Below are 114030 nucleotides of genomic sequence, written 5' to 3'. Positions count from 1 at the left end.
GCGTCGGCGTCACCGAAGGCCTGGGCGCCGGATCGCACCCGGAAGTCGGTCGTGCGGCGGCCGAAGAAAGCTGGGACGAAATCAACGATCACCTGAGCGGTTCGCACATGGTGTTCATCACGGCCGGCATGGGTGGTGGTACCGGCACCGGCGCAGCGCCCGTTGTGGCGCGTGCCGCACGCGAGCAGGGCATCCTGACCGTGGGTGTTGTCACCAAGCCGTTCAATTTTGAAGGCAATCGCCGGGCGCGTCTGGCCGAAGACGGCATCGACGAGCTGCATCGCCATGTCGATACGCTGATCGTCATTCCGAACCAGAACCTGTTCCGTGTGGCCAATGAGAAGACCACCTTTGCTGACGCGTTTGCGATGGCCGACCAGGTGCTGTTCTCGGGCGTCGCCTGCATCACCGATCTCATGGTCAAGGAAGGCCTGATCAACCTCGACTTCGCCGACGTGCGCGCCGTGATGCGTGGCATGGGCAAGGCCATGATGGGCACCGGCGAAGCCTCGGGCGAAGATCGGGCCCGCCACGCTGCCGAAGCCGCCATTGCCAATCCGCTGCTGGACGATGTGTCCATGCATGGCGCCCGTGGCCTGCTGATCTCGATCACCGGCGGCCCGGACCTGACCCTTTATGAAGTCGACGAAGCGGCCAGCCGCATTCGCGAAGAAGTCGACCCGGATTGCAATATCATCCTGGGCGCAACCTATGATCCGAGCCTGACCGGCACGATCCGCGTCTCTGTGGTGGCCACGGGCACCGATGCGACCATGGTGCAGGCGCTCGAGCCCGCCAAGCCGCATGCCTCGCGCACGCCGCTCGAAGTGCGTCGCCATGTGCCGGTCGAGCCGACCCGCGTTGCTGCAGAGCGCGCCCCGGTTGCCACGCCCGCCGTGGTCAGCCAGCAGATCGAACACCAGGTCGAAGCCGCTGTGGCCGAAGCCTTCTCGTTCAACGCCGCCCAGGCGCCGGCGCCGCAGATGTCCCATGAGGACGACGGCGTGTTCGTCGAGCCCTATATTCCGGCTGCGCCCATGCCCAGCCATGACGAAGACGAGCCGCGCATGGCAGAAGAACAGCCCGTGCCCAGCGTCTATGTGCCGTCCCACGCTGCCCGGCCGGAAGGCCAGCGCCGCATGCCGCGCACCGAGGAGCTGCCGGTTGTTGCGCGCCGGACACAGGAGCTGCAGGATCGTGTCGATCCCGAGCCCCGCAATGCCCGCGCCCTGTTCAAGCGTCTGGCCTCCAATGTCGGGCTGAACCTGGGGCAGTCCCCGGCACCGGCCAAGGACGAAACCGCCTATTCCTCGGCTGACGATGCCGCTGCCCGCAGCGCGATTGAAGCTGGTCCGGCAAGGGCTTCCCGTGTTCCCAGCCCCACGCTGGGTGCGCAGGGCAATCTGGATGCCCAGGGTCGTGCCCCGGCTGCGCCGCCGCAGAAGGAGAGCCTGGAGATCCCGGCCTTCCTGCGCAAGCACGGCTGATCGCTGTTTACAGTTTTGCTAAAGATTGCTCGGTGCGGCTTCCGCACCGAGCTTTTTTTGGCTACTAGAGTCGCTGGCCGGACGGTTTTGAAGTCGGAGTATCTTGAGTATGCAAAAACTTTCTACGCGGCAGCGTACCCTGGCCTCCGCGGTTGAATTTTCCGGCTATGGCGTGCACAGCGCTCAGCCTGCCAATCTCAAGATTTCCCCCTCGGCCCCCGACAGCGGCTTCATGATCTGCCGCACGCTGGGCGACGGCAAGACCACCACGCCGGTCAAAGTGCATTTTTCCCGTGTGAGCCGCACCACGCTGTGCACCACGGTGGACCTGGGCGACAGCATCAGCGTCGCCACCATCGAGCATGTCACCTCGGCCCTGAGCGGCATGGGCGTGGACAATGCCCTGATCACCATCGATGGCAGCGAATGCCCGATCCTGGATGGTAGCGCGCGTCCGTTCTGCGAGGCTATCCTGGCCGTGGGACTGGAAATTCAGCCGGCGCAGCGCAAGTTCCTCAAGATCATGCGCGCCGTGACCGTGCGCAACAATGACGCATTTGCCGCGCTTGAGCCCTATAATGGCCGCTCGCTCGACCTCGAAATCGACTTCGACAGCAAGGTCATTGGCCGCCAGCGCATGATCTTTGACTGGACACCGCGCCGCTATTTCGACGATGTGTCGCGCGCCCGTACCTTCGGCTTTGCCCGCGACGCCAAGATCCTGCGCCAGGCCGGCTATGCGCTGGGCTCGAGCTTGGACAATTCCATCACCGTGCATGAGAACCGCATCCTCAATCCGGGCGGCTTGCGCTATGAGGACGAGTTCGTCCGCCACAAGCTGCTCGATGCCATTGGCGATCTCTCGCTCGGCGGGCTGCCGATCTGGGGCCGCTTCCGCTCGTACAAGGGCGGGCATGCGCTCAATGCCCATGTGCTGTCCGGACTCTTCTCCAGCGACGCCAATTATGAAATAGTCAATGCGGAAGATCTGCCGCTCGAATATCAGGCGTTCGACGAACAGCCCCAGGGGCTGGCGGTGAATTCGTATCTGCGCTCGGTCCGCTGAGCCTTCGGCCGCCAACAGGCGCCACAGTTTTGATCCAATTCGTGAATAGGCCGCTATGACCAGCGGCGTGACCTATGAAAGACGGGGCAGTTCGTGACAGTTGATAGTTTCGGTGGCGTAACCGGCCGCGCAGCCCGCTTTGTGACCATTGCCATGGTGGCCGTCGTGCTCGCCGGTTGTTCCCTGTTCGGGCCCGCCAAGATCAAGGAAGAGCCGATCATCCCGGCGCAGACGCTGTATCAGAAGGCGCTGGACGATATCGATCGCCAGTATTTCCAGTCGGCCGTGAAGTCGCTGGAAAAGCTCGACCGCCAGCATCCCGACAGCGAGCTGCTGCCGCAGTCCAAGGTCATGCAGGTGTTTGCCAACTACCGCTCCAACAAGCTCAACGACGCTGTGCTGGCCGCGGATCGCTATCTGGCGCTCTATCCCAATGGCAAGGACGTGCCCTATATCCTCTACCTCAAGGGCAATTCCTATTTCGCGCAGATCAAGGACATCACGCGCGACCAGCAGCTGTCCAAGGACGCGATCGACACCTATACGCTGCTGATCTCGAACTATCCCAAGTCCGAATATGCCAAGGATGCGCGCGAGAAGCTGCTCGTGGCCTATGACCAGCTCGCCGGCAAGGAAATGTCGGTTGGCCGCTATTACCTGGGCAATGGCCAGTATGCCGCCGCCATCAACCGCTTCCGCGAAGTGGTGGAGACCTGGCAGACCTCGACCCATATCGAGGAAGCCCTGTACCGCCTGACCGAAGCCTATCTGTCGCTGGGTCTGACCAGCGAGGCCATGTCGGCCGCCGAAGTGCTGGGCCACAACTACCCCTCCAGCACCTGGTACAAGCAGGCCTTTGACCTGCTCGGCAAGCAGGGTCTGGCGCCAACGGCCAATAGCGGCAGCTGGCTGGCCGGCATCCGCAAGTAAGCTTTCCGACGCGCTGACCTCCAGCGCGTCATCTGATTGGCGGCGTCCGTTGATCCCCAGGGGATGGCGGGCGCCGTTTTGTTTTTGGGTCCTGGCGCAGCGAGATTGCACGCGGCAGCCGGCGTGCACTATGGCCGCTGCCGGCAAGAATGTGTTGCCATTTTGTTCTGGTTGGGTATGATCCGCCCCAAATCCTTTTGTGTGTGCAAAGGGGATTGCGCCGTTCGCCGAACCGGCGCCGGGATGCTAGATAGACGTGAGCACCGGCCGCCGGTCGGTTCACACAAGTTCGGGAATGGTCGCGCATGCTGAACGCGCTCTCGGTTCGCAATATCGTCCTGATCGATCAGCTCGACCTGGCGCTGGATGGGGGCATGACCGTGCTCACCGGCGAGACGGGTGCGGGCAAATCCATTCTGCTCGATGCGCTGACGCTGGCGCTGGGCGGGCGCGGCGATGCTTCGCTGGTGCGCAGCGGGCAGGAGAGCGGCCAGGTGGTGGCGGTCTTGCAGCTGGCCGCCGACCATCCGGCGCGCGCGGCGCTGCGCGACAATGCCATCCCCGATGACGAAGACATTATCCTGCGCCGGGTGCAGTTCGCCGACGGGCGCACCCGCGCCTTCATCAATGATCAGCCGGTGTCGGCGGCGCTGCTGCAGCGCGTGGGCAGCCAGATCATTGAAATCCATGGCCAGCATGACGACCGGGCGCTGGTGGACGTGGCCACCCATCGTGCGGCGCTCGATGCCTTTGGCGAGCTGGAGACCGCAGCCGAGGCGGTGCGCGTCGCGCATGGCACGCTGAGCGATGCCCTCGCCGCCGTGGCGGCGCAGAAGGCCCTGGTGGCCGAGGCGCTGGCAGCCGAGGACTATGCGCGGCACACGGTGGATGAATTGTCCAAGCTTGGCCCGGTGGCCGGCGAAGAAGAGCAATTGGCCGAGCGCCGGCAGCATCTGCAGCAGGTCGAGCGCTCGGTGTCGGATGTGCGCGAGATCGACGACATGCTCAATGGCCCGGCGGCGCCGGCGCCAGCGCTGGCCAGCCTGATGCGGCGGCTGATGCGCAAGATCGATGGCGGCGCCACGCTGTTCCAGCCCATTGTCGATACGCTGGATGCCTCGCTGGCAAGTCTCGATCGCACCAGCGATGCGCTGGAAGACCTCAAGCGCGCCATGGCCTATGACCCCTCCGAGCTCGAGGATGTCGAGGAGCGGTTGTTTGCGCTGCGCGCCGCGGCCCGCAAGCACCACACCACCTGTGATGGTCTGGTGGAAGTTTTGGCGCGCTACAGCGCTGATCTTGAGACGCTGCAGAGCGGGGAGACCCGGCTGGTGGCGCTGGAGGCGGCGCAGGCCAAGGCCATGGAGGCCTATCGCAAGGCGGCCGACAAGCTGAGCGCCGGGCGCGCCAAGGCGGCCACGGCGCTGGGCAAGGCAGTTGGTGCCGAATTGCCTGATCTGAAACTGGGATCGGCCAAGTTCATCGTTGACCATCAGGTCGACAGTGCGCGTGTGGCGGCCTCGGGCTATGACCAGATTGCCTTTCACGTGCAGACCAATCCGGGCACGGCGGCCGGGCCGCTGCTCAAGGTGGCTTCGGGCGGCGAGCTGAGCCGCTTCCTGTTGGCGCTCAAGGTGGTGCTGGCCGATCGTGGCTCGGCGCCCGTGCTGATCTTTGACGAAATCGACACTGGCGTGGGCGGGGCGGTGGCCGATGCCATTGGCCGGCGCCTGGCGCGGCTGGCCGGCAAGGTGCAGGTGCTCGCAGTCACCCATGCGCCGCAGGTGGCGGCGCGGGCGCAGCGCCATCTGCTGATCGAAAAGCAGATGGTTCGGGAAGGCGCCTTCATGCGCACCCATGTCAAACCGCTGGACACAGCGGCGCGGCAGGAAGAGGTGGCGCGCATGCTGGCCGGCGCCACGGTGACCGACGAAGCGCGCGCCGCTGCCAGCAAGTTGCTGAGCGAGGTGGGGTGAGCCTCCAGCGTGTTTCTCCCTGAAGGGGAGGGGCAGATCTCAGGGCGTGACCTTGCGGTGCCAAGAGGTGAGCGCGGATGCTACCCTTGGGCTGTACCCAGGCGAGCGTCTTGATACCAATTTCAAACGAAATGCGATCCGAGTAGCGCCATGACCGACCTGACCCACAAGCCCGTCGACGAGCTGACCGAGGCCGAGGCCGATGCCGAGCTGGCGCGACTGGCCAGCGCCATTGCTGCCGCCGATATCGCCTATCACCAGAATGACGCGCCCGAGATCACCGACGCCGAATATGACGGGCTGCGCCGGCGCAACGACGCCATCGAAGCGGCGTTTCCGCATCTGGTGCGCGAGGATAGTCCGTCGATGTCGGTGGGCGCGCCGCCGGCCGAGGGCTTTGCCAAGGTGCGGCATGGCGAGCCGATGCTCAGCCTCGCCAAAGCCTATACCGATGACGACGTGCTCGATTTCATCGAGCGCGGCCGGCGGTTTTTCGAGCGGGACAAGGATCTCGAAATAGCCTTCACCGCCGAGCCCAAGATTGACGGGCTGTCGGCCTCGCTGCGCTATGAGAAGGGCGTGTTCGTGCAGGGCGCCACGCGCGGCGACGGCACGGTGGGCGAGGATATCACCGCCAATCTGCGGACGATCGCGGATATTCCGGAGCGCCTCGCCGGCTCGGGCTGGCCGGATGTCATCGAAATCCGCGGCGAAGTCTATATGAGCTATGCCGAGTTCCAGGCGCTCAAGGCGCGCTCGGCGGCGGCGGGCGGGCAGGACTATGTCAATCCGCGCAATACGGCGGCCGGCTCGCTGCGGCAGAAGGATCCGGCGGTGACGGCCAGCCGCAAGCTCAATTTCTTTGCCTATGCCTGGGGCTATACCACGGCTGATCCGGCGCCGACGCAGTTCGAGTCGGTGCAGAAATTTGCCGAATGGGGCTTTCGCGTCAGCCCGCTGATGGTTCGGGCGCAATCGGCCGAGGAGCTGATCGCGCAGTACCGGCTGATCGAGCAGCAGCGTTCCTCGCTGGGCTATGACATCGACGGCGTGGTCTACAAGGTCGATCAGCTCGAACTGCAGCGTCGCTGGGGCTTTGTCACCGGCGAGCCGCGCTGGGCCGTGGCGCACAAGTTCCCGGCCGAGCAGGCGACCACGGTGGTGCGCTCCATCGATATCCAGGTGGGCCGCACCGGCACGCTGGCGCCCGTCGCGCGGCTGGAACCGGTGACGGTGGGCGGCGTGGTGGTTGAAAACGTCACGCTGCACAATGAGGACTATATCCGCGGCATCGACAGCAAGGGCGAGCCGATCCGCGAAGGGATCGATATCCGCATCGGCGATACGGTGGTGATCCAGCGGGCGGGCGATGTCATCCCGCAGATCGTGCGCGTGGTGCTCGACAAGCGGCCCGCCGAGGCCCAGCCATACCAGTTCCCGCATGTCTGCCCGGTGTGCGGCTCGGCGGCGACGCGGGAGATCAATGAGAAGACTGGCAAGGAGGATTCGCGCCGCCGCTGCACGGGCGAGTTGATCTGTCCGGCCCAGGCTATCGAACGGCTGCGGCATTTCGTGTCGCGCGGCGCCATGGATATCGAGGGGCTGGGGGCGGAGAATATCGATCTGTTCTTCCAGGCCGGTCTTGTGCGGACGGCGGCCGACATCTTCACCCTGAAGGATCGTCGCCCCGAGGTGCAGCAGGCGCTGGCCGAGCGGCGCGAGGCGCAGGCGCGGCAGCGCGAGGCGGCCTCGGGCAAGGTGCGCAAGGCGGTGCGCGCGGTGGAGGAGCGCAACTACGAGGGGCTCGACAAGCTGTTTGCCGCCATCGATGCGCGGCGCAATCCGGAGCTGGATCGCTTCATCTTTGCGCTGGGCATCCGCCATATCGGGGAGACCACGGCGGCGGTGCTGGCGCGCACCTTTGGCAGCATGGAAGAGCTGATCCGCGTGGGCAAGCTGACGGCAGCGGCTGCGGATCCGGCCAGCGTCTTCCCCTCGGTGGATGGGATTGGCGGCACGGTGGTGGGCGCGCTGGTCGATTTCTTCGGCAATGAACGCAATGACGATGTGGTCGAGGCGCTGCTGGCCCAGGTGACGCCGCAGCCCTATGTGGTCAATGTCTCGGCCGACAGCCTGGTGGCGGGCAAGACGGTGGTGTTCACCGGCTCGCTCGAAAAAATGACACGTTCAGAAGCCAAGGCTATGGCCGAAAGGCTGGGCGCCAAGGTGGCTGGCTCGGTTTCGGCCAAGACCGATATTCTGGTGGCCGGGCCGGGCGCAGGCTCCAAGCTCAAGGCGGCGTCCGATCTGGGCGTTGAAGTGCTGACCGAGGACCAATGGTTCGCGCGCATCGGCAAATAGACTAGGCTGGCCCAGATGGCCCGCCATGGGGCCAATATCCCCGGAGGAGACGGCGATGCGGATTTTGGGCCTGGTCACTGCGGCGCTGTGCGTTGCGCCATTCGCCGCACAGGCGAGCGAGGTGGGCGACATGGTCGCCTGGCATCTCTCTGCCGGTACGGCGGTGGCCGGGCAGGCCGAGTTGCAGACCGCGCGCGACGCCGGGGAGCCTGAGGCCTGTTTTGCCTGGTCGATGCTGGGGCTGGCCAGCGCCTTTGAGGGCCTGGCGCTCGATCTCTACCGCTATGGCGCCACGACACCGGGCACGCCGACGGCGGCGCTGCTGCTGGGCCTGGGCAGCATGGACACCGGCATGCCGCCGGCCCCGATCAATCCCGATCCCGAACCGATGGGCTATGACGACCTGCGGCTGATGCTGAGCGACTTCCGCGCTGATCTCGAAGCGGCTCAGGCCGGCTTTGAATGCGGCGGCGCTGCGGGCACCGACTATGTGGTGCCGCTTGACGTGCTCAAGGCGCGCATCGACTTCAATGGCGACGGACAGGTGGAGGAGGGCGAGAGCCTGGGCCTGGTGCTGGCGCCGCTGATGGGCGATTTCGGCGCCGATGCCGTGGCGACGGAAAAGTCGATCAGCAAGGGTATGGGCCGCGACACCAGCATTGGCTTTGACGCGGCTGATTCCATCTGGCTGGCCGGCTATACCCAGGTGCTGGCAGTGCAGCTCGACCTGCTGCTGGCGCATGGCTTTTCCGACTTCTATGCCGCCTATCTGCATCGGGTGTTTCCCGCAGCGAGCCTGCCCATGCAGGACTATATCCGCGGCGGTTCGCTGATGCTGGATCCGGACAGCGACTCCGGCATTGCCGACCTGATCGCGGCGGTGCACACGCTCAACTTCCCGGTGGTCGACAGACCGCTGCTGCAGGCCATTCCGGCCAAGCTGCATCACATCACAGCGCTGTCGCGGCAGAACTGGGAGTTGATCCTGGCCGAGACCGATGACAATCGCGAACTGCTGCCCAGTCCGCGCCAGACGTCCCTGATCCCCGACATGGCCATTTCCGAGGAGTCGGTAACGGCGTGGCGCGAGACACTCGATGTGCTCGACCAGATCATCGATGGCAGACTGCTGATCCCGCATTGGCGCTTCCAGAAGGGTTTTGACCTGGCCGCCTATTTTGCCGAGGCCGAGCGCACGGATCTGGTGCTGCTGCTGACCGGCCAGGCGGCGGTGCCCTATCTGCGCGACGGTCCGGTGGCCGATGCGCAGAGTTTTGCGGCCGCCAATCGCGTGTTTGGCGAGCGGCTGATCGATTATAGCTTCTGGTTCAACTGACTAGCCGCTGTAGGTCGCTTGCCGTCCTATGTGCCGTTCTGCCATGCTGCCCTTCATAACGCCCATCCTGGAGACTATCGATGCGCCTTGCCGCCCTTGTCACTGGCCTGTTCCTGGCCTTTTCCGCCGCCGTCGCGGCCCAGTCCTATGAGACGCCCGAGGCGCTGATCGAGGCGATCTACGCGCCCTATATCAGTGGCAATTTCCCCGAGGATGAAACGCTGCTGCGCTCCAAGGCGCTGCAGGCGCTGTATGATCACGACGCGGAAATCACCCCCGAGGGTGAGATCGGCGCGATTGATTTCGACCCCTATGTCGACGGGCAGGACTATCAGCTGACCGAGCTGGCCATGGCTGCGCCGGCAATTGCGGGCGATTTCGCCACGGTCGATGTGACCTTCAAGAACATGGGCGAGCCGCGCGCGCTGACCTATGATCTGGTGTTCGAGGATGGCGGCTGGAAAGTGGACGATGTCGCCTCGACGCTGGGGGACTTCCCCTGGCGCCTGAGCGAGCTGTTCGCCATGGCTGCCGGCGGCCAATAGGCGACCCGATTGCCGAACTGTAATGGATCTGCCGCAGTTCGGCCATCAGCCGACCATGCTTGCGCCGCGCCCTCTGGCTAGCCCTTGAGCCGCAATCAGGAGGACGTGGATGCGCGCAGTTCAAATTCTGGCGGTGGCGGGCATGATGCTCGCCGCCGTCCCGCTGGCCCAGGCCGAAGAGTTCAGTGACCCCAAGGCGCTGGTGACGGCCATCTACGCCGAGTACCAGCCCGGCGTCATGGCCAGCGACCCGTCGGTCTATTATTCGAACCGGCTCAAGGCGATTTTCGAGCAGGCCAGCCAAAACCGCGTGCTCAGCGATGACGACGCCAAGCCCGGCGCGGCCCCGCCGGCGCAGAGCTTCAACCCGTTCCTGCCCGATGTGTCGGCGCTGCTGTTTGACATGAGCATCGGCGAGCCGGTGGTGATCGGGGAGCGGGCGCTGATCAATGTCAGCTACCACAATTTCGATCATCCGCGCCTGCTCAGCATTGCCGCGGTGCACGAGGATGGCGGCTGGAAGGTCGATGATGTCGCCTCGCTGGGCGACGAGGATCACTGGCTGCTGAGCTGGGCGCTGATCTACGATCCCTTGCGCAACTGAGGCGTGCGTGGAGCCTCACTGTTCTGATGAGAACTGGACCCACAGTCGTCTCCCTCCCCCTTGAGGGGAGGGTTGGGGTGGGGGTGGTTCAGAGGGCCACCGACGGACCCCCTCCCTCGGTCCCTCCCCTCAAGGGGGAGGGAGGCAAAGGAGCCGCAAGTCCACTGAAGAGGGAAACGCTCTACAGTTCGGCGCAGGCCTGCTTGAGCCAGTCGCGGACCTTACCCTTCACCGCCGGGCCGATCTCGTCCCAGATGCGGGCGTGATAGGCGTCCAGCCAGGCGCGTTCGGCGGCGGTGAGCATCGACTTGCGGATCAGCCGCTTGTCGATGGGCACCAGGGTGAGGGTTTCGAAATCGAGATAGCCGGGAAAGCCGGCGCTGGCGCGCACGGTGATCAGGTTCTCGATGCGGATGCCAAAGCCGCCGGTCTTGTAGTAGCCGGGCTCGTTGGAGAGCACATTGCCGATTTCCAGCGGCAGGGGATAGCGCGACGAGAGGCCGATGGGGCCTTCGTGCACGCCCAGATAGGCGCCAACGCCATGGCCGGTGCCATGGTTATAGGTCACGCCATCCTGCCAGAGGAACTGGCGCGCCAGCACGTCGAGCTGTGCGCCGCTGGTGCCGCCGGGGAAGCGCGCCATGGAAATGGCGATCATGCCCTTGAGCACGCGGGTATAGCGGTCGCGTTCCTCATCGCTCGGCTTGCCGGTGGAAAGGGTGCGGGTGATGTCGGTGGTGCCCGAGAGATATTGCGCGCCGCTGTCGACCAGCATGATCTCGCCTGCAGCCAGGGTCCGATCGGTCTTTTCGGTGACGCGATAATGCACGATGGCGCCATTGGGGCCGGCGCCGGAGATGGTATCGAAGCTGGCGTCGACGCAGCTCTCCTCCTCGCGGCGGAAGGCTTCGAGCGCGGTGACGATGCCGATCTCGGTGAGTTCGCCCTTGGGGGCGGTCTCGTCGAACCAGGCGAGGAATTTGGCCAGGGCAATAGCGTCGAGGCGATGCGCCTCGCGCATGCCGGCCAGTTCAGCATCGTTCTTGCGCGACTTGGGCAGCAGCACCGGATCGCGCTTTTCGATGAGCTTGGCGCCGGCATCGCCCAGCGTGGTCAGCACGGCCTGGGGCGCAGTGGCGGGATCGACCAGCACGGCCTGGCCGGCGGCGCCCAGGGCGGCAAGGGCGGCGGCGAACTGGGTGCTCTCGGCGATGTCGGCGACGCCCTCGAGACCGGAGCGCAGTTCGGGCGTGATCTTGGCGGCGTCGAGATAGAGCGTTGGCTTGCCCGTGGCGGGCACGATGGCAAAGCCGAGCACGAAGGGCGTATTGGGCACGTCGCGGCCGCGGATATTGAGCAGCCAGCAGATCGACTCGGGCAGCGTCAGCACGCCGGCATCGGCGCCGTCCTGGCCGAGGAGGGCCTGGATATCGACGATCTTGTCGGTCGCGGCGCGGCCGGCGCGGTTGTGGCCCAGGATCTCGATGGTGCTGACGGGCGCGCCGGGGCGGTCGCTCCAGACGGCATCGACCAGATTGGCATGGGGCACGACGCTGGCGTGGCCATCGAGCTTGGCGATGAGGTCGCGCACTTCGCCGGGCGTGTGCAGCCACGGATCATAGGCCAGGGTGCCGCCTTTGGGCACATAGCGGGTGAGGTCGGGCGAATAGCCGCCCTGCTGCCATTCGTGCACCGTGACCAGCGCGGTGTCGGTCTCGGCCGGGGCCTGGAGCGTATAGCGGCTATCGACGAACAGGCCCGCGTCCTGCTGGCCGATCACGGCGACGCCGGCCGAACCGGTAAAGCCGGTGGCCCAGGCCAGGCGCGCCTCGCCCGGCGGCACCGATTCGCCACGATGGGCGTCGGCCCGGGGAATGAGAAATGCGTCGACGCCGGCTACAGCCATGGCGCCGCGCAGGGCGGCAAGGCGGGGCGCGACCTGGCTGGAATCCGCCTTGGACTCAAAGCTCTGGAACACGGCTGGCGGAAAGGTCTTGGAGGTCATGGAGAGAAATTCCTTGGTCCGGAGTGCGCTCCGGTCATGGCTGGCGTGAGTGCAGGGGCCTGCCCAAACGATGGCGTCGTCCTAATCTAGTAGCAGAGAAATGGAGAGCAAGCATGACCAGCACCAAGTCGGCTTTCAGGCGCGTCATGGACGCCATTATCACGGGTCGGGAGCAGCAGGCGCGGCGCTATATCGCCCGTTATGCGCGCGAACACGAGCCGATGAACCGCCCATTAACGAAGCGGTAAGGGGCCTTGCGAGTCATGCAGGGCTGGTGTTCGATTTTGGGACTAACCGAAGGTTACGCGAAAGCCTAAATAGGCTCATGACGAAGGCAACAGACCTTTGTCGGAAGTGCATGGAGATGAAGATGACTGAGAGCAAGAACGATTTTCGCAAGGCGCTGGGTTCGGTGATCGATGCCCGTGGCCGCGAGTCGAGCCGCCAGGTCAGCTACCGCATGCAGCACCAGCTGATCGGCGCGTTCACCAAGCGCCCGTAAGGCCGCTGCAGTTTACTGCTGACGATCTGAGTGATCCCCGAAGCCTGCTTCGGGGATTTTGCTTTTCCGGGATGTGATGTGTGGCGCTGACGAGTGTGTCAGCGCTTTTCCAGCATCAGCGTGGTCCAGTCCTTGCGCTGCAGCTTCTGGGTCAGCACCATGCCCTGGCGGCCATAGGCATTGATGACGCCGCGCGCCTGGTGCTGCAGAATGCCGGACAAAATGACGGTGGCGCCCTTGGCCGCAGCGAGGCCGACGGCGGGAGCCAGGGCCATCAGCGGACCCGCCAGGATATTGGCGACGATCAGATCATAGGGGGCATTCTGCGCGATGATGGCGTGGTTGAGCCCGGTGGCCTGGAAGGCGATGATCTGCTGACCGACGCCGTTCTGGGCGGCATTGTCGATGGTGGTGGTCACCGAAATGGGGTCGATGTCGCTGGCCAGCACCTTGCGCCGCGTGCGCTTGGCAAGGGCAATGGCGAGCACGCCCGTGCCGGTGCCGACATCGAGCATGTTGCGCGGCTTGCGGCGCTTGAGCACGCGGTCGATGGCTTCCAGGCACCCCGTGGTGGTCTGGTGGTGGCCGGTGCCAAAGGCCTGGGCGGCGTCGATCTTCATCGGCGTCAGGCCGCCGGGGATGGGGCCGGTCTCGTGGCTGCCATAGACATAAAAGCCGCCAGCAATCACCGGCGCGAGACCTTCGAGCGAGCGGGCCACCCAGTTGATCTCGGGGTCGATCGGGGCCACCGAAAAGCTCACCTCGCCGCCGAGCGTCTCGCGCGCCAGGGCCTCAAAGGCGGCCACATCCGGCGGGCTGTCGCAGGTGGCTTCAAAGAACCACTCGCCAGTGTCCTCATTTTCATGCGCCGAAGCGGTCAGGGCCAGATCGTCGCGCTCCATCACCGCATCGACCAGGGCATAGGCCTGATCCTTGGAGAGCGGAGCGGTGAGCTGATCGACAGACATGCTGGTTTCCTTGGGCTTTTGGTCTTGTTGCGCCATCGGCCCCCGATCGTCAATCCGACATGTCCGTATTGTGCTTTTGCTGTGCTAGTTTTGCTCCATTGCCGCAGAAACGCATTCCCAGTCCGGTCGATGCCGTCAGAACGGATCGCCGCGACATCCAGAATTTGAGGAGCAACGCGAATGAGCAATCCAACGGTTGGTTCTGGCGTCAATCCAGCTGAACTGCTGGACCGGCAGTATCGTGACAGCAAGAAGCTCGAGGCCCGCGCCAATCTGCACCGTCGCTATGGTCGCAGCGACGAGCCCGACTGGTTCGTGTGGATCGCCCAGCAGGCGAACCTGCCAGAAGGCGCCAAGGTGCTCGACATCGGCTGCGGTCCGGGCTGGCTGTGGGAGGCTGGGAAGGCTGGCTTTCCGTCTGAGCTTGATCTGACCTTAGCCGATTTTTCTGCCGGCATGGTGGAGGCGGCGGTCGAGGCGGCCAATGCCGCAGGACATTATGCGCGGGTTGAGGGCGTTGTGGCCGATGTCAGCCTATTGCCGTTTGCCGACGCTAGCTTTGACGCGGTGCTCGCCTGCCACATGCTCTATCACGTGCCCGACGCGAGTTTGGCACTCAAGGAGTTGCGGCGTGTTTTGCGTCCGGGTGGGATCGTGGCGGTGACGACCAATGCAGAGGGCAATATGGCGCCGCTTTATGCGTTGGGTGCGGCGGCCTTTGGCGGCGCGCCAAGCGATCCGGCCGCCGATATCTTTGGCCTCAACCGGGCCAAGGCGCTGATGGAGGCCCTGTTCGACGAGGTGGTCATGACGTCGGTGGCGGGCGACCTCAATGTCACCAGCGCCGAGGATCTGGTGTTGGCGCTGACCTCGTTCCCGCCAGGGCAGGATGCCGACGATGCCGCCGTGGCCCATCTCTATGAGCTGACCAAGGCGGCCATGGTTGCCGGTGGCGGCGCCATCCACATCCCCAAGGTGTCGGGCATGGTGCGGGGCCTGGCCCCGCGCTAACGGCGCAGACGCCTAGAGCTTGACCGCGGTGCCCGAGACCGAGACCATCAGCATGGAGCCGCCCTGGCCGACGACTTCATAGTCGATGTCGATGCCAATCACCGCGTCGGCGCCGCGGCGGCGGGCTTCGTCTTCGAGCTCGGCAAAGGCCTGCAGCCGAGCATCGCGCAGGGTGGATTCATAGGCACCGGCGCGCCCGCCGACGATGTCGCGGATATTGGCGAACATGTCCTTGAAGATATTGGCGCCGACGATGACTTCGCCGGTGACAATGCCGAGATAGTCGCGGATTGGGCGACCTTCGATGGTGGGTGTGGTGGTGATGATCATGGGGCGTGCTCCGCTGTAACAACCAAGAGATAGCGACGCGGGCGGCTAACTGTAAGGGGCGCCGCGCGAGAGTTGCGCAATGGCGCTTGACTTAGAGTGCGCTCGAAGTTGTAGCCAAAGCAAATCGAGAGATCAGGGCATCCGATGAAGATCAGCGACCTTGCCGCACGCACCGGGCTGACGGCCCATACCATCCGCTATTACGAGCGCATTGGCCTGATGCCCGCCGCCCAGCGCGACCGGTCTGGCCATCGCGCCTATGACGAGCGGACACTGGTGTGGGTGGAGTTCCTGGGGCACCTCAAGACCACCGGCATGCCCATCCGCGACATGCTGGACTATGCACGGCTGCGGGCGGCCGGCGCGGGAACCGAGGGGCAGCGCAAGGCCATGCTGGCCCGGCATCGCGACGCGGTGGCGCTGCGGGTGGTTGCCCTCACGGAATGCCTTGATGTGCTCGATGCCAAGATCGCCGGCTATGGCGACTGACGCTTGATGAGGACGACGATGATAAGCAGCAACGAGAGATATACGCGCGGAGAGAAAGCCCTGGCCGAGATTGACGGGCAGGCCGGGCAGGCGGTGATCGATTCACTGGCCGATATCGCACCGGATCTGGCGCGCTATGTGATCGAATTTGCCTTTGGCGATGTCTATTCGCGGCCGGGGCTCGACCTGCGGGCGCGCGAGATCGCCACGATTGCCGCGCTCACCGCAATGGGCACGGCGCGGCCGCAGCTCAAGGTACACATCAATGCCGGGATCAATGTGGGGCTCAGCCAGCAGGAGGTGGTCGAGACCATCATGCAGATGGCGGTCTATGCCGGGTTTCCCTCTGCGCTCAATGGCATAGCAGCGGCGCGTGAGGTTTTTGCTGAACGCGCGCTGGCGGCATAGGCGGCAAGCAGCGGAACCATCTCGTGCAGGGCCGGTTGGACTGGCGCTGCACGAGGGGGGCCGTCACCCCTTGGTGACGAAGCTGTCGAGCACCTTCTTGCGGCCGGCTTTTTCGAAGTCGATGGTCAGCTTGTTGCCTTCGATGGCGGCGATGGCGCCGTAGCCGAATTTGAGGTGGAAGACGCGCTCGCCAAAGGCGAAGGCGGATTTGTCATTGCCGATATCGACCGAGCGGGCGACCAGATCGCCGTCGATGGTGAGCGGGCCGCCGCCCTTGCGATTGGCCTGATTGGCGCGGGCGCGCTGCCAGCCGGGCGTCTCATAGACGCTCTCAAAGGGGTCGGCCTTGTTGAAGCGGCTGCTGGCGCCGCCGCCGCCGCCATAGCCATAGCCGCCATAGGAGGAGCCAGTGTCGGTGACTTCCACCGCGTCGGCCGGCAGTTCATCGAGGAAGCGGCTGGGCAGGGCCGATTGCCAGAGGCCGTGGATGCGGCGGTTCTGGGCGGCGGAAATGCGGACGCGCTTGCGGCCGCGGGTGATGCCGACATAGGCGAGGCGCCGCTCTTCCTCGAGCCCGGCGCGACCGCTTTCGTCCATGGAGCGCTGGCTGGGGAAGGTGCCTTCCTCCCAGCCGGGCAAAAAGACGGTATCGAATTCGAGCCCCTTGGCGCCATGCAGCGTCATGATGGTGACGGCATCGGCAGCGTCGGCACTGTCGCGATCCATCACCAGGGCGATGTGTTCGAGGAAGCCGCCGAGGGTGTCGAACTCCTCCATGGCGCGGCTGAGTTCCTTGAGGTTTTCCTTGCGGCCCTCGGATTCCACCGATTTGTCGGCGCTCAGCATATCGGTGTAGCCGCTCTCTTCGAGAATGCGCTCGACGAGCTCAAAGGGCTTCATGGTCTGGGCGTGGAAGGACCAGTCCTCGAACTGGGACACAAGGCTGCGCAGGGTGGTGCGCTGCTTGGGCTTGAGCTCTTCGGTTTCCACCAGCATGCGGATGGCCGAGAGCAGGGGGACGTTGGCGGCGCGGGCGGCGCTGTGCAGCAGCTGGACGGTGGAGTCACCGAGCCCGCGCTTGGGCACATTGATGATGCGGTCGAGGGCCAGATCGTCGGAGGGCTGGGCGACGAGGCGCAGATAGGCCAGGGCGTCGCGGATTTCCTTGCGCTCATAGAAGCGCGGGCCGCCGATGACGCGATAGTTCAGCCCCAGGGTGATGAAGCGCTCTTCGAACTCGCGCATCTGGAAGCTGGCGCGCACCAGAATGGCCATGGAATTGAGGGCGTCGCCGTCGCGCTGATACTGCTCGATCTGCTCGCCAATGCTGCGGGCTTCCTCCTCGGAATCCCAGACCTGGGTCACCGCGACCGGCTCGCCCCGCTCGGCGACATCGGTCTGTAGCGTCTTGCCCAGGCGGCTTTCGTTGAAGGCAATGATATTGGAGGCTGCGCGCAGGATATTGCCGGTCGAGCGGTAGTTGCGCTCGAGCTTGATGACCTTGGCGCCGGGAAAGTCCTTCTCGAAGCGCAGGATATTGTCGACCTCGGCGCCGCGCCAGCCATAGATGGACTGGTCGTCGTCGCCGACCACGCAGATATTGGCTTCGGGCGCCGGCTTGCCCTGGGCGAGCAGGCGCAGCCAGAGATATTGGGCGGTGTTGCTGTCCTGATACTCGTCCACCAGCATGTATTTGAACTTGCGGTGGTACTCGGCCAGCACATCCGGGTTCTCCTTGAACAGGCGGATGCATTCAAGCAGCAGATCGCCGAAATCGGCGGCATTGAGCGTCTTGAGGCGGGCCTGATAGGCGGCATAGAGCTGGGCGCCGCGGCCATTGGCATAGCTGCCGCTGTCGGCGGGCGAGACATCCTTGGGGAGCAGGCCCTTGTTCTTCCAGCCATCCATCATGGCGGCGAAGAGCTTGGCCGGCCAGCGCTTCTCGTCGATATTGTCGGCCTCGAGCAATTGCTTGATCAGCCGGATCTGGTCGTCGGTATCGAGGATGGTGAAGGTGCTGGTGAGGCCCACGAGCCCGGCATGCTGGCGCAGGATGCGCGCGCCGATGGAGTGGAACGTGCCCATCCACGGCATGGCCTCAAGGCGCGGCACGAGCTTTTCGATGCGCTCCTTCATTTCCCGCGCGGCTTTGTTGGTGAAGGTCACCGAGAGGATCTGGCTGGGCCAGGCGCGGTTGGTATTGATGATATGGGCGATGCGGGTCGTCAGCACGCGCGTCTTGCCGGTGCCGGCGCCCGCCAGAACCAGCAGCGGCCCGTCAATGCTCTCCACGGCGTCGCGCTGTTCTTCGTTGAGGCCCTGCAGGTAGTCGGGGACCTGGTTGCGCTTGAACTGGCTGGTGATGCCGCCGGCGGTCGGACGTTCGAGAGGGGAGACTGGACCGGGCATTGAGGGCCTTTCCATCACTGCGCACCAAGGCGGGCGCTGCAGCGCGGCAATTGACGAATCTTGATTTGTTCTCCTGCGAATATAGGCACTGCGTGGTGTCCTGTATAGAACGCGGCACTGTCACCGATCTGTCACCGATGTGTCATGCGCCTGTAGCCGGTGCTGCCTAAGTCCCCCTGATACTCTAGGGGGATAAAGCCATGTCCACGACCAAACTTCTCGTCGCACTCACCGCCTCGCTGCTGGCCACCACGGCCGGCGTTGGCGCGGCCGAAATGTTCAACCGCGTCGCCAGCTTCCCGGTGGCGCTGAACAATGCCGAAGCCAAGGCGACTTCGTCGGAAATCATCACCGCGACCGATGACGGCATGACGCTGATCTATTCGGACAGCCCGGCCGGCGGCATCGGCTTTGTCGATATCACCGACGCCAAGGCGCCCAAGGCTGCCGGCTTCATGGACATGGGCGGCGAGCCGACTTCTGTCACCGTCATCGGCGCCAAGGCCTATGTGGCGGTCAATACCTCCGAGAGCTATGTGGCGCCCTCGGGCAAGCTGGTGGTGGTCGATATCGCCAGCAAGGCCGTGGATGGCGAGTTCGATCTGGGCGGCCAGCCTGACTCCATCGCCCACAACAAGGACAACACGATCCTGGCCATCGCCATCGAGAACGAGCGCGATGAAGACGTCAACGATGGCGCGCTGCCGCAGCTGCCGTCGGGCTATGTCGTGATTGTCACGCTGGCCGATGGCGCGGTGACGGAAGCCGGGATCAAGAAGGTGGAGGTCACCGGCCTCTCCGAGATCGCTCCGGAAGATGCCGAGCCCGAGTTTGTCGCCTTCAACGATGCCGACGAAGTGGCCGTGACCCTGCAGGAAAACAACTGGGTCGCCATCATTGATGCCAAGACCGGCACCGTGACCGGCGGCTTCTCGGCTGGCGAAACCGGCGTTGCCGGCGTCGACACCAAGAACGACGGCCGCATTGATTTCTCGGCTGACAAGAAGCCGGTTCCGCGCGAACCCGACGCGGTCAAGTGGCTGGACAATGATCGCCTGATCACCGCCAATGAAGGCGACTGGAACGGCGGCTCGCGCGGCTTCACCGTGTTCAACCGCGATGGTTCGGTGGCCTTTGACTCCGGCAATGCGCTCGATGTGCAGGCTGCCCAGCTGGGTCACTACCCCGACAAGCGCAGCAAGAAGGGCGTCGAGGCCGAGGGCCTGGACGTCGCCAAGTTCGGTGACAGCCAGTATATCTTCATCGCCGAGGAACGCTCCTCGCTGATCGCTGTCTACAAGGACACTGGCGCTGAGCCCGAGTTCGTGCAGGCCCTGCCGTCGGGCATTTCGCCCGAAGGCCTGATCGCCATCCCCGCGCGCAAGCTGCTGGCCACGGCCAATGAGCTGGACCTGCGCGAAGACGGCGGCGTTGGCAGCCATGTCATGCTCTATGAGCTGGCCGAAGGCGAAGCGGCCTTCCCCTCGATCATCTCCGACCTTGACGCCGACGGCCATCCCATTGGCTGGGCTGCGCTTTCGGGCGTTGTCGCCGACGCCGAAAAGCCCGGCATCCTCTATGCCGTCAGCGACAGCTTCCTGTCGGGCGCCCCGGCGATCTACACGATCGACGCCAATGCCAAGCCGGCCCATATCACGGCCAAGACCATCGTGACCCGCGATGGTGACGCGGCGCAGAAGCTCGACCTCGAAGGCATCACCCTGGATGGTGAGGGCGGCTTCTGGCTGGCCAATGAGGGCGACTCTGCCAAGCTGGTGCCGCATGCGCTGATCCATGTGGATGCCGAAGGCGCGATCACAGGTGAAGCCGGCGTGCCGGTGGAAGTGCTGGCCGGCCAGACCCGCTTTGGCGCCGAGGGCGTTGCTGCGGTTGGTACCGGTGACGAGCAGGTGCTCTGGGTTGCCATGCAGCGCGAGTGGAAGGACGACGACAAGGGCTTCGTCAAGCTGCTGGCCTATACGCCGGCGACCAAGACCTGGGGCGCCGTGCGCTATCCGCTCGAAGCCGCGCCGGAAGGCGGCTGGGTTGGCCTGAGCGAAATCACCGTGCATGGCGACTACGCCTATATCGTCGAGCGTGACAACCAGATCGGCGACAAGGCAGGTCTCAAGGCCATCTACCGCGTCAAGCTGAGCGAGATGGTTCCGGCTGCACTCGACGGCGAACTGCCGGTCGTGACCAAGGAACTGGTGCGCGACCTGGTGCCCGATCTCAAGGCTGGCAATGGCTATGTGCTCGACAAGGTCGAGAGCTTTGCCATCGACGCTGCCGGCAATGGCTATGTCATCACCGACAATGACGGTGTCGATGACAGCTCGGGCGAAACCATGCTGTGGTCGATCGGCGCGCTCTGATCGCCAGCAATCACCCTTTGTTGACGGCCGGCCCCGCGGGGCCGGCCGTTGGCTTTTGCCGCGGGCGGCGCGCGGGGTGTGACCGCTCCGGCAATCGTGCGAATCCTTGCGTGTATTCAAGCCCATGGCGGGCTTGCGCGGCGGGCGCTCTTGCCTACACTCTGCCCGGGGGAAACGGGATGAGCCAGGCGTGCTGAACCGCATCTACATTGTCGTTGGTGTGCTGGCGATCATCGTGCTCGGCGGCGCCTTCATTGCGCCCCATCTGATCCAGTGGGGCGACTATCGCACCCGCATGGAGGCGCTGGCCACGCAGGTGCTGGGTTCGCCCGTGACCATTCGCGGCAATATCGAATTCACCCTGCTGCCGCAGCCGCGGCTGAGCTTCACCAATGTGCTGGTTGGATCGCCCGAGGAACCGGCGGCGACGGTCGACAGCGTCGAAGCCGAATTTTCGCTGATGGATTTCCTGGGTGACAATTATGACCTCACCAAGCTGGTCCTGCGCGGGCCAGTGGTGGATTTCACCGTCGACGAAAGCGGGCTGTTTGGCAGCGGCGTGCAACTGGCTGCAGCCGAAGGCGGTGTGGCGCTGCGCGAGGCCAGCATCGTGGGCGGCACGCTGCGGCTGTTGGACAAGCGGGTGGGCGAGAGCTTTGTGGTCAGTGCGCTGGAGGGCAATCTGCGCCTGTCGAGCCTGGCCGGCCCGTTCCAGTTCCAGGGCACGGGCAGCTATGGCGGCGAGGGCTATAGCGCGCGCATCAATGCGGCGCTGGCCGATGCCAGCGGCGCGTCGCGGATTTCTGCCTTTGTGCAGCCGGTGAGCGCGGCGTTTTCGCTGAGCACCGAGGGCGTGCTGACGGCGGGGATTGCGCCGAAGTTTGACGGCACGCTGACCTATAAGCAGGTGCCGCCAGTGGCCGAGACCGCCGACGACATCCGCGGCGATCTCGTGCTGGAGAGCAAGGTCACGGCCTCCACGGACCGCATTGTGCTCTCGGGCTATACGCTGCAGCCGGACCAGAACCGGGCCGGCACGCGGCTGACCGGGGCGGCGAGCATTCGCCTGGGAGCCGGACGGAGTTTTGATGCGGTGGTGTCGGGCGGCGTGTTCGCCCTGCCGCCGCGCGACGCCAAGGAAGACCAGAGCCAGCAGCCCTATGAGGCAGTGCGGCTGCTGTCGGAACTGCCGCCGCCGCTGTTGCCGCCGCTGCCCGGGCGGGTGGGGATCGACCTGGCCGAAGTCGGGCTGCGCGGTTTTGCCCTGCGCGATGTGCGGGTCGACGCCAGTACAGACGGCAAGAGCTGGGCCATCGAAACCTTCATTGCCCGGCTGCCGGGCGATACTGAACTGACCGCCAGCGGCAAGCTGGTGGCCGATGGTGCGCATCCGGCCTTTGACGGGCGCTTTCATCTGGGCAGCCAGCGCCTCGACGCGCTGGTGGCGCTGTGGCGCAAGCCGACGCCGGATACGCCGCTGTTCAACCAGGCCGGTTCGCTCGACGGCAGCGTGATGCTCAAGGGCGACGCGCTGCGCATCGGCGACGCGGCCCTGACGCTGGCCGGGGCCAAGCATGCGGTGGATCTGCGCCTGGGGTTCGGCGAGGAAAAGCGGCTCGATGTGGTCGGGCATTTCGCTGACCTGGGCGCCGAAGGCAGCGACGTCCTGGCGGCGATGCTGCCGAGCATGACGGCCGATACCGGCTTTGGCATCAGCTTTCCCGCGGGCAGCTTTGCGCTCAGCAGCACGGCGGCGCGGCTGTTCGGGCAGGATGGCACGGACCTGGTGGCCAATGGCCAGTGGAGCGGGGACGCGGTGGATTTCGCGCGGCTGTCGGCGGGCAATTGGGGCGGGCTGGGTTTTGACGCGGCGGTCAAGATCGGCGGCGACATGGCGGCGCCGGCGCTGTCCGGATCAGGCCGGCTGAGCATTGCGCGCGGCGACGCGCCGGCGCTGACCGCGATCTATGATCTTGTCGGCATGCCGCAAGGCTGGCGCGACTACCTCGCGCGCTCGGCGCCGGCGGAAATGCTGGTCGACCTAGAGCCGCGCGTCGATGGCGGGGCGCAGGTGGTGACCCTGGGGGGCACGGCCGGGGCCGGGCAGCTCAATCTGCGGGCCGAGATGGGCGATGGCCTGAGTGCCTTGACCACCGGACAATTGCGCCTGACGGGGAGCCTGGAGGGCGCGGACACGGCGGCGCTGCTCGACCAGCTCGGGCTGGGCGATGCGGCGCTGATGAGCGGCGAGGGGCTGTTGGCCAGTGTCTCGCTCAGCGGTTCGCCGAGCAATAGTCTGGATAGCCGCATCAATCTCAGCTCGGGCGCAGAAAGCCTCGGCTTCTCGGGCAATCTGGTGAGCGTCAGCGACGGCGAAATCCAGGGCACGGGCGACCTCACCCTCGATCTGGCCGATGCCGGCGGGCTGGCCCAGATCGTTGGCGCCAGCGGCGTCAGCCTGCCGCTGGCCAAGGGCACGGCGCAGTTGCATTTCGAGGGCAATCGCCTGGCCCGGCTGGAAGGGATCGCCGGGACGTCGGGCGATACGGCATTTTCGGGCGCGCTGGAGCTGACGCGGTCGCGCGACGCTACGGCGGTGAGTGGCGATCTGGAAGTGGACCGGGTGTCGGTCGAAGCGCTGGCGGCGTCGGTGTTTGGTCGTGCCGCGCTGGTGAGTGGCGGGGAGATCTGGCCCGAGGGGCCACTCAATGCCAGCGCCGACGCACGCCCGACGCGGGGCACGGTCAGTGTCACGGCGCGCACGCTGACGGCGGGCGGCCAGACCCGGCTGGGCAAGACCAGTTTCGACTTCACCTGGGACGAGACCAAGGTACGCCTGGCCCGCTTCGAAGCGGCGAGCGATGGCGGCGGAACGCTGTCGCTGGACCTGTCCGCCTGCTGCGCCGGCCCGATTGCCGAGCAGACGGTCAGCGGCCGGTTGACGGTCAAGGGCCTGCCGCTGTCGGTGCTGGCGCCAACCGCGATTTCGGACCAGATCGCCGGTCAGCTCGATGGCAGCGCACAGTTCGAAGGCTCCGGCGTAAGTCTGGGCGAGGTCATGACCGTTCTGGCCGGGGAGGGCAGCTTTTCGATTGCCGGTTTCAGCGCCAACCAGCTGGCGCCGGGGGTGTTCCCCTCGGTGGCCAGCATCGAGGATGTGCTCAATACCGATGCCGATACGCTCAAGACCTTGATCGGCGTGGCGCTGGGGCAGGGGGCGTTCACAGCGCCAACGGCGGCCGGGGCCTTCACCATTGCCGGGGGCGTGGCGCGGGTGAACAATCTGGTCATCGACGGGCCGGGGGCGCGGCTGTCGGGCGATGTCAGCGTCAATCTGCCGAGCCTGGGTCTGTCGGGTGGCTTTGCCCTGACGCCGCTGGGCTATGCCGATGCCAAAGGACTGGTCAGCCCCGATATCTCCCGCATTTCCACCAGTCTGGGCGGAACAGTGCTGGCGCCCGAGGTGACGCTTGATCTCGACGAGATCGTCGCCGGGCTGCAGGTGCGCGCCAATGAGGTGGAGCTCGATCGGCTCGAGGCGCTGCGGGCCGAAGATGCCGCGCGGCAGAAGGCGGCCGCCGAAGCGCGCAACAGACTGATCGAGGAGCAGCGACGCAAGGCGGCCGAGGAAGCCGCGCGCCTCGCCGCAGAGCAGGCTGCCCGCGACGCCGAGGCCGCAGCCCAGGCCGAGGCGCAGCGGAAGGCCGAACAGGCTGCTCAGCAACAGCAGCTTCAGCAGCAACAGACCCAGCCGCAGACCACCACGCCGCCGGCCGAGACGGCGCCCAGCGTGCCGAGCGAACAGACGCTGGACCTGTCGCTGCCACCGCCGGTCAACCAGCCGTTGAATTTTCAGGTGAACGAGCCGCTGTTTCAACCCATCAACTGATGGGCGGGGTGCCGCCGGCAGCCAGCTGGCGCTGATACCAGGCGAGGACGGCCAGGCGCGCGGCAGAGGAGAGATTGGCCGTCTGGCGCTCGGCGTCGATGGCGCAGATCAGAGCGGTCATGGTCTGGCCCGACTGCGCCGCCATCTGTTCCAGGGCGGCCCAGAATTCGGGCTCCAGCGCGATCGAGGTGCGGTGGCCGGCGATGGACAGGGATCGCTTGTCCATCAGGGGCGATCAGGGCTTCTTGCGGAACGCGTCGAGGCTGACAACCTTCTTGCCCGGCTCGGTGCCGTCCGGCAGCTCGGCGGTGTTCTCGACATCGGCGTCGGCATCGTCTTCAGCAGCCTCGGCGCCGGGGGCGATCTGCGGATCGAACTGCAGGCCGAACTGCACCGAGGGGTCAAAGAAGCCCTTCACGGCCGAGAAGGGGATCACCAGGGTTTCGGGAATACCATCGAAGGACAGGCCGATCTCGAAACCGGTTTCGGTGACCTTGAGGTCCCAATACTGGTTCTGGATAACGATGGTCATTTCCTTGTCATACTGGCCGAGCAGCTTCTCGCTCAGGCGCACGCCGGGGGCGCGGGTGACAAAGGAAATAAAGAAGTGATGCTCGCCGGGCAGCCCGGTCTTGGCGACCTCGGCCAGCACCTTGCGAACGACGCCGCGCAGGGCTTCCTGAGCGAGAATATCGTAGCGCATATGGTCTTCGGCCATGGTCACCCTTTCGGCGCAGAGAAGTAGAATCCGGTTTGGCCCATATCAGCCCCAGCTGTCCGGATTATTCAAGACCAAAGGCAGCGGGGAGCGCAATTGGCTGTGAAGCCGGTCCGTGTCGAAGCGATGAGGGAAGGTGCAGGCTTCTGTTGCCAGGTGCCTGCGGACCCCGCCTGTCACCCGGCTAGGGGTGGAGGACTTAATTTCCCAATGCTAGCACTGCTTACGCAGCGAGAGCGACTGGAGCCTTATGGTTGTCATTTGCAACTATAAGTTTCGGACCGATAACGGTGGTACCTCACCGAGCAAAAGCACACCCTTTACACCCTCGTCGATCCTGTTTCGCCCCCATTGGCTGCCCGCCTGCGCGGGAAGATGGTGGAGGCGCCGGGTACTGCCCCCGGGTCCGAATGGTTTATTTCGATGACAGTTTATCGCCATAGCTCTTGCGAGCAGGTTCTATATAGGCGCGCTGTTGGCGGGATGCAAACACCCCGCGCAGTTTTGATCCCCCGTTAACCCGACTCCGCCAGTCTGGCCGCGATCCATGCGGGGGGCGGGCGATGGCAGTTCGGCGGTTGATGCGGCGGAGATGGCTGGGCGGCGTGCCGCTGCTGGGGCTGGCGCTGATGGGCATGGCCGTGACCGGCGCCATGGGGCTGGTGCTGCGCGATGGCTCGCTGAGCGATGCTTTGCTGAGCCCTGCGCCTGTTGCCGTCAGCGCGACCAGCGTGCCGCAGCGCAGTTTTCCGGTGTGTGCTGGCGGCAAGCGGGTGACCTGCGTGGTGGATGGCGACACCTTCTGGCTCGACGGGGTCAAGGTGCGCATCGCCGATATCGATACGCCCGAGGTCAGCCAGCCCGGCTGTGCGGCAGAGTCGGCGCTGGGGGCGCAGGCAACGGTTCGCCTGGCGCAATTGCTGGTGGCCGGGCCGTTCGAGATGGCCGTCGCCGATCGCGACGAGGACCGCTATGGCCGCAAGCTGCGCATTGTGACGCGTGACGGCCGTTCGCTGGGCGAGGTGCTGGTGCAAGAAGGGCTGGCCCATCGCTGGGGCGGGTCCCGTGGCGGCTGGTGCTGAGGCGGATGCGGCCGGAGTACATTGTCGCGCCGATATGACAGCATGCGGTCGCCCGGCGCAGTGCTGGGATGCTCAAGGTGCGGTGCCGGACATGAAGAAAATCGTTTAACCTGGAGATCTTAGCCCCGGCGGTGGAGGGTTGAAGCATGTCCTGGTTGCGGATTCCCGTCTTGGGCGGGGAGATCAAGGTCAAGCCGAAGTATCAGATGCGCTGGGCCGAGCGTGCGGGCCTGGTGCCCAAGCTCAACTTCGGGTTCTTCATCATCTCCTGGTGGAGCCGGGAAGCGCTGGAGCGGGATCGGCGCAACTCCCCCTAGGCGTGCCCTGGCGATGGCGGCTGGCAATGCGCCGGACTAGCGCGGGGACCAGCGCATGCGCATGTAGACATCGCCGGCTTCGAGCTCGTCCAGCATCTGCGCCAGATGCTGCTGCTTGGTCTGCTCGCCTTTGACCTTGTTGATCCACAGCAGATAATCGTTGCGCTGGTAGGGCGGCCGGGCGTCATAGGCGGCGCGCAGGCCGCGGGCATCGAGCGCCTGGCTGACGAAATCGGGCATGGTCTCGCGCTTGCGCAGCGGACGGAGAACCGGGCTCATGCTGGCTTGCCCTGTTCCTGTGGCGACGGTGTTGGTTGCCGCATGGCAATCGCTCCTGCTGGGTCTGTCGCTCCAGCCTGACCCGGACCTGCTGACAGGGGCTGACAACTGTTGGCAAGGTATTCACATACCGTTGACGGGTGGAAGGGGCCATGGCGCAGATGGCGCTGGAGCGCGTATAGAGCGGGCCTGCCACGCCACAAGAGGCCAACATGACCGACACTGCCACTGACAAATCCACCGAACGCCTGATCCACCTGGCCGAGCGGTTTCTGGGCAAGGGCGAAACGGCGCTGACCAAGCGCGAGCGCAAGGTGCTCGAGCAGGCGCTGGGCAAGCGGGCGCTGTCCACCGACACCAGCCTGACCTTTGATGACAGCTCCACCTTCGGGCAGCAGCTGGCCGACAAGGTCGCAGCGTTCGGCGGTTCGTGGGCCTTCCTGATCGGCTTCGGGGCGGTGCTGCTGGCCTGGGTCAGCGTCAACCTGCTGCTGGCCCGCGCGGCGCCCGATCCGTTTCCGTTCATCTTTCTCAACCTGATCCTGTCCATGGTCGCTGCGGTCCAGGCGCCGGTGATCATGATGAGCCAGAACCGGCAGGCGGCCAAGGATCGCCTAGTGTCCAGCCATGATTATGAGTGCAATCTGAAGGCCGAGATCGAAATCATGGCGCTGCATGACAAGATCGACCAGCTGCGCAATGACGAGATCAAGCAGCTGATTGCCAAGCAGCAGGAGCAGATCGATCTGTTGACCCGGTTGATGGGCGCGCGCCTGGCAGAGACGGTGGCGACCGAATCGCATTAGTTTTGCCGCATGCAGCCCTATCTCAAACTCCTCGCCACCATCCTTGAAACCGGCACTGACAAGGCCGACCGCACCGGAACCGGGACGCGCAGCCTGTTCGGCTACCAGATGCGCTTTGACCTCTCGCTGGGCTTTCCCCTGGTGACGACCAAGGCGCTGCACCGCAAATCCATCGTCAACGAGCTGCTGTGGTTCATCCGCGGCGAGACCAATGTGCGCTGGCTGCAGGAGCGCGGCGTCAAGATCTGGGACGAATGGGCCGATGAAAACGGCGATCTCGGCCCGGTCTATGGCAGCCAGTGGCGCAGCTGGCCGGCGCCGGACGGGCGCAAGATCGACCAGCTGGCCAATGTGATCGCCTCGATCCGCAACAATCCCGATTCCCGCCGGCATATCGTATCGGCCTGGAATCCGGCGGAAGTGGACGACATGGCGCTGCCGCCCTGCCACTGCCTGTTCCAGTTCTACGTGGCCAATGGCAAGCTGAGCTGCCAGCTCTACCAGCGCTCGGCCGACAGTTTTTTGGGCGTGCCGTTCAACATCGCCTCCTATGCGCTGCTGACCCATATGGTGGCGCAGGTGACGGGGCTCGAAGTCGGCGATTTCGTACACAGCTTTGGTGATGTGCATCTTTATGCCAATCACTTCGCGCAGGCGCAGGAGCAGCTCAGCCGCGCGCCGCGGCCGCTGCCCAGACTGGTGATGAACCCCAATGTCACGCGCATCGAGGATTTCGTGTACGAAGACTTCGCGTTCGAGGGCTATGATCCGCATCCGACCATCAAGGCGCCGATCGCGGTATGACCGAGAACCTCCGGGCCATCTCGGACAAGGTCGCGGCGGTGTCGGACATCTATGCGCAGCGCTTCGACATTTCGCGTGATGCCGACTGGTTCCTGCTCAAGCTGCAGGAAGAGCTCGGAGAACTGACCGCCGAATATCTCAAACTGTCGGGGCGCGGCCGCAGCAAGGGGGCGTCCGCTGAGGCGATCCGCGCGGGGCTGGAGGACGAGGCCGCCGATGTGCTGGCCATGCTGCTGCTGTTCGCGCGGCACCACGAGATCGATCTGGGCGCCGCGCTGAAGCGCAAATGGTTCCAGCACCTGCCGCAGGACGCGCGCTGAGGCCTGCCGCTGCCGTCAGTCTGTCACAGCAACGGGCGCGGCAAAGGCGGCAGCCAGAGCATCTGACATGGGCAGCTGCAGATTGATGCCCTTGGGCGGGATGGGGCTGGTGAACCATTTGTCATAGATCGGCGTGATCTCGCCGCTGCTGTAGATCTCGGCGAGCGCGCCGTTGACCGCATCGACGAAGTCATGATCGCCCAGCCGCATCATCAGCCCATAGGGTTCGGGTGGGCCGAAGGCATCGGCAGACAGGATGTAGAGGTCGGGATCTTTGGCATTGGCGACGCGGGTCGACAGGATGATGGAATCCATGGCGAAGGCCGCCACGCGGCCGCTGGCCATCATGTCAAAAGCCGCCTGGTGATCCGGCGTGGGAACGACGGCGATGTTGAGGCCCTTCTCACGGCTGGCGGCATTGAGCTGACCGATCACCGTGGTGCCCAGCGTGGAGGCAACCGAGTGGCCGACCAGGTCGGCTATCCGGCGCGGACCGCCGTCCTTGAGGGCAATGAACTGTACGGCCGTCAGGAAATGCGGAAAACTGAAGGCCACGCTCTTGCGGCGCTCGGCGGTATTGGTGCTGGCCACGCATTCGATGTCGATCTCGCCAGCATTGAGCAGGGCCACGCGATTGCTGGGCGTGCGCTGCACATAGTCGATCTGCAGCGTCGGCAGACCGAGCTGCACCTGCAGCTTTTCGGCGACGCGATTGCACAACTCGATGGAGTAGCCGACCACCTGGCCACTCGCGTCCAGATAGGAGAATGGCGGCACTTCAGCGCTGTAGCCGATGCGGATGTGGCCGGTGTCGCGGATATGCTCAAGCGTTGAAACCGGGGCTTGTGCATGGGTGGCGGGCATGACAGCAGCCAGAAGGACGCTGGCGAGCAGGGCGCGGATCATAGCGCGTGCGATCATTGCAGATACTCCACCGGGTGGTTGAAGGCCTCGGCCAGCTGGGGCGAGAGCGGCAGGTTGAGGTTGATGCCGTTGGGCGGGATGGGCGAGGTGAACCACTTGGCATAGAGCGTCTCGATCTGGCCGCTGCTGTAGACCTCGGCCAGGGTTTGATTGACCAGCGCCTGGAAATCCGTGTCGCCATACTGGAGCAGCAGCCCATAGGGTTCGGGATCGCTCAGCGTGTCGACCGAGAGCACGTAGCTGTCCGGATCGGGTGCGGCGGCGATCTTGGCGGCCAGGAGGATGTCGTCCATCACAAAGGCTGCGGCGTGGCCATTGGCGACCAGGTCGAAGGCATCATCGTTGGACTTGGTGGGGATCACCGCGATGTTGAGCTGACGGTCGCGATTGATGGTGTTGATCTGGTCGATATTGACCGTGCCAGAGGCGGAGGCGACCGAGCGACCGGCAAGATCGTTGATCGTTTCGATGTGGTCGGCGCGGCGGGAGACGAAGCGCGATGCGGTCATGAAGTGGGGGTAAGAGAAGGCCACAACCTTGCGGCGCTCGGCAGTGTTGGTGGTAGCGGCGCATTCGAGGTCGATCATGCCCGATTTGACCATGATGAAGCGGGTTGCCGGGGTCGCGGGCACGAAGCGCACGGCAATATCGGGACGATCGAGCCTTGCCCGGACCTTGTCGACGACGTGGCGGCACAGATCGATCGAGAAGCCCATGACAGTGCCGTCGCTATCCTCAAAGGCAAAGGGCGGTTCGGACACGCGATAGCCAATGGCGATCTCGCCAGATTTGTCGATCTTGGCCAGGGTGCCGGTCAGAGGGCGGGTCTCCACCTGGTGTGCCGATGTCGCCAGAGTGAAGGCCAGGAGCAGTGCAAGACAAGACGTCAGGTGTTTCATGCAGCGCTTCCCATGTTGCCACGAAATCTCAGGTGCATTGGCGGCCCGCTGTGAAGCACAGGGCAACTGACGTCAGGCCGCATCGCTGGCCTGCCGTGCGGCCTGGCTGTCTGGCGGCGCAATGGGGTTGACGAGGTCGATGGCCTCAAGGGCCTTGGGGCGGGCGAAGAGGTAGCCCTGCACATAGGTGCAGCCGGCGGCCTGGAGGATGGACAGCTGTTCGGCGGTTTCGACGCCTTCAGCGGTGACGCGCATGTTGAGGCCGCGTGCGAGAGCTGTGATGGCGGCAACAATGGCGCGACAATTGTGCTGGTCTGCCAGATGGGTGACGAAGCTGCGGTCGATCTTGACCTTGGTAAAAGGCAGGCCCACCAGATTGCTGAGCGAGGCATAGCCCGTGCCGAAATCGTCCAGCACGATGCCAATGCCGCTGGCCTGCAGCGATCGGAGCATGGCGGCCGCCTCCGAGCCCGAGAGTGCAACTGTTTCGGTGACTTCGAGCTCGAGGCGCGAGGGTGGCAGGTTGGCGTCGGCCAGGGCCTGGGTGATGGTCTGGTCAAAGCCCGGTTTCTGGATCTGGGCGGGGGAGAGGTTAACGGCCAGGGTATAGGGCTCGGGCCAGGTGGCGGCATCGCGGCAGGCCTGGCGGATGATCCAGTCGCCCAGCGGCACGATCATGCCGGTTTCCTCGGCCAGCGGGATGAACTGGTCGGGCGGGACCATGCCGCGGACGGGATGGCGCCAGCGCACCAGTGTCTCAAAGCCAGTGGTCTTCATGGTCGCGAGATCGACGATGGGCTGGTAGTGCAGCACGAATTCCTGTCGCTGCAGGGCCAGGCGCAGGTCAAGCTCGAGCGCGTGCTGGTCCTGCACGGCCATGTCCATGCCATCGTGGAAGAAGCTGAACAGCCCGCGACCGGACGCTTTGGCGCGGTAGAGGGCCAGGTCGGCATTCTTGAGCAGTTGCGTGGCCTGGGTGCCGTGCTGTGGGGCCGAGGCGATGCCGATGCTGGTGCCGACGACAAGATCGAGACCGTCGAGCCGCACGCCCGAGGAGATGGCTTCGAGCAGCCGGGTCGCCAGCTTGCGACCTTCCAGTTCGGCATCGCGCTGGACGCGCTGGATAATGGCGAATTCATCGCCGCCCAGCCGCGCGGCCACATCGCCCGGGCCCAGCACGGCGACCAGGCGCCCGGCCGTGGTAACCAGCAGATTGTCGCCGCTGGCATGGCCCAGCGTGTCATTGACCGATTTGAAGCGGTCAAGATCGAGCATCAGCACGTTGAAGCCGCGCCCCTCATCCAGTCCGGCCACGGCCTCCTCAAGGCTCTTCATCAACAGGGCGCGGTTGGGCAGGCCGGTGAGCGGATCGTGATGGGCAACATGGGCCAGTTCGACGGCCATGTCGCGGATGTCCCGCAGATGGCCGCGCTCCACCACAGCGCCGCGCAGGGTCTCGATGGCAACGGCCAGGTCACCGATCTCGTCGGTTCGGTGCTGGAAGGGCGTGCGCTGGTCGGTCTGTTCGCTGGCGATGCGCAGCGTGGCGCGGATCAGTGCCGGGACGGGCTTGAACAGGCGGCTGGCGGCGAGGGTGCCAACGATGGTGGTCAGGATCAGCATGCAGACCAGGGCGACCAACGCGTTGAACATCAGCTGGTTCTGCTGGCGCATCAGCGCCGTCTGGCGCCCTACACTGGTGATCACAGCGCCGAGCACCGAGCCATCCGGCTTCACGATGGGCAGCAGGCCGGCGTAGTAATCCTGCCCCCCGATGGTGGTAAAGCCCGTGGCGAGCCGCCCCATGCGGCCAGCGCCGGCAAACAGCGGCGCGTCCCTGGCGACCTGCTCGGCTCCCTCCGCAGGCGCGCTGGTGCCGGCAATGGGAAAGAAGTCGCCGGCCGGGTCAAAACCGAAGATCCACACATCGTTGGTGGTCTGCGTGGCGATCAGCGCCAGTACGTCCGCCGGGCTATAGCCGGTGTAGAGCACCGACTCATCGTCGCCAATCGGGCGCTCGGTAATGATGCGGTTGACCTGGCCGGTCGTGTCGGCGTCCACAGCAATGTAAGTATAGATGCCGCGCAGCGTGGCGCTGGCGATCTGAATATTGGTGCGGGCGCGTTCGCGCCACTGCTCCTGGGCGGAGGAGGCATAGATCTGCCAGCCGATGGCGGCGCCCAGGCAATAAGCAAAGATAACGCCGACCAGAAAGATGGTGGTGGTCTTGCCCAAAAGGGAATGGCGCCAGGCCCGGATCACCGCAGCCGGTCCGCTGCCCTTGCGGCTGCGATCGGCGACCAGGCGCTGGGCCGTCGCATGGTCTGTGGTGGGGCCGGGCGAGGTCTCTTTCATGGATCCCTGGTCTGACAAAATTACTGCCCCTCAGGCAGTTGAATGCCAAGTATCGGGCTAAAAACTTAATATGGAGTCATCTGTATTGTGCGGGATTGCAGCTATCGCAGCACGCCGCGCATGCCGGTGCACGGGGACAAGTCCGGTGAGGCGTCTGGTGCTGGCGCAGCCGTCAGGCTAGCGTGGCGGCGCGGGCAGGGCGACGGGCAAAGCAGCCCGCGACACCCGTATGATGGCAGCGCGGCAAGGCGTGTTGGAGGATGACGATGAGATTTCTGGCGGGACTGGTGATGACGCTGGCATGCACGATGCCGGCCTTGGCCAATGACACCTCGGCGGTGCTGACCACAGGCGGGCTCGAATTCGTCACCAATAGCGACATCGTCATGCAGAGCGAGGATCTGTTCATTTCCAAGGAGCAGATCAAGGTCGACTATGTGTTCCGCAACGATGGCACCAGCGACCAGACCATTCTGGTCGCCTTCCCCATGCCCGACATCGTGCCCAACTTCTATTCGCCGATCGCTTTCCCGACAGGGCCCGACGACAATCTGTTCGAGTTCGAGACCACGTTCGACGGCAAGCCTGTGACGGCTACGCTGCATGAATATGCCTTTGCCCATGGGGTGGACCGCACCGATGTGCTCAAGCAGATGGGCCTGCCCATGGTGCCGATCAGCGAAGGTGCCCAGGCTGCTATCGAGGCACTAGACCCCGAGAGCCAGGCGCAACTGCTGCATCTGGGCATGATCACGCCCGATGAATATGACGACGGCCAGGGCATGAAGAAGCACTACTGGCCCGGCTGGACCTACAAGGCCACCTATACCTGGGAAGGCACCTTCCCGGCCGGCAAGACCGTCAACGTGGTGCATAGTTACAAGCCGAGTGTGGGCGGCACGGCGGGCATCGCTTTCCTCAGCGAACCCTATGAGGGCTATGACCCGGCGGTAGAATACGCCACCAAATATTGCACGGACCAGGACTTCCTCGACACAGTGCGCTCCAAGCTCAAGAACCCCGAAGAGAGCTGGTCGGCGCCCTATATGGAAAGCTGGATCTCCTACATCCTGACCACGGGTGGCAATTGGGGCGGCAATGGCATCGAAAAGTTCCGCCTGGTGATCGACAAGGGCAACCCCAAGAACCTGCTGTCATTCTGCGGCAAGAATGTCACCAAGACCGGCCCGACCACCTTTGAGATGACAGAAGAGAATTTCTGGCCGGAGCGGGAGCTCGACATCCTGATCCTGGACTATCATGCCGAGATGGAGCAGTAGCGGGCTTTGGACAGGGTCGATAGTCTGACAATCCGGCCGGCGGTGGCAGGCGATGCGGCGCAGATCGTGGCTTTCATTGCCGCGCTGGCGGCCTATGAAAAGCTCAGCCATGAGGCCAAGGCCAGCGAAGCCGACATCACGCGCGACCTGTTCGGGCCGGACCCCAAGGTGTTCTGCGAGATTGCCGAATGGGATGGCGAGCCGGTGGGCTTTGCCCTGTGGTTCTACACCTATTCCACCTTCCAGGGTCGACACGGTATCTGGCTGGAAGATCTCTATGTCGACCCCGGCCAGCGTGGCCGCGGCATTGGCAAGGCGTTGCTGGTGCATCTGGCGCGGCGCTGCGTCGCCGAGGGGCTGGGGCGCTTTGAGTGGTGGGTGCTCGACTGGAACGAGCCCTCGATTGCCTTCTACAAGTCGCAGGGCGGGGTGATGCAGGACGAATGGACCAAGGTGCGCGTTGATGGCGATGACCTGCTGAAGCTGGGTGGCGCATGACACCGCGCGTTGCCATGATCGTGGGCGTTGCGGCCAATGGCGTGATCGGCAGCGATCAGACCATTCCCTGGCGCATCCCGTCCGACATGCAGTTCTTCCGCCGCACCACCATGGGCAAGCCGGTGGTGATGGGCCGCAAGCAATATGAGACGGTGGGCAAGCCGCTGCCGGGGCGCACCAATATCGTGATCACCCGACAGCCGGGCTATCAGCCAGAGGGCGTCGTGGTGGTGCCCAGCATTGAAGCGGCGCTGGACCGGGCGCGTGCGGTCGCCACGGCTGATGGCGTTGAGGAGATCATGATCATCGGCGGCGGCGAGATCTATGCCCAGTTGATGGACCGGGCCGACCGCCTCTATGTGTCCCATATCGCCCTGTCGCCAGAGGGTGATGTGCGCTTTCCGGCCATCGATCCGGCGGTGTGGCAGGTGATCGACAGCCCCGATGTCGTGCCCAGCGAGAAGGATGAAGCAGCCTACCGCGTCAATGTGTACGCTCGTCGGTAGACTGCGGCGCATTGATCGCGCGGAATGCTTGCCTATATAACTCTGCAACGACGTGACAATTATCCGAAAGGGACGCGATGCCGTGGGAGAATAACGGAGGCGGGGGTGGCCGCAATACTGGCGGCCCCTGGGGGCAGGCACCTGGCGGCGGCGGCGGACCGCGGCGGCCCGGCGGCGGCAATACGCCCAATCTCGAAGATATTCTCAACCGCGGCCGCGACCAGTTTCGTGGTGGCATTCCCGGCGGGCGCTGGGCGCTGGTCGGCGGTGTGCTGGCGCTGGTGGCCTTTTGGGGCCTGAACAGCATCTACACCATTGATCCGCAGGAAGTGGGCGTCGAGCTGCGTTTCGGCACGCCCAAGCCCGAGCTGTCGCTGCCGGGCCTGCATTTCCACCTGTGGCCGGTCGAGACCGTCGAACGTGTGGTCACCACCGTCAACCAGACCCAGATCGGCGTCGCCGATGCCAGCGGCACCGCGCGCAGCAGTGCGTCCGGCGACGGGCTGATGCTGTCGGGTGACCAGAATATCGTGAACGTGCAGTTCTCGGTGTTCTGGGCGATCAACGATCCGGTGCAGTATCTGTTCAACGTGCGCGACCAGGAATCCATGGTGCGCTTCGCTGCCGAAAGCGCGATGCGCGAAGTGGTCGGCCGCCGTCCGGCGCAGGACATCTATAGCGATGACCGCAGCGGCGTATCGACCGAAGTGCTGACCATCACCCAGTCGATCCTGCAAAGCTATGGCCTGGGCGTCAATGTCAGCCAGGTGCTGATCGAGAACGCCGGCCCGCCGGCCGAAGTGATCGATGCGTTCAACGAAGTCCAGCGTGCGCGCCAGGACGAGACGCGCCTGCAGGAAGAAGCCCGCTCCTATGCCAATACGCTGCTGGGCGATGCCCGCGGTCGTGCGGCGGCGCTGCGTGAAGACGCGGCGGCCTATACCAACCGCGTCGTGCAGGAAGCCACCGGTGAGGCCGAGCGCTTCAACGCGGTCTATGCCGAATATGTCAATTCCCCCGAAGTGACGCGCAAGCGCCTGTTCCTGGAAACCATGGAAGAGGTGCTGGGCGGGTCCGAGAAGGTGCTGATCGAGAACGACCAGAACGGGCAGGGGGTGATCCCCTATCTGCCGCTGCCTGAGTTGCGGTCCGGCGCCCAATCCACTCAGACGACGGGGAACTAAGTCATGCAAAACCGTCTCATCATCATCGGCGTCCTCATCCTGGGCGCCCTCTATGTGGTCTTTTCTTCGCTCTACATCGTGGACGAGCGCGAACAGGCCATCGTCATGCGCTTCGGCCAGATCACCGATGTGCACAAGGAGCCGGGCATCTATTTCAAGGTGCCGACCGATATCGTGGACAGCGTGCAGATCATCGAAGATCGCCTGCTGCGCTATGACATCGCCAATATGCGCGTGCAGGTTTCGGGCAATGCCTTCTACCAGGTTGATGCCTTCCTGACCTATCGCATCTCCGACCCGCGCCTGTTCCGCGAACGCGCAACCGGCCAGCTTTCGGTGGCCGAGGACCGTATCGGGGCGAGCCTTGATTCCGCCCTGCGCCAGGTCTATGGCCTGCGCGAATTCAATGCGGCGCTGTCTGAACAGCGGGCGCAGATGATGCAGGAAGTGCGCGACCTGATCCGTCCAGACCTGGCCGAACTGGGCATCGATGTAGTGGATGTTCGCATCCTGCGCACCGATCTCGACGCCGAGGTTTCGGCAACCACGTTCGAGCGCATGCGGGCGGAACGTCTGGCAGAAGCGGCGCTGCTGCGCGCCCGTGGCCAGGAACAGGCGCAGTCGCTGCGCGCCATCGCCGATCGTCAGTCGGTGGAAATTGTGGCGGCCGCGACCCGTGATGCCGAAATCATCCGTGGTACGGGCGATGCCGAGCGGAACCGTCTGTTTGCTGCGGCCTATGGTCAGAACCCGGAATTCTTCGAGTTCTACCGCTCCATGCAGGCCTATCGGAAGGCGCTGCCGGGCACTGGCACCACCATGGTGCTGTCGCCTGAAAGCGAGTTCTTCCGCTACTTCGGCTCCAATGGCAGCCTGCCGGCGGCAACCCCGAACCCGGCAGCACCGATCCAGCCGACGGCAGCGCCGATGACGGCGCCGACCAGCAATGAACCGGCCCTGGATGGGCTGGGCATTGAGGATACCCCGGCGCCGACCATGACGCTGCAGGATGGCTCGCAGCTGACCCCGACGGTGGGCACCGAAGTTCCGGCGCCGGCCGAGTCGACGCCCCCGGCAGCAGATCCGGCGGCCGTGCCCGCACAGTAAAGCGGGCAGCCACTGAAAATAGGAAAGCCGGCGCAGGGACCTGCGCCGGCTTTTTGCTACTTCAATCCAGAAAGGTGCAACAGGCGGCATCGGCCGGTGTGATGGCGCAGTCCTAAACTCAGCGTCGGCGTGGATTGGTGATCCGATAGAGCACATGCGGGCGCAGTGGATTGCCTTCGGGAACAGTCACGTCGGCAAAATCGTCGGCTGGGGTCCGGCGCATGCCCAGTGATTCCATGGCGCGGCGCGACGGGGTGTTAATGGCCGAGGTATAGCCGACAATCTCGGTCATGCCGTGGGCCCAGCCCCAGTCGAACCAGGCCCGGCTGGCTTCGCTGGCATAGCCCTGCCGCCAGAATGGCCGGCCAAGAATCCAGCCGATCTCGATGGCCGGGCCTCCGGGGACGTCATCGGTGATGGACAGACCGGCGCCGCCAATCAGGGCACCATCGTCGCGGCGCTCCAGCGCCAGGAAGGCAAAGCCTTGGCGGTCAAGATGGTCCATGCATTGGGCGATGACCGCGTCGGATTGCGCCTGATCAAGCAGCGCCGGGTAATAGTAGCGACGCACCTCAGGATCGGCATTGATGCTGGCGAAGGGCGCGCAGTCTCGGTCCGTCCATGGGCGGATGACCAGGCGGTTCGTCTCCAGCCTCATCGCACAATGTCGTCTTCCGTATAGCCCTGCAGATAGAGCAGGGCCGTCAAATCGCCGTGGTCGATGCGAATGCCGGCTTCGGCCGCGACGGCGGGCTTGGCATGCAGCGCAACGCCAAAGCCGGCGATGCGGATCATGTCGAGATCATTGGCGCCATCGCCCACGGCCATGGTGCGGCTGAGCGGCAGGTTGCGCTCGGCGGCCAGGGCCTCGAGGCGCAGGCGCTTGGTGCTCTTGTCGACAATGGGCTTGGTGACGGTGCCGGTGAGCCGGTCGCCGTCGAACTCGAGGACATTGGCGATGGCCTCGTCAAAGCCGATGCGCTTGGCAAAGAAGTCGGCAAAGAAGGTGAAGCCGCCCGAGACCAGCGCGGTATAGGCGCCATAGGCCTTCATGGTCTGGATCAGCGCGCGGCCGCCGGGGGCCAGGGTAATCTGCTCGCGGCGAACCTCTTCGATCACCTTGCGCTCCAGCCCCTTGAGCAGGGCGACGCGGGTATCGAGGGCCGCTTCGAAATCGAGCTCGCCGCGCATGGCGCGATCGGTGATGTCGGCGACCTGTTCCTTGATGCCCAGGGCTGCTGCCAGCTCGTCGATGCACTCCTGGTTGATCATGGTGGAATCCATGTCGGCCACCAGCACCGGCTTGCGGCGCCCTTCGGTGGGTACCAGGGCCGCATCGACGCGGCGCGTGCCGATCACCTGGCGGGCCAGAGACAGCGCATCGGTTGACATCGGCTCGATGATCTCGCAGGCAATGCCGTGATTGAGCCAGTTGAGCTCCCCACCGGTTTGCTCTACCACCGCCGCCGCCAGGGCAGGGTCGAGTTCGGAATCGATGGGATTGGCGATAAGGCAGAGAACCGGCATGTGGTCTACTCGGGGAGGAAAAGGGTGAAAGGCCGCAGGCGCGCCGTTCTGATAGCGGGTCCGACTGCCAGCGGCAAGTCGGCGCTGGCGCTCGAGATGGCGCGCGCACAGGGCGCGGTGATCGTCAACGCCGATTCCATGCAGGTGTATGACACGCTTTGCGTGATCACGGCACGGCCGGCGCCGCATGAAATGCTCCAGGCCGATCACCGGCTCTATGGCACCGTGCCGGCGGCGACGCGCTTCTCCACCGGCCAGTGGCTCGACGACGTGTCTGCCATCATGGCCGAGACGGGCGATGCACCGCTGTTGTTCGTGGGCGGCACCGGGCTCTATTTCGATGCGCTGCTCAATGGCTTTGCCGATATTCCCGAGGTGCCCGAGGCGCTGACCGCAGCGGTGCAGGCCGAGATTGCCGGGCTCGACGCGGCCGGGCGGCTGGCGCTGTTGCAGCAAGAAGATCCGCAGGCGGCCGAGCGGCTCAAGGTGGCCGATCCGCAGCGGCTGATCCGCGCCATTGCCGTCAAGCGCGCGACGGGGCGGACCCTGTCGAGCTTTCAGGATGACAAGCAGGCCGGCGTGCTGGGCGATTTCGACGTCGAGCGCATGGTGCTCGACCCGGACCGCATGGTGCTGCGCCAGCGCATTGCGCAGCGCTTTGCCGCCATGATGCGCAGCGGCGCGGTGGCGGAAGTTGCGGCGCTGATGGCGCTGGAGCTCGATCCGGGCCTGCCGGTGATGAAGGCCATTGGCGTGCGCGAGATTGCCGACTGGCAGGCCGGGCGCCTGGCCGAAGCCGAGGCGGTGACGCTGGCCACCATCGCCACCCAGCAATATGCCAAGCGGCAACGCACCTGGTTCCGCAACCGCTTCGGCGACTGGCCGCGGCGCGCGCTGGTTTAGTGTCTTGTTTGGTCGCGTTTCTGGCAAGAGTGGTGCCCACTTTGCCGGAAACGCTCTAGCTGCGCGGGCGCAGCAGCCCAAGCCGTTCGCGCATGGCAAAGCGCGTCACCAGCACCACGGCCACGGCCGCGAGGCCGGCCGCCAGCCCGATCCAGATGCCCAGGCCGCGCCAGCCCAACACGAAGCCCAGCAGATAGCCCACTGGCAGGCCGACGACCCAATAGCCGATGATGGCGACCAGCATGGGGATCTTGGTGTCGCTGAGGCCGCGCAGGGCATGGGCCGCCACGACCTGGGCGCCATCGGCGATCTGGAACACACCGGCCACCACCAGGTAGGTCGCGGCCAAGACGATCGCATTGGCATTGTCGGGTGCGGCACGGTCGAGGAACAGCGAGACGATCCAGGGGCCCAGGGTCAGGAACAGCACGCAGGTCAGCGTCATGAAGCCAGTGCCCAGGGCAAAGGCCGTCCAGCCCGCCTTGCGGATGCCTTCGGGGTCGCTGCGGCCATAGGCAACGCCAACGCGCACGGTGGCGGCAATGCCCAGGCCCAGGGGGACCATGAAGGCCATGGATGCCGTCTGCAGCGCCACGGCATGGGCCGCCACTTCATCGGTGCCCAGCAGGCCCATTAGCAGGGCGGCAGCGGTGAACAGGCTGACCTCGGCCAGCACGGTCAGGCCGATGGGGCCGCCGATGCGGAAGATTTCGCGGAAACGCGCCCAGTCCGGCTTCCAGAAGCGGATCAGGATGTGGAAGCGGCGGAAGCGCCGGTCGCGCAGCACAAAGGCCAGCATGGCGGCAAACATCAGCAGATTGGTCAGCACGGTCGCAATGGCCGAGCCGCGCAGCTCGAGGCGCGGAAAACCGAAATGGCCAAAGATCAACACGTAGTTGACCGCCGCGTTGAAGACCACGCCGAGAACGGTGATGACCAGGATGATGCGGGTGGAGTCAAAGGCCGAGAGCAGCGAGCGCAGGGCCACCATGGCCAGGGCCGGATAGAACATCCAGACCGCGACATGCACATAGCCTTCGGCCATGACGCTGGTCTCAGGGTTCTGGCCGAGCGCAGCGAAAATCGGCCGCACCTGCCAGAGCAGGGGGAGGAGGGCTGTGGCAATAGCGATAGAGGCCCAGAGGCCCTGGCGCACCACACGGCGCACCGCCTTGATGTCGCGGGCGCCACGCGCCTGCGCCACCAGCGGTGCGACGGCGCCAACAATGCCGAAGCCCAGCACGAGGAAGGGCATCAGGAAGGTCGAGGCGAGCGTGCCGGCGGCCAGATATTGCGGCCCCAGCCAGCCGGTCATGATGACGTCGGTGGTGGTCAGGGCATTCTGCGCGAGCTGGGCGATCACCAGCGGCCAGGCCAGGGTCAGCGTGGCGCGCAACTCCTCCATCCAGCTCAGGGCGGCAACAGGCCGATGGGTCGCGCCGGCGGGCGCAACCGGTTCTTGCTCGATCATGATAAAATGTCCTACTCGCAACATGATGCTCTAGCCGAATCCGCCTTGGGGCGGAAGGGTGCCGGCGGCGTTGAACAGGTGGCGAGGTGAGATGATGGACATGGGCATGACGGGGACGCAGCGCCTGACGCTGGCGTTGGCCGGGCTGATCGGGGCCGTTGGCGTGATGGCGGCGGCAGCGGCATCGCACGCGGGAGAGTCGCGCAATCTGTCGGCGATTGCCAGCATCTGCCTGGCGCATGGGCCGGCCCTGCTGGCCCTGGCGCTGCTGTCCCGGCGGCCTTGGCTGTCGCGGGCCGGACTGCTGCTGGCGGCCGGCACGGCGGTGTTCGTGGCTGACCTGGGGATGCGCGAATGGCAGGGACATAGCCTCTTCCCGATGGCTGCGCCCATCGGCGGCGCGGCCATGATCCTGGCGTGGCTCCTGTTAGCATTCGCGGCAATTGTGGTCCGCCGCCACAAATCCGGCTCTTTCTAGAGTGAAGTGATTTGTTAATAAACATGCAGTGGGGCAGTGTGCCCGTGCTGTTTCAACGGGAGTACCACCATGCATAAGATCCTGATCCTGGCCGCGACTGTTCTGTCTCTTGCCGCTTGCACCACCACGCAGCAGGGCGCTGCTGTTGGCGCCGGCGCTGGCGCGATCGTTGGCGCTGCGACGACTGGCTCGTTGCTGGGCACGGCTGTGGGCGCTGGTGTTGGTGGTGTTGTCGGCGCGGCTGCCGGCAGCATGGTCGGCCGCGTCGAAGGCAGCAACACGATGTGCGTGTATCAGCGCAACGACGGCAGCCGTTACCGCGACACCTGCCCGCGTGGCTAAGATGACAGCCGCACACACTGTTGTGCCGCCGCCACATTAACGCGTTTCGCGCCCGGCCTGGACAAGTCTCCAGGCCGGGCGTTTCGTTTGCACTGCAAACTGTCTTGAATTTCCAGACGATAGCCGCCATATTTTAGGCCTACGACACTGTCTCGTGCTATCTGAACGACCGGTCTGACCGGGAACTTGGCTATCTCCTGATTTGTGAATCGTTAGGCCGGACTTTTCTCTGGTCCGTTTTCAACCGTTAGCCGCTGCAGCGGCGACCACTTCGTGAGGACTGAGTTCCATGGCTACCATCACCGGTACCGTCAAATTCTTCAACACCACCAAGGGCTTCGGCTTCATCTCGCCCGAAAACGGCGAGAAGGATGCTTTCGTCCATATCTCCGCTGTTCAGCGTTCGGGCCTGCAGGGCCTGTATGAAGGCGACAAGGTGACCTATGAGCTCGAGACCGGCCGTGACGGCAAGGTGTCGGCGACCAATCTGACCCTGCTCAGCTAAGATCCTCGATCTTCTGTTCAGCGCGTTCGAAGGGCCCCACGGGGCCCTTTTTTGTTGGGCAAGCGGTGGGCGCATTGCATCGACAGCCTGCGGCGAACAGTGCATGGTTTTTGTCAACAATCTCAAGGAGTCGGGCCGACCGATGGTGCGCGAATTTCTCAGGAACTGGAGTCCGGTGGTCGAATCTGCCCCTGGGCTGCGCCAGGCGGGCGCCTTGCCCTATTCGGTTGTCGATGGCCGCATGACCTTCCTGCTGATCACCTCGCGCCGCACCGGTCGCTGGATTTTCCCCAAGGGCGCCATCGAGCCGGGCATGACCGCGGCCGAGAGTGCGGCCATCGAGGCCATGGAAGAGGCCGGCGTGTCCGGGCAGATCGAGGACACGCCCATCGGCAGCTATCGCACCGGTAGCGGCGCCAATGGCTCGGCGCTGGTGGATGTCGACATCTATCCGATGCGCGTGATGTCCCAGCTCGATATCTGGAAGGAGATGGGCCAGCGCCTGCGGCACTGGGCGGTGTTGCCCGAGGCGCGGCGGCTGCTGGCTGATCCGGACCTGGGGCGCCTGGTGGTGGCGCTGCACAACCGCGGCGTTGTCGACTAGCCAACCAGCAGGCGCAGGATGCCGAACAGGGCGGCCGACAGCGCGGCCGACGCCGGCACGGTGATTACCCAGGCGGCGGCGATACCCAGCACATGTTGGCGCCGCACCAGGAGGCGCCGTTCGCGCTTGCGCTCCATGGCGAGGGCGGCCTCGGGCGTGGCATTGAGCATGGCCGGATCAACGAATTTGGCGTGGATCGGCACAGAGGCCTGCTTGAGGTCGCGCTGCGAATGAAACTCGCGCAGGAAGCCGACGCCGAAAATAGCGCCCACCGCGATATGGGTTGAGGACACTGGCAGGCCCAGCGCTGATGCCGCGAGCACGGTGATGGCCGCCGACAGGGCCACGCAATAGGCGCGGATTTCATTGAGCTTGGTGATCTGCTCGCCCACGGTGCGGATCAGGCGTGGTCCGAACAGGGCCAGGCCCAGCGAAATGCCCAGCGCGCCGATCACGAGAACCCAGAGAGGCAGGGCGATGCCAGCGGCCTCCATGTGTCCGGTCTGGACGGTCAGCACGATAGCGGCAAAAGGGCCGATGGCGTTGGCCACGTCATTGGCGCCATGGGCAAAGGACAGCAGTGCCGCCGCCACGATCAGGGGCAAGCGGAACAGCTTGGAGATGTGCTTCTTGCGGTTCTCGATGTGCAGGGACTGGTGGCGCACCATGGGCATGGCGACGATCCAGCCCAGAATGGACATGGCGATGCCCATGGTCACCACGACGGGCAGGCCGGGCTTCCACACCCGGCTCAGGCCCTTGGTGGCCAGATACATGGCGAAGACACCGGTCATCAGCGCCACGAAGATGGGCACCCAGCGGCGGGCAGCGGAAATCTTGTCAACGCGTGTGGTGATGGTGTGGCGGATGATGTCGAGCAGGATTGCGGCAAAGATGCCGCCCAGCACGGGGGAGATCACCCAGCTGGCCGCAATGGTGCCAATTACTGGCCAGGCGACCGAGGCGAGGCCGGCGGCCGCGATGCCCGAGCCCACCACGCCGCCCACCACGGCATGGGTGGTCGAAACCGGGGCGCCGATGAGGGTGGCCAGATTGGTCCAGAGTGCGGAGGCGAGCAGGGCGGCCATCATCACCAGCACAAAGGTGGTGCTGTCGAGCTGTTCGCCGATCAGCAGGTCGCGGGCGACGGTGTTGACCACATCGCCACCGGCCAGCAGGGCACCGGCAGCCTCGAAAATGGCGGCGATCACCAGGGCGCCGCCCATGGTCAGCGCCTTGGAGCCAACGGCCGGACCCATGTTGTTGGCCACGTCATTGGCACCGACATTGAGCGCCATATAGCCGGCGATGGCCGCAGCGATAATGACCAGATAGCTCATCGGGCCGTCGCTGATGATGAAGGCGGCCCAGACGGCAACGGCCAGCAGGAAGACCAGGGCGATGCCGGGCGCGGCCAGCACACGCGACAGATCATGCGTTGCTGTTTGCAAGCCGGAGACGCGCTGCAAATCCTTGTCGAGGACGCTCTTGTTCATTGGGGCATCTTCATTGTCATAAAACTGTCACCCGCGCCCTTAGCATTGTCTGATGCCGAGGCCACCTGTTTTTGCGCCGCAAAGTGGCCGTCCTCCACGGAAAATCAGGCTGGCGGGCGTTGTGCCGACCATTGGCGCCGGATGGGTGGCGCAGCGGCGCAGTTCTGGTCGGCCGGGCCTTGACAGCTTTGCGCCATTGCACCTATCAATGCGGCCAGATTTTTTTGTTGGAGAGGTCCCGTGCGGGCACTCATTCTCGTAGTAGGCAGGCGCATCGGCATCGTGGGATAACATCCCGCGCGATAGCTGGTGCGCCGAAAACAGGTCCCGAACGGGGCCTTTTTTATTGCCCGGTTTCCGCCGCCACGAGACTGGGTCAAGTCAATGGACTTCAAGGAAGGAACGACAACAATGGCCGAAAAAATGACCGGCGCGGAAATGGTGATCCAGGCGCTGTGCGATCATGGGGTCGAGCATATTTTCGGCTACCCCGGTGGCGCAGCTCTCCCCATCTATGACGCGATGTTCCAGCAGGATCAGGTGCAGCATATCCTGGTGCGCCATGAACAGGGCGCGACCCACATGGCCGAAGGCTATGCGCGCTCGACCGGCAAGCCGGGCATCGTCCTGGTGACCTCGGGGCCGGGCGCCACCAATGCGGTGACGGGCCTGACCGATGCGCTGATGGATTCGATCCCCATGATCTGCATCACCGCGCAGGTGCCCACCACGCTGATCGGCACCGACGCCTTCCAGGAATGCGATACGGTCGGCATCACCCGCAGCTGCACCAAGTATAATTACCTGGTCAAGCGCATCGAAGACCTGCCGCGCATCATGCACGAGGCCTTCCTGATCGCGACCACGGGCCGCCCCGGCCCGGTGGTGATCGACATCCCCAAGGATGTGCAGTTCGCCATGGGCGACTACTACAAGCCCGATCTCGAGACGCTGCGCCACCAGAGCTACCGCCCGCAGATGGATGGCGACGCTGCCGCCATCGAGGCCGCGGTCGAGCTGATGCTCAAGGCTGAGCGCCCGATCTTTTACACCGGCGGCGGCGTGATCAATGCCGGTCCCGAGGCGTCTGAACTGCTGCGCGAGCTGGCCGAGTTGACCGGTTTCCCGGTGACCTCGACGCTGATGGGCCTGGGCGCCTTCCCGGCGTCCAACCCGCAGTGGATGGGCATGCTGGGCATGCACGGCACCTACGAGGCCAATCTGGCGATGCATGACTGCGACGTCATGATCAACATCGGCGCGCGCTTTGACGACCGCATCACCGGCCGCATCGACGCCTTCTCGCCGCATAGCCGCAAGATCCATGTCGATATCGACCCCAGCTCGATCAACAAGGTTGTGCGGGTGGATGTGCCGATCATCGGCGATTGCGCGCGGGTGCTCTCGGAAATGGTGCGCATCTGGCGCAGCCGGACCAACCAGCCGCGCACCGAGGCCATCGCGCCGTGGTGGAAGCAGATCGAGAAGTGGCGCGCGGTCAATTCGCTCGGCTACAAGAACTCGGACACCACCATCAAGCCGCAATATGCCATCGAGCGGCTCTATGAGGCCACGCGCAAGCAGGCCAAGGATGTCTATATCACCACCGAAGTGGGCCAGCACCAGATGTGGGCGGCGCAGCACTTCCACTTTGAAAAGCCGAACCGCTGGATGACCTCGGGCGGGCTGGGCACCATGGGCTATGGCCTGCCGGCTGCCGTTGGCGTGCAGGTGGCCCATCCCGATGCGCTGGTGATCGACATCGCCGGCGAGGCCAGCGTGCAGATGACCATGCAGGAGCTGTCGACGGCTGTGCAGTATCGCCTGCCCATCAAGGTGTTCATCCTCAACAATGAGCGCATGGGCATGGTGCGGCAGTGGCAGGATCTGCTGCATGGCAGCCGCTATGCGCATTCCTATTCGGAATCGCTGCCCGATTTCGTCAAGCTGGCCGAGGCCTATGGTGGCAAGGGCATCCGGTGCGACAGCCCGGCGGCGCTCGATGCGGCCATCCAGGAGATGCTCGACTATGACGGCCCGGTGCTGTTCGACTGCATCGTGGAAAAGGACGAGAACTGCCTGCCGATGATCCCGTCGGGCAAGCCGCACAATGAAATCATCCTGCCCGATACCGCCAATATCGGGGACATCATCGACGAGAAGGGACGGCAGCTCGTCTAGGGCGCTGCAGAGGAGAGAAATCATGAACGCACATCTGCAGCCCACCGGCTCGGCCTATTTCCTCACCAAGGAAACCCAGGAGATCGAGCGCCATACCCTCTCGGTGCTGGTCGACAATGAGCCGGGCATTCTCGCCCGGGTCGTCGGCCTGTTCTCGGCGCGCGGCTACAATATCGAGAGCCTGACTGTCAGCGAGACCGAACACGGCCGGCGACTTAGTCGCATCACGGTTGTCGTCATCGCCACCCCCAAGGTGCTGGTGCAGATCAAGCTGCAACTCGAGCGCCTGGTGCCGGTGCACAAGGTGCATGACCTGACCGCCGAAGGCGCCTCGCTGGAACGCGAGCTGGCGCTGATCAAGGTGGCCGGTTCGGGCGATCATCGTGCCGAAACGCTGCGCCTGGCCGATGCCTTCCGCGCCCAGATCGTGGACGCATCTGTCGAGAGCTTCGTGTTCGAGGTGACCGGCAAGCCGGCCAAGATCGACAGCTTCATCGCCCTGATGCAGCCCCTCGGGCTGGTCGAGGTGGTGCGCACGGGTCTGGCGGCGATCTCGCGCGGCCCGCAGGGCATGTGATCATTCTGGTGAGCGGCGGTGCCCAGGGGCCTGCCGCTCATTGCTTGCTGGCATTCGATTCAAAGGCGCGAGCGCGTTGAACGGAAATTTCCATGTCCGGGGCGCAGGCTGCGTCCATGATGGAATTGAATTGCCACCATCAAAATTGCTGGTTGGGCCAATCGGCGCTGGTGGTGTAGTGATCTCCCGTTCCCAAAGGCGGTGTGCTCATGACCCTGTTGTCCGTCAACCTCAATGCCGTGGCGCAGCTGCGCAATCGCCGCAATCTGCCCTGGCCGAGCGTCGTGGGCATTGCGCGGGTGGTGCTCGATGCCGGCGCCAGCGGCATCACGGTGCATCCACGCCCCGATGAGCGCCATATCCGGCGCACCGATGTGTTCGAGCTCGCCGCGCTGCAGGCCAGTGAGTACCCGCAGGCCGAGTTCAACGTCGAGGGCTATCCGTCCGAGGATTTCATGGCGCTGGTGGCCAGCGTTAAGCCGCATCAGGTGACCCTGGTGCCCGACAGTCCCGAGCAGCCGACGTCGGACCATGGCTGGGATTTCCGCGGCCAGGCCATTGTGCTGGCCCGTGCGGTGCAGGCGCTCAAGGCGCATGGCGCGCGCGTGTCGCTGTTCTGCGATTCCGATGCTGGCGTGGCCGGGGTCACCGCAGCCAAAGCGACGGGCGCGGATCGAATCGAGCTTTATACCGGCCCCTATGGTGGTTGTTACGCAGACCCGGACCGGGCCGAATATGAGCTTGCGGCGCTGGCCGAAACGACCCGTGCCGCCCATGTCGTGGGCCTGGGCGTCAATGCCGGGCACGACCTGACGCTGGCCAATCTGCCCGCCTTCCAGGCCGCCGTGCCTGGTGTCGAAGAGGTCTCGATCGGCCATGGGCTGACCGCCGATGCCCTGTTGATGGGGTTTGGGCCGGCCGTGAAGGCCTATATCGCCGCCCTGCAATAGACCGCGCTGGTCGGGTGGTTGCCGGACCGCCTGGCGATTGGTTCGCGGCGTTGAACAGTCCGTTAGCTGCTTGTTGCTATCCGGGCCTAAACCAGCTGCGGATCACCTGTCCGGCGCAATATTCCCTTGTTTTGCCTATGGTTACATGGGTGTAGCCTAGGCAGGCCATTGTTGCCGCACCACAGTTTCGTGCCTCCTTGCGACGGCTCATTGGGGTCACTTATATCGCCTCAGTTACGATTTGTTACCAAGGAGGGCTTCAATGTCCAAACTCAAGATCGGCGTCATCATCTCGTCCACCCGTCCGACCCGTTTCGGCGACAAGCCGGCGCAGTGGATCCTGGAGAAGGCCAACGCCAACCCCAATATCGAAGCCGAGATCGTTGATCTGCGCGACTTCAACCTGCCGTTCTTTGACGAAATGGCCTCCAATGCCTGGATGCCCTCGCAGAACGCCCAGGCCGTTGCCTGGCAGAAGAAGATCGGTGAGTTCGACGGCTTCATCTTCGTGATCGCGGAATACAACCGCTCGATCACCGGCGCCCTCAAGAACGCTCTCGACCAGGCTTATGTCGAGTGGAACAAGAAGGCCTTCGGCATCGTCGGCTATGGCACTGTGGGCGCTGCCCGCGCTGCCGAGCACCTGCGCGGCATCGGCATCGAGCTGCAGATGGTCTCGACCCGTTCGGCCGTCCACATCGGTGGCGGCGACTTCTTTGCCGTCCATCCCCTTGGCCAGCAGAACAAGCCGATCTCGGATATCGAAGGCTCGATCGGCGCCGGCGCCAACGACATGCTCGAGCAGCTGGTCTGGTGGGGCAATGCCGCCAAGGCCGCCCGCGCTGCCGACGCCAAGTAAGATTTCGAAGACCTCCAAGTCTCGTTTATCAGCAGGGGCCGTCCGCAAGGGCGGCCCCTGTTGCTCTGGCAAGACTGGTTCGCCAACAGCGGCAATCGCAAGGGGCGACCGCCCGTCGGTTTGGCCATTGTCGAGCCTAGCGGTTGTGTGACACGGTCCGCGGGTGTATAGCCCCCCCGCCTTGACCAAGAGAGCACCGGGTTCATGACGCAGACGAATGCGGCCGACGACAACGTCGGCGTCAATGCGAGCCAAGTCGACAGCCACGCCCATTCCAACAAGGACCTGCCGCTGCTGGCGCTGGGTGCGATCGGCGTGGTCTATGGCGATATCGGCACCAGCCCAATCTATGCGTTCCGCCAGGCGATGCATGTGCGCCCCGGCGCGGCGGAGAGCTCGACCGAAATCCTGGGCCTGCTGTCGCTGATCGTCTGGGCGCTGACCCTGACGGTTGCGATCAAATATGTGTTCTTCGTCACCCGCGCCGACAATAATGGCGAAGGCGGCACGCTGTCGCTGATGGCGCTGGCCCGCAAGACCTTCACCAATCCGCCGGTGTGGATCATGGTGCTGGGCGTGCTGGGCGCGGCCATGTTCTATGGCGACGCCATCATTACGCCCGCCGTTTCCGTGCTGTCGGCCGTGGAAGGCCTGCGCCTGGTGGCGCCGGGCATGGAGCGCTGGGTGGTGCCGATCACGCTGGTGATCATCCTGGGCGTGTTTGCTGTGCAACGGTTTGGCACGGCCAAGGTTTCGATTGTTTTCGGACCGGTGACGGCGATCTGGTTCCTGACGCTGGGCATCTCCGGGCTGTCGCATATCATCGGCAACCCCACGGTGCTGCTGGCGATCAATCCGCTGCTGGGCCTGGAGTTCCTGTTCACCCATATCGGCATTGCCTTTGTGGTGATCGGGGCCATTTTCCTGGCCGTCACCGGCGCCGAGGCCCTTTACGTTGATCTCGGCCATTTCGGCCGCAAGCCGATCGTGCTGGCCTGGTTCGGCCTGGTGTTCCCCTGCCTGCTGCTCAACTACTTCGGCCAGGGCGCCTTTGTGCTCAATGTCGGCGTGCACAATGTGCAGAGCCCGTTCTTCGAGATGCAGCCCGATTGGGCCCTGCTGCCCTTCGTTATCCTGGCGACGCTGGCCACCATCATCGCCAGCCAGGCCGTGATCTCGGGCACCTATAGCCTGACGCAGCAGGCCATCGCCCTCAACATGCTGCCGCGCATGATGGTGCTCCACACCTCCGAAACGCAGAGCGGCCAAGTCTATATGCCGCAGATCAACACCATGCTGATGATCGGCGTGCTGATGCTGGTGGTGGCCTTTGGCAGTTCGGACGCGCTCTCGAACGCCTATGGCATCGCGGTGTCTGGCGTGATGGTGGTGACGCTGTCGCTGCTATTGGTGGTCATGTGGCGCAACTGGAAGTGGCATCCGGCCGCCGTCATCGCCTTTGGCGTGGTGTTTGCGCTTATTGACGGCAGCTTCTTTGCCGCCAATGCATCCAAGCTGTTCCAGGGCGGCTGGGTCCCGGCTGCCGTTGCGGCTGTGGTGTCTGTCATCATGTGGAGCTGGATGTCCGGCCGTCGTCGCCTGGCCGAAAAGACCCGCCGCGACGAGGTGCCGCTGCAGTTTCTGGTCGACAACCTGTCCAAGAAGAAGCCGACCCTGGTGCCGGGTACCGCGGTGTTCCTGACCAGCGACATCGAGGGTGCGCCCACGGCCCTGCTGCATAGCCTCAAGCACTACAAGGTGCTGCATGAGCAGAACGTCATCCTGACCGTGCGCACCTCGGCCTCGCCGCGCGTCGCCGACGACGAGAAGGTGACGATCGATTCCTACAACGAGCTGTTCAGCCGCGTCGTGGTGACCTTTGGCTATATGGAAACGCCCAATATTCCCAAGGCGCTGGCGCTGTGTCGCAAGCTGGGCTGGAAGTTCGACATCATGTCGACCTCGTTCTTCCTGTCGCGGCGCTCGCTGAAGCCAGGGTCCAAACCGGGCAATCCGCTGCGCTTCTGGCAGGACCGGCTGTTCACCCGCCTGGCCAAGAACGCCAGCGACGCGACGGAGTATTTCCACATTCCGACCGGTCGCGTGGTGGAAATCGGCACCCAGGTGGTTCTGTAGTCCGCCTGGGGGCTACTTGACCATGTCGGGGCAAAGATAGGGCACGCTGGCGGTGGTGTAGCGCAGTTCCTGCACTTCACTGCCCAGCTTGAGGTTGAGCACCAGTTCGGTGGCGTTGAGGCTGGCGATATCGGCATTGATGGTCATGCCGTCCTCGTCCCAGCTGATCGCGGTGTCCGACACCTGCTGCCACTTGGACAGGCGATAGGTCTCCCAGCAGCTGTCGCTGACCAATGTGCCGTCGGCCAGGAAGATCTGCATCGGGCCAGGCTGGCCGGCGTCAACACCGGTCCGCACCCAAACCTTGTTGAGCAGAGGATTGGTGCGGTCGTTGTCATCATCGCCCGCGTCGTCGGCGTCCTGGCTGTCCTGGGCGAGGGTGGGGGTAACGGTTCCCGCGCCCACGCCCCAGCAGGTGAGCAGTGCGATGACAGCAGCCTTGGTATCCATGCAACACTCTCCCTGTGCATCATCGATTTGGAGACTGAATCGTCTGGCAACACGTGTCGGCGGGCAAAGCGGCAAGATTGCGTTGCCTGCCGATCACATTTGCATCCGTGGCCCAAGCAGGCCGCCGGTCAGGCCTTGGCAAACTGCCGCAGGCCCAGAGCATGGTCGCGGCTACTGACGCGGTTGGTCTGCACCGGCCAGAGGTCGTAAACAGTCGCGCCGAGGTCGTGATTGGCATGGACCGCCCAATTGGGGTCGTCCAGCGCGCCACGGGCCAGGGCGACGAAATCGGCATCGCCGCCCGCCACAATGGCTTCGGCACCCCTGGCGTCGCCCAGCAGGCCAACGGCCATGGTGGGGATGTCGGCGCCGTCGCGCACGGCGCGGGACAGGGGCACCTGGTAGTTCTCCACCGCGGTGATGCGTGCGCCGTCAAAACCGCCGCTGGAGCAGTCGATGGCATCGACGCCGCGGGCCTTGAGTTCGCGGGCCAGTACCACGCTGTCCTCGACCTGCCAGCCCTCCGGATGCCAGTCGGTCACCGAGAGCCGCGCCAGCAGCGGCTTGTCCATCGGCCAGACGGCGCGCACGGCTTCGGCCACTTCCAGCACCAGGCGCATGCGGTTTTCGCGGCTGCCGCCATATTCGTCGGTGCGCTTGTTGGCGAGCGGGGAGAGGAACTGGTTGAGCAGATAGCCATGGGCGGCGTGGATTTCGACGGTGTCGAAACCGGCCTGGTTGGCGCGGATGGCGGCGGCCGCAAAGGCTGCGATCACGCCCTTGATGCCATCGGCGTCGAGCGCATGGGGCACCTGGTAGTCTGGATTGTTGGGGTCATGCGAGACGGCGCTGGGGGCCACGGGCGTCCAGTGCTCATAGGCGACGGCCGCGCGCTCGGCCTCGGTCATGTTGGGGATGTCGTTCCAGCTCACCGAGGTCGAGGCCTTGCGGCCGGCATGGGCCAGCTGGATGCCGGCGGCGGCGCCCTGGCTGTGCAGGAAATCGACAATGCGGGCGAGGGGGGCGATCTGTTCGTCCTGCCACAGGCCAAGGTCGCCATAGGAAATGCGGCCCTCGGCGGTCACGCCCGTGGCCTCGAGGATCACCAGGCCAAAGCCGCCGATGGCAAAGCGGCCCAGATGGACCAGGTGCCAGTCATTGGCCAGGCCGTGCCGGGCGGAATATTGGCACATGGGGGCAACGACCGTGCGGTTGCGCAGCGTGAGGCCACGCAGCGTGGCAGGCGAGAACAGAACGGACATGAAGACGCTCGATTGGTTGCGGGCGGAAAGCTTGATGGTAACGAAGATGGCGATTGTTGCTTCCATCGGCAAGTGCCGATGAAAAGAAAAATGCCGCAACCTGGGCGCAGCGGGACTGTCGGGGAGAATGGGAAAGACAGGCGGGCCAAGCCTGGCGGACGCCATGCGTCTCCGCTCAGGCGAGAGGCGGCGGGCCCAGGGGCCCGCCAGTCGGAACGATCAGTATTCGCTCCAGTCGTCCTTGATGGCGCTGGAGCCTTCGGTCAGGTATTTCCGGGCCGCTGCGCTGCGTTTGGCAGGCGGGGCCGAAGCCGGCGCGGGGCGGGCTGCCTGGGTCGGGCGGCCGACAGCCGGCTTGTCTACCACAAAGACCGCGACGATCTGGTCGAGCTCATTGGCCTGGGACTCGGTCTGTTCGATAGCGGCATTGGTTTGTTCCACCAAGGCCGCATTGTGCTGGGTCATCTCGTCCATCTGGCGGATGGCGGTCGAGACTTCGCGGATGGCGCCGGACTGCTCCTGGCTGGCCTGGGCGATATCGTTGACGATGCGGGTGTTCTCCTGCACGTCGTCGAGAATGGACAACAGGCGTTCGGCGGCCTCGGAGACAAGGCGCGAGCCGTCCTTGACCTCGGTGGCCGACTGCTCGATCAGCACCTTGACCTCTGAGGAGGCATTGGCGGCCGATTGGGCGAGGCGGCGCACTTCCACGGCCACCACAGCAAAGCCCTTGCCGGCGTCGCCGGCCCGCGCCGCTTCCACCGAGGCATTGAGCGCCAGCAGATTGGTCTGGAAGGCGATGTCGTCGATCATGCCGATGATGTTGGAAATCTTGGAGGACGAGCTGGTGATGCGCTCCATGGCGTGATTGGCCTGGCTCATCACCCGGCCGCCCTGTTCGGCGCCGGTGGCGACGGTCTCGGCCTTGCTGCGGGCGACCCCGGCGCGCTCGGCATTGGCAATGACCGTGCTGGCCAGCTGTTCCATGGCGGCGGAGGTTTCCTCGATGGCGGCGGCCTGGCGGGTGGTGCGCTCGGCCAGATCATTGGCGCCGGAGAGGATTTCGCCGGTGGCCTGCTTGAGCGAGCCCGAGGTGGCGCGCAGCTGCGAGACGACGTCGGCAAAGCGCTCCAGCGAATTGTTGTAGGCTGTGCGCAGATCCTCATAGGAGCCGGGGAAGCGCTCGGTGATGCGGTAGCTCAGATTGCCATCGGCCAGCTGGGACAGGCCGCGGCCAAGCGATTCCACCACGACGCGCTGGGCTTCGGCGGTCTGCTGCCGCTCAGCCTCGGTGCGGCCGCGTTCCGCCTCGGCGTGCAGGCGCTGCTGTTCGGCATCGGCGCGCTGGCGGGCGGTGGTGTCTTCGAGGACGCGGCCATGGGCCAGCTTGTGGCGGAAGGCTTCGAGCGCCACGGCCACTTCGCCGATCTCGTCGGCGCGGTCCTGTCCGGCAATGGACTGCTCCAGGGCGCCGTCGGAGAGACGGCTCACTTCCCGCAGCAGCGAACCCATGGGCTTCTGGACGAAGGCGCGGATGGCGAGGAACAGCGCGATCATCACGGCGACCAGGACCACCAGGCCGCCAACCACCAGAACGATGGTCTGCTCATCCACAACGGCCGAGATCACCGCGACCGGTACATCCTCGACCACGGCCCAGTTGGCATTCAGGCCCGGCAGGGCAAAGGGATGAATCAGGCGATAGACGGTCTGGCCATCGGCGCCGACGACGTCCTTGAGGACCGCCGTCTTGCCCTCTGCCAGGGCGGCCATCACGGTCTGGGAGGCGGCCGATGGGGCTGCGCTGCCGACGGTGTCGTCATAGTCCTTGAGCAGCATGGCTTCTTGCGGTGCCGCCAGCCATTTGCCGCCGGCGGACATCAGATAGACGTTGCCGCTGCCAAACGGGTGCTGGTCCTTGACCAGGTTGGAAATGCTGTCGAGACCGACGTCGGCACCCACTACCGCGCGCAGCTGACCGTCGACCAGGACCGGCTGGATGATGCTCATCATCAGCATGCCGCCGACGGTATCTTCGGCATAGGGCTCGGTCACGCCGCTGGCATGGGTCTTGGCGACGTCGGCATAGAAGGCTTCCTCATAGCTGACGGCGTCAGGGACGAGCAGCGACAGGCCGGAGTCTGATCGTGTCCAATAGGGGGTGAACTGACCGGTGGCATTGACGCCCAGATCGACGTTGGCCGGCGTGGTGCTGGCCACGCCATCGAGGCCTTCAGGGGATTCCAGCGCCCAGGCGCCGAACACCGACTCGAATTTCTCGATCTGCGGCTTGAGCATTTGCACAACGCCCTTGCGATCAATGGTGCCGGTGATCAGGCCTGTTTCAATCGTGCCGGCCAGCGCGCGGGTCGAACCCGAAAGAATGCCGATCTCGGTGTTGAGGGCCATGGCATTGGCCGAGGCATCGGTGCGGGCCTGATCGAGGATCAGCGATTCCGCCCGGTCGCGCACCTGCAGGATGACGACCAGGAATGTGGTGGCCAGCAGCGTGGTAATGGCCAGGGCGCTGACGATGAGCAGCTTGATTGCGATTGACCGCTTACGTGTTGATGCCATTGGAAATTCGACCTTGCCTTGCCAGAGGTGTACGAGTCGGCAGGCAAAACACTTGCTGGCGCGGCTCGCTATTGGTTAGCACACAGTAAATCGCGAAGTTTAAGGAAGGCTTTTTGTGCCTTGTTTGGTCTGGATATTTCAGTGTCGATGCGCGAATGCGTGCAGGTGGTTCTGCAAGCCGCGCTTTTTTCGGGCAGCGCCCCGGCTATGTTTGTCGGGGTGATCGCGGCGAGAATTCGCTTGCATCGAACCGTACCGTACGGTACGCCAGAGAACCAAATCCGCCGAAACCGTTCGGTGCAGCAGGCAAGGACGCGCCGTGGCCCTGACCATCAAGGTCAACGAAGAGACGTTTACGCCCCGACAGCAGGCAGTGCTGACGGCAGCGCTGGACCTGCTCGTCGAAAATGGCGACGGGCTGACCATGACGGCTGTGGCACGGCGCGCCTCGTGCAGCAAGGAAACGCTCTACAAATGGTTCGGTGACCGCGACGGGCTGCTGACGGCCACCGTGCAGTGGCAGGCGGCCAAGGTGCGCATGCCGCAGGTCGACCGCAGCGGGCTCAATGCCAAGACGCTGCGCGCCAGCATCGAGCAGTTCGCGCGCGACCTGCTGACGGTGATCACCGGGGAAGTCTCCATCACGCTCAACCGCACCGCGGTGACCCATGCTGCCCAGGAGAAGGACAGCCTGGGCATGATCGTGCTGGAAAACGGCCCGCTGGCCATCCGGCGCCGGCTCAAGCCTATTCTGGAAGCCGGGCGTGATGCACGCCTGCTGCGCTTCACCAGCAGCGAAGATGCCTATCGCACCTTCTTTGGCCTGGTGGTGCGCGACGTGCAGATCCGCCTGCTGCTGGGCGACAAGGCGCTGACCCAGTCCAATGTCGCCGACAATATCGAAGCGGACGTCAAGGCCGCCACCGATCAGTTCTTTGCCCTTTACGGGGCGAAAGCCACACACGCATAACCGCAATTCAAGGGAGCAACCCATGCGCGTCTATTACGATCGTGATGCCGATCTCAACATCATCAAGTCCAAGAAGGTCGCCATCGTCGGCTACGGCAGCCAGGGCCATGCTCATGTGCTGAACCTGCGCGACTCCGGCGTCACCGACGTCGTGGTGGCCCTGCGTCCGGGTTCCCCGTCGGCCAAGAAGGCCGAAGGCGAAGGCCTCAAGGTCATGAGCGTGGCCGATGCCTCCAAGTGGGCCGACGTCATCATGATGCTGACCCCCGATGAGCTGCAGGCCGACATCTACAAGCAGCACATCGAGCCCAATATCCGTGACGGCGCCGCCCTGGCCTTCGCCCATGGCCTCAACGTTCACTTCAACCTGATCGAGCCCAAGTCGACCGTGGACGTGATCATGATCGCCCCCAAGGGCCCGGGCCACACTGTGCGCGGCGAATACCAGAAGGGTGGCGGCGTGCCGTGCCTGATCGCTGTGCACCAGGACGCGTCGGGCAATGCCCATGACATCGCGCTGGCCTATGCCTCGGGCGTTGGCGGCGGCCGTTCGGGCGTCATCGAGACCAATTTCCGCGAAGAATGCGAGACCGACCTGTTCGGCGAGCAGGCTGTGCTCTGCGGCGGTCTGGTCGAGCTGATCCGCGCTGGCTTCGAAACGCTGGTGGAAGCCGGCTATGCGCCCGAAATGGCCTATTTCGAGTGCCTGCATGAAGTCAAGCTCATCGTCGACCTGATCTACCAGGGCGGCATTGCCAACATGAACTACTCGATCTCCAACACGGCTGAGTGGGGCGAGTATGTCACCGGTCCGCGCATCATCACCTCGGAAACCAAGGCTGAGATGAAGCGCGTGCTGCACGACATCCAGTCGGGCAAGTTCACCTCCGAGTGGATGCAGGAAATCAAGGCCGGCGGTTCGCGCTTCAAGGCGACCCGTCGCCTGGCCGACGAGCATCAGATCGAAGAAGTCGGGCACAAGCTGCGCGACATGATGCCCTGGATCAAGGCTGGCGCCCTGGTCAACAAGGAAAAGAACTAAGTCTGAAACACAAGGCGGCCGGGGGAAACCCCGGCCGTTTTCATGTGACCATGCAGATCAGCCCGATTTCCCGCGTCGACATTGCCCTGGTGCCTGGCACCTGGCCCTTGCCGCCTGCCATGCGGGCCGATGTACCGCGGTTTTGGGCGGAGGCTGTGGCGGCCAATCCCCATCTCTGGGATGGGCGGGTGCTGGGGCTTTCGCCAGTAGGCAACGGGCCAATCATTGATGCCCAGGGCGTGCTCCGTGCCGAGGCGCGGGAGGATGGCTACTCGTCCCTGATGACCTGGCGGCGGCATGGCTTTTCCGATTTCGGTCTGCGCCACGCCTTTGGCTGTGCGCTGATCGTTTCGTCCGATGGCGCGCTGATCTATGGCGTGATGGGTGGCGATACCGCCAATGCCGGCCGGGTCTATCCGCCGGGCGGCTCGCTGGAGCCACGCGACGTGCGGCCTGACGGCAGCATCGATGTGCTCAATTGCATTGCTCTGGAGCTGGACGAAGAAACCGGGCTGACTGTCGCCGAGGCGCGCGATGGCCAGTTGTATGCGGTTGAGCAGGGCACGTTGATCTCACTGATCAAGGTGCTGCATTTCCCCGAAACGGCCGAGGCCCTGGTCGCGCGCATCCGTGTCAATCTCGATGCCCAGGCCCACCGCGAGCTCGCCGATGTCGTGGTGGTCCGCGGCCATGCCGATGCGGTCCGCGTCGGCGCCGTGCCCTATGCCCAGGCCGTAGCTGCGGCCTTCGAGGCCGGCAGCCTCCGCTGACTGGCGATTTTGCCGCCCGTCGGCGCTGCCATCACACTTGTGCGCTCCGTCTCGCTTGGCGCTTCCCTTAAACTGCTGTCACGGCTAGACTTGGCTTGTCTGTGTAAGTCCTGGCTTCTTCCATTCGTGGGTGACCAAAGACGATGACCAAGCGCATCTTCCGCCTGTATTTGATCAAGCCCTCCCATTACGACGATGACGGTTATGTCATTCAATGGTGGCGTTCACCCATTCCGTCCAATTCATTGGCCGCCGTCTATGGTCTGGTGCGGGACTGTATTGCGCGGCAAGTGCTTGGTCCGGATGTGCAATTTGATGTGCAGGTGATCGACGAGACCAATACCGAGGTGCATGTGGGACGTATCGCGGCGCAGATCGAAGCTGCCGATGCCGGCATGGTCATGCTGGTGGGCGTACAGTCCAACCAGTTTCCGCGCGCGCTGGACATCGCCCGGCCGCTGCGGGCGCGCGGCATTCAGGTGGGCATTGGCGGGTTCCATGTCTCGGGCGTGATTTCGATGCTTAATGGCGCGGACGAAAAGTTCAAGGAAGCCCAGGCGCTGGGTATTTCGCTGTTCGCTGGCGAGGCCGAGGGGCGGCTCGAAGGCGTGCTCAAGGATGCCAATGCGGGTACGCTGCAGCCGCTCTATAATTTCATGAACGATCTGCCGGGTATCGAGGACACGCCGGTGCCGTTCCTGCCGGCCAATCACGTCGGCAAGACGGCCTATAACCTCACCAGTTTCGATGCCGGGCGCGGCTGCCCCTATCAGTGCAGCTTCTGCACCATCATCAATGTGCAGGGGCGCAAGTCGCGCCGCCGCTCGCCCGATGATGTCGAAAAGATCGTGCGGGACAATCTGGCCCAGGGCGTACACCGCTTCTTCATCACCGATGACAATTTCGCCCGCAACAAGGATTGGGAAGCCATTCTCGACCGGCTCATCGCCATGCGCGAGGGCGAGAGGCTCGATTTCAACTTCATCATCCAGGTCGATACGCTCTGCCACAAAATCGAGAACTTCGTCGAGAAATGCGCCCGGGCCGGGGTCAAGCGCGTGTTCATCGGGCTGGAGAATGTCAATCCGGCCAATCTGATGGGCGCCAAGAAGCGGCAGAACAAGATCACGGAATATCGCACCATGCTGCTGGCCTGGAAGGCGCAGCATGTCATTACCTATGCCGGCTATATCCTGGGCTTTCCCGGCGATACGCCCGAGCGCATCGCTCATGACATCGAAGTGATCCAGCGCGAGCTACCGGTGGACCTCTTGGAATTCTTCTTCCTCACCCCGCTGCCCGGTTCGGAGGATCACCAGAAGCTGCATCGCTCGGGCGTGGCCATGGATGGCGATCTCAACCGCTATGATCTCAACCATGTCACCACGGCCCATCCGCTGATGAGCCGGCAGCAGTGGGAAAAGGTCTATGCCGATGCCTGGCTGAAATATTACACCCCGGCCCATGTCGAGACGATCATGCGGCGCGCGGCGGTCACGGGCATTTCGACAGCCAATATCCTGCTGCTGGTCACCTGGTTCGTCGGCTCGGTGACCATTGAGGGTGTGCATCCGCTCGAGGGCGGCGGCGTGCGGCGCAAGTATCGCCATGCGCGGCGGCCCGAAATGGGGCTCGAGAGCCCCTTTGTCTTCTACCCGCGCTATTGGGCGGAGACCGCCGGCAAGCTGGTGGCCTGGGCGGCGCTTTATCTCAAGTTTGGCATGGTGCTGCGCAAGGTCGACAAGGATCCGGCCAAGGCCAGCTATACCGATGTGGCGCTGACGCCGGTCAGCGCGCAGGAAGAAGAGCTTGAGATGTTCCAGTCCAGCGATGCCCAGGCCTGGCTCACTCAGGAGAAGCGCCTCGACCGCGTGCGCCATGGCGAGACCGAGCCGGCGGCGGCGCCGCCCGTCTGAAAAGCATCACCACCCTTCTGGCGCGGACGAACTTGGTCTAGAACTTTGCCGATCAATGCGCAGAAGAGTCGTGAGGGCAAAGTGAGCCTGCCGGAATTCCCCGTCGAGGGTGGTTGCCAATGTGGCGCGGTGCGCTATCGGCTCAAGGCCAGCCCGCTGAGCGTTTACAATTGCCATTGCAAGGACTGCCAGCGCTTTTCGGGCGCGGCCTGGTCAATGTCGATGATCGTACGCGACGCCGATTTCGAGGTCAGCGGCGCGGTCGATACCTATCGGCGCCAGGCTGACAGCGGCAATGTCATCACCATGCAGTTCTGCGCCAATTGCCATGGCTGGCTGTGGAATGAACCGCCGGCGCCGGGCATCAAGGTGGTGCGAGCCGGCACGCTTGACGACCTCGACTGGGCGCCGCCGGTGGGCAATATCTGGACCGACAGCAAGGCCGCCTGGGTCAATATCGACCCCAGCCTCGTCAATTTCCCCAAGGGCGCCGCGGATCGTACGCCGCTGTTCGACGCCTGGACTGCACTGAACCACAAGGACGCATGACCATGGCCGTGGCCGACGATATCGCGCTCGTCAAGAAGCAGGAACTGGCGCTGGAATTGCCGCGCTTTGACGAGGACGTCGCCTTTGCCATCGGTTCGGCGATCCGGGACCGGGCGCTGGCCGAGGGCATGGGGATCGTCATCGATCTGCGCACCTGGGACCGGCAGATGTTCTTTGCCGCCACGGCCAATACCAGTGCTGACAATGCCGAATGGGTGCGGCGCAAGATCAATACGGTCCGCCGCTACCAGCGCGCGAGCTATCGCATGGTGCTGGAGCGCGGGGAGGGCCCGTTCTCGCCGCAGTCGGGCGCCGATCCCGCCGATTATGTCATCGCCGGTGGTGGCTTTCCCATCCGCGTCACGGGCGCAGGCATTATCGGAGCGCTCACCATCTCGGGCCTGCCGGGGCGGAGCGACCATGCGGTGGCCGTCGATGCGCTGTGCGACCACCTGGGGCTGGCCCGGTCCGACTACGCATTGCCAGTCGAATAGGGGGCGGCGGTGAAGGTCAATTATCTGCTGCTCGACGTGTTCACCAGCGAACGGCTCAAGGGCAATCAGCTGGCCGTGGTGCCCAAGGCCGATGGCCTGCTGGATGATGAAATGCAGGCCATTGCCCGCGAGTTCAACCTCAGCGAGACGGTGTTCCTGTTCAAGCCGACTGGCGAGCGGAACACGGCGGCAGTGCGCATCTTCACGCCCTATCAGGAGCTGCCCTTTGCCGGCCACCCCACCGTGGGTGCTGCGGTGGTGCTGGGGCTGCAGCGCAAGGCGAGCGCCGTGCGCATGGAGGAAAAGGTGGGGCTGATCACGGCCCTGTTCGAAAAGGCCGACCGCCGCTCGGGCGAAGCCCGGTTCGCCCTGCCGCGGCTGCCCGCCCGCATCGCCGAGCTGACCGACAAGCTGGGCATGGCGCAGGCGCTGGGCATCGAACCCGAAGACATCGGCTGTGCAGGCTACCAGCCCGCGGTGTTCTCGGCGGGGGTGACCTTTCATCTGGTGCCGGTGCGTGACGCTGGCGTGCTGCGCCGCATCACTGTCAACCGGGCCCGGTGGGAGAGCGTTTTCCACCACGACCACAACTCGGCCTATGTGTTCACGCTCACGCCCGATGAGCCAGACAATGATCTTGCCGCCCGCATGTTCGGCATGGGTCTGGGCGAAGACCCCGGAACCGGCTCGGCGGCGGCGGCGCTGATCGGTCTTTTGGCCGAGCAGGCCGCGCTGGCCAATGGCCAGGCCGATTTCGTGCTGCGCCAGGGCGTGGAAATGGGCCGGCCCTGCCGCATCAGCCTGCAGCTACGCAAAGAGGATGATGTGCTGGTGCATGGCAGCATCGGCGGCCATGCCATCGTCATCGGCGAGGGCGTGCTCGATCTTGACGACTGATTGCACACCAAAAAATCACCTTCTGCGCCGGCCGGGCTTGCAAGGCAGGCGCGATTGGCGCATTCTGAACGGACAACGGGACCATTTCCATGCAGCGCAAGCGCGCCCAAGCCATTGCAGTCAGCCAGCGCGACGCCCTTCGGGTGCGTTTGACGGTTGCTGCCGGCATGCTGCTGCTGCCTGCGGCCCTGCTTCTCCTTCTTATCAGCCCCTGATCACCGGCAGCTCGTTGATACGAGCGGGTCGTCAGGGGATTGCGCCACATGCCGAACAGTAAATGTCCGGCCTCTGAGAGCTTTGCTCTGGGCCGATGATAGGAACACCATCAATGTCTGCCACCGCTGAATCCAACAAAGACCGCATCTTCATCTTCGACACCACGCTGCGCGACGGCGAGCAGTCGCCCGGCGCCACCATGACGTTGGAAGAGAAGCTGCAGGTTGCCGAAACGCTCGACGACATGGGCGTCGATATCATCGAGGCCGGTTTCCCGATTGCCTCCAATGGTGACTTCGAGGCCGTGGTGGCCGTGGCCAAGCAGGTCAAGCGCGCCACTGTCGCCGGCCTGGCCCGCGCCATCAGCGCCGATATCGACCGGGCCGGCGAGGCCGTGCGCCATGCCCAGCGCGGCCGCATCCACACGTTCGTCTCCACCTCGCCCATCCATCTGGCCCACCAGATGAAAAAGACCGAGGACGAGGTCATCGAGATTATCGCCCGCACAGTGGCCCAGGCGCGCAATCTGATCGACGATGTCGAATGGTCGGCGATGGACGCAACCCGCACGCCGCTGGAGTTCCTCAAGCGCTGCGTCGAAACCGCCATCAAGGCCGGCGCCACCACCATCAACCTGCCCGATACGGTGGGCTATGCGGTGCCCGACGAGCATGAAAACATGTTCCGCACCATCATCACTTCGGTGCCGGGCGCTGACAAGGCGATCTTCTCTGCCCATTGCCACAATGACCTGGGTCTGGCCGTGGCCAATTCGCTGGCCGCCGTGCGCGGTGGCGCCCGCCAGGTGGAATGCACCATCAATGGCCTGGGCGAGCGCGCCGGCAATGCCGCGCTCGAAGAGGTGGTGATGGCGCTGCGCACCCGTGGCGACGTCATGCCCTATCACACCGAGATCGAGACCACCCATCTGGCCCGCGCCAGCAAGATCGTCTCGGCAGCGGCCAATTTCCCGGTGCAGTACAACAAGGCCATCGTGGGCAAGAATGCCTTCGCCCATGAGAGCGGCATCCATCAGGACGGCATGCTCAAGAATGCCGAGACCTATGAGATCATGACGCCGGCCAGCGTGGGCATCAAGGAAACCACCCTGGTGATGGGCAAGCATTCCGGCCGTGCCGCGTTCAAGGACAAGCTCAAGGAGCTGGGCTACGAGCTGGGCGACAATGCCTTCCAGGAAGCCTTTGTGCGCTTCAAGGATCTGGCCGACCGCAAGAAGCATGTCTATGACGCCGATATCGTGGCGCTGGTGGACGATGAGGTCGGCTCGGTCGGCGATCGTATCCGCCTGGTCGACATGCAGGTGGTCTCCAAGACCGGCGGCGTGCACAAGTGCGACATGACCCTGAGCATCGACGGCGTCGAATCGGCCGTCAGCTATGAGGGTACCGGGTCGGTCGACGCGATCTTTAACGCCATCAAGGCTGGCGTTGGCCAGGAGCCGCATCTGGTGCTCTATGCCGTGGACGGCGTGACCGGCGGCACCGATGCGCAGGCATCAGCCCATGTGCGCCTCGAAATGAATGGCCGCATCGTCTCGGGCAATGCCGCCGAGCCCGATACGCTGGTGGCTTCGGCCCGTGCCTATCTCAATGCCTATAACCGCCTGCTGATCGAGCGCGGCGCGTCGGCCCAGGGCGCCCTGGCCGGCTAGGCGCGACTATGGCTGGCAGAGCAGCCCATGCCGCTCATCGGCAGGGCTGCCCTGTCGGCGTGGGCCTTGCGTCCGCGACAAGGCTGCGCCACCACTGCGCTGGTATGACAGAGAGAGCGCGAGCATGATGCTGAAGGCCGAAGTGCGGGGCATGGCGACGGCCGGTCTGCTGGCGTTTGTCGTGCTGCTGCTGCTGGTGAGCGTGCCGCGCGGCATTCCGGGCGTCGATGTTTTGCAGAGCCTGCGCTTCCACATCGCCGCTCTGGGCGTGCCGCTGGCGCTGGTGCTGCTGCTGACCGGCGGGCGTTGGCGAGCGCTGGTGGTGGTCATGCTGATGCTTGCCAGCGTGGCACAGGGGTTTGTGCCATTGATCGATGGCTACCAGCGGCGCGAGGCGGTGACCGGCGATGTGCTGGCCAAGCTCAAGGTCATCAATTTCAATGTGCTGACCGGCAATCTGCGGGGTCGGGCGGCAGCCGACTATATCATCGGGCAGGCGCCCGACATCGCCGTGGTGATGGAAACGCCGGGCATTGAGGCCTATCTCGACGATATCGCCAAGGTGCTGCCCTATCGGGTGGGGTGCGAGCATCCGCGCACCTGCGATCTCACCATCTTCTCCCGCGTGCCGATCGAAGAGCCGCAGATGCTGCTGATGCCGCCTTTCCAACGGGAACGGCTGGCGGTGGCGCGGGTGCGTTTTGAGGGCGTGCCGCTGACGGTGGTGGGCGCCCATCTCTCCAAGCCCTATTTCGATGAGGCGGCCTGGATGGAGCTGCAGAGCGTCCATGCGGTGCTCAGCGCCATCGAAGGCCGGGTGATCGTCTCGGGCGATTTCAACGCCGCGGCCTGGTCCGACGAGATCGCCACCTTCAGCGCGGCCTCAAACCTGGTGCCGCCGCCCTGGCATCCGGGCACCTGGCCGGTCCGGCTGGGGACGCTGGGCGTGCCGATCGACAATATGTTCACGCGCGGCGACATCCTGATCGACACGATCGAATCGCCGGCCGACAGCTTTGGGTCCAACCACCGCGCGCTGCGCGCCGAAATCAGCCTGCGCGCTGGCTCCTAGCGGCGGCAACGGCCAGCGGCAGCTGCTCGGCCAACAGGTCGAGCGCTTCGGGCAGGCCGGCGCTGATGCGGATGCAATGGTCCAGCCCCGGCGTGCCGGGCTTGCGGATGAAGATCTGACGCTCGGCCAGCCCGGTCAGAATGGCCTGGGCAAAGGCGGCGTCGCTGCGGCAGTCGATAGCCACGAAATTGGTGGCCGAGGGCAGGGGCACCAGGCCATTGGCCTCTGCGATCTCGGCTATGCGCGCCTTGGCGGCATTGGTGCGGTCGAGGACGCTCTGCAGATGCTCTGTCGCGCCCAGGGCCGCAATGGCGCCGATCTGGGCCACCGAGCTGACCCCGAAATGGTCGCGCACGCGCTCGAAAGCCCTTATGGTCTGGCGCTCGCCAAAGGCGTAGCCAACCCGCATGCCGGCCATGCCATAGGCTTTGGAGAAGGTGCGCATGCGCAGCAGATTGGGCCGGCTGGTGTCGATGGGCGGCATGGTGCCTTGCGGCGCCAGCTCGCCATAGGCCTCGTCGAGGATGATCAGCGTCGTCGCGGGCACGCTGTCGATGAAGCGCTCCACCGTCTCGGCCGGCCAGGCGCTGCCCATGGGATTGTCGGGATTGGCCAGATAGACCATGGCGGCATTCGTCTCGCGGGCGAGGCGCGCCAGAGCGTCCACATCCTCATGGTAGTCGCGATAGGGCACCGTAGCCATGCGGGCGCCATAGCCGGTCAGATGGTAGTTGAAGGTGGGGTAGCCCCCCAGCGAGGTCACCACTGTGTCGCCCGGCGCTGCATAGAGGCGCACCGTCAGGCCCAGCAGCGCATCCACGCCCGGGCCGGCCACCACTTCGTCGGCAGCAATGCCGAGATGGCGGGCAATGGCCACCCGCAGGTCGTGACACTCCGGATCGCCATAGGTCCAGCTCTGGTCGATGGCCGCGGCAATGGCTTGCCGAGTCGATTCGGCAATGCCGAAGGGGCTTTCATTGGCGCCCAGCCGCGCCCGGAACGGCTGGCCGAGGCGTCGCTGGATCGATTCGGGCCCGGTAAAAGGCACGGTTTCTGGGACGGCATCGGCAATCGGGGCCAGGCGGGGGCGCAGCATGGGCGGGACTCACGGAAACTGTGGGTATCGTAGCCGCATTCCGGCCATGCGCCAGCTGCATTCGACGAGCGCCCCGGGCGTTCATGCAAACCTTCAAGCGGCCCCACCCAAACCCTCGCGCCCACAGTTATACACAGTGCGAAAGCGCTTGACCGAGCCGAGAGGTCAGGCGGTGCAAGGCTTTGCCGAGGGGAACCACTTGCGTGGCATTTGAAGCAAATGCGCGGCGTGCTGGCAATTTTGCGAAAAGCATGCGGGCGCAGTCTGGCGCCGCGTCTCACCCCGGGCGTTTCCAGAGACAAGCCGATTTCAAGGAGACATTTATCATGCCGCCAACCTACCTACTTGCGCGCGACCATCTCGAGCGCGCTGCAGCGCTGCTGCGTGGTGATGATGGTCGAGCCCGCCAGGTCCTGTACATCATCGAGCGCACCATCAATCTGATGGATGACATGCTGCCCGAACCGCGCGCACGCAAAAGCAATGTGCTCGACTTCGAAGCCTTCAGGGTCAGTCGAGCCGAGATGAAGTAATCGAGCGTCAGCGCCGGCCGACGTGCTCCGACGCTGACGCTGTTGACGGTCCGCCGGGCGGTTCGTCGTCACCAATTGTGGTTGCACGTAAAAATTTCGGCGCCTCTCACCCTTGGTTTTCCGGGCTTTGTCCAAGTTTTTGCACCTAAGGTGTCGGGAAAATTCGTACAGGCGCTAGACAGCGCAGAATCCCTTTGGTAGAGAGGCGCCACTTTGGAAGCCCAAGCACTGGGCGAGTAGCTCAGCTGGTAGAGCAGATGACTCTTAATCATCGGGTCCACGGTTCGAATCCGTGCTCGCCCACCAAAGTCCTTCTCTGAATTGATAGCAAAAAGCGTCCGCCGACCATCTGGTCTGCGGGAGGCGTTGCGTCTTTTCGGTGGCTGAGCCGCGCCGCCGCCGAGGTTGGGCCTCGCCGTGCATTGCAGTCTGTCACCAAGCTGTCGGATTGGCCCGAAACGCCCAGAAATACTAAGTATTTTGTCGTTTTTCGCATTGTCGCGCTTTTCAGCGCCACAGTGGGCAGCTATAGCCGGGCGGTCGTTTCCGTTGACCACGAGGCCCGCCATGTTTGGCATCGATCCGAGCTTTCTCACATCGCTGGTGCAGGTGATCCTGATCGATCTGGTTTTGGCGGGCGACAACGCCGTGGTCATCGGCATGGCTGCGGCCGGGCTTGCTACCGATGTGCGGCGCAAGGCCATTCTGATCGGTATTCTCGCGGCGACGGTGCTGCGCATCTTCTTCGCGCTGATCACCACGCAGCTGCTGGCGCTTGGCGGCGGCCTGCTGATCGCCGGTGGTGTGCTGCTGCTCTATGTCTGCTGGAAGATGTATCGCGAGCTCACCACGTCGGCGGCTGACGAGCACAATGCCCAGGAAGCGCTGGAAGACAGCGACACCAATGCCGACGGCACGGTGAGCGGCACGGCGCCGCGCAAGACGCTGCGCCAGGCGATCATCCAGATCATCATCGCCGACGTCTCGATGTCGCTGGACAATGTGCTGGCTGTGGCCGGCGCGGCGCAGCACCATTTCGAGGCGCTGGTGATCGGCCTGGCCCTGTCGGTGGTTATGATGGGCGTTGCCGCCAGCTTCATCGCCGGCCTGCTGCATCGCTTCCGCTGGATCGCCTGGGTCGGCCTGCTGATCATCCTGTTCGTGGCCGTGCGCATGGCGCTGGAAGGTCTGGGTGGCTTTGTGGCGCTGCCCGATATTCCGCTGCTCTACACCAATCATGCCGCCGCGGCCGCCCATTAGCCTTTGGTAACCACGGATGCAGTTTTGTGCTGCATGGTCCTGATACATAGGGATTTGCACACCACCGGGGTTTAGTTTTCCGCGCTATGACCCAGCGGGAAACCACCATGTCTTTGACCGAAGATCGCCCCAGCCAGACTCAGCCTGTCATGTCCGGGGCAGGGCAGGGTGGTTTGCCCGTCGCGCATCGGTTGACCACGCAGATCGTGTCCGGCGCCGAATGGGACCGGACCATCGCCGATTTCGACGAGGTCTGCCAGGAACAGCTCTATGCCTTTGCCGTGACGCGCTGGCCCTCGGTGCAGCATGAACCCATGCTGTTCCGGCTCGATGGCGAGGTGGTGGGTGGTTCGCTGATGATGGTGCAGCCGCTGCCGCTGCGGCTGGGCCATATCGCGGTCTCCAAATGGGGGCCGATGCGCAAGGATATCGCGCGGCCCGACAGTGCCGCCATCTATACCGGCATGGTCGAGGCGCTGATGGCCGATTATGCCGACAGGCGCGGCCAGATGATCTCGGTGCTGCCGGCTGCCTCTACCACCAGCGTCAACGATGCCTGGATGGTTTTGGAGCAGCATGGCTTCAAACCCGGCTCGCAGCTGATGTTTCCCTCGCGCTATATCGTCAACCTGCGCCTCGACGATGCGGCGCAGCGCAAGAGCCTGCACCAGAAGTGGCGCTATCATCTCAACAAGTCGGAAAAGGCCGGGCTGAGCTTTGAATATGCCGGTCCCGAGCGGCTGGGCGAGTTCCAGACGCTCTACACCGCCATGACCGACCGCAAGCAGTTTTCCGACCATTCCGCCTATGACACGGTCGATGCGCTGATGGCGCTGGACGATCCGCTGCGGCCCGAGCTGTTCTTTGTGCGCCATGAGGGCCAGGTCGTTGCCGGCGCGCTGATCTTCAAGGCTGGCGACCGGGCTGTCTATCTCTATGGTGCCACCAATGACCAGGCACTGCCGCTGCGCGCGGGCTATTTCATGCATTGGCACATCATTCGCTGGCTGCGCGATAACACGCGGGCGACCTGGTACGACCTGGGCGGTACCGATGGCTTCCAGGGGCTGCATCAGTTCAAGAAGGGCATGGTGGGCGAGGCCGGCGTGATCCAACCAGTGCCTCCGGTGGCCAATTATGCCAGCCGTCCGCTGGCCTATGCGCTGGGCGCAGGCGCCTTTGCGGCGCGCGACGCCGTGCATCATCTGCGCCGGCAGATTGATGGCTGGCGCAACCCCAAGACCCGCCCGACCCAGGTGCGGGGCGAATCCGACCAGGTGACCGAATGAGCATTCAGCGGCGGCTGGCGTCGCAGTCGAGCATGATCTTTGCCGCCCGACTGGGTGGCGCGGGACTGGTCTTCCTGGTGCAGGCGTTGATTGCCCGTATCTGGGGGCCCGAACTGCTGGGCGAATATCTGCTGGTCATCGCAACGGTCAATCTGGTGGCCGTGGTCATGCCGCTCGGCTTTCAGACGGTCGGCACCTATTTTGCCGCCGAATATCGCGCTCGCGGCGAGCGCCAGCAGCTGACGGTCTTCCTCATTCGTGCCTATGCGCATGTGCTGGCCACCACGGTCCTGCTGCTGCTGGCCGGGCCATCGGTGATCGTGCTGCTGGGTCTGACAGAGACCGCGCTGGCGCAGCATTTCGTGCCGGTGGTGCTGCTCGCGTTCGGCACGGCCATGGTCTATGTCAACGGCGCGTTGCTGGTGGGGCTCAAGCGGCCGCTGGCCGGGTTTTTCGCCGATACGCTGTTCCGCCCGATGATCCTGATGGTCGCGTTCGTGGTGACAATGGGCTTTGCCGCACCCGTGGATGGTTTCAATGCCATGCTCTGGGGCGTTGCGGTGGGCTATGTGGCCATTGCCATCGTGCACTTCCTGTTCGTGCTGGCCACGCTGCCGCGCCTGGCCGATACGGCGCCGGCCCGGGCGGGCGAGGCGCGCCGCTGGTGGCGCTTTGCCATGCCCTGGGTGCTGATCTCGCTGGCGACCGACTTCTTCTTTGATATCGACCTGCTGCTGCTCAGCCATAGCCTGAGCCACCAGGAACTGGCGATCTTCGGCGTCTGCACCCGCATCTTCTCGCTGATGTCGTTCGGTGTGGCGGCCGTCTATGCGGTGACCCTGCCGGACATGTTCGAGAGCGAGGCCAATGCCGATCGCGCCACCTTCAACCGCAAGGTGGGCGACGCCAATTTCGTGGCCAGCGTGCTTTCGGTGGTGCTGTTCGTGCTGGTGAGCCTGGGTGCCCCGTTTGCGCTGATGCTGTTCGGCCCGGCCTTTGCCGTGGGGGCCGCGCCGCTGGCCGTGCTGAGCCTGGCGCTGGTGGTCCGCTCGGTGATGGGCCCGGCCTCGCTGGTGCTGTCCATTCACGACCGGCCCTATGCCAGCCTGCCCTCGGTGGGGCTGGGCATCCTCACCCTGGTGGTGCTCAATGCGGTGCTGGTGCCCCATTGGGGGCTGATGGGGGCCGCGCTCAGCGCCATCATCGCGATCACGCTGTGGTCGGTAGGGCTGTGGTATGTCGCCCTGCGCACGGCCAAGATCGACGTGTCGATCCTGCAGTGGTTCCGCGCCCGTCGGGCGGCCGCCGTCCCGGCCGAGTAAGGCTTGCGTCTAGCGGGTGAGGGCCAACTTCACCCGGCGCCTTAGCTTGTTCACCAGGCCGCCACTGGTGCCGCGATCATAGCCGGGCTCGACCTTGTTGAGCGGGTGCTCATAGAGCAGATAGTCTTCGCCGAAGATGTGTTTCTCCAGCGTGGCGGTATGCTTGAAGCCCATGCGGTTCATGATGGCCGCCGCGGCGTCATTGCCCGTCTTGGTATAGGTGGCGATCTTGTGGAAGCGGCCATTGTCCCAGTGGCTGATGAAGCTGCGCATGCCCCACAGGCCCAGAGTCGAGCGACGGAACTCGGGCAGCACATAACTCCAGTAGAGCCAGAGCGTGCCCAGTTCGGGGCCGGACATCATGAAGGCGCCCAATTCGCCATCGCGCTCCAGCACGAAGATGTGGAAGGGGTCGGCATCGATCAGGCTGGCCAGATAGTCCGGCGTCAGGCGCGCCATTTCATATTGCTTGAACTCGGGCAGATAGTAGGGCGAGGTCTCGATGGCCTCCATCAGGCGCGCATGGACCTTGGGAATGTCGGCATAGGTGGCGCCGCGATAGGTCTGCGCCTTGGGCGCGCTGGCGGTCTGCGGGGCTATCGCTGCAACGCTGTCGGTCATGGCCAATCCCCTGTTGTGATCGAGTCGGAGCATAGCATCGCTTGGCCGGGGGCCGAAGGCGCCTCGCTGCGGGCAGTTAATGCGCCCGGGCGCCTGCCGATTTTCTCGTCTGCCCTATAAGTCGCATGGCGTGGCCCTTGCCCGGCGCAGGGGGGATCAGTAGAACGGACACTGGGAGAGATAAGGGAGGATGATATGAGCGAACAGCTTGTATTCCAGCCAAGTGCGGCTGCGATCGCGCGCACCCATGTGACCACGGCGCAGTACGATCAGATGTATGCCAGATCTCTCAGCGATCCTGATGGATTCTGGGGCGAACAGGCCAAGCGCCTGGATTGGGTGCGCTTTCCCACCAAGGTAAAGAACACCACCTTCCAGTATCCCGACGTCTCCATCAAATGGTTCGAAGACGGCGTGCTCAACGTCGCGGCCAATTGTATTGACCGCCATCTGGCCGAGCATGGCGATGACATTGCCATCATCTGGGAACCCGATGATCCAAACGCCCCGTCCGAACACATCAGCTATCGCACGCTGCATGAGAAGGTCTGCCGCTGCGCCAATGTGCTGAAGTCGCTGGGCGTCCGTAAGGGCGACCGCGTCACCATCTATCTGCCGATGATTCCCCAGGCGGCCTATGCCATGCTGGCCTGTGCCCGCATTGGTGCGGTGCATTCGGTGGTGTTCGGCGGCTTCTCGCCCGACGCCCTGGCCGGCCGAATCAATGACTGCGACTCGGCTGTGGTCATCACGGCCGACGAAGGCCGGCGCGGTGGCAAGACCGTGCCGCTCAAGAAAAATGTCGACAAGGCGCTCGAGGATTGCCCCGGCGTTTCCAAGGTGCTGGTGGTGCACAATACCGGCGCCGATGTCTCCATGAAGGGCAGCCGCGACGTGTGGTGGCATGAGGCCGCTGCGGGCGTTGAGCCGTTCAACGACCCCGAGCCGATGAACGCCGAGGATCCGCTGTTCATCCTTTACACCTCCGGCTCGACCGGCAAGCCCAAGGGCGTGCTGCACACCACGGGCGGCTATCTGCTCTATACGGCGCTGACCCATGAGCTGAGCTTTGACTACAAGCGCGGCGAAATCTTCTGGTGCACGGCAGATGTGGGCTGGGTTACCGGCCACAGCTATATCGTCTATGGCCCGCTGGCCAATGGCGCCACCACGGTGATGTTCGAAGGCATTCCGAGCTATCCCGATGCCAGCCGCTTCTGGCAGGTGGTGGAAAAGCACAAGGTCAACATCTTCCACACCGCACCGACCGCCATCCGCGCCCTGATGGGCGCCGGCACGCAATATGTCGAGAAGCACGACATGCCCAGCCTGCGCCTCCTGGGCACGGTGGGTGAGCCGATCAATCCGGAAGCCTGGCTGTGGTACTACAACCAGGTCGGCAAGGGCCGCTGCGGCATTATCGATGCCTGGTGGCAGACGGAAACCGGCGGCCACATGATTGCGCCATTCCCGGGCGCCATTCCCACCAAGCCGGGCTCGGCGACGCGGCCGTTCTTCGGCATCCAGCCGGTGGTGCTGTCGCCCGAGGGCAAGCTGCAGGAGGCCACCAAGGCCGAAGGCGTGCTGGCCATTGCCGACAGCTGGCCCAGCCAGGCGCGCACCATCTGGGGCGATCACGGCCGTTTCGTCTCGACCTATTTTGAGACCTACAAGGGCTATTACTTCACCGGTGACGGCTGCCGTCGCGACGATGATGGCTATTACTGGATCACCGGCCGCGTCGATGACGTGCTGAACGTCTCCGGCCATCGTCTTGGCACGGCAGAGGTGGAAAGCGCCCTGGTGGCCCATCCCAAAGTGTCCGAGGCGGCCGTCGTGGGCTATCCGCACGATATCAAGGGGCAGGGCATCTATTGCTACGTCACCCTGATGGCCGGCGAAGCCAGCAGCGACGATCTGCGGACCGAGCTCAAGAACTGGGTGCGCAAGGAAATCGGGCCGATTGCCTCGCCTGACCTGATCCAGTGGGCGCCGGGCCTACCCAAGACGCGCTCGGGCAAGATCATGCGCCGTATCCTGCGCAAGGTGGCCGAAAATGACTTTGCCGCGCTGGGCGACACCTCGACGCTGGCTGACCCGAGCGTGGTGGACGACCTGATCGCCAACCGACAGAATCGCTAGTCGAAAAAATCACGGGCGGGGACCCCAAGATCCCCGCCCGATCAAAGGCAACGGCACTACGAGCCGGAAGGTTGAAAAACGGCCCGTCCTCCAAGTCGCCTGTGGATATAGTAGCATTATTGGCAGTGATTTCAGCCCCAAACGCACGATTGCGTGCGTTTTTTTTATTGTTGCCATGATTTAGGCTGCTTTCGCCCGACGATGCCGCCCCTGCCAGAGCCCAGGAACCAACAGTGATCTCCCCCCTTTTTCGCGCGATTATTGCCCTAATACTGTCTTGTACATCGGTTTACGCGACTGAAAATGTGCCGATCGACCAGATGGCCGGACAGATGATCGTCGTCGGATTTCAGGGGGATGATGCCGGCGATTCCAGCGTCAAGGCGCTGGCCGAAGCCATTGCCGCCGGCCATCTGGGCGGGGTGATGCTGCTCAAGACCAATATCAAGAGCCTGTCGGCCGTTCGCGCCATGAACCAGGCCTTTCGCAATGCCTCGCCCGGCCTGCCGCCGTTCATCACCCTCGATCAGGAGGGCGGGGCCGTCGAGCGGCTGACCAAGGATGTCGGCTTCGCCGAAATTCCCAGTGCTGCCGCCATTGCGGCCAAAGATTCGCCCGCGCAGGCCGAAGTCATCTATGCCCGCATGGCCGCGGCCATTGCCGATCTGGGCTTTACGGTCAATTTCGGACCGGTGGCCGACGTGAATATCAACCCAAAGAATCCGGTGATCGCCAAGTTCGGCCGGTCCTATAGTGCCGATCCCAAAGTGGTCGCAGCCTATGATGCTGCCTTTATTACCGCGCATCACGCCGCCGGTGTGCTGACGGCGCTCAAACACTTCCCCGGACATGGGTCTTCTGCCGCTGACAGCCATGAGGGTTTTGTCGATATCACCCAGACCTGGAAACCCGAGGAGCTTGAGCCCTATCGCCTGCTGATTGCCGCCGGCGACCTCGACATGGTCATGGTGGGCCATCTCTACCACGCACAATATGCCGATGCGGGGGCACAGACGCCGTCATCGCTGTCGCCCCAGTGGATCGACGGCGTGCTGCGGACCGAGCTGGGCTACAATGGCGTGGTGATCAGCGACGACCTCGAGATGGGGGCCATTCGCGATCATTTCGACCTCAAGCAGACGGTCACCATGGCGGTGCGCGCCGGGGTGGATGTGCTGCTGTTCTCCAACACCGCCGACTACAGCGCCGGGCTGGGCCAGGCGATTCTGGACATCCTGGTGGCCGAGTCCAAGGCCGATCCGGCTTTTGCGGCGCGGGTTGCCGAGAGTTATGACCGCATCGTGGCGCTCAAGCGCCGCATCGCAAACTAGCGCAGCTTTCCCCATGTTCTGCGTCGCGCTGGTTCCCACGGGGGAAAAGCACAGATAAAGTCCGCTTCCACGCAGCAGGAGTCGTTGCTTGATGGCGGATGACCGCGAGGTCCGGCAGGTTCGGGCCATGTTCATTTCAGACGTGCATCTGGGCATGAAGCCCATTCGCGTCGGACAGCTGATCGAGTTCCTTCGGGTGCACGATGCCGAGACCATTTATCTGGTGGGTGACATCCTGGATGGCTGGCGCCTGGCCAAGTCCTGGCACTGGCCGGCCGAATACAATGTGCTGGCACAGATCCTGCTCGACAAGGCCAATGCCGGCACCCGCGTGATCTATCTGCCCGGCAATCACGACGAGTTCCTGCGCGAATATCTGGGCACCTATTTCGGCGAGATCGAGTTCGTCGACCGCACCGTGCACACCACGGCCACCGGCAAGACCTATCTGGTCATCCATGGCGACCAGTTCGACGTGGTGGTGATGAATGCCAAGTGGCTCGCCCATGTGGGCGACTGGGCCTATAACGCCGCGCTGCGCGTCAATATCGCCATCAATTGGGTGCGCCGCCGGCTGGGCCTGCAATATTGGTCGCTGAGCGCCTGGGCCAAGCAGAAGGTCAAGAATGCGGTTTCGGTGATCGGCCGCTTCGAGGAAGCCCTGGTCCACGAAGCCAAGGAGAGCGGCGTGGATGGCGTGATCTGTGGCCATATCCACTTCGCCGCCATGCATGACCGGCTTGGCATCCACTATATCAACACCGGCGACTGGGTGGAGAGCTGCACGGCCATAGTCGAGACGCCCGAGGGCGTGTTCGAGCTGATCCAGTGGACCGAGATGGCTGCGGGCGAGCCGCGCAAGTTCCGCCTGCGCCGCGCGGCGAGCTGATCGGGCCGTCAACGAACAGTCATCTACCCTTCATTGGTTCGACGTGCGACGCGCCCAGACTGGTGCGACATTCGAACCTATGGTGGTGCCCAGGTGTCCCCAATCTCTGTTGCCGCGCCCGCGCCGGGTGCCAATAGTCGTCGCTTGCTGATCGTGACCGATGCCTGGCGCCCACAGATCAATGGCGTGGTGCGGACCCTGGAGAGCGTTGGGCGCGAGCTGGTGCGTAGCGGGCTCGATGTGCGCTATCTTACCCCGGAGCCGTTCTGGACGCTGCCGGTGCCGAGCTATCCGGAAGTGCGCATTTCCCTGGCAACCATGGGCTCGGTGGGGCGGATGATCACGCAGGCCGATCCTGACCACATCCATATCGCCACCGAAGGCCCGCTGGGCCTGCTGGCGCGGCAGTATTGCATTGATCGCGGCTTTGCCTTCACCACCAGCTTCCACACGCGCTTTCCTGAATATGTGGCCATGCGCGTGCCGGTGCCGCAGGAGTGGAGCTATGGCTATCTGCGCTGGTTCCATGGCGCGGCTACGCGCACGCTGGTGCCGACCCCTTCGCTGCGCGCGGACCTGGCTGCACGGGGCTTTGCGCGGCTGGAGCTGTGGTCGCGCGGCGTCGACGGCGGGCGGTTCCATCCCGGCCCCAAGACCTGCTTTGCCGATCTGGCTGGCCCGCATCTGCTCTATGTCGGCCGCGTGGCTGCCGAAAAGAATGTCGAGGCCTTTCTGGAACTGAAGGTGCCGGGCACCAAGATCGTGGTCGGCGACGGCCCCGATTGTGCGCGGCTGCAGCGGCAGTATCCCGAGGCGGTGTTCCTGGGCTATCGCCATGGCGACGAGCTGGGTGCGCTGTATCGCAGTGCCGATGTGCTGGTGTTCCCCAGCCGTACCGACACCTTCGGCAATGTGATCACCGAAGCACTGGCGTCGGGCACACCGGTGGCAGCCTTGCCGGTGACGGGACCGGTGGATGTGCTGAGCGATCCACTGGCCGGCGCGCTTGATGACGACCTCAATATCGCCGTGACCCGGGCCCTTGGCCTGCGCCGCGAGGACGCCCGCCTGCATGGCGAGCGCTTCACCTGGGCGGCCAGCGCCCGACAGTTGCAGTCGGCCCTGGTGCCGCTGCGGCCGCAGCTGGCGGCCACAGCATAGAGTAACGTTAACATAGGCCTTGCGTTGCAGGGCAAGTGGAGTCACCAAGGCACCCGGGCGAGTGATTTGCCCGGAGTTCAGCATTCATGCCACCGGTTTCCTTGCGCCTGGCTTCTCCCGAGCTGCGCGCATCGCTCTATCAGTTCACTGTTTATCTGCCTGGCGCCGTCGCTTCCGTGTTTCTGGGCATCTGGCTGAGCGAGCATGGCATCCCTGCCGACCAGATTGGCCTGGTCAATTCGGTGCCGGTCCTGGTGCTGCTGCTGCTCAATATGGGTGTGGGGCGGCTGGCCGATCGGGCCAATGACTGGCGCACGGTGATTGTGGCGCTTTCGCTTTATGCCGCCGTCGTGCCCTTCACCCTGGTGTTTGTCAGCGAGTTCTGGGGCATTCTGCTGGTCTGGACGCTGTGTACCTTCGGCAATGGCTCCATCCCGCCGCTGATCGATGCCGCAACGGTGCGCATGACGCGGCGCTCCGGCGGCGATTTTGGCTCGATCCGGGTCTGGGCCACGGTGGGCTATGTTGCGGGGGCAGGGGGCATCGGCATGCTGCTCGGTGTCTTCGGCTCGCAGGCCTTTGTGCCGCTGTTTGTCGCCATGTCGCTGCTGCGCGCCGGAGCGAGCCTGATCCTGCCGCGCTTTCGCGCGCCGGAAACCGAGGTCACGCTGGCCGATGCGGTGCCATCCAAGCTCAGGGATTCCCTCAAGCTGTGGTTCGTGCTGCCGCTGGTCGGCTTTGCCCTGGTCAATGCCAGCAATGCGCTGATCGGTGGCTTTGGCGCGCTGTTGTGGGAACGCAATGGGGTGCCGGCCTATTACATTGGCCCGTTGCTGGCGGTGGCGGCCACGGGCGAGGCCGTGGTGATGTTCGCCTGGCGCCGCTTCGGTTCGCGCGTCACGGCCCGCAACATGATCCTGGCGGCCTGCGTGGCCTCCTTCGTGCGCTTCACGGTGATGGCGTTCAACCCGCCGGTGGCGGTGCTGTTCTTCACCCAGCTGCTGCATGCCTTCAGCTTTGGCATGGGCTATTTCGGCGTGGTGCATTTCGTCGCCAACTGGACCGATGAATCCAATGCGGCCGAGGCGCAGGGCTTTGCCAATATGCTGATCCAGGCATCGTCCTTTGGCCTGCTCACCGTATTCGGTCTGCTGGTGGTGCATTTCGGCGCCGCGTCCTACTTCGCCTCTTCGGTGCTGGCGGTGGTGGGCGCTGCTTGCGTGCTGTTGTCGCTGCGGATTCGCCCGCCCAAGGATGCCCGTTGACGCGCCATGGCAAAGCGATAACGTCGGGTCTGTATTGCCGCATTGCTGATTGACCGCCGCCCCGTCCGGGCGCTCCAACCCCGAGTAAATCCATGTCGTTGCCAAGGCCAGCTGCGCGCCTGACGCCGGAAGCGCGCACGACCGCCTTCTATTTCACCTATTTCATGGGCCCGGGCGCGGCGGTGGTCTTTCTGCCGATCTGGCTGAGCGAAAAGGGCATCAGCACCGAGCAGATCGGACTGATCAATGCCGTGCCGGTGCTGGTGATTCTGCTGCTCAACCTGGTGGTGGGGCGTCTGGCCGACAAGGCCAGCGACTGGCGGCAGGTCATCGTCATCGGCGCGCTGATCGCCGGCATCGTCCCGATCGGGCTGTTCTTCGTCAACGAGTTCTGGGGCATCCTGTTGTTCTGGACGCTGTGCAGCCTGCCCGTCGGCGCGGTTGGTCCGGTGCTCGATGCCGCCACCATGCGCATGACGCGGCGCAATGGCAGTGATTTCGGCACGATCCGGGCCTGGGGCACGGTGGGCTATATGCTGTTCAACGCGCTCACCGGGTTCCTGGTGGTCTGGTATGGCTCGGTGATCTTTGTGCCGCTGTTCGTTGGCCTGGCGATGCTGCGTGCGGCCTTGTCGCTGCAATTGCCAGCCTTCCGCGCGCCGCCCGGCCAGCCGACAGTCGCTGCGGTGCAGCCCGCCGCCGGCAAGCTGCTCGATATCGTCGTGCGTCCCTGGTTCTTTCTGCCGCTGGTGGGCTTTGCCATGGTGTTCGGCACCCATATTTTCCTCAATGGCTTTGGCGCACTGCTGTGGAAGGCCCAGGGGATTCCGGAAAACATCATCGGTCCGCTGATTGCGCTGGGCTCAGCGTCGGAAGCCGCCATGATGTTCATCTGGCGCCGCTTCGGCGGCCGGGTGTCGGCGCGCCACATGATCCTGCTGTCGGCCGTGGCAACGGTGCTGCGCTGGATCGCCATGGCCTTTGCGCCGCCGGTGCCTGTGCTGGTGGCGCTGCAGCTCACCCATGGCATCACCTTTGCCATCGGCTATCTGGGCTGCGTGCATTTCATCGCCAACTGGACCAGCGAGGACATTGCCGCCGAAACGCAGAGCCTGTTCACCGTGGTGCAGCAGGTGATGTCGGTGGTGGCGCTGATCACCTTCGGCTGGCTCATCGGCCTGTTCGGCAATTACGCCTATTTCTTTGCCGCGCTGGCAGCCTTCCTCGGCGCGCTGTGCATCTGGGCCTCGCTCCAGATGATGCAGCCGCGAGACGCCCGCGCCGGTCCGCCATGAGCGATCTGCTCGCCAGCCTGCCGGCGGAGTTTCGCAGCGTGCCCTATAATGGTTCGGCCATTCCGGACGGGCAGCACGATCTCAGCGGTGGCGCGAACTGCCAGCGCTATGCCTATGCTGTACTTGCCCATTTCGGCCGCTCCTTGCCGCCGTTTCGCTCAAGCGAACTCTGGGCAGATACGGGCCACACCGATCTGGCCAGCGATTTCGAGCCGCTGGACCTGCTGCTGTTCGCCGAGCGCCCCGAACCCTTTGGTGCCCATGTTGCCGTCTATGCCGGGGGCGGCATGGCATTGCACCTTTGCCGCGCGGTCGGTGTGCCGGCAGTCTGGTCGCTAGCGGCTTTCGCCTCCCAGACCCGCTATGCCTATCTGCTGGGTGCCAAGCGGGTGCGGGCAGCGCCGCTGGGTTCGTCCTAGCGCGCGAAGGTGAGGTGGATGATGCCGCTTTCGGCGGTTTCGCTGCTGACGCTGTAGCCGGTTTCGAGACCTCGTAGTTCGTCCCAGCCGCGAACGCCGCCAGGTCGTCATCGGCTTTGGTGCGGTGGAATATGGCCTGCAGACGCTGGATGGGTTGGCGGCCTGGCTCGATCGCTGAGGCGCAAGTGCCCCGTGACACTGGGGAGTGCTGCCTTCACAGACACAGCTGACCGCGCATCACCACCACGCCGGCGCCGGACAGTATGGCATCGGGCGTCAGCTCGATACGCAGGATGCTGCGGCGGCCCATCTTTGTGCCCTGTTCGATCTCGATGGCGTCGGCGATCAGACCTTCGTGCCGGAGATAGGCGCCCAGCGGACCTGCGGCTGTCCCCGTTGCGGCATCTTCCCACAGGCCTACGGTGGGGTTGAAGAAGCGCGCATAGGCGCGATGTGGCGCATTAGGGTCGAAGGCATAGGCATAGCAGCCCTCGGCGGACATGGCCTGCAATGCGGCCAGCAGGGCGGTGTGGTCGGGCGTAGCCCGGTCGACCGTTGCTTCGTCGCGGAGGCGAATCTGCAGATGGGCGACGCCGGTATTGGCGACGCGGGGGACGGGATCGACGCGGATATCGGCTGGCAACAGTCCAAGTGCTGCGGCGAGCCGCGCCACGTCCTCGACCGGACGGCCCAGCGCCAGTGGCGACTGCTGCATGCGGCCGTGGATGCGCCCGTCGATGGTGCGAAGCTCGATGGGCAGGATATCGCTGCCGATCTCCTGCAGGAAGCGCCGGGGCGCCGCCATGGTCCCCAGCCGCCCTTCCTCCGCCAGCCAAAGCCAGGCGCCCAAGGCGTTGTGCCCGGCGCCGCCGACCTCAGCGCCCGCTGCAGTGAATGATCTGAGCCTGAAGTCGGCCGAGCGGCTGGCCATGATGAAGGTGGTTTCGGCCTGGTTGAATTCGCCAGCAATGCGGCGCATCTGCGCTTCGGACAGGTCGTCCGCGCCCTCGACCACGGCCAGCGGGTTGCCGCTCAAAGGGGTGTCCGCAAAGACGTCGATCAATCCGGCAGTCAGGGTGGCTGTGCTTGATTGCGGGGGCAAGGCGTGGCTCCTATGCTTCGGACGAGCCGATTGTGCTCCGGTTCCGCGCGGCGCGAAAACGCGCATTGCTTGCCACACTGACAAGAGAAACTGATCATTCGACCATCCGCCGACTCGCTCAGAATCTTCGAGATGTGCGTCCGCACCGGCAGCTTTGCCGCGGCGGCAGAGCGCCTGGCCCTGAGCCCCGCTGCCGTAAGCCTGCGCATTCGCACGCTCGAGGCCGAGCTTGGCCAGCCGTTGTTCCTGCGACTTGGCCGCAAGGCGGTGCCCACGCCCGAGGCCGTTACTCTCGCGCACAGCGTCCGCACGGCGCTCGACGACATCGCGGCAGCGCTCGACAGTTTCCAGGCCGGCAGCGCACCGCTGCGCGTCAGCCTGCCGCCGACCTTCGCTGCGCGCTGGCTGGCGCCGCGCCTACCCGACTATCGCGCCAAGGGCGGCCACGCCATTGCGCTCGATATTTCGTCGGACCTGCGCGAGCCAGACCAGTTCGATCTGGCCATTCGCACCGGGCGGGGCGGCTGGGACGGGCTCGAGGAATGGCCGCTGTTGCCAGTGGATGCCACACCCATGCTGGCACCGGCGCTCCTGGGCAGCCGTCGCCTTGCCGCGCCGGGCGATCTCGCGGCCTTCGACCTGCTGCCACATCCCGACTGGGTGCATTGGTTTGCCCATTGCGGCACAGGCATGCCGCCGGACCTGCGCTTTGCAGCGGTGGACTATTCGCTCTTCGAGCTCATCGCCCAGGCGGCTGTGCGCGGCCAGGGGGTGGGCCTGCTGTCCCCCACGCTGTTTGCGGCAGAGCTTGCCGATGGCGTGCTTGTCGCGCCCTTTGCCTCGGTTGTCCGCGGGCCCGACTGGTATCTTGCGGTGATGCGCAAGGGCGATCAGCGCCCGGGGCCGCAGGCGTTCCGCCGATGGCTCTGTGGGCAGGCGGGCGTTGCCTCTACGGACTAGTGGGTCGTGTGCCGCGGGAGCGATCTTTCCCGAATCACCTCTGCCTGCGAAAAATCGTGCAGAGGCAGGAGGAAAGCCATGCGCAGAACAGGATGGGCGATAGCGATTGCCCTGGGAATCGCGGGGCCAGCACTGGCCCAGAATGCCGCGACCTTTGCGGGGTCGTGGCGGGTCAGCAGCGGCGGCATGGCCGGAGATTGCGATGTCGAGCTCAGCGGCGGCAATGGGCTGTTCGGCCTGGGCGCATCGAGCCGGCTGTGCATGGGCCAGCTTGGTTTTCTCAATGGCTGGCGCGCCGAAACCAATGGTGTCTCGCTGCTGGGGTTGAGCGGCGAGGTCATCGGCACGCTCAGCGTCAATGGCGGGGTGCTCAAGGGGCAGATGGCCGATGGCGCGGTGGTCACCTTGACCCCGACCAGCGGCCAGACGCTGGCGTCGGGCAAGGCCGGTGGCAACTGCATCCACAATCCGGACCATGGCTATTGCGCCGATCCCGGCGAGGTCGCCGTGCCGACCGCCTTCCCGGTAACGGTCAAGGCGCTGCATCCCCTGGCCATCCGCAAGGAGCCGACAGCGCAGAGCCAGAGCCTGGGCACGATTGCGGACGGCCAGTGCTTCATCGTCGAGGGCTGCAAGGAAACCAGGGAAGGCGTCAAATGCCTGATCCCCGAAGGGACCGGCATTCCCTCGGGCTGGGCCTCCAAGCACTTCCAGCAGGACGGCACCTGGTTCGTCGGCTTCCAGAACTTCTGCTAGGCACATCGTCGGCGCCACTGTGATGCAAAAAAAAGGCCCCGGAATTCCGGGGCCTTTCTTGTGGTCTGGGACGCCGACCTAGTTCAGGCGGCCGCTGGCATGGGCCAGCATGGTATAGACCTTGCCGCGATCGCTCAGCAGCTGGTCCCGGGTCTCGGCGGCAGGGCGCGGGCCGGCGGCAGCGCGCTTCAGCAGCTGTTCGAACTCGCTCATATAGGCATTGGCGGTGCGGGCGAACTCGGGATCACGCTGCAGCTTCTTGCGCACATCGTCATAGGTGCCCTGGCCGGCCAGGGTGTAGATGCGGCGCGAGAACACATTGGATTCCCCGGCCTGATAGCGGGCCCAGGCGTCCGACATGGCGGCGTCGTCGATGGAGTGCGCGATCTCTTCAGTCAGGCCTGACAGGCCAGGGGCGGTCTGCTGGGCGCTCTGCTGCTTGGCGGTGGCATTGCGCAGCACGTCGCGCAGCCAGCCGGCGCCTTCGCCCTGGGCAGCGGGTTCGGCCTCGGGCGCGGGCTGCGGGGCAGGCTGGCGCACGGGCTCGGGCTGGCGGGCCTGTTCGACCGGGCGGGCGGGTTCGGCCTGGCGGCGCGGCTCAACCGTGCGGACAGGCTCGGGGGCGCGCTCGACGGTGCGGATCGGGTCCACCAGGGTCTGGCGGGCCGGCTCGGCGCGATAGCTGTCACGGCTGGGTTCGGCCTGGCGCGGCGGCTGATAGGCCGGCGCCTCGTTGCGGGGCTCGTTCCGTGGCTCCTGGCGCGGGGCAGGGCGGGCCGGGCGGCGATCGTTGAGGTCGAGCGTTGCGGGTTGGTTGCGCACGATGGCGTTGAGCTCGCTGAGCGCTTCGATCTGCTCGGCCACCACGCGGCGCATGGCGGCGGCGCTGGCACGGGTTTCCTCGGGCAGTTCGTTGACGCCGCGGGCCAGTTCGGCGCGGGTGGCTTCCAGCTCGCTGCCCACTTCGCGGGCGGTTTCGCGCATGGCCTGGGCCGTGTCGTTGAAGCGCTGGGTGGCTTCTTCCATGGCGCGGCGCATCTCGGCCATCATCTGCTGCTGTGCCTGCTGCAGCGCCACATTGGCGCGGCGGCCCTCGGCGTCGGCAGCGCCGCGGAACTCGCCCAGGCTGTCGGTAACCTGGCTGGCGGTTTCGTCGAGCGTCTGGCGGAACTGGCCGCTGGTGTTGGCGATGGCATTGCGCACCGAGGCGGTGCTGTCGGTGATGGTGTCGGCCAGCGTGCTGGTCGTGGTGTTGAGCACGTCGGTGACGCTGCCGGCGGTGGCGGCGAGCACATCGCTGACGCGGTTGGCATTGTCCTCGAGCGCGCTGTTGACCTGGCTGGACTGCTCGTTGAGCGCATTGCGCACGGCACTGCTGGTCTGGTTGAGCGCGGCGGCCGCGGCTTCGGCGGCACGCTGGACGATATTGTCCATCTGGGCCGTGTTGCTCGACAGGCTCGAGGTGAAGCGCTCGTTGTTGCGATAGAGCGCGTCGTTGACGCTGGTGGTCGACTTCTCGATGGCTTCGGTGATGGTGCCGGTGGTCTGTTCGAGCGTCTGCACCACCGTGCCGGTGGTGGCCGTCAGGGCCTCGTCCATGGCGCGGCGGGCGCCGATCAGGCGGCGTTCGGTGTCGTTGACCGTATCGGCAATCGACTGGGCGAACATGCGCATACGGCCATCGATATCGTCGGCGCGGGCGGCAAAGCTCTGCGCCAGCGCATCCATGGCGCCGCGACGATCTTCCAAGGTTTCCAGCGCATTGTCGCTGGTCAGCGTCAGGGCAGTGGAGGCCTGGGCCATGTGGGCGGCTTCGGCGTCGAGCTTGCCCAGAACCGAGGAGAATTCCGCGACCATGCCGCGGATGGTTTCCTGCAGGGCGCCGACATGGCGGGTGACCATGCTGCCGGCCTGTTCGGTGTGGCCGATGGCGTCGCGGATGGTGTTGGAATAGGTGGCGGTCTGCTGTGCCACGCTGGTTTCCAGGTTCGCCAGATTGGCCGTCGAGGCATCCAGCACGCGCTGCAGCAGCAGGTTGGAATCGTTCAGCTTGCCCAGCGCCGCAGTGACGTCGTTGAGAATGCGCGAGGTCGACACGGCCATGATGGCCTCGGCTTCCTTGGCGTTCTCGCCCAGGGCGTCGCGCAGGATATTGCCGTGGTTGCTGAGCGAAGACTGCAGCTGGGCCGAGCGCTCGTTGACCAGAGAGGCGAACTCGCTGGTGTGCTGTTCGAGCGAAGTGTTGATGGCCGAGAGGCGGTTTTCGATCTGGTCGACCGCGCCAACGGCCTTGACCGAGAGCAGCTGGTCGATGTCGGACGCGGCGACGCGGATCTGCTCGAGCGCGGTGCGCACCGTGGCGTCCATGCGGTTGGCGGTGTTGCTGACGTCGCTGGCGATGTGCTGGGTTGCTGCCGTGATGCGGGTCGCAATGGTTTCTTCGATGCGGTCGGCGCCAGCCTCCAGATCCGTCATGGACTGGGTGATGGAGGTGTTGATCGAGGCATTGAGGGCGGCGAGGCGATCGGCGGTGATGTCGGCGCGGGCGGTGATGGCCTCGGGCAGGGTGCCCAGGCGCTGGTCGACCATTTCGGTGATGGCCTTGCGGGCCGAGTTGACGCCGGTTTCGATCAGTTCGGCAGCCTTGCGCGCGCTTTCGCTCACGGTGGTGCTGGCCGAGTCGATGCGGGCGCTGACGCCGCTCTCGGCGTCGGTGATGCGCTTGATGGCGCTGTCGAGGCCCTCGCCGAGATTGGTGTTCACCTCGGCAACCTTGCTGGCGATCATGTCGGACATGGTCGCCACGCGCTGGTTCATGGTGTCGGACACATTGCGCAGCGAGGTGTCGATCTTGTCGCGCGCCTCGTCGCCGTGCAGCACGATGGCCTCGGTCAGCTCGGTGGTGCGCAGGCCCAGCGTCTCGCTCATCGAGTGCGTGTGGTTGGCCAGGGTGTCGCTGAGCGCCTGGGTGCGATTGCCCAGGGCTTCCGACAGCTGCTGCGTGCGGGTGCCGACGGCCTGCGCCAGCTGCTGGGTGCCCGTGTCGAGCGCCGTGCGCAGGGCCTGGCCCTTGGCGTCGAGCTCGGTGGTGAGGGCAGCGCTGCTGTCGCCGATCTGCTGCACCAGCGTTTCGGTGCGCTCGTCAAGCTGGCTGGCCAGCGTGCCGGTGCGGGCGTCGATCTCGAGCGTCAGCGCAGCGGTCTTTTCCGACAGCGTGTCGGCCAGGCGCTGGGTGCGGCCGGCGATGGCCTGGTCGAAGGCGCTGGTGGATTGGGTCAGCGTCTCGCCCAGTTCCTGGCTGCGCAGGCGGATCGCCTCGTTCATGTCGCGGCCGCGGTTGGCCAGCGCTTCGTCCAGTTCGGTGGCGCGGCCATGAATGGTCTCGTCCAGCGCCGAGCTGCGGGTGACCAGCACCTCGTCGATGGCCTTGACGCGGTTGTCAAAGGTCTGGTCCAGCGCCTGGGCGTGGGTGGTCAGCTTCTCGTCCAGCAGGCGGGTGCGGGAATCGAGCGCATCGGCGATGACGCCGGCATGGCCTTCGAGCGACTCGCTGATTTCGCGGCTGCGGTGTTCGAGGCCCTCGGTGATGGCCTTGGTGCGGGCGCCCAGCACTTCGCTGAGTTCGCGGGTGCGTTCGCCCACGATATCGTTGAAGCGGCCGGATTCCTCGTTGAGCGCCATTTCGAGCACATTGGCGCGGGCGGCGAAATTGGTGCCCTGCGCCTCGAGGCGCGCAATCAGGCTGTCGCCCTTGTCGCCCACCACGCCGTCCAGCGCATGCAGGCGCTCGTCCAGAATGCTGGTGATCTCGGTCAGGCGGGTGTCGAACTGGGTCAGCGAATCCTGGCCGGCGGAGGCCAGGGTGAGGCGGGCGCGCTCAGAGGTATCGTCCAGCGCGCCATTGATTTCGATGACGGCCGACTGCAGGCGGCTGTCCATGGCATTGAGCTGGATGGCCACCGATTCATCGAGCTGGCGGGTGAGGGCGCTCAGCATGATCTCGGCTTCGCGCGAGCGGCTGGTGATGTCCTCGGCAATGCGCTGGCCGATGATGTCGAGGCCGCCGGTGACTTCATGGCCACGGTCGCGCAGCTGGTCGAGCAGCGCATCGCCGCCCGAGGTCAGCAGGTGCGACAGGGCCGATGTGCGGTCGTCAAAGGTCGTGGTGAAGCGATCGGTGCCGGTCTCGATCAGGCCGGCGATCTGGTTGGTGCGGTCCTCGAAGGAGATGGCGAAATTGGCGGTGCGTTCCTCGATGGCGCGGGCGCGCTGATCGATGGCGTCGCCGATCTGGGCTGCGCGACCGTCGAGGGCCTCGGCCAGGGCATTGATGCGGGTATCGACGCCGGCGTTGAGCGCGTCGGCACGGCTGTCCAGCGTGCGCGCCATATTGGCGGTCTGGTCTTCAAATGTCAGCGCCAGGCGGTTGGCGCTGTCGTCCAGGGCCGCCACGAAGTCGGTGGTGCGGTTGTCGAACAGCGAGACGAAATTCTCGGTGCGGTCGCCAAAGGCATTGGTCAGCGTGTTGCCGGCGGTTTCGAGCGCCTGTGTCAGGTTGCCGCCGCTTTCCACGATCGTGCCGGCGATGCGCTGGCTGATCATGTCGAGGTCGAACACCAGGCCCGTGTGGCTCTCGGTGATGGCCTCGCGCACCCGGTCGGTATTGGTCAGCACGCTTTCGCGCTGGCTGGCCAGTTCGGCGATCAGGGCGCGCATGCGCGATTCATTGTCCGAATAGGTGCGTTCGAGCGCGGTGACCTCGTTGTGGATCATCACTTCGAGCTCGCCGGCGCGGCTGAGTGCGCGTTCCAGACCATCGCCCAGGGCGTTGACCTCGCGGCGCACGGCCTGGCCCACCGAGGCGACCTTGTCGGCGGCGGTGACTTCAGGCTCGGCCAGGCGGATAGCGGCCTGGGTGATCGAGGACGCGGCATTGCGCAGGTCCTGGGCGCGGCGGAATAGCGTCGCCACGGCGAAAAAGCCCAGCACGGGCAGGAACATGATGGCCACGACGCCGATGAAATCGAGCGTGGTGACAAAGCTGCCGAAATTGCCGAATTGCGGGCCATAGCGCAGCCAGGCGCCAACGCCCGACACGGCCAGCCAGATCAGCGACAGCAGCACGGCCGTCCAGGTCGGCGCGGACGAGGAGCGGGTCTGCAGACCATAGAGCAGCTTGGAGGTGGGGAAGCGGTCGTCATTGGCGACGGCGCCAGCCTGTTGGGCAATCTTGTCGGCGGCGCGCAGGCGCTCGCTGCGGGCCGCATCGGGGGCACGGCGCTCGGTGGGCTGCGCCGGGGCGCTGTCCAGGCTGAACACGGATTCCTTGAGGGCGTCCTCGACGGCCGAGAAGGCCAGAGCTGCAGGATCGTTGGTGGGGGTCGTGTTCTTAGCCATACTCTTTACAACTCTCGCGTCGGCTCGGCAGCGACAAGGCGGACTTCGGGAGATGTTGTGCCACCGCACCCGTTTCCGGGCCCGTGGTCAATCGGGGATAATTCGATACAAATGTGCCGCATTATCCCTCCCACCGTCGCCGCCGCTCGCTGGTTCAATCCGCATTAATACATTCAATTTGAACCAAACCGAACGTTTTCTTACCCATAGGTTAATTTTCTGGGGAAGCCCGGCTGGCATCACAACGGGCAAACAACGGCAAAGATGTGACTTAATCACCTGTTCACCCGCAGGTTTTACGCTGGGGATGCGGCATTGTCCCCAGGGACGCGTAGCCGTGCGTAACGGAGCGATCACAATGGCGCAGTCAGCGAGTGCCGTCGAACACCTGGGGTCAACGCCGGCCAAACGGCCCATGCGGCCCATCGACCTGGTGCATCTGGCCCGGCAGTGCCTGGGCGACGAGGGGCTTGAGCAGGAGATCCTGCGCCTGTTCGACACCACCATCGCCACCTATCTCTTGCGGTTGCAGCAGTCGGCAACGCCCGATGAGGTCAAGCTCAACATCCATTCCATCAAGGGTGCCGCGGCCGGTGTCGGAGCCTTCGGCATCGCCGATATTGCCCGCGCTGCCGAAGCCGAACTGGCCGAGGGTCGGTCCATTCCCGCCGAGCAACTGGCTGACCTGGCCATGGCCGTCGAAGAAGTCCGCAGCTTCATCGCCCGGGTGCTGACCAGCGAACTGGCCTAGGCCGCCAGAACCTCGATCTGTTCGAGCTCTTCGGCCAGCACAGCCGCTTCCTGGCCAAGATCATAGGCCACCTGCATATTCAGCCAGTAATGCGGCGTGGTGTCGAAGAATTTCGCCAGCCGCAGCGCCGTATCGGCCGTAACGGGGTGCGTCTGTTTGATCAGCCGCTCAATGCGGGTGCGCGGCACATGCAGCTTTTTGGCCAGGGCGCCCGCCGACAGGCCAAGCGGCGCAAGATATTCCTCGCGCAGGATTTCGCCGGGGTGGAACACCGCGATTTTGATGTCTGTCATCGCATCAGCCTCCTTGGGCCATGGTGGACGCGCTCGCGCCATGCTCAGTGGTAATCAACGATCTCAACGCCATGTGCGCCGTCCTGCTTCCAGGTAAAACAGACCCGCCACTGGTCATTGATCCGGATGGAATGCTGGCCGAGCCGGTCACCCTTCAGCGCTTCCAGACGATTTCCGGGCGGCAGCATCAGGTCCTGCAAAGCACTGGCGCTGTGGATCATGAACAGTTTGCGCTGGGCCGATCGCAGCAGATCGGCAGGGAAGCCTTTCGGCACGCGCCCGGCGTTGATGGCCAGAACAGCCTTGTCCTTGAACGACACAATCATGGCAGCAACCCTGATTTGCCCGATATGTATCATGGTGCGATACTTTTTGGCAAGTAATCTGTATCGTGCGGTGATACGGTGCTACAGCTTGATCCCTTGTGCCAGCGCCCCGGTTTGACCCCCTTCGCACCATCCCCTATATAGCGGCCAACGCGCCGCGCCTGTGCCTGCGGCCCAACCACCAGCAGTTCCATGACCCTTGCCACCGCTGCCGAGGTTTCGCCCCGGCTCCCGCTCGCCCCGTTCCAGACCCGTCGCACCTTTGCGATCATCTCCCACCCGGACGCCGGCAAGACCACGCTGACCGAGCGGCTGCTGGCGGCTGCAGGGGCGATCCAGTCGGCCGGCGCGGTGCGCGGCAAGGCCGGCGTGCGCTCCACCCGTTCGGACTGGATGGAAATGGAGCAGCAGCGCGGCATTTCCATCACCTCGTCGGTCATGACCTTTGACTATGACGGGCTGACGCTGAACCTGCTCGATACGCCCGGCCACTCGGACTTTTCCGAGGACACCTATCGCACGCTGACGGCAGTGGACGCCGCCATCATGGTGATCGACGCCGCCAAGGGCATCGAGGCGCAGACGCTCAAGCTGTTCGAGGTCTGCCGCCTGCGCGATATTCCGATCATCACCTTCATCAACAAGATTGACCGCGAGGGCCAGAGCCCGCTCGACCTGATCGACGAGATTCAGGGCAAGCTGGCGCTCGACCTGACGCCGGTGCTGTGGCCGGTGGGGCAGGGCGTGGATTTCCGTGGCTATATCGATCTGCTCGAACAGCGCGTGCTCAATCCGCAGGGCAAGCCCATTGCCGACTATGCCCAGCTTGAAGACCTTCTGGACAATCCGGCGCTGGTTGATGACCCGATCTTCATGACGGCGCTCGAAACGCTCGAACTGGCGCGGGCCATGCTGCCGCCGTTTGACCTGGCGACCTTCCATGCTGGCCATCTCAGCCCCGTGCTGTTCGGCTCGGCCCTCAAGGGCATTGGCGTGGCTGAACTGCTGCGCACCCTGGGCGAATGGGGCCCCGAGCCGCGCCCGCAGCCGGCCATTCCCGCGCCCATCGAGCCGAGCGACAAGAAGGTCACCGGCTTTGTGTTCAAGGTGCAGGCCAATATGGACGCCAATCACCGCGACCGCATTGCCTTCGTGCGCCTGTGCTCGGGCACCTTCACCCGCGGCATGCGGCTCAAGAATGTGCGGTCGGGCAAGGACATGGCCGTCTCCAACCCGATGTTCTTTTTCGGCAATGACCGTGAACTGGCCGAGCAGGCGGTGGCCGGCGATATTGTCGGCATTCCCAATCATGGCACGCTGTCGGTGGGCGACACGCTCACCGAAGGCGCGGCGATCAATGTCACCGGCATTCCCAATTTCGCGCCGGAAATCATCCGCCGCGTGCGCCTGACCGACCATATGAAGACCAAGCAGATGGCCAAGGCGCTGTCGGACCTCTCCGAAGAAGGTGTCACCCAGGTGTTCCGGCGCATGGTGGGCGCCGACTGGATCGTGGGCGTCGTCGGCCAGCTGCAGCTCGAAGTGCTGAGTTCCCGCGTTGCCGGCGAATATGGTGTGCCGATCACCTTTGAGAGCCTCAACTACGAAGTGGCGCGCTGGATCGAATCCGATGATCCCGAAGAGCTCAAGCGCTTCATTGCCGCCCAGAAGATGAACATGGCCGAGGATCGCACCGGTGCGCCGGTGTTCCTGGCGCAGAACGCCTGGTGGGCCGATCGCGCTAAGCAGGACTTCCCCAAGATCCGCTTTCTCACCACCAAGGAACGCCATTGAGCACCGAGCGCATCGAGGAATTCCTCTCCGCCGTCAAATCGGCCTTTGCCGCCAATACGCTCATCAAGCTCAAGCTGGGTGGCTATCACGGCAGCGAGCCCGACTTGAAGTCGGTGGACGTCAAGAAGATCGTCGCCAAGGGTGTCGAGAAGTTCAGCTTCACGTTTCACTACAAGACGCGCGACATCATCAAGAACCTGATCCAGCCCGAGGCCATCGGCCATCTGCGGACTGCGCTGACGGACGAGTTCCGCAGCGCGCAGCTGGCAACCACCGAACTCGACGTGAGCTTTGAGCGCAATGGCGACAAGGTGCGGCTCAAGCGCAGCGAAGTGGCGGGCCGCAGCGCCCCATCGACGGACCATAACCGGGCCAAGAACCGGCCGTTGAGCGAGACCAACAAGCCCTATCTGCAGGCCCTGGGCATCACGGGCAAGGATGGCGTTGTGCGCAATGACGCGCAGGATAAGTTTCGACAGATCAACAAGATGGTCGAAATTTTTGCGCCGCTGATTCAGGCCATTCCCGGCGACAGCGTCACCATTGTCGATATGGGCGCCGGCAAGGGCTATCTCGATTTTGCGCTTTATGACTATCTCGCCAATGTCGCCCATCGCCCGGTCGGCATTGTCGGGGTGGAGCTGCGGCCCGCTTTGGTCAGCGATGGCAATGCCACCGCTGCCGCGTCGGGTTTTGAGGGCCTGAGCTTTCAGGCCGGGTCCATCATGGACTATGACGCCAGCGGCGCCGATGCGGTGATTGCGCTGCACGCCTGCGACACGGCCACGGATGACGCCATCTACAAGGGCATTGCCGCCGGTGCGGCGCTGATTGCAGTGGCGCCCTGCTGCCACAAGCAGATCCGCCGGCAGATGGAAGCCGGCGCGGCGGCGCCGGTGCTCGAGGGCCTGTTGCGCCATGGCATTTTTATGGAGCGCCAGGCCGAAATGGTCACCGACACGTTGCGGGCGCTGCTGCTGGAGCTCAATGGCTATCGCACCAAGGTGTTCGAGTTCGTCTCGGACGCGCATACGCCCAAGAACAATCTGATCGTCGCCGAAAAGGATGGCCGCGTCGGGCGCGACCGGGACGCCATCCTGGCCCAGATCGCCGATATCAAGGCGATGTTCGGCGTCGGCCAGCATTATCTGGAAGGCCTGCTCCAGCGCTGAGGTCAGATCAGCCCCCTGCTGCCGCAGGGTTCCTAAAGCCGGCGCCATCGCCTATATCGGCTGACAGTATCGAGACCCGTGAGACCCATGACCAAGATTACCTTTGTCCAGCAGGACGGCGAGCGCATCGAGACCGAAGGCCAGACCGGTTCGACCGTGATGGAAACCGCCATCATGAACGGCGTGCCCGGCATCGTGGCGGAGTGCGGCGGCGCCTGCACCTGTGCGACCTGCCATGTCTATGTCGACGACGCCTGGACCGAGATCGTCGGCGGCCCGTCCAACATGGAAGAGGACATGCTGGACTTTGCCTTTGACGTGAAGGCCGCGAGCCGCCTGTCCTGCCAGATCAAGGTGCGCGACGCGCTCGACGGCCTTGTGGTGCATGTTCCCAGCCGCCAGGGCTGATTTGCCCCATATCGGGCGCTCCCTGAAAAGAAAAACCCACGCTATCGCCGCCGGGGCTGGAGCAAAATTGCTCGCCACCACCCCGCCTGAGATTCAATTGGCGGCTTTGCGCCCTGGCCGCGCGCGGCATTCCAAGCCGCGCCTGCCAAGGGAAATATAAAAGCGATTGAATATCAACGCCTTGTTGTGGCGGGTTCGGATCGACTATTTTTCGGCCAATCACAACAGGGTTCCAATGGGTCATCTCAACACATTTCCGTTGAGCTACAAGGTTCGGGGTCGTCGCATCGTCATCATCGGCGGTGGAGAAGAAGCCCTCAACAAGGTCCGGTTGGTCACTAAGACGACCGCGCAGGTCGTGATTGTTTCCCGCGACATCGAAGCCGATTTCAGCGCCTTTGAGGTGACTGTCCTGGAGCGCGGCTTTGATCCTGCCGATCTCGACGGCGCCGCACTGGTCTTTGTCGCTGAAGAGAGTGCCGATGCCGAGCTGGCCAAGCAGGCGGCCCGGGCTCGCCACATCCCGCTCAACGTGGTTGATGTGCCAGCTGAGTGCGATTTCTATACGCCATCCATTGTGGATCGCGCCCCGCTGACCGTGGCCATTTCCAGCGAGGGCAATGCGCCCGTGCTGGCACGGCTGGTGCGGGCCCGCATCGAGGCCATGCTGCCGCCGGCCTTTGGCAAGGTGGCGCGCCTGGCCGGCAGCCTGCGACATCGCGTCGAAAGCCTGATCGGCGATGGCGCTGCGCGCCGCCGGTATTATGAAGAGCTGGTCACCTCCACCCAGGTGGCCACGGCCGTCGACGCCAGCCCGGTGGCCGGACGCTTCGAGGCCGAAGTGCTGCTTGAGGGCCACGTCGCCCGTGGCAGCGCCAAGGGCATTGTCTGGCTGATCGGCGCCGGGCCGGGCGCTGAAGATCTGCTGACCCTGCGCGCCCAGCGCCTGCTGCAGGAAGCCGATGTCATCGTGCACGACCAGCTGGTGCCCGATGTGGTGGTCGACATGGGCCGGCGCGATGCCGAGCGCATTAGCGTGGGCAAGGCCAAGGGTCACCACAGCTTCAGCCAGGCGCAGATCAATACGCTGATCGTGCGGCTGGCGGGGCAGGGCAAGAAGGTCGCTCGCCTCAAGTCCGGCGATCCGATGATTTTCGGTCGGGCTGGCGAAGAGATATCCGCGCTGCGCAAGGCGGGCATAGACTATCAGATCGTGCCGGGCGTCAGCGCCGCTTTGGCTGCCGCCGCCGATACGGCAACGCCGCTGACGCTGCGCAAGGTTTCGAGTGGGCTGATCATCGCCACGGCGCATGGCGCCGACGACAGCGAATTGCGCCACTGGGCGGCGCTGGCGCAGGCCGGGCTGACCCTGGCCCTCTATATGGGCAAATCCACAGCTTCTGATGTTGCCGCGCGCCTGGTTGCCCATGGCGCCGGGCCTTTGACGCCTGTGGCCGTCATCGTCAATGCCGGGCGGCACACAATGTCAGCATATTCGGGCGATCTGCGTACCTTAATCGGGTGGCAGGGGACACTCGCCGACGGCCCGGCAATCATTCTGGTGGGCGAAGCCGTCGCCGCCGGCGACTGGGCCCAGGCAGCCGATCTGGCTGCGCAGACTTTCAAGGTGGCATGACGACATGGAAATTTTGACGGGCAACGAGCTCACCTCGGGGGCTACGGTCTATCTCGACCGCAATGGCACCTGGGTGGAAAATCTGCAGGCAGCACGCGTGTTTAGCGCCAATGAAACGGCCGAGCGTGACGCCGCGCTGGCCGCCACCAAGGGCACCGGGCGGGTGATCAGCCTCGAAATCGAAGAGGTCACGCGCGATGGCGAGACCCTGGTTCCCAAGCGCCTGCGCGAGCGCATCCGCGCCGCCGGCCCCACCGCACCGCTGACCCTGGCTGGTGCACCCTACGACCGCCAGCATCTGGGGGAGGATGGTCATGTATCGATATGATGAGTTCGACGCGGCCTTTGTGGCGGCGCGCACGGCGCAGTTTTCCGATCAGGTGAAGCGCCGCCTTGCTGGCGAGTTGAGCGAGGACCAGTTCCGCCCGCTGCGGCTGATGAACGGCCTCTATTTGCAATTGCACGCCTATATGCTGCGGATTGCCGTGCCCTATGGCACGCTGTCGTCCAAGCAGATGCGCATGTTTGCCCATATCGCCCGCACCTATGACCGGGGCTATGGCCATTTCACGACGCGGCAGAACATCCAGTTCAACTGGCCCAAGCTCAAGGATATCCCAACGATCCTGGAAGAGCTGGCGTCGGTCGAGATGCACGCCATCCAGACCTCGGGCAATTGCATCCGCAATGTCACGGCCGATCATTTCGCCGGTGCCGCAGCCGATGAAATCATCGATCCGCGCCCGATCGCCGAAATCCTGCGGCAGTGGTCGAGCCTGCATCCCGAGTTCAGCTATCTGCCGCGCAAGTTCAAGATCGCCATGACCGGCGCGCCCAATGACCGCGCGGCCATCCGGTTCCATGACATCGGCCTGCAGGCGGCAACCAATGCGGCAGGCGAGATCGGCTGGGAAGTCTGGGTCGGTGGTGGCCTGGGCCGCACGCCGATGATCGGCAAGCTGATCAACAGCTTCGTGCCCAATGAGCATCTGCTGGCCTATCTGGAAAGCATCATGCGGGTCTACAACCGCTATGGTCGGCGCGATAACAAGTACAAGGCCCGCATCAAGATTCTGGTGCACGAAGAAGGGCTTGAGACCATCAAGGGGCAGGTCGAGGCCGAGTTTGCCGAGGTGCGTGGCGGCGTGCTGACGCTGCCGCAGGAAGAGGTCGACCGCATCACGGCCTATTTCGCGCCGCCGCAGTTCACCGAGCAGCCGGCGACCAAGATCGACGTGGCCTATCAGTCCATCATCGACCCGGCCTATGGCCGCTGGCTCGACCACAATATCAATTCCCACCGTGTGCCGGGCTATGCCTCGGTCACCGTTTCGCTCAAGCCGGTTGGCGGCGCGCCGGGCGACGCGACCGACAAGCAGATGGACGATATCGCCGACATTGCCGAGCGCTATGGCTTTGACGAGCTGCGCGTGACGCATGAGCAGAACCTGGTGCTGCCGCATGTGGCGGTGGCCGATCTGCGCGCTGTCTATGATGCGCTGGTCGCCACAGGCCTCGCCGAGGGCAATACCGGCCTGATCACTGACATGATCTGCTGCCCGGGCCTCGATTTCTGCGCCCTGGCCAATGCCCGCTCGATCCCGATCGCGCAGGAAATCTCGCAGAAATTCGCCTCGCCCGAGCGCCAGGCCGAGATCGGCGATCTCAAGATCAAGATCTCGGGCTGCATCAATGCCTGCGGCCATCACCATGTCGGCCACATCGGTATTCTGGGCGTCGAAAAGAAGGGCGGCGAGCTCTATCAGATCACCCTGGGTGGCGATGCCACCGAACAGGCCGCCGTCGGCAAGATCGTTGGCCCCGGCTTTGAGGCCGACGCCGTGCCCGGCGCCATCGAGACCATTGTCGATACCTATCTCGCCCGCCGGCAGAATGCCGACGAGAGCTTCATCCAGGCCTATCGCCGGCTTGGTGAGGCAGTGTTCAAGGAGGCTCTCTATGGCGCAGCCTAAGCCGGTTCACGTTCCCGCGGCGCATGACAAGCTGCGCGCGCTGGGCATTGTCTCGCTCAACGGCATGTTCGACGAGATGGACGCGGTGGGCGTGCTGCGCCTCGCCGCGACCGAAGTGTTGCCGGGCGATCTGGCCATTGTCTCGTCGTTTGGCGCCGATTCTGCTGTGCTGCTGCATCTGGTGGCGCAGGTGGACCCCAGCCTGCCGGTCTATTTCCTCGAGACGGGCAAGCATTTCCAGGAGACGCTCGACTATGTCGAGACGCTCAAGGGCCATCTCGGCCTGCTCAATGTGCACGCCATTCATCCCAATGAGCAGGACGTCAAGCGCTTCGATCCGCATGGCACGCTGTGGGAGACCGATCCCGATAGCTGCTGCCATATTCGCAAGACCGAGCCGCTGGAGCCGATCACCGAGCAGTATGGTGGCTGGGTCACCGGGCGGAAGCGCTTCCAGACCAAGGAGCGCGGCGTGTTGCCGCATTTCGAGCTGACAAGCGATGATCGCATCAAGGTCAACCCTTTGGCCTACTTTACCGATGCCGATGTCAACCAGTACAAGATCGACCACGGACTGCCCGAGCATCCGCTGTTCTCGAAAGGCTACAAGTCCATCGGCTGTGCGCCCTGCACCTCGGTGGTGGCCGATGGTGAGGATCCCCGCGCCGGACGCTGGCGCGGCCTCAACAAGAAAGAGTGCGGCATCCATTTCGACTTCAACGGAGCGATCGCTTCTCCCATGACCGCCGCGACCCGCCACACGCTCTGGAAAGACGGCGCCTTCATTGCCGATCCGTTCCATGAGTGGGAAGAGACCTTCGCGCCGGCCTCGGCCAGCTATACCCATGTTCCGGTTGCAGTCTTTCTCGCCAATCGCGATGCCTTCCTGGCCAATCCGCATCCCCTGGGGCTGCTGGTGGTGCCGGGCGACAAGATCGAGGACGTGGCCGACGATCTCGGCCGCTTTGCTTCCATCGCCATCAGGTTCCCGGCCTTCACTGACGGGCGCGGCTATTCAACGGCTCGCCTGCTGCGTGAGCGCTATAAATTCGCCAATGAAATCCGAGCGGTAGGCGATGTGCTGCAGGATCAGATTCCGCTGATGCGCCGTTGCGGCGTGTCGGCCCTGGTGGTGACGCATGAGCCGACCCGCGCTGCGCTGGTCGAGAACCGCCTGCCGGAAGTGGCCCTGTTCTACCAGCCGGTCGGCGTCACCGAAGTGCCGGTGGGTACGCGCCCCTTTCTTCGCCGCGTATCCTGAGCTAAGTGGAGCGCGTCCGTCAGGGATACGGACGCGCCGAACTTTCCCCCAATGGATGAGGGCCAAGGCCCTCCAAATGGACTTTGAGACCCATGAGCACTGAAATCACAACCGATGTCGTCGTCATCGGCGCCGGCCCCTGCGGGCTGTTTGCGGCCTTTGAACTCGGGTTGCTCGATCTCAAATGCCATTTCGTTGACATTCTCGACCGCCCCGGCGGGCAGTGTGCAGAGCTCTATCCGGAAAAGCCGATCTATGACATTCCGGGTTTTCCCGTGGTCACCGGCCAGCAGCTCACCGACAATCTGATGGCGCAGATCGCGCCGTTCAGCCCGGAATTCCATTTCAACCGCATGGTCAATTCCATCGTCAAGCAGGACGACGGCTCGTTCAAGCTGACCACCGATGCCGACGAAGTCTTCCACGCCAAGGTGGTGGTGATCGCCGCGGGTGGTGGTTCGTTCCAGCCCAAGCGCCCGCCGGTGGATGGCATCGAGGCCTATGAGAACAAGTCGGTGTTCTATTCGGTCCGCAAGATGGACGACTTCCGCGGCCAGGACGTGGTGATCGTCGGCGGCGGCGACTCGGCGCTGGACTGGACGCTGAACCTGCAGCCCATCGTCAATTCGCTGACGCTGGTGCATCGCCGCGCCGTGTTCAAGGCCGCGCCGGCCTCGGTGAACAAGATGCAGGAGCTGGTGGCCGAGGGAAAGATCAACTTCCTCACCGGCCAGATCGCCAAGCTCGACGGCGCCGACGGCCAGCTGACCCATGTGCACCTGACCACCGATGCCGGCGATCTCGCCGTGCCGGCAACGCGCCTACTGCCGTTCTTCGGCCTCACCATGAAGCTGGGCCCGGTGGCCGATTGGGGCCTTGAGCTCAACGACAACACCATCGTGGTCGACACCGAAAAATTCCAGACTTCGGTGCCCGGCATTTTCGCTATCGGCGACATCAATGCCTATCCCGGCAAGCTCAAGCTGATCCTGTCTGGCTTCCACGAGGCTGCACTGATGGCGCAGGCTGCCAAGGCCATCGTCGCGCCGGGCGAGCGCGTGGTGTTCCAGTACACCACCAGCTCGACCAAGCTGCAGAAGAAGCTGGGCGTGGCATAATGAAGATCCTTGTGACCGACCAGGCCGGCGTTGACCACGAGCTCGAAGGGCTCGAGGGCTGGCGCGTGATGGAGGTCATCCGTGACTGGGGCCTCAACATCAAGGCGGAATGTGGTGGCGCGCTCAGCTGTGCCACCTGCCATGTCTATGTCGACAAGGACTGGCTCGACGTGGTCGGCCCGCCGAGCGACGAGGAAGAGGACATGCTCGACAGCGTTGGTGACGTGCGGCCCAATTCGCGCCTCAGCTGCCAGATCCTGATGAGCGATGCCCTCGACGGCCTCAAGCTGACGCTGGCGCCGAGCGCCGCCAAGGACTGACCGAGAGCCGGCCTATTTGGCGACGTCGCCGGCCAGGCGCGTCAGCTCTGGAATGAAATCCCGCACCACCGGCTGCGGCTGGGTGTCGAAGGGCAGGGGCCGCACCACCCGCATGGCGGCGATGCCGACCCGCACCGTCATCAGGCCATTGACCACGCCTTCGCCCAGCCGGGCGGAGAGCTTGGCGGCGATGCCCTGGCCCACCAGTTGCTCGACAATGCCATCGGTGAGCACCAGGCCACCCGTGACGGCCAGATGGGCCAGAACGGCCCCCGTGAGCCGCCAGAAGCCAAAAAAGCCTGGGCGGGCGCCATAGAGCGCGGCAATGGCGCCGGCCAGGCGGATGCTCTCATAGACGACGAAGGCAATATCGACCAGGGCGCGCGGCGAGACCGCCGTGACCAGGGCGACGCGCCGGGCTGACGCCGCGGTCAACACCTTGGCGCGGGCGTCGAGCGGCGCCATCAGGCTGCGCTCGGCCATGGCGACAATCTCGTGGCCATCGAACAGATGCGGCAGGTTTTCGCTGACACTCTGGCGAGCCCGGGCCAGATCGGCGCGCGGACCATAGATGCCCAGCAGATGCTCGGCGATGCGGTGGGCCTTGTGCGGATCATTGTCGGCGACGGCCAGCGCGGCTTCGCGCTTGAGGGCATCCAGCGCGCGCAGGCGCCGCAGGGCATAGGCCTCGCGGATGGCCAGGGCCAAGGCGGCCAGCAGGAACAGCCCGAGCACGCCGATGCCCAGCCAGCCCAGCCAGGGATTGGCAGAAAACAGGTCGCGGATCAGCCGATCGGCCGCTAGGCCCAGGCCGGCGGAGACCAGGATGCCGCCGGTGCTCCAGAGCAGGCGGCCCCACCAGCTCATGCGGCGGATGGGCGGGGCGACCAGCGCGGTCTCGTCCGTCGGGTCGAAGACCGGTTCAGCCAGTTCGACCGCATCGGGCGCGAAGGCGCGGGGCGCGCGGATGGTGATGCTGTCGTCGCGGTCAGCGGATACGGGACGGGCGATGGGGCGTTTCATGCGAGCCAGTCTCCGATCAGATAGTCGAGGGCGCGATCGAAGCGAATATGGGGCAGCACCACATCGCCACTGGCATTGCGCTCGATGCGGGCCGGCGGCGCGAAGCGGAGGAAGTTGAGCGCCACGGGCGTGCCATCCTCGAATAGTGAATCGGGTCGTTCCGGCAAGTCCCCGGGAAACAAGGCGATTTCCGATTTGCCGTCATAGGTGACGCCATCCAGGGTCTCGCCCTGCATCGGCGTGCCGATCAGCGTGGGCAGGGTTTCTCCGGCCTCTGTAATGGTGCCCTCGCGCGTGGCGCGCAGGCCGGCGATGGCCAGCGAGCGTGTGTCGGCGCCGGCAAAGCGGGCGCGCTTGCTGGCATTGGCGACCAGCCGATTGAGAATGGCGCCCAGGCGATCGTGGCTGGTGTGGTGGACGTGATCGGCCTTGGTGGCGGCGAACAGGATGCGATCAATGCGCCGCGCGAAGGGGCGCAGCAGGGCATTGGCCTCGCCCTGGCGGAAGCAGGCCAGCACGGCGGTGAGCGCCGTTTCCAGATCGGCGACGGCCGCTGGGCCGGCATTAAGGGCGCGCAGTGTGTCGACCAGCACGACCTGGCGGTCGAGGCGGGCGAAATGGTCGCGGAAGAAGGGGCGCACCACCTGGGCCTTATAGGCCTCGTAGCGATGCTCCAGCATGGCGTAGAGGCTGCCGTGGCGGCTGGGTGTTGCCGGGGGCGGCAAGGGCGCAAAGGTCAGGGCCGGCGAGCCTTCGAGATCACCCGGCAGCAGGAAGCGCCCCGGCGGCAGCGTGGAGAGTGCGCCATCCTCGCGGCTGCGGCGCAGATAGTCGGTGAAGCTGGTGGCCAGCCGTTCGGCATCGGGGTCATTGGCGGGCTTGGCGGTGTCGATCTCGGCCAGTTGCGCGAGGAAGGGGCCGGCCTCGGTGGCGGAACCGGGACGGCGGGCGCGCTCCAGCGCCTCGGCGCTCCACTGGGCAAAGCTCAGACCCAGCAGCGGCAGGTCGAGCAGCCATTCGCCGGGATAGTCGACTATATCGAGATTAAGCGTCGAGGGGCCGCGCAGGCCATTGTACCAGTGGCGGGACTGATACTTCAGCACCAGGCGCAGTTGCGAGATGCGGCGCGTGCCCTCTGGCCAGGCCGGGTTCTTGCCGGTCAGGGTCTCGAGGTGCTGCTCATAGGCAAAGCGCGGGATGGTCGCGTCAGGATATTCGGCCAGCCGGGCGCCGATGAAACGGCCTTCGGCCAGCGGCGTGAAGCCGGGCATGCGTCCGCCGGTCAGCAGATTGTGCACCAGGGCAGTGATGAAGATGGTCTTGCCGGCCCGGCTGAGGCCGGTGACGCCCAGGCGCAGCGTGGGGGTAAAGGCCCCTGTGGCGGCATCGGCCATATTGGCCAGGGCAATGCCCAGTTCGTCGACAATGGTCGTGGGAGGTTGGGGCACGCGCGGGTCTCTCGATCAGACCGGAAGATAGGGATTTGTGCGGCGTGTGCAATGGGCCCCGCTGCACGCGGGGCCCGAGGGACTGGGCGGTGTCAGCGCCCGATCTCGTTCATGTCGTATGGCGTGGTCTGATAGATCTCGTTGATCCAGTTCTGGAACAGCAGATGGGCGTGGCTGCGCCAGCGGTTTTCCGGCTGGGCGGTGGTGTCGCCATTGGGGAACAGATTGGCCGGCGGCGGGGTATCGAGGCCGGCCTTGACGTCGCGCTCATACTCATCGGCCAGCGAGCGATTGTCGTACTCGAGGTGATTGAGGAAGTGCACGGCGCGGTGCTTGGCATCGCCCAGCATGCACAGGCCAATCTCGCTATTGTCGATCAGCACTTCGAGGTTCGGCCCCAGCGTCGTGCGGTCGATGTCGTTGTAGCGCGACACCGGCACCATGGGGCGGTCGGAGAAGCCACGAAGATAGGGCGAGCGCGGATTGACCACATCATGCCGGAACACGCCGAACGCCTTGTGGGGCGTGCGGTAGCGGCGGACACCGTGGAAATGGTGTAGCGCCGCCTGGGCGCCCCAACAGATGAACATGGTGTGGTGCACATTGGTCTGTGTCCAATCCATGATCTCGACCATCTCAGGCCAGTAGCGCACCTCCTCGAAGGGGATGTGGGCAACCGGCGCGCCGGTGATGATCAGGCCGTCGAACTTGCGGCCGCGCACTTCCTCCCAGGTGCTATAGAAGCTGCGCAGATAGTCCTCGGAGGTGTTCTTGGACTGGTGCTCGGTGACGCGGACCAGGGTCAGGTCGACCTGCAGCGGCGTCGCGCCGATGAGCCGGGCGAACTGGGTCTCGGTCCGCTCCTTGTTGGGCATCAGGTTGAGCAGGCCGATCTCGAGCGGGCGGATGTCCTGCCGCGCGGCGCGCGTGGAGTCCATGACATTGACGCCCTCGTCTTCGAGGGTCTTGCGGGCGGGCAGGTTGTCGGGAATTCGAATAGGCATGGCAGCCTCTTAGGTGGCGATGATGAGGAAGCGATTCAAGCGGTGCGCGTCTCCAACAGGAGATCGCGCTATCGCATTCGCCGCTCGATCGCCGCCGCCATCAGATCGATGAACTCATCGCCGTCGCGCACCATGGCCAGGTCGGAGGCCTCGACGGTGTAGCCAAAATTGTCAGCCAGCGCCTGGTAGCGCGGCAGACGATCGTGCAGCAGGGCCTCAAAGCCCCAGGCGCCAAAGCCGGAGGGATCGACGTCGCAATCCTCGGCAATGCCGTTGATCAGCTTGTATTCGGCCCATTTCTCAACAAGGAACTGCGGCCGGTAATACATCGGCTTGGGGCTCTGCTTGAAGCGCCGCACCAGCTCGGCCGCATCCTTGCCGGTGCCGCGGATGTAGAGCAGGGCGGTGGAGGCCGCCAGCGTGCGCACCACGGGGTCCTCGGGGTCGGTGGGGTCGATGACCTCGATCAGCGAACCGCCGGTATCGGCGATGAAATTGTCATAGCCATAGAGCGCCTTGGCGCGCTCGATGAAGTGCGGCACGTCCTGCAGGGCGGCGATTTCGGCGACGCGATGCTGCTCCTGGCGGCGCTGGTATTCGACCAGCGGCAGGCCGCCACGGTCCGGATTGCCGGGCGTGCCGAGATAGCTCGACAGCGGATCGAGATTGCCAAAGGTCAGGTTGGACGAGATGTAGATCGAGTCCGAGCGCAGGAGCTGGGCCAGGAAGGGGACCTTCATGGCCTCGCGCTTGAAATTGTCGACGATGGCCTCGCCCATGTAGCGCGTGCCGATGCGATAATCGGCCGAATAATGGAACCAGTTGGACGCCCGCAGCATGGCGGACAGCCGGGTCTTGCCCACCCCGGCCATGCCGAAGACGGTCACGGCGCGACGCGGCGACTGGATGAACTCATCGGCAGACTGGAACAGCATGGCGGGCCCCGAAACACAGGCCTTTCCCCATACTGCATGGCACAGCTGACCACAAGCGTGCGGCAATTTCTGCCGTGCGCTCGGACTCTTCTGCCGCTCAAGGCCGTCTCTGACGCTCAAGAATGGCAAATTACCCAACAGAATCAATGATCAACGCAGTTGGCACTGCGTTTGCTTCTAGAGGGATGAACGCGTCTGAAGGCGCAAACGGGGTTTACGGAGTATCTCATGGGTATTTATGGCGCTCTTTCCAGTGCGGTGACCGGTCTCAGGGCGCAGTCGCACGCGTTGGAAAACATCTCGGGCAACATCGCGAACTCGCAGACCACGGGTTACAAGCGCATTGAGACCGACTTCCTCGACCTGATCCCCGATGCGCCGCTGAAGCGTCAGGTTCCGGGCGCCGTGCTGGCGCAGTCGCGCGGCACCAATGACGTGCAGGGCGATATCAAGACGGTGTCCAGCGAGACCTTTGTGGCGCTGAACTCGAATGGCTTCTTTGTGGTTGAGCCCAAGATTGGCCAGTCGGACGGCAATTCGGTGTTTGCCGGCACCAATTTCTACACCCGTCGCGGCGACTTCGAGATCGACAAGGATGGTCTGCTGGTCAATGGCGCTGGCTATTACCTCAAGGGTCTGCCGATCGACACCACCACGGGCAATATCTCGGGCTCGGTGCCCGAAGTGATCAAGCTCTCCAACGCCTTCCTGCCGGCGCAGGTGACCAATCGCATCAACTACCAGGCCAACCTGCCGCAGTTGCCCAAGACCACCAACTACAATGCCACGGTCTACAACAGCGAGCTGATGGAGCCGAACTCCTATTCCGGCTATGCGGGCGCATCCACCTCGGCGGCGATGACCGGTGGTGCCCTGACCGGCGGCAATGCGGCCAATACGGTGTTCACCGTCGGCAGCACCGTGTCGCTCAACGTCAACGGCATCGCCACCACATTCGAATTCACCAATGGTGGTGCGGCAGCAAGCGGCCGCCAGGCGATCGATATCACGACGGCGCCGGGCACGGTTGCCAGCGTGCTGGCGACCATGCAGGCCTCCCTGCGCTCTGCAGGCGGCCCGGCGGCGGCCAGCGCCGTGATCGACATCAATGCCGGCAATCTGCGCATCAACCTGGGCAGTGATTATCATGCCAAGTTCTCGGTGACTGGCGGTACCCCGGCCCAGCTCGCGGCCCTGGGTCTGACCAATCCGAGCGAATCCAGCGCTCCGACTCGTCCCACAGTCACCACGATCGCGGCCAGCGACGATACGCTGTTCAAGTCCAACTCGGTGGCCGGTGGCGCCATCACGGTCTATGCCTCCAACGGTGCGCCGGCGAACGTGCAGATGCGCTGGGCCAAGGTGGACAGCGCGGCCTCGGGCGGCAAGGACACCTGGAACCTGTTCTACATGTCGGATAGCGCGGCCAAGGGCAGCTCGCCGATGTGGACCAATACCGGCCAGACCTACACCTTTGGCGCTGCTGGCTCGCTGGCCCCTCCGGGTGTGTCGTCGACCTCGCTGAACAATCTGACCATCAATGGCGTGTCGATCGGCAATGTCGAGCTCAAGCACGACACCAACGGCATTTCCCAGTTCGCCGACGTCAACGGCACGGTGAATGTGTCGACGCTGAACCAGAACGGCTATGGCGCTGGCGAATTCGTGTCGGTGGCCATCAACGACAGCGGCCGCGTGGTGGCGACCTACTCCAACGGCGAGCGCATCGACATGGCGCAGGTGGTGACGGCGCAGTTCAACGCCATCAACCAGCTCAAGCGCCTGGATGGTGGCGTGTTCTCCACCACTTCGGAATCGGGCGAAGCGATCCTGGACCTTTCCGGTTCGGGCATCATCGGTGGCGCACTGGAAGCCTCCAATACCGATATCTCGGACGAGTTCACCAAGCTGATCGTGACGCAGCAGGCCTATGCGGCCGGCACGCGCATCGTCAGCGCCGCCGACAAGATGCTGCAAGAAGCGCTGAACATGATCCGCTAAGGCGGCAACGCAAGTTAGGGCTCGGGACCAGGTGTTCCGGGCTCGGTCCCCGCGTGAGGAGTCCAAGTCATGGGTTTGACGACGTCACTGACCAATGCTGTGTCCGGTTTGCGGACAAACCAGGATTCGCTGGATCTTGTCAGTCGCAACATCGCCAATTCGGGCACGCCCGGGTATCACAAGCAGTCGCTGAACGTCATCGACTACAATACCCAGACGAGCTCCTATGCGCGCAGCGCCGGGGCCAATCGGGCCTTCAACCAGAGCCTGCAGAGCTATTACACGCGCCAGGTGTCGGACACCTCCAATTCCTCCATCCAGGCTAGCTATCTGAACCGCCTGCAGGGCTTCCTGGGCAAGCCGGGTTCGGCAGGTTCGATGGACAAGCTGTTCGGCAATCTGCAGAACGCCATCCAGGGCATTGCCACCAGCCCGGACGACTATAATACCCGTGCTCAGGCCGTCGCCTCCGCGCAGAGCATGGTGGAGACGCTCAACCGTCTCTCGACCACGATCCAGTCCATGCGGCAGGAAACCGAGAGCCAGATCGCCACTGACGTCCATGACATCAACGGCATGCTCAATTCCCTGCAGGAAGTGAACACCCGCATGCTCGATCTGGGCATGACCGATGGTGCCCGCTCTGCCCTGCTGGACCAGCGCGATCGCCTCGTCGCTTCGGTTGCCGATCTCATCGACGTGCGTGCCGACTACCGTGGTGACGGCACGGTGGCGCTGATGACCCGCTCGGGCGTGGGCCTGCTGGACAATGGTGTCTCGACCTTCAAGTTCGAGAGCGCCGGCAATCTGTCGCCCAACTCGCAGTTCGATCCCGATCCGGCCAAGACCAAGGTGGGCAAGCTGACGCTGACCACGCCGTCTGGGCTGACCATCGACCTGGTGACCCAGGGCGTGCTGCAGGGCGGCGAGCTGGGCGGCCTGGTCACCCTGCGCGACAAGACGCTGGTGGAAGCCCAGGACCAGCTGGACGAGGTCGCGGCCGGCCTGGCGCAGGCCTTCTCGACCCTCAAGACGCCGGGCACCGCCGTTACGGCCGGTGCGGCCAATGGCTTTGACATTGACATCAGCCAGCTCAAGCCGGGCAATGACGTGCTGCTCACCTACACCGAGAACGGGGTGGAGAAGCGCGTGCGCGTGGTCAATTCCACCGACGGGCAGGACTATAAGGACGCCTCGGGCCAGCGGGTGATCAGCGTTGATCTCTCTGGCAATTCGACGACCGCCGCCGCGGCGCTTGCGGCCAAGCTGCCGGGTCTGGCCATCACCAGCACTGGCGCTGGCAATCTGCGCGTGCTGGACGATGGCGCCACCGGGCAGACCGACGTCAAGGCGGCGGTTTCCCGCCCCAGCTCGAACGGGCTGCAGGACGCCGGCCTGGCGTTCAACCTGTTCGTCGACCAGGGCAATGCCAGCTTCACCAATAATCTGGACACCGACCCGCCGCAGAAGCGGGGCTTTGCAGCCCGTATCTCGGTCAATCCGGCGATTGTGGCCAACAACAAGCTGATGGTGCAGTACCAGACCGGCGGCACGCTGGGCGATGCTGACCGCGCCAACTATGTCATCAAGCAGCTCAACGAGATGAGTTTCACGTCCGGCGGCAATCCGATTGCCAGTCCGGGCAAGTTCCAGCTCAGCGGCAATCTGAGCACGGTCATCTCGCAGGTGATTGGCTTCCAGGGTGCCAGCATCAATGCCGCCACCACCAAGGCCGATGACCGCCAGCTGACGCTCGACACCATCACTGACCAGATGGACACCGAATATGGGGTGAATGTCGACGAGGAAATGGCCCGCCTGATGGAACTGCAGAATGCCTATGCCGCCAACGCCCGCGTGGTGTCGGTGGTCAAGGAACTGCTCGATGCCCTGTTCGCGACGGTCTAGAGGAGTAGCGCAAGATGATCGTCAACAAGTCCATGTTCCCGATCCAGACCGGTTTCGGCGTCATCTCCAAGATGCAGGACCGCTTTGCCACGCTGCAGATGCAGCTGGGGACGGGCGATAAGGCATCTACACTGTCCGAAATGGGTCGCGACCTGCCCATGTCGCTGTCCGTGCGCTCGCGCCTGGCCAAGATCGATGGCTTCTCGGCCAATATCGAAACGGTCAAGCTGCGCCTGAGCTTTCTGGACAAGACCATGTCGCGCCTCGACGCCATCGAGGGCGAGGCGCGCAATTCGGCGGTGCAGGGCCAGTATGGCACCAACAATATCAATATGGCGACGCTGCCCAGCCTGTCCAAGGCGCGGCTGGATGAAGTGGTGACGCTGCTCAATTCCGACGTGGCCGGCCGCTATCTCTTCGGCGGCGCCAATACCGACAGTGCGCCACTGCCCGACACCGAGACGCTGCTGAACGGGCAGGGTGGCAAGGCCGGCTTCAAGACTGTGGTCAGCGAGCGCAAGGCGGCGGATGCCGGGCTCGATGGTCGCGGACGTCTGGCGTCCAGCCAGGCGGTGGGCACCAGCACGGTCAAGCTCTCTGAAGACGGCGTCCATCCCTTCGGCATGAAGGTGTCGACCATCTCGACCACCAGCAGCAGCGTGACCGTGACCCAGCCGACAGCCGGAACGCTGCCGCTGGGCAAAGAGGTCGGTGTGACCTTTGCGATTGCGCCGGCGGCGCAGATCGTTGAGGGGCAGAGCATCTCTATGGGCTTTGCGCTGCCGGACGGCACCGAGACGCAGATCAGCCTGCGCGCCGTCACGGCGGCCAATGCAACCGGAGCTGTCGACGAGTTCGTCATCGGCGCCGATGCCGAAACGACCGCAGCCAATTTCAAGACCACGCTGGACGCCAAGCTGGTGCAGGTCGGCAAGAATGTGCTGGCTGGCGCTTCGACCTTTGCGGCGGCAGAGAACTTCTACAATGGCGCCGGTGAGCCGGTGCTGCGCGTGCAGGGCTCGCCCGCCACTGCCACGGCCCTGCGCGTTGCCGACGAAACCGATACCATCATGTGGTACAGCGGGCAGTCGCCCAGCGTTGCTGCTCAGGGGCTTGGTCGCCTGGGCGTCAGCGCGGCAACCGATACGGTGACACTGACCGAGAAGGCGCCTGTGTCGGCCAAGCATGGCTTCCAGATCAGCGCCGTCTCGGCCGACACAGCCAATATCGACACCACCTATACGGCCGCCGACCCCAGTTCGGTGGCGGTCAAGTTCAACAGTGTGCCCGTTGCCGGCGAGGCGGTTGACGTGACGCTGACCGATCCGTCCGGTACGTCGCGCACGGTCAAGCTGACCGCCGTGGTGGGCAAGGCCGGGCCGGGGCAGTTCGTCATCGGCGCAGATGTGAACAGCACGGCCGCCAACTTCTCGACGGCGCTCACCAGCTCGCTCAGCGAGGCTGCCGCGACCGCCCAGGGCAATCCGCGCCTGTCCGTGACGGCCCAGGTCGATGACAGCACCCGGGTGCCCTATGGCATTGAAGCCAATGAATCGGGGCTGCTGCGGATGATGCGCACGCTGTCCTCCCTGTCGGTGGAGACCTATCCGGACAGCGACACCAGCTCCAAGGACCGTTTCGACACCATGGCCCGGCGCCAGCAGTCCGAACTGTCCGAATCCCACAATTCCGAGGCAGGGTCGATCGAGATCCTGACCATGGAACTGGCCGTCGCCCACAATGCGCTGGATAATTCCGCCAAGCGCCACACCGACTACAAGTCGCAGCTGGACAATCTGCTGAGCGATGTCGAGACGGTGAGCAAGGAAGATGTGGCCATGGAAATCATGGCGCTGCAGACGCGGCTGCAGGCGAGCTATCAGGTGACCTCGATGGTCAGCAAGTTGAGCCTGGTCAATTTCCTCTAGGGAGACCGCCCAGGACAGGACAAAGAAAAACCCCCGCCAGTGGCGGGGGTTTTTCTTTGACTTTGACGGTGCGGATATCAGGAGCCGCGCAGGCCCGTGGCGATCTGGCGGTTCAGGCGCACCAGGATATCCAGGCGCTGCGGCGCGGGATCGATTTCGAGCAGGATTTCGCGGGTTTCGTTGAGGATGAACATGCCCAGATTGGCGATGTTCTGGCGGATTTCCTGGGGCAGCGGGCTGTCGGCCTTGGTCACGGACGACATGAAGATGGTCCACAGCTTGCGGTTGAAGGTCAGCGCGGTCTTGAGGTCCTCACGCGTCCCGGTATCCCACTCATCCTTGACACGCTGCAGGCCGGCGGCCGCCTTCATCAACAGTGCCGATTCACGTTCACGCGGCGATTCAACGACCTTGGTCGTCTGCTGGTAGGCCTGGGCGCCTTGCTGGTGCATGATTGAGGAGGTCCTGTTCGTACTCTATGAGCCTTTGAGCGGCCTTGAGAGCTTTGTAGAGGGCCCCGGTTAATATCTCGTTATTGATTTGATTAACTATCTCGGTCGAGGACGGAACCGCCTGCACGAAGTCGTTGATCAGCGAGAAATAAGTCTCGCGGGCAGGCCCGATATCGTCGTCGATATACATCAGCTGCACAGCCAGATAGATGCGCTTTGCGGGCGTATTGGCGGTCTCTGAGGTCAGGATGTCCTTTTCCCGCAGGATAGGGGCGCGGCCGTCAATAAACAGCCGTGTGCGCTGATCGGCATTGGTAATGATGCAATTGCCGACGAGGAGCTTTTCGCCCGGCTTGAGTTCTACCTTGAGCGCCATTGGCAGGTCTCCGCCACATTGAATCAGACACCAAGGTCTATCCTGCAAAAGGTCTTAAAACAATGAAGGCGGGCCTGAGCCCGCCTTGGTGTTTCCAGAGATTTGTCGCGCCGCTTAGCGGAGCAGCTGCAGCACCGACTGATCGGCCTGGCTGGCCAGCGACAGCGAGTTGGACGACAGCTGCTGGCGGGTCTGCAGGGCCAGCAGGTTGGCGGCTTCCTCGTTCATGTCGGCCAGGGTCAGGTTGCCGGCACCGTTCTCGAGCGTATCGATCATGGCCTTGGTGAAGTCCTGGCGGTTCTGCACGATCGACAGGTTGGAGCCGAAGGTCGACGCCTGCGAACGCACCTGGTTCAGGGCGGTCTTCATGTCGGCCAGCAGGCCGTCGATGGTGACGTCGCTGTCGAGCTGCTTGGCCTCCAGCGAGGTCGGGACGCCCAGGTTCGCCGAGTTGATGGTGTCGCCGTTCTTGGTCTGGATGTCGATGGACGACGTGCCCGTCTCGTTGAACGTGATGGCCAGCTTGTCGCCGCGCAGCAGGTTGATACCGTTGAAGGACGCGTCATCGGACAGCTTGTCGAGCTGGTCGCGCAGTTCGTTGAACTGGTCGGCCAGGCCGGAGCGGACAGAGTTGCCCTTGACGGTCGAGGTGCCCGTGGTGCCGTCCAGCTTGCCGGAGGTTCCATTCTTGCCGGTGATCGTCATGTCCTGCGTGGACTGGTTCTCCAGGCGCAGCTTGCCATTGTCATTGGAGGCGCGAACCTTGCCGATCAGCGAGGTGTTCTCGTTAACGGCCTTCACCAGATCGTCGACCGTGCGGGTGAAGTTCAGGCCGGTCTTGTCGGTGCCTGCAACAGTGCCGTTGGTCAGGGTGCCGAAGTAGCGCGCATCCGAACCACCGATGGTCAGCGTGCCCGCATCGTCACTGATTGCGCGCAGACCGAGCTTGCCGGCGTCGTTGTAAGCCTGGAACTTGGAGTCGGTGCCCAACTGGGTGTTGACGCTGGCAATAGCCGTCGTCAGATCGGCGCCGGTAACCGAGGTCAGTTCGATGGCCTTGCCATTGACGGTGAAGGTGGTCTTGCCGTCGGTGCCGGACACTGAGGTCGGGGTTGCGCCGAAGGTTGCGACCGCGTCGGTGCCGCTGACCTTGATGTCACCGTCGCCGGTTGCGGCGGCTTCAAGCTTGAGCAGGCCCGATGCTTCGGTCACGACAACCTTGCCGGCCAGGTCGCTCGCGTCGATCTGGGCGGTGATGGCCGCAACCAGTTCGGTGTTGGTGTCGCGCGTCGCGTCGGCCGCGAGGTTGACGGTGATCTTCTTGCCGCCGAACTCGATATCGAAGGTACGGGCGTTTTCAGAGGTACCAGCGGTGGCCGTCGCGTCATAGGTGATCGCCGTGCCGGTGCTGGTCACGCTCGACTTGGCTGCGGTGCCGGTGGGCGCCGCGAAGGCGGCCGTGGTCGAAAGGGCCTTGCCTGTGCCGGTCTTGGTCAGCGCCACATCGACCGGGCTGCCGACTGCGCCGCCGCCGATGGACAGCTTGCCCAGCGCCGGGTCGTTCGGGTTGACCTTATCGAGGGTCAGGGATTCGGTGTTGAAGGACTTGTCCTGACGGGCCTGACGCAGGGTCGACTGCATCGATTCCAGGGTCTTGGTCATGGCCGACAGGCCATTGTCCGCAGCCTTCAGAGTCTGAATGCCGTTGGCCATGGAGTCCATGAGGGCATTCAAATCGCTGGCGCGATTGGTGAGGCCCTTGGCCGTGAACCAGTTGCTGGGATTGTCCAGCGCCGAATTGACCTTGTTGCCGGTGGAGAGACGGGTCTGCGTCTCAGCCATCATGTCGGCCGTGCCCTTGAGCGAAAGGAGATTAGACCGGACGGCCTTGGAGAGTGAAATGTCAGACATCTATGCGATCCTTGCCCTGGGCCCGTCTCGGCCCCGTTGGAATATGGTTAACACCAGCTTTCTTAATGGTGTCTTAACCATGCGCATTAAGGGCATAGAAACTATCACGAGGGTGTTCGGCACTTGGACCGCCAATAGGGAAGGGGGCGGACCTTGCGGTCCGCCCCCTCGTTAATTTTCTCTTTGTCTGTCCGAGGATTAACGGATCAGCTGGAGAACCGACTGGTCAGCCTGGCTGGCCAGCGACAGCGAGTTGGAAGCCAGCGACTGACGGGTCTGGAGAGCCAGCAGATTGGCGGCTTCGCCATTCATGTCGGCCAGAGTCAGGTTGCCGGCGCCGTCTTCGAGGGTGCCAATCATCGAGTTGGTGAAGTCCTGGCGACCCTGAACGATCGACAGATTCGAACCGAAGCTGGATGCCTGCGAACGAACGTCGTTCAGGGCGGTCTTGAGCTTGGTCAGTTCAGCGTCGATGTTGGTGTCGGAGTCCAGGTCCTTGGCTTCGATGGTGGTCGAGACGCCCAGGTTGGCCGAGTTGACCGTCTTGCCGCTCTTGGTCTGGATGTCGATGGACGACGTGCCAGTTTCGTTGAACGTGATGGCCAGCTTGTCGCCACGCAGCAGGTTGATACCGTTGAAGGAGGCATCGTCTGCCAGCTTGTCGAGCTGGTCGCGCAGTTCGTTGAACTGGTCGGCCAGGCCGGAGCGGACGGAGTTGCCCTTGACGGTCGAGGTACCCGAAGTGCCGTCCAGCTTGCCGGAGGTGGCATTCTTGCCGGTGATCTTCAGGTCCTGCGTGGACTGGTTTTCCAGGCGCAGCTTGCCGTTGTCATTGGAGGCACGAACCTTGCCGTCGAGGCTGGCGTTGGCGTTGACAGCGGTCACCAGATCGTCGACCGAGCGGGTGAAGTTCAGGCCGGTCTTGTCGGCACCGGCGACAACGCCAGCAGCCGGGGTGCCAAAGTAGCGAGCGTCCGAACCGCCAACGCTCAGTGAGCCAGCGTCGTCGGTGATAGCGCGGAGACCGAGCTTGCCGCCGTCATTGTAGGCCTGGAACTTGGAGTCCGTGCCCAGCTGGGTGTTGACCGATGCGATGGCGTTGGTCAGCGTATCGCCGGCAGTGGTGCCGGTGGAGGCGCTGGTCAGTTCAACGGCCTTGCCATTGACGGTGAAGGTCGTCTTGCCGTCGGTGCCGGACACCTTTGTGGGAGCAGCACCAAAGGTTGCGGTGGCGTCGGTACCGCTAACTTCAATGTCACCGTCGCCGGTTGCGGCGGCTTCAAGCTTGAGAAGGCCCGATGCTTCGGTCACGACAACCTTGCCGGCCAGATCGCTTGCGTCGATCTGGGCGGTGATGGCGGCGACCAGTTCAGTATTGGTGTCGCGCGTTGCGTCGGCAGCGAGGTTGACGGTGGCCGTCTTGCCGCCGAACTTGATGTCGAAGGTACGGGCGTTTTCGGACGTGCCG

102 protein-coding genes, 1 tRNA gene, 1 other RNA gene and 1 pseudogene (1 of these 105 running past the window's edge) are annotated in these 114030 nt (G+C 64.4%); 73 read left to right on the top strand and 32 right to left on the bottom strand.

The window, feature by feature from the left end:
• The 8 genes from ftsZ to E8M79_RS14080 all read left to right on the top strand — a co-directional run.
• Positions 1 to 1487, top strand: the 3' portion of a protein-coding gene (ftsZ, locus tag E8M79_RS14115) for a cell division protein FtsZ (RefSeq protein ID WP_137152510.1). It extends 193 nt beyond the left edge of the window; the window shows 1487 of its 1680 coding nt (coding positions 194-1680); the start codon falls outside the window, past its left edge; the stop codon is at positions 1485 to 1487.
• Positions 1488 to 1596: 109 nt separating this feature from the next.
• Entirely contained in the window at positions 1597 to 2553 is a 957-nt protein-coding gene (gene lpxC / locus E8M79_RS14110; protein WP_137152509.1) for a UDP-3-O-acyl-N-acetylglucosamine deacetylase, read from the top strand.
• Between the two features lie 93 nt (positions 2554 to 2646).
• Positions 2647 to 3483, top strand: a complete 837-nt coding sequence (locus E8M79_RS14105; protein WP_137152508.1) for an outer membrane protein assembly factor BamD — start codon at positions 2647 to 2649, stop codon at positions 3481 to 3483.
• Positions 3484 to 3788: 305 nt separating this feature from the next.
• Positions 3789 to 5459 carry a DNA repair protein RecN gene (recN, locus tag E8M79_RS14100; RefSeq protein WP_137152507.1) on the top strand — a complete coding sequence of 557 codons (1671 nt, stop codon included), beginning with the start codon at positions 3789 to 3791 and terminating at the stop codon, positions 5457 to 5459.
• A 159-nt stretch (positions 5460 to 5618) separates the two neighbouring features.
• Positions 5619 to 7820 carry an NAD-dependent DNA ligase LigA gene (ligA, locus tag E8M79_RS14095; RefSeq protein WP_137153381.1) on the top strand — a complete coding sequence of 734 codons (2202 nt, stop codon included), beginning with the start codon at positions 5619 to 5621 and terminating at the stop codon, positions 7818 to 7820.
• Between the two features lie 55 nt (positions 7821 to 7875).
• Entirely contained in the window at positions 7876 to 9156 is a 1281-nt protein-coding gene (locus E8M79_RS14090; RefSeq protein ID WP_137152506.1) for a hypothetical protein, read from the top strand.
• Positions 9157 to 9236: 80 nt separating this feature from the next.
• Positions 9237 to 9701 carry a DUF3828 domain-containing protein gene (locus tag E8M79_RS14085; protein WP_137152505.1) on the top strand — a complete coding sequence of 155 codons (465 nt, stop codon included), beginning with the start codon at positions 9237 to 9239 and terminating at the stop codon, positions 9699 to 9701.
• Positions 9702 to 9810: 109 nt separating this feature from the next.
• Positions 9811 to 10305, top strand: coding sequence for a hypothetical protein (locus tag E8M79_RS14080; RefSeq protein WP_137152504.1), 495 nt, complete (start codon positions 9811 to 9813; stop codon positions 10303 to 10305).
• A gap of 181 nt (positions 10306 to 10486) precedes the next feature.
• On the opposite strand, the gene E8M79_RS14075 is transcribed toward E8M79_RS14080, so the two are convergent.
• Positions 10487 to 12310, bottom strand: a complete 1824-nt coding sequence (locus E8M79_RS14075; protein WP_137152503.1) for an aminopeptidase P family protein — start codon at positions 12308 to 12310, stop codon at positions 10487 to 10489.
• Positions 12311 to 12423: 113 nt separating this feature from the next.
• On the opposite strand from E8M79_RS14075, the gene E8M79_RS18690 reads away from it, so the two are divergent.
• Positions 12424 to 12558: a hypothetical protein gene (locus E8M79_RS18690; protein ID WP_282568109.1), complete on the top strand. Its 135-nt coding sequence runs from the start codon at positions 12424 to 12426 to the stop codon at positions 12556 to 12558.
• A 122-nt stretch (positions 12559 to 12680) separates the two neighbouring features.
• On the top strand, positions 12681 to 12812 hold the full coding sequence (locus E8M79_RS18685; RefSeq protein WP_263574796.1) for a hypothetical protein: 132 nt from the start codon (positions 12681 to 12683) through the stop codon (positions 12810 to 12812).
• A 98-nt stretch (positions 12813 to 12910) separates the two neighbouring features.
• Here the strand turns inward: E8M79_RS18685 and E8M79_RS14070 are convergent, their stop codons facing one another.
• Positions 12911 to 13780: a 50S ribosomal protein L11 methyltransferase gene (locus E8M79_RS14070; RefSeq protein WP_171015862.1), complete on the bottom strand. Its 870-nt coding sequence runs from the start codon at positions 13778 to 13780 to the stop codon at positions 12911 to 12913.
• 180 nt (positions 13781 to 13960) lie between these two features.
• Here E8M79_RS14070 and E8M79_RS14065 point away from each other — a divergent pair, with 180 nt between their 5' ends.
• Positions 13961 to 14791, top strand: a complete 831-nt coding sequence (locus E8M79_RS14065; RefSeq protein WP_137152501.1) for a class I SAM-dependent methyltransferase — start codon at positions 13961 to 13963, stop codon at positions 14789 to 14791.
• 12 nt (positions 14792 to 14803) lie between these two features.
• On the opposite strand, the gene E8M79_RS14060 is transcribed toward E8M79_RS14065, so the two are convergent.
• Entirely contained in the window at positions 14804 to 15121 is a 318-nt protein-coding gene (locus E8M79_RS14060; protein ID WP_137152500.1) for a heavy metal-binding domain-containing protein, read from the bottom strand.
• Positions 15122 to 15265: 144 nt separating this feature from the next.
• Between E8M79_RS14060 and E8M79_RS14055 the strand changes: the two genes are divergently transcribed.
• Together E8M79_RS14055 and E8M79_RS14050 are read left to right on the top strand one after the other, a co-directional pair.
• Complete coding sequence (locus E8M79_RS14055; RefSeq protein ID WP_137152499.1) at positions 15266 to 15610, top strand: MerR family transcriptional regulator; 345 nt, start codon at positions 15266 to 15268, stop codon at positions 15608 to 15610.
• 18 nt (positions 15611 to 15628) lie between these two features.
• Positions 15629 to 16018 carry a carboxymuconolactone decarboxylase family protein gene (locus tag E8M79_RS14050; protein WP_137152498.1) on the top strand — a complete coding sequence of 130 codons (390 nt, stop codon included), beginning with the start codon at positions 15629 to 15631 and terminating at the stop codon, positions 16016 to 16018.
• A gap of 63 nt (positions 16019 to 16081) precedes the next feature.
• On the opposite strand, the gene E8M79_RS14045 is transcribed toward E8M79_RS14050, so the two are convergent.
• The gene (locus E8M79_RS14045) at positions 16082 to 18427 is read right to left on the bottom strand and encodes a UvrD-helicase domain-containing protein (protein ID WP_248305000.1); all 2346 of its coding nucleotides are present in this window, start codon (positions 18425 to 18427) and stop codon (positions 16082 to 16084) included.
• Between the two features lie 200 nt (positions 18428 to 18627).
• Between E8M79_RS14045 and E8M79_RS14040 the strand changes: the two genes are divergently transcribed.
• Both E8M79_RS14040 and E8M79_RS14035 read left to right on the top strand, forming a co-directional pair.
• The gene (locus E8M79_RS14040) at positions 18628 to 20802 is read left to right on the top strand and encodes an esterase-like activity of phytase family protein (protein WP_137152496.1); all 2175 of its coding nucleotides are present in this window, start codon (positions 18628 to 18630) and stop codon (positions 20800 to 20802) included.
• Positions 20803 to 20992: 190 nt separating this feature from the next.
• Positions 20993 to 24691 carry an AsmA-like C-terminal region-containing protein gene (locus E8M79_RS14035; protein ID WP_171015861.1) on the top strand — a complete coding sequence of 1233 codons (3699 nt, stop codon included), beginning with the start codon at positions 20993 to 20995 and terminating at the stop codon, positions 24689 to 24691.
• On the opposite strand, the gene E8M79_RS14030 is transcribed toward E8M79_RS14035, so the two are convergent.
• From E8M79_RS14030 to ssrA, 3 genes are all read right to left on the bottom strand, one after another.
• Entirely contained in the window at positions 24684 to 24917 is a 234-nt protein-coding gene (locus E8M79_RS14030; RefSeq protein ID WP_137152494.1) for a ribbon-helix-helix domain-containing protein, read from the bottom strand. The genes E8M79_RS14035 and E8M79_RS14030 overlap by 8 nt on opposite strands.
• A gap of 9 nt (positions 24918 to 24926) precedes the next feature.
• Positions 24927 to 25409, bottom strand: a complete 483-nt coding sequence (locus E8M79_RS14025) for an SspB family protein (protein ID WP_137152493.1) — start codon at positions 25407 to 25409, stop codon at positions 24927 to 24929.
• 135 nt (positions 25410 to 25544) lie between these two features.
• Positions 25545 to 25902, bottom strand: a transfer-messenger RNA (tmRNA) gene (gene ssrA / locus E8M79_RS14020).
• An 88-nt stretch (positions 25903 to 25990) separates the two neighbouring features.
• On the opposite strand from ssrA, the gene E8M79_RS14015 reads away from it, so the two are divergent.
• Together E8M79_RS14015 and E8M79_RS18415 are read left to right on the top strand one after the other, a co-directional pair.
• Positions 25991 to 26491: a thermonuclease family protein gene (locus tag E8M79_RS14015; protein WP_349236044.1), complete on the top strand. Its 501-nt coding sequence runs from the start codon at positions 25991 to 25993 to the stop codon at positions 26489 to 26491.
• Between the two features lie 146 nt (positions 26492 to 26637).
• Positions 26638 to 26808 carry a hypothetical protein gene (locus tag E8M79_RS18415; RefSeq protein ID WP_171015860.1) on the top strand — a complete coding sequence of 57 codons (171 nt, stop codon included), beginning with the start codon at positions 26638 to 26640 and terminating at the stop codon, positions 26806 to 26808.
• A gap of 36 nt (positions 26809 to 26844) precedes the next feature.
• On the opposite strand, the gene E8M79_RS14010 is transcribed toward E8M79_RS18415, so the two are convergent.
• The gene (locus E8M79_RS14010) at positions 26845 to 27087 is read right to left on the bottom strand and encodes a YdeI/OmpD-associated family protein (protein ID WP_137152491.1); all 243 of its coding nucleotides are present in this window, start codon (positions 27085 to 27087) and stop codon (positions 26845 to 26847) included.
• Between the two features lie 212 nt (positions 27088 to 27299).
• Between E8M79_RS14010 and E8M79_RS14005 the strand changes: the two genes are divergently transcribed.
• From E8M79_RS14005 to E8M79_RS13995, 3 genes are read left to right on the top strand one after another with little or no spacing between them, the layout of a single operon-like run.
• Complete coding sequence (locus tag E8M79_RS14005) at positions 27300 to 27893, top strand: DUF1003 domain-containing protein (protein WP_137152490.1); 594 nt, start codon at positions 27300 to 27302, stop codon at positions 27891 to 27893.
• A gap of 9 nt (positions 27894 to 27902) precedes the next feature.
• Positions 27903 to 28697 (top strand): thymidylate synthase, encoded by a 795-nt coding sequence (locus E8M79_RS14000; RefSeq protein WP_137152489.1) that lies wholly within the window; start codon positions 27903 to 27905, stop codon positions 28695 to 28697.
• Positions 28694 to 29017 carry a hypothetical protein gene (locus tag E8M79_RS13995; RefSeq protein WP_137152488.1) on the top strand — a complete coding sequence of 108 codons (324 nt, stop codon included), beginning with the start codon at positions 28694 to 28696 and terminating at the stop codon, positions 29015 to 29017. Before E8M79_RS14000 ends, E8M79_RS13995 begins: the two co-directional genes overlap by 4 nt.
• Before the next feature lie 15 nt (positions 29018 to 29032).
• Here E8M79_RS13995 and E8M79_RS13990 read toward each other — a convergent pair whose 3' ends face one another.
• The 3 genes from E8M79_RS13990 to E8M79_RS13980 form a co-directional block, all read right to left on the bottom strand.
• Positions 29033 to 29938 carry an amino acid ABC transporter substrate-binding protein gene (locus E8M79_RS13990; protein ID WP_248304999.1) on the bottom strand — a complete coding sequence of 302 codons (906 nt, stop codon included), beginning with the start codon at positions 29936 to 29938 and terminating at the stop codon, positions 29033 to 29035.
• Complete coding sequence (locus E8M79_RS13985) at positions 29935 to 30840, bottom strand: amino acid ABC transporter substrate-binding protein (protein WP_137152487.1); 906 nt, start codon at positions 30838 to 30840, stop codon at positions 29935 to 29937. Before E8M79_RS13985 ends, E8M79_RS13990 begins: the two co-directional genes overlap by 4 nt.
• 72 nt (positions 30841 to 30912) lie before the next feature.
• Complete coding sequence (locus E8M79_RS13980; protein WP_137152486.1) at positions 30913 to 33195, bottom strand: EAL domain-containing protein; 2283 nt, start codon at positions 33193 to 33195, stop codon at positions 30913 to 30915.
• Positions 33196 to 33461: 266 nt separating this feature from the next.
• On the opposite strand from E8M79_RS13980, the gene E8M79_RS13975 reads away from it, so the two are divergent.
• The 5 genes from E8M79_RS13975 (at position 33462) to E8M79_RS13955 (ending at position 37770) form a co-directional block, all read left to right on the top strand.
• Positions 33462 to 34475: a DUF4424 domain-containing protein gene (locus E8M79_RS13975; RefSeq protein WP_171015859.1), complete on the top strand. Its 1014-nt coding sequence runs from the start codon at positions 33462 to 33464 to the stop codon at positions 34473 to 34475.
• A 6-nt stretch (positions 34476 to 34481) separates the two neighbouring features.
• A complete protein-coding gene (locus tag E8M79_RS13970) occupies positions 34482 to 34973 on the top strand; it encodes a GNAT family N-acetyltransferase (RefSeq protein WP_171015858.1) in 492 nt (163 codons plus the stop codon).
• Positions 34970 to 35479, top strand: a complete 510-nt coding sequence (locus E8M79_RS13965; protein ID WP_137152484.1) for a dihydrofolate reductase — start codon at positions 34970 to 34972, stop codon at positions 35477 to 35479. Before E8M79_RS13970 ends, E8M79_RS13965 begins: the two co-directional genes overlap by 4 nt.
• Before the next feature lie 77 nt (positions 35480 to 35556).
• On the top strand, positions 35557 to 36663 hold the full coding sequence (gene hflK, locus E8M79_RS13960) for an FtsH protease activity modulator HflK (RefSeq protein ID WP_137152483.1): 1107 nt from the start codon (positions 35557 to 35559) through the stop codon (positions 36661 to 36663).
• A gap of 3 nt (positions 36664 to 36666) precedes the next feature.
• A complete protein-coding gene (locus E8M79_RS13955) occupies positions 36667 to 37770 on the top strand; it encodes a protease modulator HflC (RefSeq protein ID WP_137152482.1) in 1104 nt (367 codons plus the stop codon).
• A gap of 118 nt (positions 37771 to 37888) precedes the next feature.
• Here E8M79_RS13955 and E8M79_RS13950 read toward each other — a convergent pair whose 3' ends face one another.
• Both E8M79_RS13950 and serB read right to left on the bottom strand, forming a co-directional pair.
• Positions 37889 to 38428, bottom strand: a complete 540-nt coding sequence (locus E8M79_RS13950; protein ID WP_137152481.1) for a GNAT family N-acetyltransferase — start codon at positions 38426 to 38428, stop codon at positions 37889 to 37891.
• Positions 38425 to 39297 (bottom strand): phosphoserine phosphatase SerB, encoded by an 873-nt coding sequence (gene serB / locus E8M79_RS13945; RefSeq protein WP_137152480.1) that lies wholly within the window; start codon positions 39295 to 39297, stop codon positions 38425 to 38427. Before serB ends, E8M79_RS13950 begins: the two co-directional genes overlap by 4 nt.
• A 24-nt stretch (positions 39298 to 39321) precedes the next feature.
• On the opposite strand from serB, the gene miaA reads away from it, so the two are divergent.
• Positions 39322 to 40200, top strand: a complete 879-nt coding sequence (gene miaA / locus E8M79_RS13940; RefSeq protein ID WP_137152479.1) for a tRNA (adenosine(37)-N6)-dimethylallyltransferase MiaA — start codon at positions 39322 to 39324, stop codon at positions 40198 to 40200.
• A 55-nt stretch (positions 40201 to 40255) separates the two neighbouring features.
• Here the strand turns inward: miaA and E8M79_RS13935 are convergent, their stop codons facing one another.
• A complete protein-coding gene (locus tag E8M79_RS13935; protein ID WP_248304997.1) occupies positions 40256 to 41671 on the bottom strand; it encodes an MATE family efflux transporter in 1416 nt (471 codons plus the stop codon).
• Positions 41672 to 41777: 106 nt separating this feature from the next.
• Here E8M79_RS13935 and E8M79_RS13930 point away from each other — a divergent pair, with 106 nt between their 5' ends.
• The 4 genes from E8M79_RS13930 to E8M79_RS13915 all read left to right on the top strand — a co-directional run bounded on the left by E8M79_RS13930 (position 41778) and on the right by E8M79_RS13915 (position 43600).
• Positions 41778 to 42149, top strand: a complete 372-nt coding sequence (locus E8M79_RS13930; protein WP_248304996.1) for a DUF423 domain-containing protein — start codon at positions 41778 to 41780, stop codon at positions 42147 to 42149.
• Between the two features lie 69 nt (positions 42150 to 42218).
• A complete protein-coding gene (locus E8M79_RS13925; RefSeq protein WP_137152477.1) occupies positions 42219 to 42491 on the top strand; it encodes a glycine zipper domain-containing protein in 273 nt (90 codons plus the stop codon).
• 289 nt (positions 42492 to 42780) lie between these two features.
• Positions 42781 to 42996, top strand: a complete 216-nt coding sequence (locus E8M79_RS13920) for a cold-shock protein (protein ID WP_035101027.1) — start codon at positions 42781 to 42783, stop codon at positions 42994 to 42996.
• Between the two features lie 103 nt (positions 42997 to 43099).
• Positions 43100 to 43600 carry an NUDIX hydrolase gene (locus tag E8M79_RS13915; RefSeq protein WP_137152476.1) on the top strand — a complete coding sequence of 167 codons (501 nt, stop codon included), beginning with the start codon at positions 43100 to 43102 and terminating at the stop codon, positions 43598 to 43600.
• Here E8M79_RS13915 and E8M79_RS13910 read toward each other — a convergent pair.
• Complete coding sequence (locus E8M79_RS13910) at positions 43597 to 45096, bottom strand: inorganic phosphate transporter (protein WP_137152475.1); 1500 nt, start codon at positions 45094 to 45096, stop codon at positions 43597 to 43599. The two genes, E8M79_RS13915 and E8M79_RS13910, sit on opposite strands and share 4 nt — an antisense overlap.
• 411 nt (positions 45097 to 45507) lie before the next feature.
• Here E8M79_RS13910 and E8M79_RS13905 point away from each other — a divergent pair, with 411 nt between their 5' ends.
• The 5 genes from E8M79_RS13905 (at position 45508) to E8M79_RS13885 (ending at position 51799) form a co-directional block, all read left to right on the top strand.
• Positions 45508 to 47277 carry an acetolactate synthase 3 large subunit gene (locus E8M79_RS13905; protein ID WP_137152474.1) on the top strand — a complete coding sequence of 590 codons (1770 nt, stop codon included), beginning with the start codon at positions 45508 to 45510 and terminating at the stop codon, positions 47275 to 47277.
• Between the two features lie 22 nt (positions 47278 to 47299).
• A complete protein-coding gene (gene ilvN, locus E8M79_RS13900; protein WP_137152473.1) occupies positions 47300 to 47854 on the top strand; it encodes an acetolactate synthase small subunit in 555 nt (184 codons plus the stop codon).
• A 209-nt stretch (positions 47855 to 48063) separates the two neighbouring features.
• Positions 48064 to 48804, top strand: coding sequence for a pyridoxine 5'-phosphate synthase (locus E8M79_RS13895; RefSeq protein WP_137152472.1), 741 nt, complete (start codon positions 48064 to 48066; stop codon positions 48802 to 48804).
• Positions 48805 to 49066: 262 nt separating this feature from the next.
• A complete protein-coding gene (locus E8M79_RS13890; RefSeq protein ID WP_137152471.1) occupies positions 49067 to 49663 on the top strand; it encodes an NAD(P)H-dependent oxidoreductase in 597 nt (198 codons plus the stop codon).
• 204 nt (positions 49664 to 49867) lie between these two features.
• Positions 49868 to 51799, top strand: a complete 1932-nt coding sequence (locus E8M79_RS13885; RefSeq protein ID WP_137152470.1) for a potassium transporter Kup — start codon at positions 49868 to 49870, stop codon at positions 51797 to 51799.
• Positions 51800 to 51811: 12 nt separating this feature from the next.
• Here E8M79_RS13885 and E8M79_RS13880 read toward each other — a convergent pair whose 3' ends face one another.
• From E8M79_RS13880 to E8M79_RS13870, 3 genes are all read right to left on the bottom strand, one after another.
• Positions 51812 to 52249, bottom strand: a complete 438-nt coding sequence (locus E8M79_RS13880; protein ID WP_137152469.1) for a hypothetical protein — start codon at positions 52247 to 52249, stop codon at positions 51812 to 51814.
• 128 nt (positions 52250 to 52377) lie between these two features.
• On the bottom strand, positions 52378 to 53577 hold the full coding sequence (locus E8M79_RS13875; RefSeq protein ID WP_248304995.1) for an NADH:flavin oxidoreductase/NADH oxidase: 1200 nt from the start codon (positions 53575 to 53577) through the stop codon (positions 52378 to 52380).
• Between the two features lie 153 nt (positions 53578 to 53730).
• Positions 53731 to 56088, bottom strand: coding sequence for a methyl-accepting chemotaxis protein (locus E8M79_RS13870; protein ID WP_137152468.1), 2358 nt, complete (start codon positions 56086 to 56088; stop codon positions 53731 to 53733).
• A 319-nt stretch (positions 56089 to 56407) separates the two neighbouring features.
• Between E8M79_RS13870 and E8M79_RS13865 the strand changes: the two genes are divergently transcribed.
• From E8M79_RS13865 to E8M79_RS13825, 10 genes are all read left to right on the top strand, one after another.
• Positions 56408 to 57058: a TetR/AcrR family transcriptional regulator C-terminal domain-containing protein gene (locus tag E8M79_RS13865; protein ID WP_137152467.1), complete on the top strand. Its 651-nt coding sequence runs from the start codon at positions 56408 to 56410 to the stop codon at positions 57056 to 57058.
• A gap of 22 nt (positions 57059 to 57080) precedes the next feature.
• Positions 57081 to 58100 (top strand): ketol-acid reductoisomerase, encoded by a 1020-nt coding sequence (gene ilvC, locus E8M79_RS13860; protein WP_137152466.1) that lies wholly within the window; start codon positions 57081 to 57083, stop codon positions 58098 to 58100.
• A gap of 50 nt (positions 58101 to 58150) precedes the next feature.
• Positions 58151 to 58870 (top strand): hypothetical protein, encoded by a 720-nt coding sequence (locus E8M79_RS13855; protein WP_137152465.1) that lies wholly within the window; start codon positions 58151 to 58153, stop codon positions 58868 to 58870.
• Between the two features lie 143 nt (positions 58871 to 59013).
• A complete protein-coding gene (locus E8M79_RS13850; RefSeq protein ID WP_137152464.1) occupies positions 59014 to 60786 on the top strand; it encodes a radical SAM protein in 1773 nt (590 codons plus the stop codon).
• 81 nt (positions 60787 to 60867) lie between these two features.
• Positions 60868 to 61335 (top strand): GFA family protein, encoded by a 468-nt coding sequence (locus E8M79_RS13845; protein WP_171015857.1) that lies wholly within the window; start codon positions 60868 to 60870, stop codon positions 61333 to 61335.
• Positions 61336 to 61337: 2 nt separating this feature from the next.
• Positions 61338 to 61829, top strand: a complete 492-nt coding sequence (locus tag E8M79_RS13840) for a heme-degrading domain-containing protein (RefSeq protein WP_137152462.1) — start codon at positions 61338 to 61340, stop codon at positions 61827 to 61829.
• Between the two features lie 9 nt (positions 61830 to 61838).
• Positions 61839 to 62726, top strand: coding sequence for a PhzF family phenazine biosynthesis protein (locus E8M79_RS13835; protein WP_137152461.1), 888 nt, complete (start codon positions 61839 to 61841; stop codon positions 62724 to 62726).
• Between the two features lie 89 nt (positions 62727 to 62815).
• Positions 62816 to 62941, top strand: coding sequence for a hypothetical protein (locus E8M79_RS18680; protein WP_282568108.1), 126 nt, complete (start codon positions 62816 to 62818; stop codon positions 62939 to 62941).
• 113 nt (positions 62942 to 63054) lie between these two features.
• Entirely contained in the window at positions 63055 to 64614 is a 1560-nt protein-coding gene (locus tag E8M79_RS13830) for a 2-isopropylmalate synthase (RefSeq protein WP_137152460.1), read from the top strand.
• A 124-nt stretch (positions 64615 to 64738) separates the two neighbouring features.
• Positions 64739 to 65686, top strand: a complete 948-nt coding sequence (locus E8M79_RS13825; RefSeq protein WP_137152459.1) for an endonuclease/exonuclease/phosphatase family protein — start codon at positions 64739 to 64741, stop codon at positions 65684 to 65686.
• On the opposite strand, the gene E8M79_RS13820 is transcribed toward E8M79_RS13825, so the two are convergent.
• Complete coding sequence (locus tag E8M79_RS13820; RefSeq protein WP_137152458.1) at positions 65664 to 66782, bottom strand: pyridoxal phosphate-dependent aminotransferase; 1119 nt, start codon at positions 66780 to 66782, stop codon at positions 65664 to 65666. The two genes, E8M79_RS13825 and E8M79_RS13820, sit on opposite strands and share 23 nt — an antisense overlap.
• A gap of 203 nt (positions 66783 to 66985) precedes the next feature.
• On the opposite strand from E8M79_RS13820, the gene E8M79_RS13815 reads away from it, so the two are divergent.
• The 5 genes from E8M79_RS13815 to E8M79_RS13795 all read left to right on the top strand — a co-directional run bounded on the left by E8M79_RS13815 (position 66986) and on the right by E8M79_RS13795 (position 71186).
• A complete protein-coding gene (locus E8M79_RS13815; protein ID WP_137152457.1) occupies positions 66986 to 67315 on the top strand; it encodes a hypothetical protein in 330 nt (109 codons plus the stop codon).
• A gap of 230 nt (positions 67316 to 67545) precedes the next feature.
• A tRNA-Lys gene (locus E8M79_RS13810) sits at positions 67546 to 67621 on the top strand.
• Between the two features lie 261 nt (positions 67622 to 67882).
• A complete protein-coding gene (locus E8M79_RS13805) occupies positions 67883 to 68575 on the top strand; it encodes a YjbE family putative metal transport protein (RefSeq protein ID WP_137152456.1) in 693 nt (230 codons plus the stop codon).
• Between the two features lie 107 nt (positions 68576 to 68682).
• A complete protein-coding gene (locus E8M79_RS13800) occupies positions 68683 to 69864 on the top strand; it encodes a GNAT family N-acetyltransferase (RefSeq protein ID WP_171015856.1) in 1182 nt (393 codons plus the stop codon).
• Positions 69861 to 71186, top strand: a complete 1326-nt coding sequence (locus E8M79_RS13795; protein ID WP_137152454.1) for a polysaccharide biosynthesis C-terminal domain-containing protein — start codon at positions 69861 to 69863, stop codon at positions 71184 to 71186. The genes E8M79_RS13800 and E8M79_RS13795 overlap by 4 nt, the downstream gene beginning before the upstream one ends.
• A gap of 9 nt (positions 71187 to 71195) precedes the next feature.
• Here E8M79_RS13795 and E8M79_RS13790 read toward each other — a convergent pair whose 3' ends face one another.
• On the bottom strand, positions 71196 to 71807 hold the full coding sequence (locus tag E8M79_RS13790; protein WP_171015855.1) for a GNAT family N-acetyltransferase: 612 nt from the start codon (positions 71805 to 71807) through the stop codon (positions 71196 to 71198).
• Between the two features lie 195 nt (positions 71808 to 72002).
• Between E8M79_RS13790 and acs the strand changes: the two genes are divergently transcribed.
• The 8 genes and pseudogenes from acs to E8M79_RS18610 form a co-directional block, all read left to right on the top strand.
• Positions 72003 to 73949, top strand: a complete 1947-nt coding sequence (acs, locus tag E8M79_RS13785) for an acetate--CoA ligase (protein WP_137152452.1) — start codon at positions 72003 to 72005, stop codon at positions 73947 to 73949.
• Between the two features lie 305 nt (positions 73950 to 74254).
• On the top strand, positions 74255 to 75280 hold the full coding sequence (locus E8M79_RS13780) for a glycoside hydrolase family 3 N-terminal domain-containing protein (protein WP_137152451.1): 1026 nt from the start codon (positions 74255 to 74257) through the stop codon (positions 75278 to 75280).
• 127 nt (positions 75281 to 75407) lie between these two features.
• On the top strand, positions 75408 to 76169 hold the full coding sequence (locus tag E8M79_RS13775) for a UDP-2,3-diacylglucosamine diphosphatase (protein ID WP_248304994.1): 762 nt from the start codon (positions 75408 to 75410) through the stop codon (positions 76167 to 76169).
• Positions 76170 to 76322: 153 nt separating this feature from the next.
• The gene (locus tag E8M79_RS13770; protein ID WP_248305065.1) at positions 76323 to 77330 is read left to right on the top strand and encodes a glycosyltransferase family 1 protein; all 1008 of its coding nucleotides are present in this window, start codon (positions 76323 to 76325) and stop codon (positions 77328 to 77330) included.
• An 86-nt stretch (positions 77331 to 77416) separates the two neighbouring features.
• Complete coding sequence (locus E8M79_RS13765; RefSeq protein ID WP_137152449.1) at positions 77417 to 78595, top strand: MFS transporter; 1179 nt, start codon at positions 77417 to 77419, stop codon at positions 78593 to 78595.
• 92 nt (positions 78596 to 78687) lie between these two features.
• Entirely contained in the window at positions 78688 to 79890 is a 1203-nt protein-coding gene (locus E8M79_RS13760) for an MFS transporter (RefSeq protein ID WP_137152448.1), read from the top strand.
• Positions 79887 to 80309, top strand: coding sequence for an NlpC/P60 family protein (locus E8M79_RS13755; protein WP_137152447.1), 423 nt, complete (start codon positions 79887 to 79889; stop codon positions 80307 to 80309). The genes E8M79_RS13760 and E8M79_RS13755 overlap by 4 nt, the downstream gene beginning before the upstream one ends.
• An 82-nt stretch (positions 80310 to 80391) precedes the next feature.
• Positions 80392 to 80487, top strand: a pseudogene (locus E8M79_RS18610) (ATPase); the annotation flags it as partial.
• Positions 80488 to 80523: 36 nt separating this feature from the next.
• Here the strand turns inward: E8M79_RS18610 and E8M79_RS13740 are convergent.
• Positions 80524 to 81411: a PhzF family phenazine biosynthesis protein gene (locus E8M79_RS13740; RefSeq protein ID WP_248304993.1), complete on the bottom strand. Its 888-nt coding sequence runs from the start codon at positions 81409 to 81411 to the stop codon at positions 80524 to 80526.
• 90 nt (positions 81412 to 81501) lie between these two features.
• On the opposite strand from E8M79_RS13740, the gene E8M79_RS13735 reads away from it, so the two are divergent.
• Both E8M79_RS13735 and E8M79_RS13730 read left to right on the top strand, forming a co-directional pair.
• On the top strand, positions 81502 to 82371 hold the full coding sequence (locus E8M79_RS13735) for a LysR family transcriptional regulator (RefSeq protein ID WP_349236048.1): 870 nt from the start codon (positions 81502 to 81504) through the stop codon (positions 82369 to 82371).
• Between the two features lie 78 nt (positions 82372 to 82449).
• Complete coding sequence (locus E8M79_RS13730; RefSeq protein ID WP_137152444.1) at positions 82450 to 83127, top strand: AprI/Inh family metalloprotease inhibitor; 678 nt, start codon at positions 82450 to 82452, stop codon at positions 83125 to 83127.
• Between the two features lie 78 nt (positions 83128 to 83205).
• Here the strand turns inward: E8M79_RS13730 and E8M79_RS13725 are convergent, their stop codons facing one another.
• Positions 83206 to 88524, bottom strand: a complete 5319-nt coding sequence (locus tag E8M79_RS13725; protein ID WP_137152443.1) for a hypothetical protein — start codon at positions 88522 to 88524, stop codon at positions 83206 to 83208.
• Between the two features lie 358 nt (positions 88525 to 88882).
• On the opposite strand from E8M79_RS13725, the gene E8M79_RS18410 reads away from it, so the two are divergent.
• The gene (locus E8M79_RS18410; protein WP_171015854.1) at positions 88883 to 89275 is read left to right on the top strand and encodes an Hpt domain-containing protein; all 393 of its coding nucleotides are present in this window, start codon (positions 88883 to 88885) and stop codon (positions 89273 to 89275) included.
• Here the strand turns inward: E8M79_RS18410 and E8M79_RS13715 are convergent.
• The gene (locus E8M79_RS13715; RefSeq protein ID WP_137152441.1) at positions 89272 to 89568 is read right to left on the bottom strand and encodes a HigA family addiction module antitoxin; all 297 of its coding nucleotides are present in this window, start codon (positions 89566 to 89568) and stop codon (positions 89272 to 89274) included. The genes E8M79_RS18410 and E8M79_RS13715 overlap by 4 nt on opposite strands.
• 44 nt (positions 89569 to 89612) lie before the next feature.
• Positions 89613 to 89894, bottom strand: coding sequence for a type II toxin-antitoxin system RelE/ParE family toxin (locus E8M79_RS13710; protein ID WP_137152440.1), 282 nt, complete (start codon positions 89892 to 89894; stop codon positions 89613 to 89615).
• A gap of 192 nt (positions 89895 to 90086) precedes the next feature.
• On the opposite strand from E8M79_RS13710, the gene E8M79_RS13705 reads away from it, so the two are divergent.
• From E8M79_RS13705 to E8M79_RS13665, 9 genes are all read left to right on the top strand, one after another.
• Complete coding sequence (locus E8M79_RS13705; protein WP_137152439.1) at positions 90087 to 91688, top strand: peptide chain release factor 3; 1602 nt, start codon at positions 90087 to 90089, stop codon at positions 91686 to 91688.
• Positions 91685 to 92860, top strand: coding sequence for an SAM-dependent methyltransferase (locus tag E8M79_RS13700; RefSeq protein ID WP_137152438.1), 1176 nt, complete (start codon positions 91685 to 91687; stop codon positions 92858 to 92860). Before E8M79_RS13705 ends, E8M79_RS13700 begins: the two co-directional genes overlap by 4 nt.
• Before the next feature lie 87 nt (positions 92861 to 92947).
• Complete coding sequence (locus E8M79_RS13695) at positions 92948 to 93268, top strand: 2Fe-2S iron-sulfur cluster-binding protein (RefSeq protein WP_137152437.1); 321 nt, start codon at positions 92948 to 92950, stop codon at positions 93266 to 93268.
• 259 nt (positions 93269 to 93527) lie between these two features.
• A complete protein-coding gene (cysG, locus tag E8M79_RS13690) occupies positions 93528 to 94904 on the top strand; it encodes a siroheme synthase CysG (protein WP_248304991.1) in 1377 nt (458 codons plus the stop codon).
• Positions 94905 to 94908: 4 nt separating this feature from the next.
• Positions 94909 to 95232 (top strand): DUF2849 domain-containing protein, encoded by a 324-nt coding sequence (locus E8M79_RS13685; RefSeq protein WP_137152435.1) that lies wholly within the window; start codon positions 94909 to 94911, stop codon positions 95230 to 95232.
• Complete coding sequence (locus E8M79_RS13680) at positions 95219 to 96877, top strand: nitrite/sulfite reductase (protein WP_137152434.1); 1659 nt, start codon at positions 95219 to 95221, stop codon at positions 96875 to 96877. The genes E8M79_RS13685 and E8M79_RS13680 overlap by 14 nt, the downstream gene beginning before the upstream one ends.
• Positions 96864 to 98138, top strand: coding sequence for a phosphoadenylyl-sulfate reductase (locus tag E8M79_RS18485; protein ID WP_137152433.1), 1275 nt, complete (start codon positions 96864 to 96866; stop codon positions 98136 to 98138). The genes E8M79_RS13680 and E8M79_RS18485 overlap by 14 nt, the downstream gene beginning before the upstream one ends.
• Positions 98139 to 98230: 92 nt before the next feature.
• Positions 98231 to 99256 carry an NAD(P)/FAD-dependent oxidoreductase gene (locus E8M79_RS13670; protein ID WP_137152432.1) on the top strand — a complete coding sequence of 342 codons (1026 nt, stop codon included), beginning with the start codon at positions 98231 to 98233 and terminating at the stop codon, positions 99254 to 99256.
• A complete protein-coding gene (locus E8M79_RS13665) occupies positions 99256 to 99576 on the top strand; it encodes a 2Fe-2S iron-sulfur cluster-binding protein (protein WP_137152431.1) in 321 nt (106 codons plus the stop codon). Before E8M79_RS13670 ends, E8M79_RS13665 begins: the two co-directional genes overlap by 1 nt.
• A gap of 12 nt (positions 99577 to 99588) precedes the next feature.
• Here E8M79_RS13665 and E8M79_RS13660 read toward each other — a convergent pair whose 3' ends face one another.
• The 4 genes from E8M79_RS13660 to E8M79_RS13645 all read right to left on the bottom strand — a co-directional run bounded on the left by E8M79_RS13660 (position 99589) and on the right by E8M79_RS13645 (position 103986).
• Complete coding sequence (locus E8M79_RS13660) at positions 99589 to 100599, bottom strand: TIGR01620 family protein (protein ID WP_137152430.1); 1011 nt, start codon at positions 100597 to 100599, stop codon at positions 99589 to 99591.
• Complete coding sequence (locus E8M79_RS13655) at positions 100596 to 101993, bottom strand: YcjX family protein (RefSeq protein WP_137153375.1); 1398 nt, start codon at positions 101991 to 101993, stop codon at positions 100596 to 100598. The genes E8M79_RS13660 and E8M79_RS13655 overlap by 4 nt, the downstream gene beginning before the upstream one ends.
• 146 nt (positions 101994 to 102139) lie before the next feature.
• The gene (metA, locus tag E8M79_RS13650; RefSeq protein ID WP_137152429.1) at positions 102140 to 103051 is read right to left on the bottom strand and encodes a homoserine O-succinyltransferase; all 912 of its coding nucleotides are present in this window, start codon (positions 103049 to 103051) and stop codon (positions 102140 to 102142) included.
• Between the two features lie 68 nt (positions 103052 to 103119).
• Positions 103120 to 103986: an ATPase gene (locus tag E8M79_RS13645; protein ID WP_137152428.1), complete on the bottom strand. Its 867-nt coding sequence runs from the start codon at positions 103984 to 103986 to the stop codon at positions 103120 to 103122.
• 228 nt (positions 103987 to 104214) lie between these two features.
• Here E8M79_RS13645 and E8M79_RS13640 point away from each other — a divergent pair, with 228 nt between their 5' ends.
• The 3 genes from E8M79_RS13640 to E8M79_RS13630 all read left to right on the top strand — a co-directional run bounded on the left by E8M79_RS13640 (position 104215) and on the right by E8M79_RS13630 (position 109823).
• On the top strand, positions 104215 to 105987 hold the full coding sequence (locus E8M79_RS13640) for a flagellar hook-basal body complex protein (RefSeq protein WP_137152427.1): 1773 nt from the start codon (positions 104215 to 104217) through the stop codon (positions 105985 to 105987).
• 69 nt (positions 105988 to 106056) lie between these two features.
• The gene (gene flgK, locus E8M79_RS13635) at positions 106057 to 107895 is read left to right on the top strand and encodes a flagellar hook-associated protein FlgK (RefSeq protein ID WP_137152426.1); all 1839 of its coding nucleotides are present in this window, start codon (positions 106057 to 106059) and stop codon (positions 107893 to 107895) included.
• Positions 107896 to 107909: 14 nt separating this feature from the next.
• Positions 107910 to 109823, top strand: coding sequence for a hypothetical protein (locus E8M79_RS13630; protein ID WP_137152425.1), 1914 nt, complete (start codon positions 107910 to 107912; stop codon positions 109821 to 109823).
• Positions 109824 to 109900: 77 nt separating this feature from the next.
• Here the strand turns inward: E8M79_RS13630 and flaF are convergent, their stop codons facing one another.
• From flaF to E8M79_RS13610, 4 genes are all read right to left on the bottom strand, one after another.
• Positions 109901 to 110275, bottom strand: a complete 375-nt coding sequence (gene flaF / locus E8M79_RS13625; protein ID WP_137152424.1) for a flagellar biosynthesis regulator FlaF — start codon at positions 110273 to 110275, stop codon at positions 109901 to 109903.
• A complete protein-coding gene (gene flbT / locus E8M79_RS13620; protein ID WP_137152423.1) occupies positions 110226 to 110651 on the bottom strand; it encodes a flagellar biosynthesis repressor FlbT in 426 nt (141 codons plus the stop codon). Before flbT ends, flaF begins: the two co-directional genes overlap by 50 nt.
• A 114-nt stretch (positions 110652 to 110765) precedes the next feature.
• Positions 110766 to 112562: a flagellin gene (locus E8M79_RS13615; RefSeq protein WP_137152422.1), complete on the bottom strand. Its 1797-nt coding sequence runs from the start codon at positions 112560 to 112562 to the stop codon at positions 110766 to 110768.
• Positions 112563 to 112760: 198 nt separating this feature from the next.
• Positions 112761 to 114030, bottom strand: a 1270-nt coding sequence (locus E8M79_RS13610) for a flagellin (RefSeq protein WP_282568107.1), incomplete at its 5' end; no start/stop codon positions are given.

The sequence above is a fragment of the Devosia sp. FKR38 genome, assembly GCF_005222805.1.
Taxonomy (GTDB): domain Bacteria; phylum Pseudomonadota; class Alphaproteobacteria; order Rhizobiales; family Devosiaceae; genus Devosia.
This window is presented reverse-complemented; position numbering and strand designations above follow the sequence as displayed.

Bases quoted from the DNA above. Each gene is read 5' to 3' on its own strand.
- E8M79_RS13920 (WP_035101027.1), top strand. From the start codon at position 42,781: ATGGCTACCATCACCGGTACCGTCAAATTCTTCAACACCACCAAGGGC.
- E8M79_RS18690 (WP_282568109.1), top strand. From the start codon at position 12,424: ATGACCAGCACCAAGTCGGCTTTCAGGCGCGTCATGGACGCCATTATC.
- E8M79_RS13910 (WP_137152475.1), bottom strand. From the start codon at position 45,096: ATGAACAAGAGCGTCCTCGACAAGGATTTGCAGCGCGTCTCCGGCTTG.
- E8M79_RS14080 (WP_137152504.1), top strand. From the start codon at position 9,811: ATGCGCGCAGTTCAAATTCTGGCGGTGGCGGGCATGATGCTCGCCGCC.
- E8M79_RS13640 (WP_137152427.1), top strand. From the start codon at position 104,215: ATGGGTATTTATGGCGCTCTTTCCAGTGCGGTGACCGGTCTCAGGGCG.
- E8M79_RS13825 (WP_137152459.1), top strand. From the start codon at position 64,739: ATGATGCTGAAGGCCGAAGTGCGGGGCATGGCGACGGCCGGTCTGCTG.
- E8M79_RS13705 (WP_137152439.1), top strand. From the start codon at position 90,087: ATGACCCTTGCCACCGCTGCCGAGGTTTCGCCCCGGCTCCCGCTCGCC.
- E8M79_RS14070 (WP_171015862.1), bottom strand. From the start codon at position 13,780: ATGTCTGTCGATCAGCTCACCGCTCCGCTCTCCAAGGATCAGGCCTAT.
- E8M79_RS13645 (WP_137152428.1), bottom strand. From the start codon at position 103,986: ATGCTGTTCCAGTCTGCCGATGAGTTCATCCAGTCGCCGCGTCGCGCC.
- E8M79_RS18410 (WP_171015854.1), top strand. From the start codon at position 88,883: ATGGCGCAGTCAGCGAGTGCCGTCGAACACCTGGGGTCAACGCCGGCC.
- E8M79_RS13955 (WP_137152482.1), top strand. From the start codon at position 36,667: ATGCAAAACCGTCTCATCATCATCGGCGTCCTCATCCTGGGCGCCCTC.
- E8M79_RS13820 (WP_137152458.1), bottom strand. From the start codon at position 66,782: ATGCTGCGCCCCCGCCTGGCCCCGATTGCCGATGCCGTCCCAGAAACC.
- ilvN (WP_137152473.1), top strand. From the start codon at position 47,300: ATGAACGCACATCTGCAGCCCACCGGCTCGGCCTATTTCCTCACCAAG.
- E8M79_RS13655 (WP_137153375.1), bottom strand. From the start codon at position 101,993: ATGGCCGATGCCGCCACAGGGGCCTTTACCCCCACGCTGCGCCTGGGC.
- E8M79_RS13830 (WP_137152460.1), top strand. From the start codon at position 63,055: ATGTCTGCCACCGCTGAATCCAACAAAGACCGCATCTTCATCTTCGAC.
- E8M79_RS13915 (WP_137152476.1), top strand. From the start codon at position 43,100: ATGGTTTTTGTCAACAATCTCAAGGAGTCGGGCCGACCGATGGTGCGC.
- E8M79_RS13680 (WP_137152434.1), top strand. From the start codon at position 95,219: ATGTATCGATATGATGAGTTCGACGCGGCCTTTGTGGCGGCGCGCACG.
- acs (WP_137152452.1), top strand. From the start codon at position 72,003: ATGAGCGAACAGCTTGTATTCCAGCCAAGTGCGGCTGCGATCGCGCGC.
- metA (WP_137152429.1), bottom strand. From the start codon at position 103,051: ATGCCTATTCGAATTCCCGACAACCTGCCCGCCCGCAAGACCCTCGAA.
- recN (WP_137152507.1), top strand. From the start codon at position 3,789: ATGCTGAACGCGCTCTCGGTTCGCAATATCGTCCTGATCGATCAGCTC.
- E8M79_RS13695 (WP_137152437.1), top strand. From the start codon at position 92,948: ATGACCAAGATTACCTTTGTCCAGCAGGACGGCGAGCGCATCGAGACC.
- E8M79_RS18685 (WP_263574796.1), top strand. From the start codon at position 12,681: ATGACTGAGAGCAAGAACGATTTTCGCAAGGCGCTGGGTTCGGTGATC.
- E8M79_RS13935 (WP_248304997.1), bottom strand. From the start codon at position 41,671: ATGATCGAGCAAGAACCGGTTGCGCCCGCCGGCGCGACCCATCGGCCT.
- E8M79_RS14075 (WP_137152503.1), bottom strand. From the start codon at position 12,310: ATGACCTCCAAGACCTTTCCGCCAGCCGTGTTCCAGAGCTTTGAGTCC.
- E8M79_RS18680 (WP_282568108.1), top strand. From the start codon at position 62,816: ATGCAGCGCAAGCGCGCCCAAGCCATTGCAGTCAGCCAGCGCGACGCC.
- E8M79_RS13710 (WP_137152440.1), bottom strand. From the start codon at position 89,894: ATGATTGTGTCGTTCAAGGACAAGGCTGTTCTGGCCATCAACGCCGGG.
- E8M79_RS13870 (WP_137152468.1), bottom strand. From the start codon at position 56,088: ATGGCATCAACACGTAAGCGGTCAATCGCAATCAAGCTGCTCATCGTC.
- E8M79_RS14055 (WP_137152499.1), top strand. From the start codon at position 15,266: ATGAAGATCAGCGACCTTGCCGCACGCACCGGGCTGACGGCCCATACC.
- E8M79_RS13855 (WP_137152465.1), top strand. From the start codon at position 58,151: ATGCAGATCAGCCCGATTTCCCGCGTCGACATTGCCCTGGTGCCTGGC.
- E8M79_RS13615 (WP_137152422.1), bottom strand. From the start codon at position 112,562: ATGTCTGACATTTCACTCTCCAAGGCCGTCCGGTCTAATCTCCTTTCG.
- E8M79_RS13850 (WP_137152464.1), top strand. From the start codon at position 59,014: ATGACCAAGCGCATCTTCCGCCTGTATTTGATCAAGCCCTCCCATTAC.
- E8M79_RS13665 (WP_137152431.1), top strand. From the start codon at position 99,256: ATGAAGATCCTTGTGACCGACCAGGCCGGCGTTGACCACGAGCTCGAA.
- E8M79_RS13775 (WP_248304994.1), top strand. From the start codon at position 75,408: ATGTTCATTTCAGACGTGCATCTGGGCATGAAGCCCATTCGCGTCGGA.
- E8M79_RS14025 (WP_137152493.1), bottom strand. From the start codon at position 25,409: ATGGCCGAAGACCATATGCGCTACGATATTCTCGCTCAGGAAGCCCTG.
- E8M79_RS14045 (WP_248305000.1), bottom strand. From the start codon at position 18,427: ATGCCCGGTCCAGTCTCCCCTCTCGAACGTCCGACCGCCGGCGGCATC.
- E8M79_RS13725 (WP_137152443.1), bottom strand. From the start codon at position 88,524: ATGGCTAAGAACACGACCCCCACCAACGATCCTGCAGCTCTGGCCTTC.
- E8M79_RS13630 (WP_137152425.1), top strand. From the start codon at position 107,910: ATGATCGTCAACAAGTCCATGTTCCCGATCCAGACCGGTTTCGGCGTC.
- E8M79_RS13715 (WP_137152441.1), bottom strand. From the start codon at position 89,568: ATGACAGACATCAAAATCGCGGTGTTCCACCCCGGCGAAATCCTGCGC.
- E8M79_RS13985 (WP_137152487.1), bottom strand. From the start codon at position 30,840: ATGAAACACCTGACGTCTTGTCTTGCACTGCTCCTGGCCTTCACTCTG.
- E8M79_RS18415 (WP_171015860.1), top strand. From the start codon at position 26,638: ATGTCCTGGTTGCGGATTCCCGTCTTGGGCGGGGAGATCAAGGTCAAG.
- E8M79_RS13795 (WP_137152454.1), top strand. From the start codon at position 69,861: ATGAGCATTCAGCGGCGGCTGGCGTCGCAGTCGAGCATGATCTTTGCC.
- E8M79_RS13730 (WP_137152444.1), top strand. From the start codon at position 82,450: ATGCGCAGAACAGGATGGGCGATAGCGATTGCCCTGGGAATCGCGGGG.
- E8M79_RS13975 (WP_171015859.1), top strand. From the start codon at position 33,462: ATGAGATTTCTGGCGGGACTGGTGATGACGCTGGCATGCACGATGCCG.
- E8M79_RS13965 (WP_137152484.1), top strand. From the start codon at position 34,970: ATGACACCGCGCGTTGCCATGATCGTGGGCGTTGCGGCCAATGGCGTG.
- lpxC (WP_137152509.1), top strand. From the start codon at position 1,597: ATGCAAAAACTTTCTACGCGGCAGCGTACCCTGGCCTCCGCGGTTGAA.
- E8M79_RS14015 (WP_349236044.1), top strand. From the start codon at position 25,991: ATGCGGCGGAGATGGCTGGGCGGCGTGCCGCTGCTGGGGCTGGCGCTG.
- serB (WP_137152480.1), bottom strand. From the start codon at position 39,297: ATGCCGGTTCTCTGCCTTATCGCCAATCCCATCGATTCCGAACTCGAC.
- E8M79_RS14090 (WP_137152506.1), top strand. From the start codon at position 7,876: ATGCGGATTTTGGGCCTGGTCACTGCGGCGCTGTGCGTTGCGCCATTC.
- E8M79_RS13990 (WP_248304999.1), bottom strand. From the start codon at position 29,938: ATGATCGCACGCGCTATGATCCGCGCCCTGCTCGCCAGCGTCCTTCTG.
- E8M79_RS13760 (WP_137152448.1), top strand. From the start codon at position 78,688: ATGTCGTTGCCAAGGCCAGCTGCGCGCCTGACGCCGGAAGCGCGCACG.
- E8M79_RS13890 (WP_137152471.1), top strand. From the start codon at position 49,067: ATGTCCAAACTCAAGATCGGCGTCATCATCTCGTCCACCCGTCCGACC.
- E8M79_RS13840 (WP_137152462.1), top strand. From the start codon at position 61,338: ATGGCCGTGGCCGACGATATCGCGCTCGTCAAGAAGCAGGAACTGGCG.
- E8M79_RS14030 (WP_137152494.1), bottom strand. From the start codon at position 24,917: ATGGACAAGCGATCCCTGTCCATCGCCGGCCACCGCACCTCGATCGCG.
- E8M79_RS14085 (WP_137152505.1), top strand. From the start codon at position 9,237: ATGCGCCTTGCCGCCCTTGTCACTGGCCTGTTCCTGGCCTTTTCCGCC.
- E8M79_RS13685 (WP_137152435.1), top strand. From the start codon at position 94,909: ATGGAAATTTTGACGGGCAACGAGCTCACCTCGGGGGCTACGGTCTAT.
- E8M79_RS13755 (WP_137152447.1), top strand. From the start codon at position 79,887: ATGAGCGATCTGCTCGCCAGCCTGCCGGCGGAGTTTCGCAGCGTGCCC.
- flgK (WP_137152426.1), top strand. From the start codon at position 106,057: ATGGGTTTGACGACGTCACTGACCAATGCTGTGTCCGGTTTGCGGACA.
- E8M79_RS14065 (WP_137152501.1), top strand. From the start codon at position 13,961: ATGAGCAATCCAACGGTTGGTTCTGGCGTCAATCCAGCTGAACTGCTG.
- E8M79_RS13765 (WP_137152449.1), top strand. From the start codon at position 77,417: ATGCCACCGGTTTCCTTGCGCCTGGCTTCTCCCGAGCTGCGCGCATCG.
- E8M79_RS14010 (WP_137152491.1), bottom strand. From the start codon at position 27,087: ATGAGCCCGGTTCTCCGTCCGCTGCGCAAGCGCGAGACCATGCCCGAT.
- ilvC (WP_137152466.1), top strand. From the start codon at position 57,081: ATGCGCGTCTATTACGATCGTGATGCCGATCTCAACATCATCAAGTCC.
- E8M79_RS14000 (WP_137152489.1), top strand. From the start codon at position 27,903: ATGCAGCCCTATCTCAAACTCCTCGCCACCATCCTTGAAACCGGCACT.
- E8M79_RS13875 (WP_248304995.1), bottom strand. From the start codon at position 53,577: ATGGAAGCAACAATCGCCATCTTCGTTACCATCAAGCTTTCCGCCCGC.
- E8M79_RS14050 (WP_137152498.1), top strand. From the start codon at position 15,629: ATGATAAGCAGCAACGAGAGATATACGCGCGGAGAGAAAGCCCTGGCC.
- E8M79_RS13905 (WP_137152474.1), top strand. From the start codon at position 45,508: ATGGCCGAAAAAATGACCGGCGCGGAAATGGTGATCCAGGCGCTGTGC.
- E8M79_RS13995 (WP_137152488.1), top strand. From the start codon at position 28,694: ATGACCGAGAACCTCCGGGCCATCTCGGACAAGGTCGCGGCGGTGTCG.
- E8M79_RS14005 (WP_137152490.1), top strand. From the start codon at position 27,300: ATGACCGACACTGCCACTGACAAATCCACCGAACGCCTGATCCACCTG.
- E8M79_RS13885 (WP_137152470.1), top strand. From the start codon at position 49,868: ATGACGCAGACGAATGCGGCCGACGACAACGTCGGCGTCAATGCGAGC.
- E8M79_RS13880 (WP_137152469.1), bottom strand. From the start codon at position 52,249: ATGGATACCAAGGCTGCTGTCATCGCACTGCTCACCTGCTGGGGCGTG.
- E8M79_RS13670 (WP_137152432.1), top strand. From the start codon at position 98,231: ATGAGCACTGAAATCACAACCGATGTCGTCGTCATCGGCGCCGGCCCC.
- E8M79_RS14060 (WP_137152500.1), bottom strand. From the start codon at position 15,121: ATGATCATCACCACCACACCCACCATCGAAGGTCGCCCAATCCGCGAC.
- E8M79_RS13950 (WP_137152481.1), bottom strand. From the start codon at position 38,428: ATGAGGCTGGAGACGAACCGCCTGGTCATCCGCCCATGGACGGACCGA.
- flaF (WP_137152424.1), bottom strand. From the start codon at position 110,275: ATGCACCAGCAAGGCGCCCAGGCCTACCAGCAGACGACCAAGGTCGTT.
- E8M79_RS13660 (WP_137152430.1), bottom strand. From the start codon at position 100,599: ATGAAACGCCCCATCGCCCGTCCCGTATCCGCTGACCGCGACGACAGC.
- E8M79_RS13895 (WP_137152472.1), top strand. From the start codon at position 48,064: ATGACCCTGTTGTCCGTCAACCTCAATGCCGTGGCGCAGCTGCGCAAT.
- E8M79_RS14040 (WP_137152496.1), top strand. From the start codon at position 18,628: ATGTCCACGACCAAACTTCTCGTCGCACTCACCGCCTCGCTGCTGGCC.
- hflK (WP_137152483.1), top strand. From the start codon at position 35,557: ATGCCGTGGGAGAATAACGGAGGCGGGGGTGGCCGCAATACTGGCGGC.
- E8M79_RS13925 (WP_137152477.1), top strand. From the start codon at position 42,219: ATGCATAAGATCCTGATCCTGGCCGCGACTGTTCTGTCTCTTGCCGCT.
- E8M79_RS18485 (WP_137152433.1), top strand. From the start codon at position 96,864: ATGGCGCAGCCTAAGCCGGTTCACGTTCCCGCGGCGCATGACAAGCTG.
- E8M79_RS13980 (WP_137152486.1), bottom strand. From the start codon at position 33,195: ATGAAAGAGACCTCGCCCGGCCCCACCACAGACCATGCGACGGCCCAG.
- E8M79_RS13805 (WP_137152456.1), top strand. From the start codon at position 67,883: ATGTTTGGCATCGATCCGAGCTTTCTCACATCGCTGGTGCAGGTGATC.
- E8M79_RS13930 (WP_248304996.1), top strand. From the start codon at position 41,778: ATGACGGGGACGCAGCGCCTGACGCTGGCGTTGGCCGGGCTGATCGGG.
- E8M79_RS13800 (WP_171015856.1), top strand. From the start codon at position 68,683: ATGTCTTTGACCGAAGATCGCCCCAGCCAGACTCAGCCTGTCATGTCC.
- flbT (WP_137152423.1), bottom strand. From the start codon at position 110,651: ATGGCGCTCAAGGTAGAACTCAAGCCGGGCGAAAAGCTCCTCGTCGGC.
- E8M79_RS13790 (WP_171015855.1), bottom strand. From the start codon at position 71,807: ATGACCGACAGCGTTGCAGCGATAGCCCCGCAGACCGCCAGCGCGCCC.